This window comes from Ruminococcus flavefaciens 007c, from assembly GCF_000571935.1.
Taxonomy (GTDB): domain Bacteria; phylum Bacillota; class Clostridia; order Oscillospirales; family Ruminococcaceae; genus Ruminococcus; species Ruminococcus flavefaciens_F.
This window is the reverse complement of sequence record NZ_ATAX01000028.1, coordinates 178015-292493: the sequence shown is the minus strand read 5'-3', so window position 1 is coordinate 292493 and position 114479 is coordinate 178015. Positions and strand designations below refer to the sequence as shown.

Sequence of the window (114479 nt, the reverse complement as noted above, 5' to 3'; positions counted from 1 at the left end):
TTGCAGGCTTCTTCATAGGCGTGGCGTTCGAAGGGCTTGTACATAGCGCCTCTTGCCATAGCCTCGTCGAAGTCGATGAGATGGCCGTCGAACTCGGGGCCGTCAACACAGGCGAACTTTGTCTGGCCGCCTACTGTGAGACGACATCCGCCGCACATACCTGTGCCGTCTATCATTATAGGGTTCATGGAAGCAACAGTGGGAACACCGTACTCCTTGGTGAGCTTGCATACGAATTTCATCATGATGAGAGGTCCGATAGTGATAACTCTGTCGTACTTCTCGCCGCTGTCTATAAGCTTCTTGAGGGCGTCTGTAACAAGTCCCTTCTCGCCGGCGGTTCCGTCATCGCTCATGAGCACGAATTTTGAGCTTGATGCTCTGAACTCGTCCTCGAGGATAACGAGATCCTTGCTTCTGAAGCCTACTATTGAATGTACCTCAACGCCGAGCTCGTGGAGCTTCTTTGCAACAGGGTAAGCGATAGCGCAGCCTACGCCGCCGCCTACAACTGCTACCTTTTTGAGCCCCTCTGTCTCTGTGGCTCTGCCCAGAGGGCCTACGAAGTCCTGAAGGCAGTCGCCCTCGTTAAGGTGATTGAGTTTTTCTGTTGTAGCGCCTACTATCTGGAAAATGATAGTGACGGAACCGCTCTGACGGTCAAAATCCGCGATAGTGAGCGGGATGCGCTCGCCGTCAGCGTCTGTTCTTAAAATAATGAACTGTCCGGGTTCAGCCTTTCTTGCTACCTTGGGAGCGTTTATGCGCATAAGGGTAACAGTAGGGTTGAGGCTTCTCTTCTCAAGAATTTCAAACATAGTTCATACCTTCCTTGCCATAGATTTGCAATGCGGGAGCTTTCGGGGGGGGCGTCGCCGTTGACTTCCGCCGATACAGGCATTGCAGAATATATTCAATATTATATCACACAACGGTGTTCTGCACAAATATAACAGAGGAATATCGGTATTCCGCTATCGATATTTTTGTAACGATTTATATGCCGGCTGCTGTTGGATCACGGTTTGTTCCCGTGGTAATACAGCGGAAAATAACAAAAAAGAGCAGCGTATGCTGCCCTGATATATGTAATTACATAGTATACGGGCTGATGCAAGCATCAGCCCCTGCACAGCGCAGATAAAACAGTAAAACGCAGGGGGCGATGTTCACATCGCCCCGCAAATAACAACATATAATAATTATTCTTATTTAGAATGTGCACATATCTAAACGAATATATCACTTGTATTCTGCAAAGGCACTTTCGTTCCTTACCTCGTAGAGCCTGTTCACCAGCTTCAGTTCGTTTTCCGAGAGCTTGTGCCCCGAAGTATATATCAGCATATCCTTGAAGCTGTTGTCTGGGAAATGGCACTTTCTCTGTACCAGTCCATACTTTCCGCAGAGGCTGGCGGGCATAGGAGAGTCCAGCATGAATGCCTGTGGGACGGTGAGAAGGAAGTCCAGAGCGCTTCCGCGGTCGTACATACACACCTTGCGCACGGGTACGTCCGCAGGACGGTTGGCCGCATAGAGCTTCTCCACAGCTCCCGATACATATGGGACTGCGTCATCTCCCTGTCCCAGCTCGGTGTAATTGCAGGACAGGTCCGAATAGGTTATCATATCGGCATTTGCGGCAGGATGTTCGGCAGACATTACCGCCAGCATCTGGAACTCCCAGAGGAGCTTGCCGTCAAGGTTCTTTTCGGAGAGGAAGTCCGTGAAATACTTCTCATGGGCGGTATTATAGCGGATAACGCCGAAATCGTAGCCGTTTTCGCGGACATTTTCGATAGTTCTGAGAGAATTGGTCTCGCAGAAGAATATCTCCATATCTTCGGGAGTATTCAGAGAAGCGATGTAGTCCGAAAAAGCCTTTGAGATATAGCCCGTTCGCGGCACCGATATGCGCAGACGGCTGTTCTTGGGCTTATCGGGGGAGTGTATCGCCTCCATATTATCTATCTGTATAAGTATCTGCTTGGCATATTCAAGGAATTTCAGACCCTGATCCGTAGGGATAACGCCCTTGGAGGTTCGTCTGAATATGGTTATGCCGAGATTGCTTTCCAGTTCCTTGATGGCCTTGCTCAGATTCGGCTGAGCCATATAGAGGTTTTCGGCAGCCTGTGTTATTGAGCGTGTCTTTTCGATCTCAACTGCATATTTGAAGTGCAGGGTATTCATGGATCAGCCTTCTTTCTTTTACTTGTTTCTTCTGTCGGGAAAATCGTTTCTGTTCTGAGGTGTGTCCACTCTTGTGAGCTCTACGCGCTTTCTTACGGGAGCGTCAGGCTTTTTGAAGGTATGGTCTGCGCTGTTTCCGAGGATTGCCGCTCCTGACTGTGCAGGTGCGGCAGGTCTTTCAGCCTTCTGAGGTTCGGCGGGCTTTTCGGGAGCAGCTTCTATGGTCTTTACGGGAGCGCAGGGATTGCCTGCTGCAACGCAGTTTGAGGGTATATCCTTTGTAACTACGCTGCCTGCGCCGATAACTACGTTATCGCCGATGGTAACGCCGCTGAGAACGGTCACATTGCCGCCTATCCATACATCGCTGCCTATTTTTATGGGCTTTGCGTATTCAAGTCCCTGATTTCTTGTCATAGCATCGATGGGATGCTCGGAGGTGTAGAAACCGCAGTTCGGACCGATAAAGACATTATCTCCGAAGGTTACCTCTGCTGCATCGAGTATTACCAGATTGTGATTTGCATAGAAATTGTCGCCGAGAATAATGTTATATCCGTAATCGCAGAAGAAATTAGGTTCAATTACAGTGTCAAAGCCCTTGAGAGCGACTAATCTGTTGAGGAGCCTTTCTCTTTTCTGGAAATCGTTGAACTCCGAAGCGTTGAATTCAGAGCATAATTTCTTAGCCTTTATTCTGTCATTTAAAAGCTCTTTGTCAGCAGGACTGTAAAGTGCTCCTGACTCCATTTTTTCTTTTTCGGTCATTTTAAACCCTCCTTGTTTTTTTATTATGATATTTCACTGGACCTAAGTCCAGAAAAAACAGCCTTGCATTACACATGGTCTGCTATGAACTGGAAAAACCTGATGAGCCATATGGGCGACGAAAAAAGCAGGATAAAGAACAGCAGCAAGAAGGCGTTGTACATCTCTTTTTTATCCGCCCTGAAGCAGGGATTGTCCTTTATAATGAACCTTTCCGGTCTGTCGGGAGCTATATATATGTCGAAATAGTTGTAGTTCTCGGGATCGGTGCAGTACCGTTCGTTCAGTGTTATACGATAATACTGCTCTTCAAAGCTATAATTATAGACAAGTATATTGTCAAACTTCTCCTCAACTATTCTTCCTTGCTCTTCATAGCGCTGACGCACTTTTTCACTGAGCTCTTTGTGCGTTCTGATCTTTCGGAAAAAGTCTGCCCTTACAGGTACTGTGCACTGCTTTTTCCTTATCCCTGCGGCAACTGCTATGGCCAGCGGCTTTAAAGTCATTCTGAAAAGCGATCTGACCACCAGATAACCGAGAAGCACATATAAAGGATAAGCGCCCCGGGGATTGCCCTTGCTGCCTTCAATGCAGGCATAAAAAATAAGAAATACAGTCAGTCCCGCTATGGGGAGCGTCGTTCTTATCTTGCCGCCCTGATCCGAGGATACAGCTGCTATCCTTCCGTCGGATATGACTATCCTTATATCGGAAATAAATAAGATGAGCAGAAGCGGACCGAACATCGAGATGAATATCATTATCAGGGTATGCTGCAATGCACTGTTTTCTTCGATAAGACCGCCCAGCAGGCTCATACCCAGACCGAAGACTATCAGTACTCCGAACAATACGAGAACGACAGCAAACAGTGATTCCAGACCCAGAACACGGTCTTCCGTGTTTTTATTATTCTTTTCTGCGTCGGTTATTTTTTTTTGCAACAGGCAGTAATTTGATTATCATTGAGATCTCTAGCTTTCCAGCGCTTCTATTCCGAAAAGATGCTCGGCATAATAGACATCCGGTTTATCAGGATTAATGAATACTTCAAAATCCTTGCTCTTATTTGAAGAAACTGTATAGCAGTAGCGATAGTCCTTGGCGATAAACCGATATGTGCGACCGTTATAGTGATACTTGAACATGGGATAGCTGATATGCGAGTCGGCTTCACCCGATGTTGCAGTATATTCGCAGGGCTCGGCCTTCAAGAGCAGAGTACATCTCTTACGTCTTATGGAATTGGCTGCAAATACTCCGATAGTGTTTATCACCATTCCCAAAACTATCAATCCGAGTATTGCAAACAAGAACAGCATTATCTGTGCTATCGGAATATGGAGTTCAATTTTGAAGTACTTTATAAAAAAAAGAGAGACACCTGCCAGTACAAGGAGAATACCCGGAAGCCAAAAGAATGAAGAAACCAAGAAAAAACTCAGGCTGCTTACCTCGCTGCCCTCTTCGGTATCATACATATTGTAAACATCGCCGGTATCATGGGCAAAACCGTTTTTGCTGATAACTGCAATAATGAGCGTTACTCCGGAGAGAATCAAACCCAGAGGCGGCAAAAGGATTATTGTCGGAATCAAACACAGAAATAAGACAAAAAACACCTTGTTCGGAATATCCAAGCCTTTCATCCTTATTTTGAATACAGGTGTCGGTTCAGAGAATTCTGAGTCTGTGATGTCTTTTGCTCTCGGCAGAAAACCGATTTTCATTGTGATCACCTCCAATCATTGACAAGCATTTCAGCGCTTGCTGCCCTTTGAGCCGAAGCTGCCTCCCATGGAAAGGATATTGGTATCAAAGGTGTAGCTTATCTTCTCGCCCTGTCTGTAGCGTTTGAGAGCAAGCTGGATAAGTCTTTCGAGAAGCTCTGTGTACTTTACGCCCTTGGGCTCCCAGAGGTAGAATGCCAGTGAGCCGGGAATAGTGTTTATCTCGTTGATGTATACCTTGTCTGTTGCCATATCTATCATGAAGTCGATACGTGTAACGCCGTTGAGGCCGAGATAGCGGAATGCGTCAACAGCGGTCTTTCTGATGAATTCGTCCTGCTCGGGAGTGATATCGGCAGGTATCTTTCTCTTGAGGGTAGCCATGCCCTTGCTGCCGCCCTTGCCGCCGCCTACGTACTTCTGGTCATAGCTGAGTATGTCGTCGCCGCTTGCCTGTACGGGCTCCTCACATACGGAAGCCTCTGCGGACTCGCTGTCGCCTGCTACGGCGCAGTTTATTTCCTTGAGCTGTACAACGCAGGGCTCGATGAGGATACGGTCAGCAAACTCAAAAGCCTCTTCGATAGACTTTATAAGGCTGTCTCTGTCCTTGCCCTTGGATATGCCCACGCTGGAACCGAGATTGATGGGCTTTACGATAACGGGGTAGCCGAACTTCTTCTCAACTTCTTCAACCATTCTGTCCATTTTGTTTATCTCATAGGATGAGAAACGGCAGCAGTCAAGAACGGGGAAGCCTGCGTCTTTAAGGAGTATCTTCATTACGAATTTATCCATACCGATTGCGGAAGCCAGTACGTCACAGCCTACATAGGGCAGGTCAAGAGTCTGGAGATAGCCCTGCAAAGCACCGTCTTCAACGTTGGTTCCGTGAACTATTGGGAATGCAACGTCGATGTCGGAGATAAGGTTGGAGCCGAACTTCTTCATCTTCTGGCGGATAAGCTGAACCTTTCCCTCGCTGCGTACAAATACGCACTCGGTACACTCTTTGAGGAGAGCAGGGATATCCTTGAAGCTGTTGATATCCATGAGCTTTTCGCCTGTCCAGAATTCGCTCTTCTTTGTCATATAGACAGGGATGATGTTGTACTTTTCCTTATTGATGCTTGCCATAGCCTGAACTGCCGAGATAACGGATACCTCGTGCTCAACGCTTCTTCCGCCGAAAAGAACTGCAAGATTGATCTTCATTGTAATTACTCCTTATGATCTGGTGTTGGGGCGGCGTTCTGCCGCCCGACAGTTTTTGTATTCAGCAGGGGCGGCGGAATGCCGCCTCTACAAAGTCAATAATTAATGTGCTGTAAGCGATGTACAATTATCACTTTTAATGAAAGTGAACGAGTTTACGAGTGCCAACGTTAAGCTGTGTACCAAATCTTTGATTTGGATCTCACAGCTATATGCAGAGCTGGCAAGAATGCAGAGTCACGCTGCTTAATAATTATCGGGCAGGTCGTTTTCAAGAAGAACTATCTTCTTCTTGTCTGTCTGATATGCTCTTACGTGGTCGAGAGCCTCACCCAGACTGTCCGCAACGAAAACGTTGTCCATATCATAGCCTGCGTCCTTTATACCGTTATATATAGGCACTGTCTGAGCCTTGCCCACAAGAACTATATGGTCGCAGGCTTTAGCTGCCTCCTGACCGAACTCGAAGTTGAGCTCTTCCTGCTTTGCGCCAAGCTCTACCATACCGGGAGTTACCAGTATGCGGCAGGCGTCGAAAAGTCCCAGTACATTCAGTGCTGCACGGCATCCGCTGGGATTTGAGTTGTATGCGTCGTCGATAAAGGTCATATTGCCGCCCTTGTCGAGAAGCTGCAATCTGTGGGGAACTGCGGCGATACGCTTCACGGGGAGGGTCAGCTTTTCAAGGGATATGCCCGTACCGTGCGCGTAGGCGATAGCTCCGAGAACGTTCTGAACGTTATGCTCACCGAGGAGCTTCATTGAGAAGCGCTTTGTCTCGCCGTCGGGAGCAGTTACCGTGAACTCAGTACCTCTGTCGGATACGGATATATCAGTACCGCGGTAATGGTTGCCCTCCTGGAGTCCGTAAAGCACCGCATTGGGGTACTCGGGAGCTTTCTTTCGGATAAGCTCGTTGTCGCCGTTGAGGTAGATCTTACCGCCCTTTGCCTTGACATGGTCGGCAAGCTCGAACTTTGTATTCACCACGTTCTCGATAGAGCCGAAGGTCTCTAAATGCTGAGGACCAACGGAAGTGATGATTCCGTCGTGGGGGTCTGCAATGCCGCATAGCTCCTTTATCTCGTGAACTCGTCTTGCGCCCATTTCGCAGATGAAGTATTCGTGAGTGGGCTTTAAGTCGCGGCGTATGGTTATTGTAACTCCCATGGGAGTATTGAAGCTCTCGGGAGTTTTCAGTGTGTTGTACTGCGAGTTGAGAAGTTCATCAAGGTAGAACTTCATGCTGGTCTTGCCGTAGCTTCCCGTTATACCTACTTTATGAAGCGTGGGACACTCGGAGAGTATGCGCTTTGCGTCATTGATGTAGTGGTTCTGCACTGCCTTTTCCACGGGCTTGTTTATCAGATTTGAAAGGGGCACAAGCACGGGGGTGAGGCAGACTCCGAGATTCACAAGGAAGAATGGCATATTGGAGCGGAAGCGCAGAAGCTTTTCCGCTTCGCCGTCGGTGCCGATGGTGTGGAGTCTGGCTGACGAGAAGAAAGCTCCCGCAAAAATTATGGCGATGAGTATGCCGAAGGTTATCATCATGCGCTTCATTCTTGCTGTATAAACAAGGGGCTTCTTGAACTTCTTGCCGGGCTTGTTTGCCAGTGTGATTCCCAGATAAAAGAGTATCAGCAGTATGAGCAGTATGAGAGTTACGGTACCCGCAGACGATACATATACAGGATCGCCGATCTTCTGAGCATTTACTGGATCCAGCGTGTTTATCACGGGAAACAGGAACAGCAGCACGCCAGAGATTATAAGTATCAGCCCGTTGGGAAGATAGCGCCTTTTATTCTTTTTCATCCAGCGTGAATGCTCGGGAGTTTTGTAGCCGTTGAGCTGGAGCATATGGAACTCCCTCAGCCCCAGAAACACCGTCGCTGTCAGCGCAATGACCGCATATATTATCCATAAAACCAAATTCATATTTATCTCCTTGTAAGAGTGATTAGTGATTAGTTGTGGTGTCCGCTTGCACGGACGGATTTAAAATGAACGATCACTATGCACTAATCACTTATTTTCATAAAGCTGCACATCACGCGATTGAAAGTGAACTGCTGTTCGAGGAAGGAATAATGTCCTGCGTTTTCCAGCTTTACAAGACCTGCATCGGGTATGAGCTTCTCCATTTTCTCGCCGTCGGAAAGGGGAGTTGCGGTATCGTTCACGCCCCATACCAGCAGTGTGGGAGCCTTGATATTGGGCAGGTAGGGCTCAAGGTCCTCGTTGACAACCTTGACCATTACCTGACGCATCATGGGCGAAGCTGCGGCGTAGTCTGCGCTTCCCATTTTCTTGCGGAAGTTCTCCAGAGCGTCGGGGAAGAGCTTATTTACTATGCCCCATGAAAGGACTGTCCTGCCCAGCTTGTAATAGCGCTGACGCCATGTCTTTTTATTGGACTTTGGCGGCATGATGCCTGCGCTGTCCACGAGAATGACCTTTGTCACCCTGAAGGGCAGGTCATCGCGGCTGTGCATTTTGATTATGACACGTCCGCCGAAGCTGTGGCCGAGAAGCATTACTTCTTTTGTGTCGTAGTCTCTGAGGAAGTCGATAACGAACTGCACATAGTTGCTTACGTCCCATACCTCCTTGGGCTCATCACTCTTGCCGAAGCCCGGCATATCCATAGCCACGACCTTGTACTTCTTGGAGAGAAGCTCTATCATATTAGCGAAAAGGGTGATATTGCTGCCCCAGCCATGGAGCAGAACGATAAGGTCGCCCTCGCCTTTTTCCTCGTAGTTTATCTTTAAACCGTTAACTGTCTTTGTCAATGTTATTATCTCCACATATTTATTTTGTGTTATATATCATATACGGCATACAGCCGCAAATATACATATATAATTTATTATATCACTTGCGCTATTTTATGTCAACATTTATTTTACCCTTTAGCCATTAGCCGTTAGCCTGTAGGGGCGGATATTATCCGCCCGGGCCCTTAGTCATGTAGGATCGTCGTTTCGCCGCCCGTGCCTTACATAACAGGTAACATGAACCCATGTAGGGGCTGCCTTTGGGCGTCCGCAGGTTTTTGTGAAATTAAGACGGACTGCCAAAGGCAGCCTCTACAATGGCAGAAAAAAGGACGGACTAAAGTCCGTCCTGTGGTATTATTTTTGATTTTTGACAGTATCCTGATAGAGCTTATACAGGTCGATAGTCTCGGTCTTATCGCGGTAATGGATAGTTAGGGTTGAGCCTTCTTTTACGTCGTTTGTTCCCCATAAATACTGGTTCGGGTACTTGCCGCGGTCATCGAAAGGCAGCTTTACAACAGGATATATCCATAAATGCTCATGCAATATAAAGTCATTTACACCCTTATCATTTACAAAGGGAACATATTTTGAATCGGTGCGTTCATTTGTGCAGCTGCAATCGCCCGTAAATTCAAAATCGATCCATTTTTCAGTTTTAACTTTCACACCCTCGGGAATAGGGTAGAAATCGTCGCTGAACTCTGTGCGGTATTCCATGATATATTCACCGTTTTCGTCAAGTTCATCGCTTTTTGCCATGTATGTCTTTACTTCCTTGACTTCCACGGTATAGTGCAGCTTCTCCGAGTTTATTGGGACAACTCCCCAGAACACGAACATGAACACGCCGAACAGCACCACGGCTGTACCGAGTACAGTGGCAATTATCTTGAGTTTGGTGCGTTTTTTTACTTTTTTCAGCGGTTTAACGTCCTTTTCTGGGACTTCTATATTTTCTTCCTTTTTGTTCATGCTCTCATAGACAGCCTTGCAGTCTGCACATTCGCTGAGGTGCTTTTCTATTTCTTCGTTGCTGTCCTCCGATGTCAGATTATCGCAGTACAGCGGCAAAAGGTCTTTCACTATGTTGCATTTCATAATACCAACTCCTTTTTCGTGTAGGGGCGGCGGAACGCCGCCCGAATTCTTTGTTCATGTAAGTTTTTATAATAGGCAATGTTATTTCGTTGATCGCGGGCGCTGGTCAAGCGCCCCTACAATTATTCTAATGTTAAATATATGCAAGGCGTGGGCGAGCGAAACTCGCCCCTACGATTGGTGTATGTTGTGTTTTGTAGGGACGATCATTGGTCGTCCGTGTCGGAAATGAATACCGCGTATGCGGACGCGCAATGCGCGTCCCTACAGGCTATCGGCTGTCGGCTAATTTCTGCTTAGCGCGGTAATAGGTCACACGCGCCCAGTTCTCGGTCTTGCCGAATATCTCCCCTATCTCGCGGAAACTCAGCTCCTGTGAAGCTCTCAGGAGTATTATCTCCTTTTCCGTCTCGGGCAGGGAGTGTATCTTCTTCAGCAGCCGCATCCGCCCGTCCTCGCTCTCTGCTTCCTCGTCGGGACGGGGCGCTGTGTCCTCTGTGAGCTCGCTTATTTCTTCGCTTTTGTGTTTACTGCGCTTGCGGAGCTCCTCCAGCCATGCGTTATGAGCGATGCTGCACAGCCATGTATATACCGAGCACTCACCCTTGTATTTCTTTAAGGAGCGCAGAGCACGGTAAAATGTCTCCTGAGTGAGCTCCTCGGCGATGTCGGCGTTTCCGCAGAGAGCCATGAGATACAGAAAGACCTTCCTGCCGTTTTCCTTGTAATATCGTTCCATATCCGACGACACGACACCGCCTCCTTTCCGAACGTTCACTTATTAGTTGCACTGAGAGCACTTTCGTTACAGATTTTTTGAAAAAAATTCAAATTGACATTGCAAAACAATCGTGCTATACTGAAAAGTACCGAATATACGCTATTATATCATTTCTCACCAAATATATCAACTGTCACATTATGGTGTTCGGTATGCTGAAATATTCCCTCTTTACTTTTATGTACGAAATATGTTATAATAAGAAGATACCGATAGTATTCGGGAAGGATTTTAAGATAATAATAACTTCTTCTGAGGTGTACAATGGCAAATAAATATTCTTTGGGCATTGACGTGGGTTCTACCACGGTAAAGACAGTTATAACCGACGCTGACGGAAATATAGTTTATTCCAAGTATCAGCGGCATCTTTCCAAGGTCAAGGAGACCGTGACGGATCAGCTCAAAATAATACAGGCAGATTACCCGGACGAGACATTCACCGTGTGTATCACGGGTTCGGCAGGTCTGGGACTTGCCAATTCCGCTGGCATACCCTTTGTGCAGGAGGTCCATGCGGCATTCCTTGCAGTAAAAAAGAAGCAGCCCGACGCCGACGCTGTCATAGAGCTGGGCGGCGAGGACGCTAAGATTATATTCCTCACAGGCGGCGTTGAACAGCGTATGAACGGCACCTGCGCAGGCGGTACGGGAGCCTTTATCGACCAGATGGCAACTCTTCTCGGCATCACAGCAGACCAGCTGGACGAGCTCTCTCTCCACGCCCAGAAGATATACCCCATAGCTTCACGCTGCGGAGTATTTGCAAAATCCGATATACAACCCTTGCTCAATCAGGGAGCAAGACGCGAGGACGTTGCGGCAAGTATATTCCAGGCAGTTGTTGACCAGACTGTTTCGGGGCTTGCTCAGGGACGTACCATCGAGGGAAAGGTGCTTTTCCTCGGCGGCCCTCTCTTCTTCCTCAGCGGACTTAAAAAGGCATTCAAGAAGACTCTCGGACTTGACGACGATAACGCGATGTTTCCTCCCGAGGCTCCCGTTTTCGTTGCATACGGCTGTGCCATATATGCGGCAGCTGCCGGGGACTCCTTCCATATAGAGGACATAATAGACAAGATACGTACCGCAAAGGCTTCCGACGATATAGTTACGGGAGAGCCCCTTTTCCGTTCACAGGCAGAGTATGAGGGCTTTATCGACCGCCACAGGAAGTTTGATCTCGGATATGCGGATATACATACTTACAAGGGCGACGCCTACCTCGGTATAGATGCGGGCTCCACCACCACAAAGCTGGTGCTCATAACCGATGACGGACGCATACTCTACCATCACTATTCCTCTAATCAGGGACAGCCCCTTGACAAGGTGTCCGATCAGGTAAGACGCATATACAGCGAGATGAACCCGGGTATCACCATAAAGGGCTCTGCGGTAACAGGCTACGGCGAGGATCTTATAAAAGCAGGACTTTCCATAGATCACGGCATAGTCGAGACCGTTGCCCACTTCAAGGCGGCTGCTTACTTCTGTCCCGACGTTGATTTCATCATCGACATCGGCGGACAGGACATCAAGTGCTTCAAGATTAAGAACAAGAGCATCGACAGCATCATGCTCAATGAGGCTTGTTCCTCAGGCTGCGGCTCTTTCATACAGACCTTCGCTATGGCTCTGGGCTATGATATCGCCGAGTTTTCACAGCTGGGACTTTTTGCAGAGCACCCTGTTGACTTAGGTTCAAGATGTACCGTATTCATGAACAGCTCGGTAAAGCAGGCTCAGAAGGACGGCGCCACTGTGGATGATATTTCCGCAGGTCTGTCCTCATCCATAATCAAGAACGCGATATATAAGGTCATCCGTGCAAATTCTCCCGACGATCTCGGAAAGAACATCGTCGTACAGGGCGGAACCTTCCTCAACGATGCTGTTCTCCGTTCCTTCGAGAAGGAGCTGGGCAGAAACGTTATCCGTCCCGCTATATCGGGACTTATGGGAGCCTTCGGCTGTGCTCTCTACGCCAAGGAAAGAGCAGGGGACGAGCCCTCGAAGATCATTTCCGCAGAGGAGCTGGAGAACTTCACCTACACCTCCCGTTCTGCAAACTGCGGCGGCTGTACGGCTCACTGTCAGCTCAATATCATCAACTTCGGCAAGGGACGCCGTTTCATATCGGGCAACCGCTGCGAAAAGGGCGGCGGCATGGCCAATAAGAATACAGTCCCCAATCTTTATGAGTTCAAATATGACAGCATACTCAATACCGTAAAGACTCACCAGCCCAGGCGATACCGCGGTACAGTGGGACTTCCGCTGGCACTTGGCTTCTACGAGCAGTTGCCCTTCTGGCATATGCTCTTTACCACACTTGGATTCAGAACGGTTATTTCCGATGAGAGCTCCCGTGATATGTACTACCTCGGTCAGCATACCATCCCCTCGGATACGGTCTGCTACCCTGCTAAGCTCACCCACGGACACATCGAAAACCTTTTGGACAAGGGCGTTGACTTTATATTCTACCCCTGTATGAGCTACAATATCGATGAGGGCAACAGCGATAACCACTTTAACTGCCCTGTAGTTGCCTATTATCCCGAGCTTCTCATTGCAAACAACCCCAGGCTCAACAATGAGAACTTCATACACCCGTACATGGATCTCAATATCAGGAAGAACGTTATCAAGGTGATGGGACAGGCACTGAAGAACTACAATGTCAAGGGCAGGATTCCCGAGGCTGTGGACAAGGCTTACGAAGCCCTTCAGACCTACCGTAATTCCGTGACCAGGAAGGCAATGGAGATAATCACCCAGGCAAGAGCAGAGGGACGCAAGATAATCGTTATCGCAGGCCGTCCCTACCATATAGACAAGGAGATCAACCACGGCATACACAAGCTTGTATCCAGTCTGGGCATGGCTGTCATCACCGAGGACAGCATCGCAGGACTTGCAAGCACTCCCAAGCTGGGCGTTCTCAACCAGTGGACATATCATTCAAGGCTTTACCGCGCTGCCAAGTACGTCACCACCCAGCCCGATATGCAGCTCATACAGCTGGTATCCTTCGGCTGCGGAATAGACGCGGTCACAGGCGACGAGGTGAGACATATCCTTGAAAGCCGCGGAAAGCTGTACACTCAGCTGAAGATCGACGAGATAAACAACCTCGGTGCGGCAAGGATAAGACTGAGAAGCCTTGTTGCCGCTATGGAGCAGGCAGATCAGAAGCCTGCGAAAAAGCCCGTGGTCCAGCCCGTGTGACCTGCACAGACCAAGAAGTAATTATACGGAGGTTCTTATGCCCGAATATGCAAAGTTTACCGAGGATATGATAAAGACTCACACTATCCTCGTTCCCGATATGCTGCCCATACACTTCAAAATGCTCATATCCATATTTGAAGCAAAGGGCTATAAGCTGGAGCTGCTGCGCAACGACTCCCGTGCAGTAGTCGATGAGGGACTGAAAAACGTCCACAATGATGCCTGCTATCCTGCGCTCCTTGTAATAGGACAGTTCATGGACGCCCTGAAAAGCGGGAAATACGATCCCGACAAGACCGCTCTCCTCATCACTCAGACAGGCGGCGGCTGCCGTGCTTCAAACTACATACACCTGCTGAGAAAGGCTGTAGCAAAGAATTATCCCCAGATACCTGTGGTATCCCTTAATTTCAGCGGACTTGAAAAGGACAGCGCCTTCAGGATAACCGCGCCCATGTTCCTTAAAATGCTCTATGCCGTACTTTACGGCGATTTGCTCATGACCTGCTACAACAAGTGCAGAGCCTATGAGATAAACAAGGGCGAATCACGGAAAATGCTGGACAAATGGCACAGGAGACTGTGCAATATCTTCCTCAAGGGCAGCAGGATGTTTCTGAAGACCAAGAAGGTGTACAGGGATATCCTCGATGACTTCGCTTCCATACCGCTGAGCAAAGAAAAGAAGATAAGAGTAGGCATAGTAGGCGAGATATACGTTAAGTACTCTCCCCTTGCAAATAATCATCTTGAGGACTTCCTCATTTCCGAGGGCTGCGAGCCCGTTGTGCCATCACTTCTGGAATTCGTAATGTACTGCGCCGCAGGAACCTTCAACGACGCAAAGATATACGACCATACTACAAAGCAGTCCATATTCAACAAGATAGGCTACGACCTCATCTACGCAAAGCAGAAGGAGCTCATAAAGGTAATGAAGGAGCAGGGAAGCTTCGAGCCTCTCCACGACTTCGAGCACCTGAGAAAGCTTGCCGACAAGTATATCAACCAGGGCGTAGTAATGGGCGAGGGCTGGCTTATACCTGCGGAAATGGCTGCCCTTGCAAAGTCGGGAGTGGAAAATATCATCTGCACCCAGCCCTTCGGCTGTCTGCCCAATCATATAGTAGCAAAGGGTATGTCACGCGCTATCAAGCAGGACAACCCCAACGCCAATATCGTTGCCATAGACTACGATCCCGGCGCTACAAGAGTAAATCAGGAGAACCGTATCAAGCTCATGCTTGCCAACGCACGCCTCTGATACAGAAGGCTGTGATTCATAAGGAGCTTAACCATGATAAAGACCAGATCAGGAGAGACCATCGTCACTAACGAAAATCAGAACAAGCTGCTGAAAAAGCTCTACGGCAGCGTCCTCGGCAGGGTAATGCTGAAAACGCTGACTGCTCCCGCAGTATCAAAGCTGGCAGGAGGCTTTATGGATTCACGCGCTTCAAAGCTGCTCATAAAGCCCTTTATAAAGCGCAGCGGCATTGATACATCGGAATATATCATGTACGACTTCCGCTCTTACAACGATTTCTTCACTCGTGTGATAAAGCCCGGGAAGCGTCCTGTGGATACTGAGCCGTCACATCTTATAAGTCCCTGTGATTCAAAGCTCACGGTGCATAAGATAAGCAGGAACAGTATATTCCGTATAAAGGGCTCGCGCTACAAGGTGAAGGACCTTCTTCAGAACGAGTTCCTTGCAAACCGTTTCTGCGGCGGCTACTGTTTCATATTCAGGCTGGAGGTGGACGATTACCACCGCTACTGCTATATTGACGACGGCACAAAGACCGAAAATACCTATATCCCCGGCGAGTTCCACACCGTAAATCCCATAGCTCTTGAACGGTACAACATATACAAGCGCAACTGCCGCGAGTATACCATTCTCCATACCGAGAATTTCGGCGACGTTGTACAGATAGAAGTGGGAGCCATGATGGTGGGAAGAATAGTCAATCATCACGGAGAGGGAGGCTTCTGCCGCGGCGACGAGAAGGGCAAATTCGAGTTCGGCGGCTCTACTGTCGTGCTCCTCTTCGGCAGGGATACCGTTGTGCCTGATGAGGATATACTGCGCAATTCCGCCGTGGGTACGGAGACCGTTGTGAAATACGGCGAAAAGATAGGAGAAAAGTGCTGAAATGGCACAGAGGAGAATAATATGAAAAGAACAGCATTATTACTGCTTGCCTGCCTGCTCATGTGCTTTACAGCCGCAGGCTGTCTGAGAAAGGACAAGGTCGTGGTATCTCATATGGATATACCGCCTATCCCCGAGCCGTATACGGTCCCTGCGGGCACCTTTGATGTTGACGCCGTAAGAAGTAATATAATCATCAAGGGTCAGCATTTCGATCTGCCTCAGTACCTTACAAAGCTTGACAAGAGCTGGGAATTCAGGTTCTATGACAGGAAGGATTACGGACTCAAAGAGGGAAACGGCATGGCAAAGCTCTTTTATATGGGCACGGAAATGGGTACGGTCTCTCTGGAGAACTGCTATACAGGCCATGAGGAGGAAAGCGTCATGTACAGCATTTCCGTAAGGACATCAGACAGCAGTATCTACGGTATAACCCCTCTTGTCTCAAAGCTGTCCGAAGTTGAAGCTCTCATCGGCAAGCCTGAAAGCGAGGACAAGGTGGAAAAGCCCTTCACCCATACCTACCGCTACGGTATAATGCTTGGCAAGGACGAGCAGGGCATACTCAGAGGCCATTCCATAATGGTCTCCTTTAACGAGGAAGATGTGGTGGATATGATAAGCATAACCTACTCTGATATGTCGGCAGCGACACAGTAACTGCCATTTTTACGTGAAATTAGATAAAAGCGCTGCAATGCAGCGCTTTTTTTCGGCAATATACCGAATATGAATGAAATTTACAGCCGCCCCTTGACAAAGTATGGGATATGTAGTATAATGTGTAAAGTGATTTTGTATTACACCCGGAAGAGGTGCGCGAAAAATGGCTAAGGAACTTAAATTCGTAATGCTTCTTGACTGCTACGGAGACCTGCTCACAGATCACCAGCGCAGCATCATGGAGATGTATTACTGCGAGGATCTCTCCCTTGCGGAGATAGGTCAGCCTCTGGATATCACCAGACAGGCCGTGCGCAGCATCATAAAACGCACCGAGGAGATACTCCTCAATTATGAGGAAAAACTGGGATTTGCAGAAAGACTTGAAAAAATGCGGGTATGCTTCGGGAATATAGAAGCCGCCGCAGAGCATATAACCGATGAGGATACAAGAAGTATCATACTCTCCGAGGTCTCAAAGGGCGCGGAGCTGCTGTGAATCATTATAAAGGAGGTTCGGCATGGCATTCGAGGGACTTTCCGAAAAGCTCAATAACGTCTTCAAAAAGCTTAAATCAAGAGGAAAACTTACGGAATCCGACGTAAAAGAGGCTATGCGTGAGGTAAGACTTGCGCTTTTAGAGGCTGATGTAAGCTACAAGGTTGTAAAGGATTTCGTAAAGAGTGTTACAGAACGTGCGGTAGGAGAGGAAGTGCTTGCAAGCCTTACTCCTGCACAGCAGGTAATAAAGATAGTTAACGAGGAACTCGTTTCTCTCATGGGCAACAGCAATGCCCGTATAAATATGGCGTCTAAGCCTCCCACGGTCATCATGATGTGCGGACTTCAGGGTTCAGGTAAGACTACCCACGCCGCCAAGCTTGCAAAGCTCCTGAAGAAGGAAGGACACCGTCCCCTTTTGGCAGCCTGCGATATCTACCGTCCTGCGGCTATCAATCAGCTCCAGGTAGTAGGAGGAAAGGCTGACGTAAAGGTTTTTGAAATGGGACAGACAGATCCCGTGGTCATCGCAAAGAAGGCTCTTTCCTATGCAAAGGATTACGGTCACGATATACTCATAATAGATACGGCAGGACGTCTCCACATCGACGAGGCTCTCATGGACGAGCTGGTAAATATCAAGAAGGAGACTCAGCCAGATGAGATAATGCTGGTTGTCGACGCTATGACAGGTCAGGACGCCGTTAACGTTGCCAAGGCCTTCGATGACGCTGTCGGCATTACAGGCGTGCTCATGTCAAAGCTGGATTCGGATACCAGAGGCGGTGCGGCACTGTCCGTACTTTCAGTTACAGGTAAGCCCATCAAGTTTGTGGGTATGGGCGAAAAGCTTGACGATTTCGAGCAGTTCCACCCCGAGAGAATGGCTTCGCGTATCCTCGGAATGGGCGATGTGCTCACCCTTATAGAAAAAGCTGAGAACGTAATGACTCAGAAGGACGCTGAGAAGCTCACCAAGAAGTTCAAGGAGAACAAGTTCGATATGGACGACCTCCTGGATCAGATGAAGCAGATCAAGCGCATGGGCTCAATGAAGTCCATACTCAGTATGCTCCCCGGCGTAGGCGACAAGATAAAGGAAGCCGATATCGATGAGGGACAGCTGGGCAGAATAGAGGCTATGATAACCTCTATGACCAAGGAAGAGCGCTCAAAGCCTTCCATAATCAATCCTTCACGCAAAAAGCGTATCGCAAACGGTTCGGGAACCAAGGTAGAGGACGTAAACAGGCTCCTCAAGCAGTTCGACCAGATGCAGAAGGTCATGAAGCAGTTCACAGGCAAGAACAACAAGATGTCCCTGAGAAAGGCAAGAAAACAGCTGGCAGGCATGAACTTCGACAAGTATACAGGCAAGGGCGGAGGAAATATGCCGATATAAAAGCTTTCAATGCGGTCTCCCGCCGCTTGGATATACAGTAATCATATGGAGGTGAATTTAAAATGGCAGTAAAGATCAGACTGAGAAGAATGGGTGCTAAGAAGGCTCCCTTCTATCGTGTAGTAGTAGCTGATTCAAGATACCCCAGAGACGGTCGTTTCGTTGAGGAGATCGGTTACTATGATCCTACTAAGGAGCCCTCTGTTGTTAAGATTGACGCAGATAAGGCTAAGGACTGGATCGCAAAGGGCGCACAGCCTACTGACACAGTAAAGGCTATCCTCAAGAAAGAGGGAGTTCTTTGATCTGAAGCTTAATGGAGGAGGAGAGGCATAAGGTCCTCTGCCTCTGTCCGCAAGCTTAACGGAGGTTTTACTAATGAAAGATTTACTTTATGCTATCGCAGCAGGCCTCGTTGAAGATAAGTCCGCTATAAATATTACCGAGGATGAGCCTGACGAGGAGGGCGTTATCGTATTCCACCTTAACGTAGCTCCTGACGATATGGGCAGAGTTATCGGCAAGCAGGGCAGGATTGCAAAGGCACTCCGTACTATCATGCGCGCAGGCGCAGCTAAGAAGGACCAGAAGGTCTCTGTTACGATCGAATAAGCAGAAGCTCCCGTCAGGGAGCTTTTTTGTAGAAGACAGGGAGCTATAAATATATATATTGACAAATAATCATTTTTCTGATAAAATAGTATCATCATGATAAAGGGAGGTTTTTAACCATGAAATGCAATCAATGCGGTTACGAAAACAAAGTGGGCGACAGATACTGCGAAAACTGCGGAGCACCGATTGAGAACTCATCAGGGGTAATGAGCGATGTTTTATCAACAGTTCCGACACAGCAGCCTGACAGCAGTGGTCAGCCCAACGGTTACGGTCAGCCCAACGGTTACGGTCAGCCCAACGGCTACGGTCAGCCCAACGGCTACAGCCAGCCTAACGGTTACGGTCAGCCCAACGGCTACGGTCAGCCCAATGGCTATGGTCAGCCCTACGGCTACGGTCAGCCCAACGGCTACGGCCAGCCTAACGGTTACGGTCAGCCCAATGGCTATGGTCAGCCCTACGGCTACGGTCCTAACAGCGGCCCCGGATACCGCGGACCTATCTACGGCCTGGACAATATGGACTATAATATGGGCGATGGCAGTCCAAAGTATGTAGGCTTCGGAGAGGCTATAAAGCTTTTCTTCAAGAACTATGTTAATTTCACGGGGCGTTCCACAAGAAGCGAGTACTGGTTCGCATACCTGTTCGTATTTCTTGTAGGTCTTGGTGTAAGTGTTATCAATATGTTCCTTCAGACTGCGTTGGGCAGTGAAGCAACGCTTGTTGTAAGGATCCTGAATCTTGCTGAATCACTTGTTTTCTTACTGCCTAACCTTTCTATACAGGTAAGAAGACTTCATGATATAGGAAAATCAGGCTGGTGGGTAATTGGTTCATTAATCATCCTTATAGTGTCGATACCTTTATTTATTCTGACATCAGGTGATCTTGACGCACTTTTAGGCGTTCTTTGCTGTGTAAGTCTTGTTTTGTTGATATATGCAATTGTAATGATCATATTCTTCTGCCGTCCCAGTGTCGGACCTAACAAGTGGGGACCGCCCGCAAGACCTAATATCAGATATTAATAATAAAGACTTCCGGTATTTCCGGAAGTCTTTTCTTTTACAGGAAAGCCCTCATACCCTTTGAGAGCTGTTCCTCGACGCTTATTATGCGCTTTGCCATATCCTTTGAACGCTCGTCTGCGGCCTTGTACTTGTTGAGGTAACGGCTCAGAGACTTTACTCCCATATTGCAGCCGTCCACCATCAGGTCGGCAACTGTACTGTCGGAGCCGTTAAAGGTCAGTCTGACACTGGTTTTCAGCCATGACATACTCTTTGCCACAGCCGCAGGCTCCTTTCCCTCGTCGCCGTACTCGTCAAGAAGGCTCTGCAGCTGGGCTTTCAGCTTTTCGTGCTCGTCTGAGCTGTGGCTGAGCAGCTCTTTCAGATGTGCATCACTTACATAGTCTGTCACATCACCGATGGAGGATATTCCCATCTTTATCCCCGAGTCACATTCTCTAAGCAGTTTTATCGTGTCCTGTTCTATCATAAAAAACCTCCCTTTGCAGTAATTATGCCCGCAAAGGGAGGTTTTATACTTATTCGTCGTCATCATCTCCGTCGCCGAAGTAAAGATCGGTCATATCCTCTACACCGAATTTCTTCGTAAATCGCCTGAAGTCTTTACGTGCCATTACGGTGGTGTACCCATTTGCGGTAAAGAAGTCATCGTCCATATTGCTGAGCTGCGTGTAGAACTCCAGTCCGATCATAAGATTTTCCTTGGTATTGTTTTCCGAGAGCCTGTCCAGCTCCCTTACAGCTTCCAGGGGCTCACCGTTTCTCATCTGCTCAATGAGAGCGTAAGCCTTCTGCCTTTCCACCTCCTGCAGCATATAGAAGGAGGTTTCCACCTTTTGGCCAAATACGACTTTGGCAATAACGGCGGTAATTTCCTTTATCTGCCGCATGATATAGTCCTGTTCAAACATATTTTGTCCCCCATATCACTTGTGAAAAAAATCCTCAAAAAATTCCGCTGCCGTGTGATCTGCCGCTTATATTAAGACAGAGCGCTGATTATCAGAAATCAAGCTTTGAGCGGAGCTTCTCAAAGAAGCTCTGACGCTTTGCGTAGTTCTTCTCTGTAAGTGAAGCCTCGAATTGCTTCAGCAGATCCTTCTGCTTCTTTGACAGATTCTTCGGTACCTCAACGTATATCTTGACGTACTGATTGCCGCGGTCTGTGCGGTGGAGCCTCTGTACGCCCTTGCCCTTGAGGCGGAATATCGTACCTGTCTGAGTGCCCTCGGCAATTGTATATTTAACGTCGCCGTCAATAGTCGGAACGGTTATCTCCGCACCGAGTACGGCTTCCATATAAGTAACGGGTATATCGCAGTGTATGTCATAGCCCTCGCGTCTGAAAATGGGGTGAGACTTGACATTGATGCCTACAAGAAGGTCACCGTTGGGGCCGCCGTTGGCACCGCAGTCTCCCTGACCGCCTACGCGCAGTGTCTGTCCGTCATCAATACCTGCGGGTATGTCGATAGAAACCGTCTTCTGGACTCTGACTCTTCCGACACCGCGGCACTTTGCGCAGGGATTCTTTATGATCTTGCCCTTTCCTCCACAGTGAGGACACGGTTTGGAGGAGGATATTGCTCCGAAGGGAGTGCGCTGGGTGGTCTTGACTGAGCCTCTGCCCTGACAGTCGGGGCATATATCGGGAGTCGAGCCTGCCTCTGCGCCCGAGCCCTTACATGATTCGCATACGCACATACGATTTACTCTTATATCCTGCTTTTTGCCTGTGCAGGCTTCCATAAAGCTGATAGAAACGCTTTCCTGTATATCCGAGCCTCTTCTGGGGGCGTTGGCGTTTGAGCGCTTTGAGCCGCCTCCGAAGCCGAAGCCGCCGAAGATACTTCCGAGAATATCGTCCATATCCGCAAAGCCGCCGAAGCCGCCCATACCATCGGCACCGCCGCCGTAGCTCGGGTCAACGCCTGCATGACCGAACTGGTCATAGCGGGCACGCTTTTCGGGATCGGAAAGCACCTCGTTAGCCTCGTTTATCTCCTGAAACTTCTCAACGTAGGAAGGATCGTCGGGATGGAGGTCGGGGTGATTTTCTCTTGCCTTTTTACGGAAGGCTTTTTTTATCTCATCTTCTGTAGCACCCTTCTGGATACCAAGAATCTCATAGTAATCTCTTTTTTCAGCCATAGATAACTCCATTCTTCCGTTAAACAGCGGAAAGATCATGTAGGGGACGTTCTCGCCTGTCGGCTCGGTCGGTGCTTCTGCCTTTGGCAGAGGTGTCCCACGGACACCCACACCGTCCTCGCCGTCCCGCTTCGGATATAAATATTAATTCAAACACGGGCTGTCGGGGACGTCAGCCCCTACAAAAGCACTTTTTTACCGCGCCTGTAAATTCACATATAGGCCGGCGGAGAGCCGTCCTTCATTTTTTCGCGTTATATAGCCACAGAAACTGCGCTTTTTTCTCGCCTGTAAATACACCTTTAGGGCGGAAGGTTTTTCCGCCCTGAAGATCTTTATTAACTGTTCTCTATTGAATCCACATATTCGCCTCTGCCGCCGTCGTAGTCTCCGAGTTCATCGTTTGCCAGTCCGCCGAACCATCTGAGCCCGAACCAGAGTGCGGCGCCCAGTATGACCAATATGATGATAGTTTTGAGAAGCTTGTTGAGTTTCATTATCAAACCTCAGTGAAGTCTGCATCGACAACTCCGTCGTCATTGCCGCCCTGAGCGCCTGCATCGGCAGCACCGCCCATATTAGTGAACTGTGAAGGATCTATGCCCTGAGCGCCTGCTGCACCATTAGGAGCTGCCTGCTGGTAGATCTTTGCGGAGAGATCGTAGAATGCCTTCTGGAGGTCGTCCTTCAGTGACTTGATCTCGTCGTTGTTATCAGCTGCGATAGCAGACTTAAGAGCTGTACACTTAGCCTCAATATTAGTCTTCTCATCAGCTGATACCTTATCGCCGAAGTCTGTAAGAGCCTTCTCACACTGGAATACAAGGTTCTCAGCCTCATTCTTGTTGTCAACGGCCTCACGGCGCTTCTTATCCTCAGCAGCGTACTGCTCAGCTTCCTTTACAGCCTTGTCGATGTCGTCCTTGGACATATTTGTGGAAGAAGTGATGGTGATGTTCTGCTCCTTGCCTGTGCCGAGGTCCTTAGCGGATACGTGAACGATACCGTTCTGATCGATGTCGAATGTTACCTCAATCTGAGGGATTCCTCTGGGAGCGGGAGCGATACCGTCGAGACGGAAGGTACCCAGCTGCTTGTTATCTCTTGCGAATTCACGTTCACCCTGAAGTACGTTGATATCAACAGCAGGCTGATTGTCAGCGTATGTTGAGAATACCTGTGACTTCTTTGTGGGGATAGTTGTATTTCTTTCGATCATTCTTGTGCAAACGCCGCCTGCTGTCTCGATACCCAGTGAAAGAGGAGTTACATCGAGGAGGAGGAGACCGTTCTTAACGTCGCCGCCGAGAACGCCACCCTGGTATGCAGCACCGAGAGCTACGCATTCATCAGGGTTGATGCCCTTGAAGGGATCCTTGCCGATGAGCTTCTTTACAGCTTCCTGTACAGCAGGGATTCTTGAAGAACCGCCGACCATGAGAACCTTGTTGATCTCTGAGATATTCAGGCCGCTATCGCTGAGAGCCTGTCTTACAGGTCCCATTGTAGCCTCAACGAGGTCAGCTGTGAGCTCATTGAACTTAGCCTGTGTAAGTGTGAGGTCAAGGTGCTTTGGAGTACCGCTTGCATCAACAGTGATGAAGGGGATGTTGATATTTGAAGTTGTTGTGGATGAGAGCTCGATCTTTGACTTTTCAGCAGCGTCCTTGAGTCTCTGAGCAGCCATCTTATCCTGTGAAAGGTCGATACCCTCAGTCTTCTTGAACTCGTCAACGATCCAGTTGATGATACGCTGGTCGAAGTCGTCGCCGCCGAGGCGGTTGTTACCTGCTGTTGCAAGTACCTGCTGAACGTCCTCACCCATTTCGATGATGGATACATCGAAGGTACCGCCGCCGAGGTCGTATACCATTACGGTCTGCTCCTCTTCCTTGTCGATACCGTAGGAGAGAGCAGCTGCTGTAGGCTCGTTAATGATACGTTTAACGGTAAGACCTGCGATCTGACCTGCGTCCTTTGTAGCCTGTCTCTGTGAGTCTGTGAAGTAAGCAGGAACTGTGATAACAGCCTCTGTTACGGGCTCGCCCAGATAAGCCTCTGCATCAGCCTTTAGCTTCTGGAGTATCATAGCCGAGATCTCCTGAGGAGTGTAGTTCTTGCCGTCGATAGAAACTTTATAATCAGAACCCATATGTCTCTTGATAGAAGAAACTGTTCTGTCGTGGTTTGTGATAGCCTGTCTCTTGGCAACCTGACCTACGAGACGCTCGCCGTTGTTTGTGAAAGCAACAACGGAAGGAGTTGTTCTTGCACCCTCGCTGTTGGGGATAACAACGGCACTGCCGCCCTCCATAACAGCTACGCAAGAGTTAGTTGTACCAAGATCGATACCAATGATTTTTCCCATAATATATTCCTCCTATTATATAAGCCATTAGCTTTCAGCCAATGGTGTCCGTCATGCGGACATAATTGAATGTTCTTATTAATATTGCCTTAGCCAAAGGCTTGGAACGCCGAGGATGACTCCCTGTAGTACAGGGAGATGTCAGCAAAGCTGACGGCTAAACAGCCACTGCCACCATAGCAGGTCTTACCAGCTTATCCCCGAGCATATAGCCCTTCTGAAATACAGAGCATACATGATTGCTTGCGTAATCTGTTCCGTCAAGCTGCTGTATGGCGTTGTGTATATTCGGGTCGAATTCAGCTCCGAGGGCTTCTATCTCGGTGACATTCATCTGTGTAAGGAAGCCTGTGAGCTGATTGTATATCATGCTCATGCCGTTTTTGAAGTTCTCGTCTGTACATTCAGCCTCGAGGGATCTCTCAAAGCTGTCAAGCACGGGGAGGAGCTTCTCCACGCATTTTACGGAAGCGTTCTGATAAGTCTCTGTCTTTTCCTTTGCAGTTCGCTTACGGTAGTTGTCGTATTCTGCGAAAAGTCTCAGGTACTTATCGTTTGCCTCGGCCAGAGCGTCCTCGAGCTCCGAGAACTGAGTAGCCGTATCGTTGTACTCGCTGACCGCGTCTGCTTCTTCGAGTTCCTCTGTATTCTCATCCTCGGGAGCTTCGGTGATTTCCTCTTCGAGCTCCTCGGATACTTCACGGAGATCATCGTTCTTATCCATCGGTCATTTCTCCTTTCTATGGCGCCTGAAATTCATCAGGGGCGTTGATTATGTCATCTTCGTCGCTGTCCATGAGAGCAGAGATCTTCTGCGTCAGGTACTCGACGTAAGGTATTATCTTTTTATAATCGACTCTCATAGGACCTATTATGCCGAGAGAGCCTGCTTCCTTGCCGCCCTTGCGGTACTTGGAAACTATCAGGCTTGAATTGCCTATTGCGAAGCTGTCATTTTCGGCTCCGAATTTTACCTGTATGCCGCTGAAAGCGTTTTCAAGCAGTTCCGAGAGACCGTCCTTGTGTTCTATGAACTTGACGACTTCCATTTTGTCCAGCTCGTCGCAGGACAGTAGCTTTTCGCTTCCGCTGACTGTAAGCTCCTGCTGACGCAGGTCTTCCGAGAGCTCGCATATGCCTTTTACCAGCGGTGAGAGTGATACCATATAGGCACTTACTGCTGCCACCATCTTATCCAGCATTTCCTCCGAAAGCTCATCAACGGAGACACCGCTGAGGTTTTCTTCTATATAATGTGTAAAGAAATCGAGCTGTTCATGGCTCAGGTCGATCTCGAGTCTGCAAGCCTTGTTTTTTATGTTTCCGCTGGAGGTTATAAGGAGTATAACGTAGAGGCGCTTGCCTGTGGGTATGACCTCTACCTTGGAGATCACCGAGAATCGCGGAACGGCGTTTGTTACCACCGCAGCACACTGAGTTATCTCTGTGAGGGCGGTAGCTGCATTCTGTACCAGCAGCTCCTCGGGAGTATTCCTGTCTCCGAGCATCTCGTCCAGTCTTATCTTTTCTTCATCGGGTATATCGTGGGGAGTCATGAGCTCGTCGATATACAGCCTGTATCCCTTGAAGGTAGGAACGCGGCCTGCCGAAGTATGGGGCTGTTCGAGGTATCCCAGCTGTTCGAGTGCTGCCATATCATTCCTTATGGTAGCAGAGGAAACATTTATATTTTCGAGCTTTGAGATCGATTTCGAGCCGACGGGTTCGCCCGTCCTGACATATTCGTCAACCACGGCAGCGAGTATCTTCAGTTTTCTTTCGTCCACGATACTCCCTTCCTTTCCATCTATCGATCTGTATTTTTGTTCTCGTTAGCACTCTAACTCTTTGAGTGCTAAATATAATTTAACACTATTGTGGCCTTTTGTCAAGGGATTTATACATTTTCGGCTTTTTTTACTAAATTAATCTGCCTGTGATAACCATTTAGAGCATTTTGACAAAGAGTATTACACGGCGGTAAATAGTGCTCCTGACTATTGACAAACCAATTCCGTGATTGTATAATATAGGTGCAGTATGATGCTGCGATTATCATTGGTGAAGAGTAAAAATGCGTTCGTTATACCCTGCGGGTATTACAGTGTTGACCGAACGGGGAGTTGTCGGTCAAACGAAAAGCTTCGGCTTGCGGTTCGTATTTTGCATCCCGCTTCATAGGACAACTTAAAAGAGACTGTGCCTTCTTTTCTTGTCGTATGAGTGAGGAAAAGGAGGTATTTTTTATGACAAACAACAGAGAAACAGCAGTAAAGTCGGATATCAGACTCTTTGGCAGTACCAAGGTACTGGTGCTGGCCGCACTTCTCATTGCTATCAGTGTTGTGGGAAAATCACTGAGGATAGACCTCTTCAGTGTAATCCGCATAAGTGCGGAGACTCTGCCGATACTCATGGCAGGCATCTTCTTCGGACCGTTCATCGGTGCGGCAGTGGGTGCCGGGGCAGACCTCATAGGCTGTCTGGCAACAGGAATGACACCTATGCCAGTTATCACTCTGGGCGCAGCAGCCACAGGCTTTATGGCAGGCCTTGCATACAACCATGTCCTCAGAGGCAGGACTCTGCCGAGGATAGCCTTTGCAGTAGCTGCCGCGAGACTTGTGGGCTCTGTGATCATCACCACAACAGGACTTTATTTCCTTTTCCCTGCAATGAGACCTCAGCTTGTATGGAGACCTGTTGCAAATATCATCATGGCAGTAATTGAGACAGCTGTTATTTATATGCTCATGAGCAATAGTGCGTTTACGGCACAGCTTGAGAAGGTGAAGAGAAAATGAATTATGCCGAAGCTATCGGATATATGAAAAAGGCTGCGTTCCGCGGCAGCAGGCTCGGACTTGAGCGTATTGCCGGGCTCCTGCATCTTATGGGCGATCCCCAGGACAGGGTAAAGACAGTGCACATCTCAGGCACCAACGGAAAGGGCTCCTTCGGAGCTATGCTCACCTCTGTGCTGAAAAGTGCAGGTTATAAGGTGGGAGGCTTTTCCTCGCCTGCCATAACCGAAGTCACGGACAGCTTACGCATAAACGGTGAGGAGATCACCGGTGAGGAGTTCGCAGAGCTTATAGGCGATATTGCGCCCATATGCGAGAGCATGGATGATAAGCCCACGGAATTCGAGGTGCTCACAGCCGCTGCTTTTGAGCTTTTTGTGCGCAGAGGCTGCGATATTGCCGTTGTGGAATGCGGCATGGGAGGAGATCTCGACTCCACCAATGTAATAAAGGCGCCTCTGCTGTCGGTAATAACCAATGTGCAAAAGGATCACAGTGCATTTCTCGGAAATACCATAGCTGAGATAGCTTCTCACAAGGCAGGTATAATCAAGGCAGGCAGACCTGTGTACTTCGGCGGCGACAGCGAGGAGGCCTGCGAGATCATCGCAGCCAGAGCCGAAAGCCTCGGATCGGAGATTTTTCTTGCCGATGGCCGTAATATCTCGTGGACAGATGACAATTGCGGCATTGACGGCACATATATAAGCTTTGAAGGCGAAAGGCTGCATATACCGCTTCCGGGTACATATCAGACAGAAAACGCGGTCAATGTGCTGTGCTGTATCGGCATACTCCGCAGGGAGGGGCTGGATATACCTCATGAGTCTGTCCGAGAGGGACTTGCCTCAGTGAAATGGCACGGCAGATTTGAGATACTGCGCAGAGAGCCGCTGATAATATATGACGGAGCCCACAATCCCGACGGTATTCGCTGTGCAGCCGACAGTATACGCCGTTATTTCGGCGGACGGAAGGTGGCACTTTTCATCGGCGTCATGGCTGACAAGGAGTACGGGCTGTATGCGGATATGCTGGGAGAACTGGCAGAGAGAGCGTTTGCGGTAAAGCCCGCCAATCCCCGTGCCCTTGACAGTAAAATACTGGCAGAGGCTCTTACGGAACGGGGACTTTTCACCGAGTCCTTTGATGATTTTTCTTCAGGTGTAAAAGCAGCCTGTGATTATGCGGCAGAGCGGAAGATACCGCTTATAGCACTGGGTTCGCTGTATATGTACCGTCAGTTCACGGAAGCTCTTGGGAATATATGATGAAAAAGCCCGGAAGCGGTGGTGTATACCGCTTCCGGGCTGTATTTTTATTATTCGGTCATTATGAGAAGCTGTATGAGGAAGCCTTCCATTTGCCGTCCTCTTTGACTGCGTTTACAGTAAAGGTCTGGACTTCTCCGAAGTTGTCAACAGGTACCGTAAAGGTGAAGGAGCTGTCGTCCTCATAGGTGATGACAGGATCGCCGGTATAGTTGAAGCCGCAGCCTCTTGCGCCGAAGAGATAGTACAGCTTTCCGTCGAATTCCTTGAACATAGGCACATCTCCCACATAGAGCTCGTTGTACTTGTAGAGCAGGTCGCCTGTGATATGTCCCGTAACGAAGCTGATAACGTCGTCGATATCCCAGAAACGGGTGTCGGTAACTCTTGAATAGGAGTATATCCCCTCGGTGATAACATCATCTGAATCTGTGTCAACGGTTGCGCCGCCGTCCACGAGGTCGATGATATTAAGAGCGTCCATGAGCTTATTTGCATCGGATGTATGCTTTGAAGAGGTCTTTTTCTCCTCTTTTTCCTCTGATTTTATGGAAGGAGATTTTGAAAATTCAAGTATTTTTGTCTTTGCCTGAGCCTTGGCGGTCTCCTGTGGCTTTTCGGTGGTTTCTGTATTTTCCTTTTCAGTAGTCTTGGGAGTCTCCGCAGGCTTTTCTTCTGCCTTCCGGGTCTGGGGCTTATCTTCGGATTTTGCTGCGTATTCTGTGTCTGTACCGAAAGAGTAGTCGGAATTATTTGTGGAAAACTCTACCTCGCAGGAAGCAAGGGCGCTGCACATAAGAGCTGAGACGCATATACAGGCAAAAATGTTTTTTTTCATATTTAACTCCTTTTTCTGAAATTATACAAAGACCGTGGCTAACATTTCCATAAGATTATGATACACATTTTTATGTGCTTTTTCAAGAGGAAAATTTCACGAAATACAGGCTTCTAATGGCAGATTTTAGTGCATTTGCGAAAAAAGCCGATAAAAAAGCCCCTTCTGCGGAAGGGGCTTTCCCAATATTTATTATAAAACCTTCTGTACGGATCCGCGTTTACATCAGCGCATATCCGTGAATACACTTATTATTTTCAGCCCTCGATCTTGGGGAGGTTTGCCAGTGACTTTGCGATCTCCTCGTCTGTGGGGATGTAGTCGCTCATCTTGCCGTCGTTGTATGCGCCGTAAGCGTACATATCAAAGTAACCTGTACCTGTGAGACCGAAGAGGATAGTCTTTTCTTCGCCTATCTCCTTGCACTTGAGAGCCTCGTCGATAGCTGTACGGATAGCATGGCTGCTTTCGGGAGCAGGGAGTATTCCCTCAACTCTTGCGAACATCTCGGCAGCCTCGAATACAGCTGTCTGCTCAACTGAAGTAGCTTCCATAAGTCCCTGATCGTAGAGCTCGGAGAGTATAGCGCTCATGCCGTGGTAACGGAGACCGCCTGCGTGGTTGGGTGAAGGCATGAAGCCGCTGCCCAGAGTGTACATCTTCTGGAGGGGGCAAACCTTACCTGTATCGCAGAAGTCATAAGCGTAGGTACCTCTTGTGAAGCTTGGGCATGATGCAGGCTCAACAGCGATAATGCGGTAATCTGCTTCGCCGCGGAGCTTTTCGCCCATAAAGGGTGAGATAAGTCCGCCGAGGTTTGAACCGCCGCCTGCGCAGCCGATGATGATATCGGGCTTGATGCCGTACTTATCCATAGCAGCCTTTGATTCAAGACCGATGATGGACTGGTGGAGGAGTACCTGAGCAAGAACGCTTCCGAGAACATAGCGGTAGCCTTCCTTGGAGGTAGCAGCCTCAACAGCCTCTGAGATAGCGCAGCCGAGGCTTCCGTTAGTACCGGGGAATTCCTCAAGGATCTTTCTACCTATCTCTGTGGTAGTTGAAGGAGAAGGAGTAACATTTGCACCGTAGGTACGCATTACCTCACGGCGGAAGGGCTTCTGCTCGTAGCTTACCTTTACCATATATACGTTACAGTCAAGGCCGAAGTATGCACAAGCCATTGAAAGAGCTGTACCCCACTGGCCTGCGCCTGTTTCTGTGGTCACGCCCTTGAGTCCCTGCTTCTTTGCATAGTATGCCTGAGCGATGGCTGAATTGAGCTTGTGGCTTCCGCTGGTATTGTTTCCCTCGAACTTGTAGTAGATCTTAGCGGGAGTACCCAGCTTCTTCTCAAGGAAGTAAGCTCTTACCAGCGGAGAGGGACGGAACATTCTGTAAAAGTCCTGTATCTCCTGGGGGATGTCTATATAGGGAGTTGTCTCGTCAAGCTCCTGCTTTACCAGCTCATCGCAGAAAACGTGGCTGAGCTCTTCGGCTGTACAGGGCTTGCCTGTTCCGGGATTTACGAGGGGAGCGGGCTTTTTCTTCATATCAGCGCGTACATTGTACCACTGCTTGGGAAGCTCGTTTTCCTCAAGATAGATTTTGTAAGGGATTTTTTCATTTGACATAGTAATTTCTCCTTTTCGATAGATTTGAAATCGGTGTGTACTATGCCGAGAAGGAAATATAAAAAGCTCCTGTCCCAGCATTATTTCTGCCGGGACAGAAGCCTTGAAACTTCTGCGGTGCCACCCTGCTTGACGCTAAGCGTCCACTCGATTTGTACATACATACAATGGTTTTGTTAACGCAGTTCTCTGCGTCTCGCCTACACAATGCGCACGGGATACGGACGTATCAGCAGTCCGGCCTGTATCACATCTTCAGTTCGCCCTCGGAAGTCCATTCACTCTGCCGTACATACCTGCTTTCACCGGCCGCAGGCTCTCTGAAATGGATAAGCATGAGCTACTACTCTTCTTCAACGGTTTATTATAAGTGGATTATATCACAAAAAACTCGCAATGTCAAGAGAAAGGCTGATTTTTTCCCGATTTGCTGAATTAAGGACGTATCGGGCAGCAGAAACTGGTGTGAAATTTCCAAAAAAGCCTTTTCAACACGGCGGAAAAGTGGTATAATATGCGTAGGTTTATTTTATGTCGCTCCTGTATTTCGCACGGGTACGAGAGATACTTTCCTCGCTTCGTTTGATAAGGTTAAGGAGTGATGATGAATATTGAGCGTAATCCTTCTGGAGAGTTGCAGTGGTGACGTAAAGGGTATCGAAATTATCAACGCAGTCGTTGCCGTCAAGGGCGATTCCGCTGGAAGCGGCCTTGATATTGGCTTCACTCATGGAAACTATGGCATTTGCGCTGTCGTTTGCGATTACCTTGGGTATGCGGAAGAGCTTCTGGTCGTTATGGGGATTTGCGTTATATACGATACGGAAGAGCTTGTACACCGAAAGCATGAGGTATGAGGATACTTCCTTTATAAGGGTAATGCTGTTTGCCTTCTGGGCAAGGCTGAACAGAAGGCTTATGGAGTTGTTTACAATCCTTCTGTTGAAGTTGATGATCTCGGGCGAAGGCATCTTCATGCTGTTGTTTCCGTCATCATCGGGAATATCCTCGATAGTGATGGTCTTTCCCTCGGGTTCGGGGGTTCTTCCCAGCAGATAGTCACATGATACATTATAATAATCAGCGATCTTTACGAGGAAGTTAAGGCCGCATTCACGTATGCCCTTTTCGTAGTGAGAGAGAAGAGCCTGTGATATACCGAGGTCGGTGGCAGCCTGCTTCTGGCTGATATGTCTTTCCTTACGCTGTAAAGTGATTATTCTTGCAAAATCTGAATTCATTGAAAAAACCTCCCGGATAAAAATAAACGAAATGATTTGATACTATTATTATAATACAAAATGTATAATTTGTAAATATGCAGAAGTATGAAAGAATTTGTTGAAATTTATGCCTGTTTTCGTGAATTTTACTAAGAGTTAAAAAAACGGGCAGTAAATTTGTGCAAAATATCCTTTCTGTATGCTGGAGCTTCGGCTGTCAGACTTCGGCATAAGAAAAAACATATATCAAGGAGATAAATATGAAAGGTTACAGGATAAGTGTTCTCCGCCACGGCATGACGGAGGCCAACGAAAAGGGCATATATATCGGCAAGACCGATGTGCCCCTGTCCGATAAGGGCGCTGCGGAGCTTGCCGCAAAGATGGACGAATTTGACTATCCCACGGTGCACAGGGTATATTCGTCGCCTCTGCGCCGCTGCATCGAGACTGCCGAGATACTCTTCCCATACACGGAGGTATGCCCGGTGGACGATCTGAGAGAGCTGGATCTGGGCGAATTTGAAAATAAGAGCATCGATGAGCTGGTAAAGCGCGAGGACTACAACAAATGGATACGCGGCGGCAAGGACAATCGTCCGCCCAAGGGCGAGAGCCTTGAGGAGATGACGGCACGTATATACAAGGCTCTCCATACGGTGATAATGGATATGATGGAATCGGGTCTCACTCACTGTGCCATGATAACTCACGGCGGCATCATATCGAATATGCTCAGCTGCTTCGGACTGCCGAAGTACGATCCCAAGACACTGGGCTGTGATTTCGGCATGGGCTTCGAGATAATAGTAACAGCCCAGATGTGGCTGAATTCGCAGGCTTTTGAGATACTGGGCTATTGTCCCTACGACAAGATACCCGATCCGGAAGAGGAATACTGAGCCCTTCTGCATAAAATCCGCTGAAAAAGCCAATAATATCTGCAAAACTGGTTTTCGGAGGCGCAGATATGAAAATAAGGGAGCTTATACGCTATTCGGGAAGGCTGCTTGAGGGAAGGAAAACAAAGACTATGATAATATGTCTGCTTCCTCCTGCGGCAGAGCTGTTTTTCCGTTCTGCCGAGGCAGCAGTGTTCAGTATGCTGCTGTATTTCGGCAACCTTAAGCCTATGGAGCTCTTCGGCATAAGAAGTCCCGTCCAGCTTGGAGTAACTGCGGTATGTACGCTGCTGCGCTGGATAACGGCTGCGCCGCTGATGTATGCGGCTGCAAAGAGGCTTTACGGTATCACTGCCGAGCTTCCCGCAAAGCGTACCGAGTCTTTTTCGCGTTCCCTGCTGAGGAAGGCAACGTTCAGGCGCAGTCTTTCCGCTGCCCTCTGGACAAAGGTCATAGGACTTCTGGCGCTGGTACCCTGTATATTCTTCGGCACCATGGCATACAGGCTACTTCACGGCAGACTTCAGGCGGCGGAGGTGTTCCTTGCGGCAAATGCCCTGTTTCTCACGGCTGTATCCGCGGTGATGTGGCTGTCTCTGAAGCTCAGCTTTGCGGCAGTCCCCTTTCTGCTGGTGCGATTTCCGGGGCAGACAGCCTTCCGTATCGTGCTTTATTCCATAAGCTTCATGAAGGGGCGAAAGAGCGTGCTTATCAGGCTTGCGGCGGTGTATCTGCCGCAGATGCTCACTGTTGCGGGACTTCCCGGCGGACTTATGAAGTTTATGACGGCTTTTTCTTTGAGTACAGATATTTTCATCAGGGAGGACGAATACCTTGAAACTAATAGAGCTGACAGTGGACAGCGAAAAGCCCGTAACTCTCGGGAATTTTCTCACGGGAAGAAAGGGCGTGTCAAGGCGGCTGCTCACAAAGCTGAAGCGTCAGGAGGGCGGTATAACGCGGAGAGGCGAGACCGTCCGCAGCATAGATATGGTAGAGAAGGGGGACGTTATCGTGCTGGCTCTGGAGGATGACAGTTTCCTTGAGCCCAACGGCAGTCTCAATGTGCCAATAGCTTTCGAGAACGACAGTCTCGTGGTATTCGACAAGCCGGGAGGTATGCCCGTTCACCCTTCCATAAAGCATCAGGGAGATACCTTAGGGAATTATTTCGCTCATCTTTATCCTCAGCTGACCTTCCGTGCAGTCAACAGGCTGGACCGTGATACCTCGGGACTATGTATCATTGCCAAGGACGCCCTTGCGGCAAAGCTTCTTCAGGGCAGCTGCGAGAAGGTGTACTACGCGGCGGTGCAGGGGCTTATCCCTGACAGCGGCACCATTGACGCGCCCATAGCCCGCGAGAGGGAGTCCATTATAGTCCGCTGCGTCCGTGAGGACGGACAGAGAGCGGTTACTCATTATAAAAGGCTGCTTTGCAGCGATAAGTATTCCCTTGCTGAGGTGCATCTCGAAACAGGACGTACCCACCAGATAAGGGTGCATTTTGCTCATATCGGAGCTCCTCTAGCAGGGGATGACCTTTACGGCGGGCTCCGTGATGATATAACACGACAGGCTCTTCACTGCGGAAGTCTGAGCTTCAGCGATCCGCTGACAGGCCGTCTCATAACTGTTTCCTCGGAGCTTCCGGGAGACATAAAGGCACTTTTTTCCACAGGAGGTAAATTATGGAAAAAATAGCAAGCTTTCAGGTAGATCACACAAAATTCAGCGTGGGTATGTACATATCACGTATCGACGATGACATCGTTACATATGACGTCCGCATGGTAAAGCCCAACGGCGGAGTATATCTGGCAACCCCTTCAATGCACACCATCGAGCATCTTTTCGCCACCTATGCAAGAAATTCAGAATTCGGGAAAAATATTGTATATGTAGGACCAATGGGCTGCCGCACGGGATTTTACCTGCTCACAAGAGGAATTTCCCACGAAAATGCCATAAAGCTGGTGCGTGAGGCATATACTTTCATCAGGGACTATGATGGTGAGATCCCCGGCTGTACAGAGGTTGAATGCGGTAATTACCGCGAGCACGACCTGGCATCGGCAAAGAAGGACGTAGTGCCGCTGCTGGAAAAGCTTCAGGATTACACAGTAGAGATGCTGGATTATACATGGCATTTTGATAAAAATATATAATATTTTTGTGCAGAGTGATGAAATATCTCCTTGAATTTATATTTAAGGAGATATTTTCGTTGTATTATCACAAAAATTTGGTATAATATAATTTGTCAGTGTTAAGGCTTAAAACAGGGAAAGGAGCTGATGCGATGAGTACGGGACGCGGAAAATGGTCCGATATCTACGAGGATAAGCCCGAAAAGCCTGAAAAGCTGAATATATTCCAGCGCTTCGGCTGCTTTGCCGTAAAAGCAGGGGCTGCTCTGCTGCTCTGGCTCATATCAGCTGTAAAGTTTATAGTTTCCGAGCTTGTAAGTCTGGCAGTATCACTGCTCAAAACTCTGCTCTGGCTGCTGAAGGAGCTGACTTCTCCCCTGAGAAGCCGCTTCAATATCAACAAGGATATGCAGCGTAAGGTAATGAAGGCCAAAAAGGCAGGAAAAGAGGAGTATAACAAGGCTCTCTTCGATTTCTGGTGCTCCTATCTCTTCGGAGAGGACGGAGTGTTCTATACCGCCTTCAATTATATACTACCCATAGTTTCAATAGCCTTTCTTGTAGGAATAATCCGTTACGGCTCTGGACTGGAATACGGTCTCAGCGTTGAATACAAGGGCAGAGAGATAGGCATAATCACCGCGGAGGCCGACCTTGAGGCTGCCGAGCGCGAGGTAAGACAGAGGATATCCTACTCCGAGGACAAGGAGCCTGTGGATCTCTCAGCAAAATATTCACTGAGGATAATCAATGAGAACGACAAGGTGGTATCCTCGGTGCAGCTTGCCAACGAGATGCTTGCCGCTTCCGATGAGGATCTTACGGAGGCTTACGGCATATATATCGACGGAAAGTTCATTGGCGCGGTCAGGGACAGAGAGGCAGTACAGGATGCTCTCAACGACAGGATAATGAATTACCGTGTTGACGGCGTTATAAAGGATATTTCCTATAAGAATGACATAGAGTATTCCCACGGCATATATTTTGCAGACAGCGTGATGGAGACCAAGGACGCCATTGCTCTCCTGACCTCTTCAAAGGAGAAAAAGGCTGTATACGTTGCTCAGAAGGGCGACACTGCCGTTACCATATCCCAGAAATACAACATGGATTTTGACAAGATCGAGGAGCTCAATCCCGGTATCTCAAAGAACTGCCGCAAGGGTATGCTGGTAAACGTCATAGAGACCGAGAGCTACCTTCCCATAAAGTATGTCCGCGAATTTGATCCCATAACCTTCCTTGACTACGAGACCATAGAGGTCGAGACCAGCTCATTGAACGTGGGGGTAAGGGATATCCTCGTAAAGGGCAGACGAGGCGAAAAGGTAAGCCATATGGAGATAACCTACGTTGACGGCAAGGAGTATGCCCGCAAGACCATAAGCTCAAAAATAACCAAGGAGCCTGTGGTGCAGAAGATAGGCATAGGAATATACGCCGCAAGACCTGACAGTCCCACAACTGTGCTCACGGGCTCGGGCGAGTTCGGCTGGCCTGTTGACGGAGGCTGGGTAAGCGACGGCTTCGGAGGCGAGAGAAACCATAAGGGTATGGATATAGCGGCTTCCACGGGTACGGAGATATATGCCGCCGCAGACGGCGAGGTAGTTTCTTCGGGCTGGAACACGGGAGGCTACGGATATTTCGTACAGCTCGGACATACCGATGATTATCAGACAGTATACGGTCATATGAGCGCTGTCCTTGTTTCCGAAGGACAGTATGTATCAAGAGGACAGCTCATAGGACTGGTAGGAAATACAGGTAATTCTTATGGTTCTCACTGTCATTTTGAAGTAAGACATCTCGGAATATGTCTTGATCCCGCACATTTTCTCAATACTACCGACAGCTTCAATGCAGAGGCTGACAAGAAGAAGGAAGAAGAGAAAAAGTCGACAGACAAGAAAAAGAATTAAAATAAGCTCCGCGGTATGGCTGATACCACGGAGCTTTTCTTTATACATCACTTTTTATTCTTCCTGTAAATAATAGCCAGTCCCTTGATAAGTAGGTTATTGTCCAGGATTATCTTTCTCCTGCAAAGCGGTACTACCAGCTCGGAGAGACCGCCTGTAGCGACTGCGGTGCATTTTTCGCCCAGCTCGTCCTCTATGCGGTCGATTATTCCGTCAAGAGCGCTTGCGTTGGAGTAGAGTATTCCGCTCTTGAGGCAGTCGATAGTATTTGTGCCTATGACATGAGCAGGCACCTCAAAATTGACCTTGGGGAGCTGTGCGGTGCGTGCAGTAAGAGCGTCGGCTGCAACCTTCATACCCGTAAGGATAAGTCCGCCGCGGTAGTTTTTATTGCTGTCCACCACGGAAAGAGTGGTTGCGGTGCCCATATCAATGATAATAAGGGGGACGGGATACTGATTTATAGCTGCAACAGCGTCCACTGCCTGATCGCTTCCCAGCTGTGCGGGGTTGTCGATGAGTATATTGAGACCTGTCTTTACTCCGGGGCCGGCCATCATAACGTCAACGTTGAAGAGCTTGCGGACAGCCTCCTTGACTGTGTTTGTCACCGAGGGGACTACCGAGGACATAACGGCGTCGTCAATATCGGAGATATTGAAGCTGTTCATTTCAAGGATAGTCTTTATGAGTACGGCATATTCGGCAGCCGTAGCATTGTGGTCTGTGCTTATCCTTTCAAAGAGTACTACCTCGTCCTTTTCGTCAACACAGCCGAAAACAATATTTGTATTACCTATATCTACTGCTAAAAGCATGATTTTCCTCCTGAAAAATATTTGAGTTATGATCTGTCTGTGCGGAAGGGCGGCAGCGGCAGTCCGTTGACGCCGAAAAGTCCGACATCCGCATAGTTTGTCCATTTGAACCTTGCCGATACGGGAGTTTTTACCTCGGGGCAGCTGAGTTCTATATAAGGCAGAGATACCTTTGCCTGTGCGTTGTGGTAGACGCCGTCGCTGCCTGCGAGTTCGAAGCCTTCCAGACAGTGTTCGTCCTTGCCTCCCAGACCCTTCTCGCAGTTTCCGAGATGGATGAGCATAATGCCGTCCTTCACCTCATAGCTGTCGCAGTAAGGCGGCATGGACTCGCCGCGGCTCATCTGTAAGTAGACCTCGCTCATTGCCTGAAGGTACAGTCTGTGTCCCACAGGTTCCTTGTCCGCGGGGTGGATATTGTTGAATTCACCGCAGTCGAGGCATACTGCCAGTCCCGTATTCCTTACCGTGCGGAAGACTCTTTCCTGAGCCTCGCGGATCAGAGCCCAGCTCTGATTATCGGGAATGTCTTCGTATCTGAACATGGGGAGCTGTACAATGAGGAAACTCAGCTCATCGTCCTTCCAGTCCGAGCGCCAGTTCTCGATAAGAGCCTTCAGCAGGAACTCATAGGTGTCGGGGCGGTGGTCGTCGGACTCGCCCTGGTACCAGAGTACACCCTGTAAGGTATACGGAGCGATGCGGCTCACCATAGTTTCATAAAGGCCGCAGGGGCGCATGGGATTTTTTATACCGTGAGGGCCGGGATAGCGATTCTCGCCGCACTTTGCCAGTACCTCGTCCCATTTTATGTCGGGCTGCTCCGCAAAGCAGGCGTTAACGCGCTCCTGCCATTTTTCCTGATATTCAGAGTATTCGTCGTACTCTGCGATCATTTCATCGCGGGACCTGCCTGCCACTGCCTTGTCGTATTCGTCGATATAGGGACGCAGACGGCTGTCCTGCTCAAGATAACGGCGGCTCAGCCATGCTGAAGCGGAGGTGCCGCCCCAGTTGCAGCCGATAATGCCCACGGTGACGCCCAGTCTCTGACTGAGCTCCTTTGCGAAGTAATAGCCCACAGCCGACCATGAAGCGGAATTTTCCGCCGAGGGGAGAGCCCAGCCGCTGTTTTTCTCAGCCTCTGCCAGTTCTTTGGTCATCGAGCATTTTGGCGTATAGTAAAATCTGACGTTTTCCTCCGAGCAGTTCACCAGCTCGCGGATATTGTTCTTGTCATTGCGGAGCTCATACTCCATATTGGACTGACCTGCGGCCAGCCATACCTCACCAACAGCCACATTGCGGAACACCTTTTTTATAGCGCCGCAGGTGATCTCCAGTGTGCAGCTGTCGCACTCCGTCATGGGAGGCAGCACAGCTTCCCATCTGCCGTCCTTGATTACGGCGGCAGCGGACACAGACAGCTGTGGAACGGATACCGTGATAGTTTTTTCGTTATTGTTGCAGGTACCGAAGATACGGACGTTCCTGCCTCGCTGGAGCACCATGTTATCACTGAATACAGCAGCAGCCTTCATTTTATTTGATCTCCTTATTCATTAACGGTTATGATGTTGTTTGCGTTGCAGAAATCCACAAGGGTAAATCTTATAAAATCTGCATATTCGGGCTTGACCATGTAATAGACATAGGTCTCGATGAGATTGAAGAGCCATGCGGTCCTGCCCTCTATCTTGAACTGATTGAAGCCCATGGGCAGATACTTGTCCCATATATCGGCGGGCTTGATATTTGTGCTCAGCTCGCGGATCTCGAATATGTTTCTCGTGAAGAAGGGGCAGTTCTGGTTGGCGCCGTCGTCGAAGATAATGGGATCGTAGGGCTGATCGGGGTATTTGCGCATATGGTTTGCGTAATTGATCTGCTGAACGCCCACATTGTAGTAATGCTGAGCCCTGTTCGGACAGTTGGGGCGGCAGTTGGAATTCACCAGGAACTCGCACTTCTCTTTATGAGGGAGTTTTTCGAGTATATCGAATTTATTGTTCAGGTCGTAGTCGACCACGACTATGCTGTAATCCTTTTCCAGTTCGGCAGCCAGCCTGTCACCGTCGTTGAGGCGTTTGCAGGTGGAGCTTGTGAGCTTGAAATCGGGATAGTTCCTGCGTATGTACTCCTCCAGTATGGGAGAGACCACTATGGCCTCATTCATACCGTTATTTGCCAGACTCATTACCATATTGCAGAACTTGTCGTTCAGGTGCTTTTTTTCAAGAGCGGGGTTCGTGAAAGTGAATCTCACGGGTATACCCTTGTCATTGAAGGATTTCAGCACCATTTTCACGAAATTCTTGTCGCAGAGTCCCTCCTGAGTCCTGCCGCCGTTCCATATGGACTGTGGGAAGGCGCCGTAGAAGGAGGCGATCTCCACATCGCGGAAGTACTGAGGGTACTGTTCCATCACAGTGGCAAATACCATATTGAATCTGAAATGGGTAGCTATTCCCGGAAGATGAAATCTTGCTTTCATATTAACGACCTCTTATTTATCAACACGGATTATGCCGTTACGTTCAAGGTTGAAGAGGAGCATCATTCTTGCCTCGTCACGGCATTCGGGCTTAGCCATATAGTAAAGGTAACTTTCCGTAAGGAAGATCTTTCCGCCTGTTCTGCCCTCAAGCTTGAACTGCTCGAAGCCCATGGGGATATACTTCTCCCAGATGGCGTCGGGACTTATATGGGTAGGGAGCTTCATTATATCGTAAGCATTCCTTTTGTAGCACTGGCAGTTTATGGCATTTTCCTCATTTATCTCGTGGTATTTGTTTATATCGAAGGGTTCCAGGCTGCCGCTCTGCACATAGTCATTGTAGGCGATGTTGTATTCGCCTATGAGCCTGTAATGCTCCTTACGCATAGCGCATTTGGGATTGCAGAGGGTATTGCACAGGAATTCGCATCTTGATCTGTCTTCCTGGGGAATCTGCTCCAGCAGATCGAATTTGTTATTGAGATCGTAGTCGAGAACGACTATATGGTAATCCTTTTTCAGCTCGCTGACAGGTCCGTCTATGGTATCAAGACGCTTGCAGGTGGAGCTGGTGAGCTTGTAATCCGGGTACTTGTCGCGGATATAGTCTTCAAGGAGTGGCGAATTGACAATGACTTCGTTGAGGCCGTTGTATGCCAGCTCCAGTATCCTGTTGCAGAAGGGATCCTTAAGGAGCTCCTCTGTGATACAGGGATTTGTAAAGGTAAAGCGAAGCGGTATGCCGAGGTCGTTATAGGCCTTCAGCACCTGCTTGATGAAAGATTCGTCGCAGCGTCCGGTAACTACTCTTCCGCCGTTCCATGCAGCAGGGGGGAATGTACCGAAGAACGAGGCTATCTCAACGCCCTCACGGAAGTAGTAGGGGCAGTTCTTTATCATATGTGCGAAGATAAGATTGAATGAAAAATTCTTTGTCAGGCCGGGAAGGTGAAATCTTGCTTTCATGGTACTGCCTCCTTATTCAAACTGTATAACGCCGTGGTAATCGAGGTTGTAGAACAGCATCATTCTTGCTTCGTCACGGCATTCGGGCTTAGCCATATAGTACATATAGTTATCTATGAGATACAGATTTCCCGCTGTCCTGCCCTCAAGCTTGAACTGCTCAAAGCCCATGGGTACGTACTTGTTCCAGATAGCATCGGGAGATATATGTGTGCGCAGTTCTTTTATCTCATAGAGTGTGCGTTCACGGCATTTGCACTTTATGAGAGTGGAGAGATTCCTGTCGGTGTAGTCATTGATATTGAAGGGCTTGTCAGGATGCTCCTTCAGGTGCTGATTGTAGTATATCATCTGCTCGCCTATGAGATCGTATTCCAGCTTGCGGCGGGGACATTCGGGCTCGCAGCAGGCGTTTGAAAGGAATTCGATACGCGGTCTGTCCTCCATGGGGACACGTTCGAGCAGATCGAATTTGTTATTCAGATCATAGTCCATTACCACTATATGGTAATCCTTTTTCAGCTCGGCCAGGAAGTCGTCGATATTGTCAAGACGCTTGCAGGTTGAGCTTGTGAGCTTGAAGCTCGGGTATGTCTTGCGGATATAGTCCTCCAGGAGAGGAGAATTGACTATTGCCTCGTTGAGGCCGTTGTCTGCCATGCGCATGACCATATTGCAGAAGGGATCATAGAGATGCTCCTCCCTGAGCACGGGGTTTGTGAAGGTAAAGCGGAGCGGTATATCCAGTTCGTTGAAAGATTTTATTACGTGCTCCACGTAGCTCTGGTCGCACTGACCGCCGATGGTCCTTCCTCCGTTCCAGAGCGACGGCGGGAAGGCTCCGTAGAAGGAAGCTATCTCAACGCCTTCGCGGAAGTAATCGGGGCGACTTTTTACCATGTTCGCAAAGACGAGATTGAACATGAAGTGTCCCGAAAAATCAGGCAGATGGAATTTGACTTTCATATATGTCCCTCCTTATCTGAAAGACAGTGCACCCGAATTCTCCATGGATTTAAGCAGAGTGAACCTTGCCTCGTCCCTGCATTCGGGTCTTGCCATATAATACATATAGGTTTCGAGCACATTTATGGGACTTGCGGTCCTTCCCTCTATCTTGAACTGTTCAAAGCCCATGGGCACGTATTTCTCCCATATATCGTCGGGAGAGATATGTGTGCGGAGGCCTCTTATCTCAAAGAGTCCTCTCTGTGAGTAAGGGCAGTCCCTGAAGTGGTCGGGATCGTATTTTGCAGCGTCGAAGGGTAGATTAGGGTATTTCTTGATATGCTCGTTGTATGCGATCTGCTGAACGCCTATGGAGTGGTAGTGAGCAGAACGTCTCGGACATCCTGGTTCACAGCAGGCATTTGAGAGAAATTCTATCTTCGGCCTGAGCTCCATGGGTATCTGCTCCAGCAGTTCAAAGCGGTTATTGAGGTCGTAGTCCATGACTACTATATGGTAATCCTTTTCCAGCTCGCCGAGCAGTCCCTCAAGGGTATCGAGGCGCTTGCAGGTAGAGCTGGTGAGCTTATAGTCGGGGAAATTGCGGCGGATATAGTCTTCAAGAAGAGGAGACATCACAATAGCCTCGTTGAGGCCGTTATTCGCCAGATTCATCACCATATTGCAGAAGGTGTCGCTGAGGTGCTTCTTTTCAAGAGCGGGGTTTGTAAATGTAAAGCGGAGGGGGATTCCTCTTTCGTTGAAGGATTTGATAACGTTCTTGATGAATGCCTTGTCACATACTCCTCCCTGAGTTCTGCCGCCGTTCCATATGGAAGGTGGGAAGACTCCGTAGAAGGAGGCGATCTCCACGCCCTCGCGGAAAAACTCGGGACGGTGCTTCAGCATTTCCGCAAAAAGGAGATTAAGCTTGTAATTACCCGAAAAATCGGGAAGGTGGAAACGTACTCTCATGTTTTTATTCTCCTTGTTATGGTTTATTTTATGCAGTCTCCGCGCTCGGAGGCAATTTCATAGCCTGCTGATTCTATCCTTCTTTGCAGGCAGCCGCGGCATTCCGCAGCCTCCTCACCCGTGCATATCTTATTGTCATAAAGGTCGTATTTTTTACGTACCTTTACAGGTGAAAGATTGGGCATTACCACGTTGCAGCCTGTTTTCAGCCCCAGTTCCCTTCCGTTGGGGGCGATGGTGCCCAGAGCAGTTGTGGCAGGCAGAAGCACCTTGGGGAACATGAGCCTGAGTATACCCAGAAGTCTCAGCGTCAGCTCAAGAGTGCCGCCGTTTTCCCCGGCAAAGGGAGTATTATGATGGGGTATGAATGGACCTATGCCTATCATCTGAGGCTGCAGCTCCTGTAAAAAGCGCAGGTCTGCAATTATATGCTCAGTGTTCTGGAACGGAGCTCCCACCATGAAGCCTGCGCCCACCTGATAGCCCAGCTCCTTCAGGGAGAAGAGACATTCCTTGCGGTTTTCAAGGCTCATCTCAACGGGGTGGAGCTTCCTGTAAAGCTCCTCCGAGGCAGCCTCGTGGCGGAGCAGGTATCTGTCGGCGCCTGCCTCTCTCAGACGCCTGAAGCTCTCGTATGAACGCTCGCCAAGTGACAGGGTCACGGCGCAGTCGGGGTATTTTTCCTTTATTTCGGATATGACTCCGCATAGGAAGTCATCGGTGAAAAAGCTGTCCTCGCCTCCCTGCATCACGAAGGTACGGAATCCCAGTCCGTAGCCGTTTTCGCAGCAGCTGAGAATATCTTCGCGGGACAGGCGGTAGCGGTCGGCGTCCTTGTTGCTGCGGCGGATACCGCAGTAAAGGCAGTCGTTCTTACAGAAGCTGGAAATCTCGATAAGTCCTCTGAGAAAAACCTTTTTGCCGTAGCTTTTCTGCCTTGTTTCATCAGCGTATCTGCGCAGGAGCTCTGCCGTCTCTGTATCATCTGTTCCGATGAGGGCTTTCAGTTCTCCGTCTGAAAGGTCGCCTGTATTATAAAGCTTTTCGACGATACCGGTCATATCAGCCGCCCAGCCTTATCATTTCGTCTATGCATTTTCTTGCCTGTACTATGAGCTCGTCGTCCATGATTATTTCAAAAGCGTCGCCGTTTCCGCTGCCGATACCTGCAAGGGTGTTGTATATATCGGGGAGTGTGGTGAGCTTCATATTATGACAGACGAGGTCGCGGCTGACTGGATAGAATTTCTTGTCGGGGCAGTCGTACTGTAAATGCTCCACAATGGAGTTTTCGGTGCCGATGATGAATTCCTTCTTGTCGGACTTCTTTGCAAAGTCCATTATTCCCGTGGTAGATCCCACATAATCGGCAAGCTCAACGACCTTGGGAGTACATTCCGGGTGAACGAGGAAGAGTGCATCGGGGTATTCCTCCTTGGCAGCTGTTACTTCCCTGACGGTTATCCTTGCGTGAGTGGGGCAGCCGCCCTGTAAGAGCTTTATATCCTTATCGGGGCACTGTCTCCTGATGTAGTCGCCCAGATTGCAGTCGGGTATAAAGAGTATCTTGTCGTTGTCCAGGGCTTTTACGATGCGCAGAGCGCTTGACGAAGTAACACAGACATCGCAGACGGTCTTGAGAGCGGCAGTGGTATTCACGTAGGCCACTACCGTGCGGTCAGGCTCCTGAGCGCGGATGGCGCTTATCATATCCTTGTCCATCTGTTCTGCCATGGGGCAGCCGGCGTGTTTATTGGAGAGATATACGTGCTTCTGCGGCGAGAGCATCTTAGCTGTCTCGGCCATGAAGTGAACTCCGCAGAACAGTATATTTTCCTCTTTAATGTTTTTGGCGTCAACACTGAGCTTGTAGCTGTCGCCGACAAAATCGGCTATTTCGCATATCTCACGTGCCTGATAGCAGTGAGCGAGTATAGCGGTGTTGGTCTCTTTTTTGAGTTTTAATATTTTTTCCTGTAATTCACGAACTGTCATGATCTTATTTCCTTTCGTAAATCATAATTTAGCAGCGTGACGCTGCATCAGCGGTATATCAAAGGGAGAATATCTCCGTTGAAATGCCGATAATGCGCCCGGCAAGGCTTATGAGCAAATATAATTCACCTATTTTATCATTATACCACATATGAGATATAATTTCAAGCCAAAAAGAAACTCCCCTGTTCCTGACGGACAGGGGAGTGTTATGTTCAGCTGTACGGCGCAGGGTATGCGCCTTTTTAAAGTCAGGCTGTCAATAAGAATAATCGCAGACCTCGGCAATGACCTCGACCTCCACAAGGACTCCCTTGGGAAGAGTTTTTACCGCAACGCAGCTTCTTGCAGGGAGAGAAGTGAAATATCTGCCGTAGATCTCGTTGAAAGCGGCAAAATCATTCATATCTGCAAGGAAACAGGTGGTCTTGACGGCCATTTCAAAGCCTGAGCTTGCTTCGGCAAGGACAGCGCCGAGATTTTTCATTACCTGCTCGGTCTGTTCCTCAATGGTCGTACCCTTGACGGTATTGGTAAGGGGGTCGATTGCGATCTGACCGCTTGTGTATACCAGACCGTGTGCAACTACTGCCTGTGAGTATGGACCCACAGCTGCGGGAGCCTTGTCTGTGCTTATTATTTTCATATAGCCTCATCCTTTACTGTTTATTCTTCGATGGTCGTATCTTCGCCGTCATCATCCCAGCCCCAGTTCCAGTCGCTCTCGCTGGCTTCGCCCTGGTCCACGATGATGTAACCGAAATAGTTTTCTTCGCCTTTCTGAGTAAGGTATAAACGGTACTCTGTATAGGCGTGATCCTCGTCATTGATCGTCATATGCTGGACTGCACGCATGAAAGTACATGGGCCTTCATAGTCCTTGCTGCTGCAGGAGAAGGATGCCTTCTTGTATTTTTCAAAGTCAAAGCCGCTGCCTTCGATGCTGAATACAGCGTTCTCATCGTCCATTCCCTCGGCAGAGAGCTTGTAGTCCTTGCCGCAGAAGTGGAGAGTGCCGTCCTCTGATATAGTCATTGGATCGTTCTTGAGAGTTTCTTCAAGTTTTTTTGGATCAAGCTCACCGGGATATTCTCCCATTGTCATATGACCTGTTTTATGGTAAGGACCTGCAAGATCCTTAAAGCTTACTGACATTTCGGCAGCAGCCTTTGTGCTTTCTTTGTTATCCTTGCTTTCCTTACTGTCAACAGTGGTGGAAGCAACGGTAGTATCTGCCTTGTCGTTTGTCTTTTCCGCAGACTTTTCCTTGTCAGCGCTGCACCCCACAAGCGCTGCCGCAAAAATAAATGCAGAAAGCCCCATTAAAGTTTTTTTCATTTTTATACCTCCGATAATACCATTTAATATCATGTAATGCACCCTTGTGCATCTGAGAATATGATAATATTATTCAGGTAATTTGTCAAGAGATAAAAAATTAAATTTTTGTTACAACTAAAGAAATATATATATTTATTTATATCGCTTTTAATATTGCTTCGGTCATAGCGGTACATGAAAGTGGTGTATCCAGGCTGCTTCCCATAAGGTCGGCGGTTCTCAGTCCCTGATCGAGTACCTTGTCCACGGCCTTTTCGATAGTCCCGGCTTCTGCGGTAAGGCCGAAGGAATAGCGGAGCATCATAGCTCCCGAAAGTATGGTAGCTATAGGGTTTGCCATATTTTTGCCTGCAATGTCCGGAGCGGAACCGTGAATGGGTTCATACAGGCCGCGTTTTGAAGCTCCAAGCGAAGCGGAGGCCAGCATACCTATTGAGCCTGTGATCTGTGAGGCTTCATCTGAGAGTATATCTCCAAACATATTGGACGTTACTATGACATCGAACTGTTTCGGATCGCGTACCAGCTGCATAGCGGCATTATCCACGAACATATCCCTGTATTCCACATCGGGATATTTCTCCGCAAGCTCGTGCATGGTCTTTCTCCAGAGTCTTGATGACTCCAGAACATTTGCCTTGTCTATGCTGCAGATGCGCTTGCTGCGCTTCATGGCAGCTTCAAAGGCGACTTTGCCTATGCGTTCTATCTCGGTGACGCTGTAAGCCTCTGTATCGAAGGCCTCGGTGCCGTATCTGCCCTCGCGGTAGCCTCTTTCGCCGAAGTATATGCCTCCCGTGAGTTCGCGGACTATGAGCAGATCAAAGCCGTCTCCTACTATCTCGTCCTTCAGGGGAGAAGCACTTCTCAGAGCGGGATAGAGCTTTGCGGGACGGAGGTTTGTGAAAAGTCCCATGGCGGAGCGAATACCGAGAAGAGCCTTTTCCGGACGTATATCTCCTGCAAGGCCGTCCCATTTCGGACCGCCCACTGCGCCGAGGATAACGCTGTCCGAGGCAAGGCAGCCATCCACTGTCTCCTGAGGGAGCGGAAGACTGGTCTCGTCAATGGCGCAGCCGCCAATAAGGTATGGAGTGAATATGAATCTATGTCCGAATTTTTCTGCCGTTTTTTCAAGTACGGCAACAGCGCTGTCCACTATTTCGGGACCAATGCCGTCGCCCTTTAAAAGTGCGATCTTGAGTTCCATAAGATAATCCTTTCGTTTTTCGGTTATGTTGAGGCTGATAGTTTCCGGCGATCCATGTTGATTATCAGTAATCCGTCTGCATAGACTTCCAGCAGCGATACGCGGCATAGCATATGCCTGCTGTCAGAAACAGACGGATCGCCATTGAAACAGGCGTTATAAACAGCGCTCCTGAGAGATTGCCCAGAAAGTGGAGAAATACTGCTAATGGCAGCATTATCTTCGACTTGTTCATCTGTATGCCGTAGAATATGAGAATAGTCACGCCGATACAGAATGCCGCGCCTTCAAAGAAGCCAATTAAATTCACAGCGAAAATATCGGAAGCTGCTCTGCCTGTGCCGATGAGGTTTATGCAGGCAAGTCCCGAGCCTATCGCCTCGAATGAACCGTGCCCTATTGCGTAGGTAACTGCGTCCCTGCGATCGTCATAGGAAGTGAGGAGATACCGCAGCACAAGAAATTTCGCGCCCTCTTCAAATATGCCGTAGAGCAGAGCCTGCTGCAAATAGAACGAGAGATGATCGCTGCGGTCAAAGCCTGCCCGAATAGCTCCCGCAACGAAGAATACAGGTAAGCAAACTGCAAGCGCGACAGGTGCGGGAAGTATCCGTGCCCCTGTCTTTTTGTGCCAGAATATGAGCAGGAGCATTGGCCCCAGCAGATTTATAAGTCCTGCCAGAAGGCAGCTAAGATCAGTCATATTTATCTCCTTGATAAGCTGTCGGTGCCGATATGCCGCCGCTGAGAATGTCAAATACATTGTTCTTCTCGAAATCGCCGATTATCTCTGCGGGAAGCAAAGACCTGCACATCTGCTCGTCAGCCCATACAAAGGAGCTGTGTTCAAAGCTGAGCCTTATGTCCTCTTCATCTGTTTCGCACAGATATACTATGAGCAGATCGGGTATCTCATGGTGTAATATCGCAGCATAAGCGATATTGCCTATCCGGATATCCGTAATTCCTGTTTCTTCCCTGACTTCTCTTTTAGCTGCCTCCTTGGGAGTCTCTCCGCTCTCGATATTGCCGCCTGCATTCTCCCATGTATCCGCGCCGATGTCATCGTTTTCACAGCGCTTTATAAGAAGGAATCGGTTGAGCCTTTTATTGTAAATGATACATTTTACGATTATCTTTGCTATCATTTCCGCTCCCTCAGAAAGAGCCGTTGGCAATGGACTGCATAAGTCCGCCGTTTTCGATTATTTTCTGTACGAATTCCGGGAAGGGTGCTGTCCTGTACTCCCTGCCGGTAGTTAAATTGCGTATTATACCCTTATCCAGGTCGGCTTCCACCTTGTCGCCCTCGGAGATCTCCTCAGCAGCCGCAGGACATTCCACTATGGCAAGTCCTATATTTATAGCGTTCCTGTAGAAGATACGCGCAAAGCTCTTTGCGATGACAAGGGATACTCCGTTTGCCTTTATGGCTATGGGAGCGTGCTCACGGGAGGAGCCGCAGCCGAAATTCTGACCTGCAGCTATTATATCGCCGTTCTGTACGCGGCTGACGAAAGTCTTGTCAAGGTCCTCCATACAGTGGCTCGCCAGCTCCTTGTGGTCGCTGGTATTGAGGTAACGCGCGGGGATAATAACGTCTGTGTCAACATTGTCGCCGTATTTTATAACATTACCTGTGTATTTCATGCTTCCATTACCTCCCACGGACTTGTTATCCTGCCGGTTACAGCACTTGCTGCGGCAGTTGCGGGACTTGCCAGATATACCTCGGACTCGGTGTGTCCCATACGTCCCACGAAATTGCGGTTGGTAGTGGTGACAGCTCTTTCGCCTGCTGCCAGTATGCCCATATATCCGCCCAGACAGGGGCCGCAGGTAGGAGTTGACACAACAGCTCCGAATTCGATGAATGTGCGGAGGAGTCCCATTTCCATTGCTTCGAGGTAAACTCTCTGAGTGGCGGGGATTATGATGACTCTCACGTTTTTCGCAGCCTTTCTGCCTTTCATTATCTCAGCGGCAGCGATGAGATCCTCAAGTCTGCCGTTGGTGCATGAGCCGATGACTACCTGATCTATTTTAATATCGCCTATTTCAGCGAAAGTTCGTGCGTTTTCCGGCAGATGCGGAAAAGCAACGGTCGGCTCGATCTGCGAAAGGTCGATATTTATGACCTCGTCGTATTCCGCGTCCTCGTCGGCCTTGTATATGACGGGCTCTGCTCCGCCGTGTTCGCGGATATAGCCGAGGTTAATATCATCCACCTCGAATATGCCGTTCTTTGCGCCTGCTTCGATAGCCATATTGGCTATGCAGAGGCGGTCGGCCATGGTCAGTGAGGAAAGCCCCTCTCCCGTGAATTCCATGGAGCGGTAAAGAGCTCCGTCAACTCCTGTTTTTCCGATGATATGGAGTATGACGTCCTTGCCCGATACATACTTCCTGAGACTGCCCGTGAGGACTATCTTCATTGCCGAAGGTACCTTGAACCATGCCTTGCCCGTTGCCATTGCGCAGGCCATATCCGTGGAGCCCACGCCTGTGGAGAATGCTCCGAGAGCACCGTAGGTGCAGGTATGGGAGTCTGCGCCTATAACGGCATTTCCTGCGGTAACAAGACCTTTTTCCGGGAGCAGGGCGTGTTCTATGCCCATTTCTCCCACATCATAAAAATGGGTGACCTCCTGTTCCGTGCAGAAATCACGGCACATCTTGCACTGCTCCGCAGCTTTTATGTCCTTATTGGGAGCGAAGTGATCCATGACCATAGTGATCTTGTTTCTGTCGAACACGCTGTCCTTGCCAAGCCTGCGGAACTCCTTTATAGCTACGGGAGAGGTTATATCGTTGCCGAGAACGAGATCAAGGTCTGCCAAGATAAGCTCTCCCGGGCTGACCGAATCTCTGCCCGAGTGAGCCGCAAGTATCTTCTGCGTCATTGTCATTGCCATTTTTATCATTCCTTTCGATAAGCTGTACTTATCGGGTTTATTTTACTGTTTTGAGGCAGTTCTCACCGCGCTCTATAGCTACTATACCGGTGCGGCACATCTCCATGATGCCGTAGGGCTTGAGAAGCTCGATGAATGCGTCTATCTTTGAGGTCTCGCCTGTGAGCTCGCAGGTGAGTGCGGCAGGAGAGTAATCAACTATCTTTGAGCGGAATATCTCCACGGCAGTCATTATATCCTGTCTTATTTCCGCCTTGTTCCTGATCTTTATGAGGAGAAGCTCGCGTATTACCGTGTCCTTGCTGTCCAGCACCTCTACCTCCCTGACATCATGGAGCTTCTGGAGCTGCTGGAGTATGCGCTCCTTTATATCCTCGTCGCCGTGGAAGGCTATGGTTATGCGTGAAAAGCCGCTTGACTCGGTCTCGCCCACGGTAAGGCTGTCTATATTGAAGCCGCGGCGGGTGAACATTCCCGATACACGGGAGAGTACACCCGAAACGTTTGCTACTATAACTCCTATTACATACTGATCCATAGATCACACCTCATTTTTGTTACTGTTTATTACTGCGGAAAGCCATATATACTGAAATAAACTATCATAGATACAACGTCTATCAGAAGTATTGCCCCAAAGATTATTGCAGCTATTTTCAGACCTTTTTTTGCTCTTTTCCTGTTCTGTTCCGTCAATACCTTTTCCGCAACCTGATTAACTATATCGGACCTTGTACTGTTCCCGTCATTTTGTACGGGAGCCTTGTCCAGCACCAGCTCGTCCAGGGATATACCGAACAGATCGCTGATAGCGGCAAGCTTTTCCATGTCGGGAGTGGAATCTCCCACTTCCCATTTTGAAACTGTCTGCCTTGAAACGTTGAGACGATTTGCGAGCTCCTCCTGTGAAAAGCCCTTCTGCTTTCTGAGTTCGTAAAGCTTATTATTGAATCCCATTTTTACTCCTCCTGTCTTTCCGACCGCTGACTGAGCTGAAAAGATACTGCTCTGTCAGTATAGATATGTTACTTTTTCATCAGTGATATTTCCTGCATCCCTGATGAGACAATAGTATCATTTCCTGTGTGAGAAGTCTACCAATTACCTTTAACAATCTGTCAACGAGACCTGACAATGGTGTAAAAAGTCGTTGCAATGCCTGTTTTCAGGCAAAAACGGTGATGCTGCCGCGCAGTTATCTGACCTCGGTGATGATCTCGTCGATGGAACCGTTTGGCGGGAGCATTGGCAGTACCAGTTCGCTGCTGTCAACTGGGCAGTCTATAACGAAAGGTCCGTCACAGGCAAATGCCTCGGCGGCAAGCTTTTCAAGCTCCTCATTGCTGCAAGCGCGGCCGCCCTTTGCACCGAAGGCTTCTGCCAGCTTTACGAAGTCGGTCTTTCTGTCGAGTACGGTACCCGAATAGTGCTTTTCAAAGAAAAGCTCCTGCCACTGATGTACCATGCCGAGGACGTTGTTGTTCATAATAACTATTACTACGGGAGTATTCTGTGATACCGCCGTTGCCAGCTCGCATAGGTTCATGCCGAAGCTGCCGTCACCTGTGAAAAGAACGGCTTTCCTGCCTGTTGCAAGGGTGGCTCCTATGGCAGCGCCCAGACCGTAGCCCATAGTCCCGAGGCCGCCGCTGGTGATGAATGAGCGTGTCCTTTTCAGGGGATAGCGCTGGGCGGTCCACATCTGGTGCTGACCTACGTCTGTAGCCACGATAACGTCGTCTCCCGCATGGGAGCTGATAATATCAATTATATCATAGGGACAGAGCTTGCCCTCTATTTTTCTGTAAGCTGCTGCTGTGCGCTTTTTCTCCTCTTCCCTGAGCTGTGAGATACGCTCCGACCACTGAGGGTGTTTTTTCTCCTCCACCATGGATATGAGGCGTTCTGCGGCGTCCTTGATATCGCCGCGTATAGCCAGGTCGGCAGCTATGTTCTTATGGAGCTCCGCACCGTCGATGTCTATGTGTATTATTTTGAAATTCTTTGCATAGCGGGAGTTATTTCCCGTAGCCCTGTCGCTGAAGCGCACTCCGAGGGCGATTACCAGATCTGCTTCGTCCTCGGCGACGGATGCGGCGTAGTGTCCATGCATACCCTGCATACCGAGGAATTTCGGGTTATCGTCGGGAACAGCCGAAAGTCCCATAAGCGAGCAGCCCATGGGAGCGTCTATCTTATCGGCAAGAGCAGCCACCTGTCCGGAAGCTTTTCCGCTGATTACTCCTCCTCCGAAGTAGATATACGGTCTTTCGCAGCTGTTTATCATCTCCGCAGCCTTTAAAAGCTTATCCTCGGGGACAAAGGTCAGAGGATAGGGGATAACGGGCTGACGGTCTGCTTCGAATTCACAGACTGCAGTCTGGATATCCTTGGGAATATCCACGAGAACAGGACCCTGACGGCCTGATTTTGCTATTTTGAAGGCTGTGCGGATAGTGTCCGCCAGTTCGTATATGTTCTTTACTATGAAATTATGCTTGGTTATAGGCATGGTAACGCCCACAATATCGACCTCCTGGAAGCTGTCCCTGCCGATGAGATCACAGGAAACGTTGCCTGTAATGGCGACCATGGGAACAGAATCGAGGTAGGCTGTAGCAATGCCTGTTACGAGATTTGTGGCACCGGGGCCCGATGTAGCTATGACAACGCCTGTTTTTCCCGTTACTCTTGCATATCCGTCGGCTGCATGGGCAGCGCCCTGTTCATGGGCGGAAAGGATATGCTTTATGCGGTCGCGGGCGTTATAGAGCTCGTCGAATAGATCGATGACCTGTCCGCCCGGGTATCCGAATATAGTATCGCAGCCCTGTTCGATCAGGGTCTCGATAACGATCTTTGCACCTGATATTTTCATAGTATCAATGTCCTTTACTTTATTGAGATCATAATTATACTGGGTAAATTATGATTTTATATTAACATTTTACGGCGGTAAAATCAATAGGTGTGAAGGTTTTTAGGCATTATATACGCATAACCGAGTCTGTATTTGTGCAATCAGCCTGCATTGAGCATATTATTCACCGCGCTTACAAGGGCTTTGACCGATGACGTGATGATATCGTTATCTATACCCGTACCCCAGAAGCTCTTTCCATCGCCTGTGATTATCTCCACATAGGATACCGCCTTTGAAGCGGAACCTACCTCAAGAGCGTGCTCGGAATAGGTATTCAGGCTGTATCCCGAACCCGTATACGAGCGGATGGCATTGCTGACGGCATCAAGACGTCCGTTTCCTGTATCCGTGGCAGTGACTTTCCTGCCGTTGTAATCGAAGCTGATGGTAGCTTCGATGCCGTTGCGCTGTACGAAATGAGTCTCTGTTATTCTTATGGGAGAAACTATATCCACATAGTTGCTCTTGAAGATCTCGTATACCTCGTCGGGGAGAAGCTCCTTGTGCTTGCGGTCGGAGATGCTCTTTACCATATAGCCTACGCTCTCGCGCATCTTCTTTGGCAGATCGTAGCCGAAGCGGGTCTCCAGGATATAGCCTATGCCGCCCTTGCCGGACTGGCTGTTAATGCGGATAACATCGGATTCGTACTCTCTGCCGATGTCCTGCGGGTCAATTGGGAGATAAGGCACGTTCCAGATAGTCTCGCCGTGTTCCTCGCGCCATTTCATACCCTTTGCGATAGCGTCCTGATGAGAACCGCTGAATGCTGCGAACACCAGTTTTCCCGAATAGGGCTGGCGCTCGTAGATACCCATGCGTGTCAGGCGTGAATATGTCTCGGAGAGTGATGGTATATCGCTGAAATCCAGCTGCGGATCAACGCCCTGGGAGTACATATTCATAGCCAGGGTGATTATATCCACATTTCCCGTTCTTTCGCCGTTTCCGAAGAGAGTTCCCTCAACTCGCTCAGCTCCTGCCAGCAGGCCCATTTCGGTATCTGCCACGGCACAGCCGCGGTCATTGTGGGGGTGGAGGGAGACTATGACGTTTTCGCGGTATTTCAGGTTCTCACACATATACTCTATCTGGTTTGCGTAGATATGCGGCATTGAGAGCTGAACCGTTACGGGGAGATTGATTATTACCTTATCATCGTGAGAGGGCTGCCATACGTCCAGTACTGCATTGCATATTTCCAGTGCGAATTCAGGCTCTGTTCCCGTAAAGCTCTCGGGAGAGTACTCAAATCGGAAATTCCCTTCGTACTTCCCGCGGTATTCCTTGCAGAGCTTTGCACCGCTGACAGCTATTTCCTTTATCTCCTCCCTACTCTTGCGGAAGACCTGCTCGCGCTGAGCCAGCGAGGTGGAGTTATACAGGTGAACTATGGCGTTCTTGCAGCCTCTGAGTGCCTCAAAGGTCTTTTGTATGATATGCTCTCTTGACTGGGTGAGTACCTGTATAGTCACATCGTCGGGAATGAGATCCTGCTCGATAAGGGTGCGGCAGAAGTCGTATTCAGTCTCCGAAGCGGCAGGAAAGCCGATCTCTATCTCCTTGAAGCCGATGTCCACCAGCTTCTGGAAGAACTCAAGCTTTTCGCCTAAGCTCATGGGTATGATAAGAGCCTGATTTCCGTCGCGGAGATCAACGCTGCACCACATGGGCGCCTTGTCCACATAGGACCTGCCTGCCCATTTCATTTCGGTTTTCGGTGCTTCAAAGAATTGTCTTGTGTACTTGCTGACGTTATTCATATAAATACCTCCATTCCGATCCGTTTTGCCTTATGCAGGAGGGTAATAAAAAAGTCTCCTCCATGCGTCGGCATGGAAGAGACGAAGTTACTTTAATACTCCGTGGTACCACTCTTCTTGATGTAAGAATACACCCACTCGTCTGCGTCGGATCAACGCATATCTCTGTAACGGGAGCGCCCGTCCGAGCCTACTTGAATATGATTCTTTTGGTCGGCTGCTCGGGGAGGAGTTATTTCTCATACGCTGCTGCTGCCTTTCACCAAACGGCAGTTCTCTGTGGAACAATATATGAGCTTTGTTTCCCTTCATAGCATTTTGATTTGTTATCTGTATTATATAACATAAAAACAGATTTGTCAAGAGCTTTTCAGCTCCCGACAAATCTGCAAACAGAATTATAAGCTGACTGCTTTGACGTAACCCTGAACTGGTTCTCCAAGATGATTGACGTAATCATCGGTTTTTATGTATTCTGTTTTAAATACCTTGTCCGCCTTTGGATCCACTATATAAACGCGCCTGCCGCTTAAAACGGTTCCTTTCCCAAAAGCACCTATTACCTGAGCACCATTATCAGCGCTTTTACGTAAAGGCTGCCAGCTTGTTGTTTTGAATTCCTTACCATTGGGATTATACTCTCCCAATACTTCATAAGACTTTTTAGCTTTTGTACAGAGTTTTATTTCTTTGATTTTCATATACATTCCGCCGTATGCATCTGACACTTTATAATAATTGCCTTTTACATCCAGTATTGCAACATGAGTATCCTTTAATACATTTGCAGTGGGGAACGGTTTGAAATTTTTGTCATACATCTTTGCAACTTCTACATTTACTATACCTTCTGCCAGCATAGCAGAGTCTGCAGCTTCAGCTGTTATCGGAGTTGCCAACGATATTTTGCTGAAAGGCTGATCGACTGATGCGGGGAGCACTACACAAGCGGATAGTGTGACTGCTGTGAGTACAGCGCCGAGAGTTTTTTTGATAGGATTCTTCATTTTTATTCATTCCTTTATTATAGTTTTTTCTGAAAGATATATCTTCGCTTTACAAATACAACTGATAGATCATTTATAGTGAAGTGTATTATTCAAAATCAGATAAAACTGTCATGTTGCACATAAAGCAGATAGATCATAGTGTATTCTGCCAAAGAATAAGATCGGTCGGATTTACGGTGCCTTTGCACCGCAGTCAGGGCAGAAATTAGTGGTACAATCCCTGCCGCAGCTGCATTTCCAGGGCTTCACGGGAGCCTTTGCTCCGCATTCGGGACAGAAATTGGTGCTGTTTTCCGTACCGCAGAGGCACAGCCACTTGTCTCCGTTCCATACACGGGGAGTCCTGTTATCTGCGGCCATGCGGAAAAGCTCGTCAGCCCTTGTCATATACTGAAGTCCCATAACGGGGAAACCATAAATAAACATAAGCTTCACCTCAATACTTCAGGCATTTATCTGTTCTCAGCGCTTTACGCCCATTGAGAGGATCCTGCCTGCAAAATCGTTGAAGTTCTGAGTCTGGAGGATTATCTTTCCGGGACCTGTAAGGCGTGTGATGAAGAGTCCCTCGCCGCCGAGGAAGATATTACCCAGTCCCTTAACGGTCTCGACCTCATAGTTTACAGTGGGCTCGAAGGCAACTACATTACCTGTGTCCACCTTGAGAACTTCGCCGGGATTGAGGTAGCGTTCCACCATATCGCCGTCTACTTCAAGGAAAGCCATACCCTGTCCGAAGAGGTGCTGAAGTATGAAGCCTTCGCCGCCGAAGAGACCCGACATGAATTTCTTTGTGAATATAGCCTTGAGGTCAACTGTCTGTTCAGCGCAGAGGAAAGAGCCCTTCTGGCAGATAAGGTCGCCCTGTGAGATATTTACGGGTACGACTGAGCCGGGAACTGTTGAGCCGAAGGCGATCTTTGCGCCGGCAACTTCGGCGGTATAATTAGCCATGAAGATAGATTCGCCTGTGAACATTCTTCCGAGGCTTCTTCCGAGGCCACCTCTTGCGTTTGTTGACATTTTGATACCCTGGCTCTGCCATATCATGCCGCCTGACTGGGTAAACATTGATTCTCCTGCGTTGAGTTCACATTCAACTGCGGGAACGGTCTGACCGATTATAGTATATCTCATACAGACATACCTCCTTACGATTTTGATTTATTATATGCGCTCCGGCGCACATATGCCATATTATGCCTTTATCCTGCAAAGATTTGCTTCACCCGAGTTGAGGTTTCTTATCTCACCCGAGGGGAGCTGTACCACAAGATTGGCGTTGTCGTCGATGCCGAGAGCCTCGCCGACGATCGTATCTTCGCCTACATGGGCGGATATTATATTTCCTGTGAGCATTTCTCTTTCGCGGTACTGCAGGAGAAAACTTCTGTCCTCTATCTTGCCCAGATATATCTCCAGACGGTTGAGGAGCTCCGCACAGAGCTTGTTCCTGTTAACGGCTACGCCTGTTTCGTCCTCTATGGATGTAGCGGTCTTTTTCAGCTCCTCGTCGAAGCTGTCGGCGATACTGCGGACATTTATGCCGATGCCGATGGTAGCGCAGTCGAGGACGCGCATTTCCAGTCCCAGAGAGGCCTCGGTAAGTATGCCGCATATCTTCTTGCCGTTCATATACAGGTCGTTGACCCATTTTATCATTACCTTGCCGCCGCAGAGAGCTTCAACTGCTTCAGCGGCTGCACAGGCAGCTGCTGCGGTTATCATAGGGGCGAATTCAAGGCCGAAATTTGGTCTGACAAGTACGCTTACATAGAGACCCTTTCCCGAGGGAGATTCAAATTTTCTGCCTATCCTGCCTCTTCCCGCAGTCTGACGGTCAGCCACCGCAGTGGTGCCGCTTGGGGATTTTTCTGTTTCAAGCTCACGTACTACGTTATTTGTTGAGTCTACCTCGTCGAATACCTTCAGAGTCCTGCCTATAGTCTTAGTCCTGAGGAAGGGGGAGATAAGTTCTGCCGAAAGTCTGTTATTGTTTTTGTTGAGCTTGTATCCTTTTGAAGTCACGGAGCTGATCGAAAAGCCTTCCGCTTCAAGAGCCTTGACGGCTTTCCAGACGGCATTACGGCTTACACCGAGCTTTTCCGCAAGAGCTGCACCCGATATGAAGTCGCCGTCAGATTCGGCAAGAGTCGAGAGCAATTCGTTTTTGACGTTCATGGTAATAAGTTCCTTTCGGTAATATTGATAACATTGTACCATAAAAAAATGAATTTTTCAATAATAAAGGAATAAAAAGGCGAAAGGAATATCATAATTTTTTATAAAGTACAAAAAAGGACGGGATTCCCGTCCTTAAAAGCTTATAATATGATCATGGCACATCGTCCGTAACAGACGGTGCGGGAGCGTTTTTTTCAGCTTCCGCGGCTGCTTTTTTCAGGCGGCGCTGTTCCATTGCCTCATATGACATAAAATGCACTGCCGCGATAATTACAGTCAGCACTGCGGGGAGCGCACAGGGAAGTATCCTTCCCGTATACATACCGCTTATGGGATGAAGGGTGTATTTATCCGTCCAGCCGAAGCTGTCAGCGTGGTCGGTGAGCTTTTTCAGCATAGTCATGCAGAGTATAAAGCCTGTTCCGGAGAAAACTGCCGAGAGTATATCGCAGAGGCTCCTGCGGAAAAAGCACAGAATGGTGCCTGCTGTCATCATTGCCGCGGCAGCTATGAGGAATATCCCTGTTTTTGTTATTTCCTCGCCGTAGCTCAAGCGGTTGCGTATAAGTCCCGCACCCGAGAGCACGGGCATCGCGCACGAGTACCACAGGCACAGCAGCAAAGTTATTATTTTAAGGACCGCCCAAAACGCGGAATTGCGGCGAGGCGGTTTTTCCTGATTTTTCCTGCTCATAAATTTACTCCATATGTAGTTTTCGGCTGTACGAAATTCTCATTTATAATGCAGTCCGGCCGAAGCATAATATAATTGTTCCGTCAGGAACGCGAAAGGAAAAGAAAAATGTTGTTGAAAAGAAAGATCGCAAAAGCGGCTGCGGTATTATTATCTGCCGCTTTTCTTGGATTATTCGGGACGGCGGGGTATTATTCCTCACAGCTGCCCGATGTTATAACTGCCGATACTTCGGCAGAAATAAAAATAGCGGGATTTCCCGAGCTAAGCTGTTATCCCGATCCCGATGCGGCTGTTCCTGCCGCGCAGACCTGTTCAGGCACGGAAAGGGTAACTTTTTCGCTTTTCGGGGCGATTCCCGTTAAAAATGTGGAGATACGCAGAGCCGAAGCGCCTGTATTTGCGGTAGGCGGCAGACCTTTCGGCATAAAGCTCCTGATGGAGGGCGTGATGGTCACGGGACTCGGTGACGTTGAGGCTGAGGACGGTGTTCTGTCCTGTCCTGCCGAAAAGGCAGGTATACGGAAGGGCGACGTCATACGCCTTGCGGACGGTGTGGGACTGACCTCCAACGATCAGCTTCAGGAGCTTATTTCTTCGTCGGAAGGGCGGGCGATAGAGCTGTCTGCTGAGCGTGACGGCGAAAGCTTCACTGCTGTGCTGCGGCCTGTGTATTCGAGAAAAAGCTGCGGCTGGAAGGGCGGTATGTGGGTGCGCGACAGCATCGCAGGCATAGGTACTATGACCTTCTTTGACTGTGAGACAGGTGCTTTTGCGGGGCTCGGCCATCCCATATGCGATTCCGATACAGGAGGCATAGTTCCTGTCCACAGCGGCGAGGCAGTCCCTGTTGAGATAACCGAGGCTCGGCGGGGAGCCAGAGGCATACCCGGAGAGCTTCGCGGAAAATTCGTCCCGAATAAGAGCTTCGGCACGCTTGACTGCAACAGGACGAGCGGTATCTACGGACATCTTACAAAGGGAGCGCTCGAGGAGCTTTCAGAGTCCGCCGAGACATTTACCATGGCCTACAGGCAGGAGATAACCGTTGGTCCTGCGGAGATATATGCCACGGTATCGGGAGAAGCTCCCGAAAGGTACGCTGCCGAGATAGTCAGTGTGGACTACGGAAGCACAGGCTCTTCAAAGAATATGGTGATACGCATCACCGACGACAGGCTGCTTGACGCCATAGGCGGCATAGTTCAGGGTATGAGCGGCAGTCCCGTCATACAGAACGGCAAGCTTGCAGGTGCGGTGACTCATGTATTTGTAGCCGATCCCACCCGCGGATACGGGATATTCGCGGAAAATATGGCGGAAGGTCTTGGATAGGACTTCCTGAAATAAAAGCGGGCGTTACATTCGTAACGCCCCAAGTATTTGTTTTGATTGATTATCTGTTTTCTTCGCTGAAGCCGCTGTCTACGAGCTCAATAAGAGCATCTACAGCTGCCTTCTCGTCAGCTCCGTCAGCGATAACCTTTACATTTGTACCGCCTACGATACCGAGAGAAAGAATTCCGAGCAGGCTCTTAGCGTTTACTCTGCGTTCTTCTTTTTCGATCCAGATTGATGACTTGAACTCATTAGCCTTCTGAATAAAGAAGGTTGCAGGTCTTGCATGAAGTCCAACCTGATTCTTAACCATTACTTCTCTTACAAACATATACAACTCTCCTATTCTCTGTATTACAGCCCCTCTCAACAGGACTGTGTTGCCGTTTGCAAATTGATTCACTTGCTGATATCATTATACAATCATTTTCTCACCTCGTCAACGGATTTTTGCGATTATGATCCATGTTTTCGCTAAATTCTACATTTAGATTAAATGTGAATGAAATTTTATCAGCTTGCTTGTTTATTATCACCACAAAAAAATGTTGACAGTAATTGTTGAAAGTGCATATTATTCAACACAAGAATATAGCCATTTCTTCTAAACGGAGAAAGCATTTTTTTATATACAGCCAGTTAATATGTGGAACAGCAATAAAAGAAAAAGAGAAAATGACCAAAGCAATTTTTGGTCATTTATTTTCTGCGTTATATTTAGCTAAAAGATCAGGTCTTCTTTCAGCTGTCAGTTTCAGACTCTGCTCGTGCCGCCAGTTCTCTATGTTCTTATGGTGCCCCGAGAGAAGCACAGGCGGCACGGCCTCGCCCTCCCAGACCTCGGGACGGGTATACTGAGGGTACTCAAGGAGTCCGCTGTATATGCTCTCATCGGTAAAGCATACCTCGTCGGAGAGTACGCCCTCGCACATACGGGCAACTGTATCGGCTACAACCATTGCGGGAAGCTCGCCGCCTGTGAGTACATAATCGCCGATAGAGAGCTCCTCGTCAACGATCTTGTCGATGACGCGCTGGTCTACGCCCTCATAGTGGCCGCATATGATAAGGATATTATCCATTCCGGAAAGCTCCACGGCTCTTTTCTGGTCGAAGATCCGGCCCTTCGGGGACATATATATGGTATGGGGCTTTGTGCCCAGCTCCTGACATACAGCCTTGTAGCAGTTGTATATAGGTTCGCACTGCATCACCATTCCCATGCCTCCGCCGTAGGGAGTATCGTCAACGCGGCGGTGCTTGTCCAAGGTGTATTCCCTTATCTGGCGGCAGTGCAGGCTTATTTTTCCTGCCCTGCGTGCTCTGCCGACTATGCTCTCGCTGAGGACGGCTTCACACATTTCGGGGAAAAGTGTAGCTATTTCTATATGCATGGTATTTCTCCTTTTGAATAATTGAGGACCGCATAAGCGGTCCTGTAATATCATTCGGTAAGCTTTATACTCTCTGAAATGGCAAGTATTTCATTCCAGTCGGTAACGCTGAGCTCTATGGTATAGTGTCTGTGATTGTTTTTATCGGGGTAGATATTGATAACAGCGGTCTTTTCGCTGGGCATTTCCACAGTTTTCATGAAGCCCTTGTAGCCGACGCCGTCGCCGGAGTAGTACCTTACAGGGCAGTTGAGCCCCATGAATTCCTCATTTTTAAGGCTCATCAGCTTATAGAAGGTCTTGGCGTTTTTCATGTCGTGAATATCGAAATCCTCCATAGTCAGCGACATTATGAGACGTACAAACTCGTGATTCGTCTCGGGAGGAGTCTTTCCGACCTTTTTACAGTAACTGTTCAGAGCTTCATGGGTAATACCTGTCCTGTCCAGAAAATCGTAATTATCGCCGAGAGTCTCGGTTTTTACGTGTATGGTATGGCTCTTGTCCTCATTTTCCCAGAGCGCCTCGTTTTTATCCTCTGTACGTACAGCCTCCATATCGTTCCATGCGGTTATGCGTATGCCGAGGTTAGAGTAATCGGCATAGTCTGCAGGCAGCGGCGCAAGGTCAGCGGGGACCTCGGAGTATATACTGTCAAGGAGCTTGAATTCGTGTGTACATTTATAACGGTAGGGTATCCCTGGGAAGAAATAAGCGCAGATACCTATAGCTATGACGATGAGTAAAAACAGTATTCCTAAGATTTTTTTCATTTGGGGTGCCTCCTTTTAGCTGTGTACAGCTGTTTTTCTTTTGTTCTACATTATTATTTATATCTCTTTTCTGTGCATAAGGTGTATGCCTATATGGCCGATGCCGAGTATTATTGCTGCTGCAATAAGAAAGACATTGCAGGCGTAAACTCCCAGAAGGAGCACGGCAAAAACAGGCAGGGAAGCTCCTGCCAGGGGGAATCCGCAGTAATCCGAGTACATATCCGCAAGGGTATGACTGCTTCGGAAATATTTTATCCAGTAAAGCTCGTAAAGCACCATGAGCACCAGTGCTGTTAAAAGATAGCCTGTACGCGGCGAAGCCGAAAGCCTGTCCAACCGCCTGTCTGTCAGCACCAGTACGGATACCAGCACTTCGCCGGTGCGTTCAAGTGCAAGAAGCACTTTGTTTTCATGCTTTGAAGCTTCCTCGTAGCCGTCGGGCTGCATTTTGCTCCATATGATATTTGGTATGAACAGCATGACCAGGAAAACGATACCTGTTACGGAAATGTCCCATTTCGGCAAGCGGAAATATTCCTTCAATACATCTCCGCAGGTCATGCACGACCACAGGGCGATAGCTGCAAAGACAGCTGCCAGCGCCGAGAACGCTGCTATATTGCTTTTTCGCATATCAGTCGAAAAGGCCGTCAAGAGGGCGTATGGTCATAATGCCTTCATCAATGTCGGTAGAAATTACAACGTCGCCGATAGCGGGCACAAGGTATTCCCTTTCCTCGCCCTTTATGACATAGACGTCGTTGGCGCCTGTCTGCATGACATCGGCTATCCTGCCGTAAACCTGCTGTGTATCGGCGTCACGTACCTCAAGACCGATGAGGTCCTGAATGAAATAGGTGTCATCGTCAAGCTCCAGATCATCGCGGTGCATATAAAGCACCTTATTGCGGAGCTTTTCCGCAGCTTCGGGAGTATCGATGCCCTCGATCTTGGCGATAACTGTATTTTTGAACACTCTGGAGCGCTCGATGAACACTTCCTCATGGTTTTTTCCTATAAAAAGCCTGTCGAACTCCGCGAGGAGCTCGGGGCTGTCGGTGTAAGGCATTATCTTCACTTCACCGCGTATACCGTGGGTGGTGACGATCTTGCCTGCTTCGAGATATTCCTTTTTCATTGCTTTTCCTTTATTATTCAAGCTCTATGGAGCTGATTATCTTCCTTGCCGTTGTTTCGTCGGAGCATTTTATGGTCGCCGTGAAATGTTCGTTCTCATTTCCGTCGGGAAATATATTTACCGTCCATGTGTTCCCGTCGAAGCCGGAATACATTATCCGTCCGATATAGGCGTAGAAGCCTTTGCCTTTGGTTTTCCACATGGTCTCCATTTTTACGGATTCATCTTTTGAATCGGCAACATCAAGGAAAACCTTCCTGTCTCTGCCCCGCAGCTTCAGACAGTCCTTTGCGGTTACGTCGTCTCTCATATACCACAGCATACGGAGATTCAGCCCGTACTGCGGAGGCTCGATACCGATAGCCTTGTAGAAATGTCTGTAATCCTCTTCACTGAATTCATATTCGTTCCACACATCATATTCCGAGCCGAGAGTTTCCTCCGAATTTTTAAGCAGCTCCTCCTGTGCTTTGTAATTGAGATTAAGAACAAAAACAGTGGATTTATCCTTTGCACGGTAGGCATTCGGTTCAGCGCCTTCAATAGGGGAATAAGCCTCCCAGTCTGAGGGAGTACTGAATCTTACACCTCTGAGGGTATGGCTCACATAGTCGCCGGGGATATCCGATTTTTCAAATTCTGGGATCCTTTCGTCGATATGTTCGTATTTAAGCTTGACCTTTAAATATGTGGGAAGTCCGGGAAAGAATATGGATATTGCAAGCGCCGATATCAGCAGAAAGCCGATAATTCCGCCTATAGTGAGAGCTTTTTTCATGGTATCTCCTGTGTTCGGTAGGGGCGGATATTATCCGCCCGATAAATTCAATGAGTAAGTCTGCGCTTGCAGTAGGAACGCTTGCCGCACTTGGGGCAGGTAAGCTTCCTTCTTGTGATGGTATGGGGACCTGCAATATATGCGATACCCGAGGGAACAAAACGTGTTCCGCAGTGTTTGCACTCGTAAGTGCCGGCGGTCATATCCTCGATGGCTGCAACGGCTATTCCGCCGATCATAACTATAATGCCTATGGCTAAGAGCAGACCTCTCTGCCACGCTGCCATATCGAATACGCCTGAAACGACTATGAGCGTACAGCCTGCGAGTATGCCTGTGGCTCCTGCAATGACAGAAACGATTATCTTTCTGATGCTTTCTTCTTTTTCACGCATGATATTCATAATATTTTCCTCCGCTTTCTTCTTGTAGTCCTCATCGGGGATACGTTCGCCCGTGAGGAGCTCATTGACATTGATACCCAGCTTTTCACAGAGTGGCAGCATAAGGGATACCTCCGGCATACCCTTGCCTGTCTCCCACTTGGAGACTGTCTTATCACTGATAAGGAGTTCATCACCAAGCTGTTTCTGTGTAAGTCCTTTTTCTTTTCTCATCTGAGATATGAATTTACCGATCTTGACCTGATCCATTCATTGTTCCTCCCTTCTGAGAAAAGTGTATCATGCTGCGGAGAAAAAGTACACCCATGAGCCGTAGAATTATGTTTTAAAGCGGAGTCTACGCTTCGTAGAGTGCGTGAAATAGGCGAGTCTGAGCCTTCAGCCCTTAACTCGGCCTTTATCTTACGGGCGGAAAATATCCGCCCTGTAAATGGCTTGGGACGTCGAGAACGCCGTCTCCTACAATTCACCGTAAACGATGTACGGGTAACGTTTTCAATAATAGTGAGCGAGTTTACCAGCGCCAACGTGACAAGTCAGCGCGGGCTCCGCACTTAGTTCTTCATTTCAAAGCTTTCGCCGAGGATATCTTTGTTAGCTTCGAGGATAGGCTTGATGCACTCGGCAAGGAATTCGTCCACCTGCTGAGAGCTTCTGCCTGTGTAGTTCTCGGGCTTGAGAACGGCGTCAAGCTCCTCCTTTGTTACCATAAACATGGGATCGGCTTCGATGAGCTCGCAGAGGTTATTGTCCAGACCTTTTACCTTAACGTTAGCGCCTGCCTCCATGGAGTAATCCATGATACGGTCGTGGAGCTCCTGACGGTTTCCGCCCTTCTTTACGGCGTCCATCATGATGTTCTCACTGGCCATGAAGGGAAGCTCGGCCATTACGCGGCGGCGTATCATTTCGGGATATACCACGATGCCGTTTGTAACGTTCATCATGATATTGAGGATAGCGTCAACGCCGAGGAATGCCTCGGCAACGCTGATCCGCTTGTTAGCGGAGTCGTCGAGAGTTCTCTCGAACCACTGGGTACCTGCTGTGAATGCAGGATTGAGGCTGTCTATCATTACGTAGCGTGCGAGGGAGGTTATTCTCTCACAGCGCATGGGGTTGCGCTTGTAAGCCATTGCGGAAGAACCGATCTGCTTCTTCTCGCGGGGCTCCTCCATTTCCTTGAAGGACTGGAGTATACGCATATCATTGGAGAACTTGCTTGCAGACTGTGCAATATCGCTGAGGAGCTCCAGCACCTTTGAGTCTACCTTACGTGAGTAGGTCTGACCTGATACGGGGACAACTGCGTCGAAGCCCATTTCTTCTGCGATCATCTGCTCCAGCTTCTTGATCTTGTCAGTGTCTCCCTCAAAGAGCTCCATGAATGAAGCCTGAGTGCCTGTTGTGCCCTTTGAGCCGAGGAGCTTCAGTGTGGACATACGGTATTCGAGATCCTGGAAGTCCATGAGGAGCTCATTGAGCCAGAGAGTAGCTCTCTTGCCGACGGTGGTGAGCTGAGCGGGCTGAAGATGGGTATATGCAAGGCAGGGGAGGCTCTTATACTCGTCTGCGAACTTTGCCAGGTTGTTCATAACGTTTATGAGCTTTCTGCGGACTATTTTAAGCGCATCGCGCATGATGATAACGTCTGTGTTATCGCCTACATAGCATGATGTAGCGCCCAGGTGTATGATACCTGCGGCATCGGGACAAGCCTGACCGTAGGTGAAAACGTGAGCCATAACGTCGTGGCGTGTGATCTTTTCGCGCTCGGCAGCCATTTCATAGTCAACATCGTTGATATGCTCCTCGAGCTGCTTTACCTGAGCCTCGGTAACGGGAAGTCCGAGTTTCATTTCTGCTCTTGCCAGAGCCACCCAGAGCTTTCTCCATGTGGTGAACTTCTTGTCTGCCGAGAAAACGTACTGCATTTCCTCACTGGCATAACGTGTACAGAATGGGCTTTCGTAGCTGTTTATATTACCGCTCATTGAAATGTTCTCCTTTGAATTCATTTGCGTTCCCCGAATGTAGCTCGGGGCAATAACCGCTGTATGGCGGTTATTGCAGACACATTAATTATATCATCATACTTCTCTCATGTCAATAAAAAAGGCGGCTTGCAAGCCGCCTTTCTTTACAGAAAATTTTGTTCATTTTCTGTGAAAAATACCCATGTCCGGAATATGTGGGATATATTCAGATGCAGTCCATTCCCGCAGGGGGACCGCCGTCCTTGGATTTTGCGCTCAGGTCTGATGGAAGGCTTATATCTGCCATGGAATCCGAAGCAGTTCTCTGGCGTCTTTCCATTTCCGCCTGAAAGGGATCCTTGATCCTGGACTGTCTTATATCCATTTCCTGATCGAAGAAGCGCTCGTTGAACTGCGGGAATCCGTCAGCCTCCTCCAGTTTATGGTATGTCATGTTGGTAATGAAGTTCAATACCGCAACCGAGCCGATGATAAGCAGTATGATCAGGTGTCCGACAGAGCATTTTCCCATTATCCTGAACTTGAAGAAGCCTGCGTCCTCATAGGGAGCCAGCTTGACAAGCAGGAACTGATTTGTAAACAGCACTATGAATAAGAATATTATCATCAGGTCGTGCTTGTGGTAGAAGCTTCGCCATGCAAGGAAAGCCAGCAGGGGACATACAATAAGCGCGTCAACAAAGGGTATGAATGAACCTGTGATAAATGCAAAGCCTATGGTAACGGGAATGTATATCAGCAGCGGTACGAAGTAGAGAATACCCATGGTGTTGTAGCGTTTGGTGCATTTGTTCATCAAAGCGCGGTTATGGGCGAATTCCTGTGCTCTGATATTCCTGTTGCGAGCAAGATCGTTGGGATTTGTCATAGTATTACCTCCCCTGAGAGACGTATCTCATCAGTATACTCCCTTGTCCATTTTCCTTGCCATGAGGCAGTATGCAACGGAGAGAACCAGAGAGAATACAGCAGTTCCCTTGTTGTCCGAGAGAACGAAGGATACTATATTCAGTATCATGAGTACAAATGAGATCTTGAAGCACATATCGTATTTGCCTCTGAGACCGCAGATAGTCATGTATATAGTAACTGCTATTGGTATGAGTGCGAAGAGAATTGCCATGACGCCTACACCGCCCATGGCAGCGTCGGCACCTGTTTTGCCCTCTGTGAGCTTGGCGGCGGCGGATAAGCCCAGCACGCCTGCAATGCCTGCGATACTGTTTACTACGAGAATAAAGATCGTAAGCACCTTGAATGCGGTTTTCATGTTTGATTTTCCTCCTATATCATTTTTTAATATGATAAACTGTCTCCTGTATTCAGGAGAGCAGAAATATCCGTATACCATGGTTTACGCGGACGCGGTCTGCATATGTCAGTGTGAATTATAAAACTGACGGCAGGCATGAAGGTAGCACTGATATGCCTGATACAGACTTACGTCCTCATCGGGATCAATGCCCGGGTTTGTCATCCATTGCTTCTGTTTCCGTTTATAGTTTGTCGCATCGTCATTGAGGCTGAAGGCTCTGCCCGAATCAAGATAAAAAATGAGCCGCGAACGCATTCGGACCTTTTTATCGGCTGCGGCGTATTTGTACAGCAGTGAATCCGATCTCTGTTTGCGTTCGGTGTTGTCCCTCGTACATTCGTAATGAGTGTACTTTGTATCGGCTATCTCATCAAAACGGAGCGTTTTCTGTCTCAGCAGCATCTTTATCCTGACATGATCGTCGTTTATGATAACTTTTGTACCGAATATACGCTCGAGGAGATACAGTAATACGAATATGACCTCAGCAGCGGCACAAAGAATGAATATACCTCCGAGTATCAGTACAGGTGCGGCAGACTCGGCAGTTATTCCCATGATGAGAAAGATCAGGAGCGCAGCTGCAAAAACGCAGGCAGGGATAATGATCCCGCGGCGCAGAAAGTTGGTTATGTGGTTTATCCTGAATTCCATATCAGCTTCCTCCGCTCATAAGAGTAATAGGTGTTATTGATTTATTTCCGGCACACGGCTGCCGTGTCAGACTATCCTGTCAGAGGTATGTATTATAACTGTATTTTCCATCAGCTCGAAACCCTCTGCAGCAGCAGCCGCAGATACGCTGCTTATGCTCTCGGCGGCCGAGTTTATCTGCGGAGCGGCATTCCCCTTTGCCTTTCGCTCTTTCCGTGCGATAATGCTCCACATGATTATATTGATGATGACGAATACTGCCGCCGCAGCGGCGATGACCAGCATCTCATCTCTTGACATAGCATCACTCCCTTGCCGCTACATCTCAGCGCGGAAAACAGCGGCGGTGATATTATCGTTTTCGTTTCTGCTCTTGACGGTCTCTATAAGCTGCCTGAGCTGCTTCTGCATAGCGGCCTTGTTCTTTGTTTTTTCTGCCGAGAGCTCCTCATAGAGCTCTTTTTCCGTAAGAACATGGCGGAAGCCGTCGGAGCATATAAGAAAGTTGGTATTGTTTTCAAAGACGCCCAGTCTTACCTCGGGAGCTATTTCTCCCGTAACGCCCACACACTGGACAAGGGCGTTCCTTCTCGGATCGGTGAGAGCCTCCTCGGGAGTCATCCTGCCCATTTTCACAGCTCTGTTGACGAAGGTATGATCGTCGGTGACCTGGCTGAGCTTGTCCGAGATCTTGTAGATGCGGCTGTCCCCCACATGGAAGGTCATGAATTCGCTGTTTACGGCGATGAGACCTGTGGCGGTAGTGCCCAGCTGAAGGCTGTTTCTTGCGCCGTAGTCTATGAGCATGGCATTGAGCCTGCGAAGACGGCTGATGACGTTTCTTGCGGCTGTTTTCCAGTCCCAGTTGGGGAGCTCGAAGGGCAGCTCTGTATCGAACCATTCAGCGAAGCTGCGAATGACCTCGGCGCTGGCGAGCTCACCCTTTGAGAGTCCGCCCATGCCGTCGCAGACCATGACAAGAGCAGCTTTGCCCGTGGCAGTTCTGGCGGTCTTGACGCATACGCTGTCCTGATTTATTTTCTTTGAGATACCGATGTCGGTATCGCAGGCAGTAATGTAATCCATAAATATCCCCCCATAGGGCGGAATTATCCGTCTATAAAGTCGAATTCCTCATCTGAAAGCTTCAGCACATCGCCGCTTTTCAGCTTGATCTCCCTGTTCGGGAGAACGGGAGTGCCGTTTATGTATGTCCTGTTGGTGGAGTTGTTATCCTCAACGAAGCAGGAGCCGTTTCTGGTATAGATAGTAGCATGGAGACGGCTTACCGTTCTGTTCTCGGTAACGCAGAAATCTACCTTGTCCCGTTCCTTGCCTATGTGGAACACAGGTCTGTCGATATTGACCGTGACGCCTGTAGCTCGTCTTGTAAGAGTGGGATAGCTGACCTCGGGGCGTGCGAAATCCTTCTTTTTCAGCTCCGGCAGTCCCTGTCTGTTCTCCTCATTGAGAGAGGGGATTATCTTCGGCTCTGCTAGCCTGGGACCTTCGGTATGCCTGAACTGTTCCGAGCCTGCGTTTATGCCGTTGATTATGGTCTGGGCGGTACTCTGGGGACGGGGCTCTTTGGGAGCGAAGTCCGAAAGTCTCGTATCAGATGTCCTTGGAGCGGCAGAAGGTCTGCTGAATTCCGGTTTAACGGGTTTTGCAGCAGAACGTCGCTGTGGGAGCACCTCGGGAGCTTCCCTCCGGATATGCTCCATGGCTGATGATATGGTAAAGCCCTCGGCGCGGCAGACAAAATTCATGAATCCGTCCACGCTGTTGTAGTCCTCCTGAGAGTCATACTCTGCAAAGGTGGAGATGCGGCGGAGACAGTTTACCACACCGTCGTTGCAGCTCTCGTTGTACCAGAGGGGGAGATAGAACAGGTATAATTGGTTGTTTTCGGTATCAAAGGTGATGAAATCGGGATCCAGGACTATATTTTTCATATTGAATCCGCAGTTGGCAGCGGTATCAAGTATAGTCAGCAGCTGGGATACGATGGTATAATAGCGCTTTTTGTCCACACCCTGCTTCAGCACATTTATAAGAGGGACGCCCTGTGCGCCCGTATATTCGAGCTTGTCGGCGGATACGGCCTTGGGAGTGAGCCAGCCCTTGATAGAATTGTCCACGAAGTATCTGTATTCGGCTTCATTCAGCATTTCGCTGCCTGTTGTCCTGCAAAGGATGCATACGCCGCCGTTTTTTTCTGAGAATTTAAGCTTGGCCACAATACCGCCCCTTTCAATATTCTGGATTTTATTATACAATATTATGTGCGCAAAGTCAAGACGAGGGGAAGGCTTTACACCTTCCTGAAGGTAGAAAATATGCCGTTTTTCATTTTGCTTATGATACAAGCTCCGTCAGAGAGGAGGCCTTTGGCAGAACCCACAAAAACTGCACCGCGGATTTGTACAAAACACAGAACCACAAAATTAATTTTTGGAAATTCAATGGTTTTCCGTTGAATTTCAGTCCTTTTTGCGCTGTATACAGAAGGGGCACGGCATAAAAAAAGACCGCCCCGAAGGACGGTCTTTATTATAGATCACTTGCTGCTTTTTGCTTCCTTTGCTTTCTTTGCCTTCCTGTTCTTCAGCCATGACCATGTTACAGGTGCAACGAAGAGTGAGGAGAAGGTACCTGAGATAAGACCCATCATAAGCGGAACAGAGAAGCTGAGGAGCGAATCATAGCCTGTTACCTTTACAACGATGGTAACTATGAGCATAGTGCCGATAGTTGTAATGGATGTTCTTACAGAACGTGTAAGGGACTGTGTACAGCTCACATTGATAAGCTCATTAAGTGAAGCCTTAGGCATGAGCTTGCGGTTTTCTCTGATACGGTCGTAGATAACAATGGTGTTATTGATAGAGTATCCGAGGATTGTGAGTATAACGGCAACGATATTGGAATCGATATTGAAGCCGCATACTATTGTAGTAGTGAAAGCTACGAGTATATCGAGGCAGAGTGCAAAGATAGAGCATACACCTGCCGACCAGCCGCCGATGTTCTTGAAACGGATGGCGATATAGATGATAACGATGAATGCTGCGAAGAGCACTGCGATGAAGCACTTGAGGAGGAACTCACGTCCGGAAGAAGGGCTTACATCGTTTGAATCGTAGATAACGAGATCATTGTCGGGGAACTTCTCTCTGAGTGAGGAAGTGAGCTCTGTCTGTCTGTCAGCGGTAAGACCCTCATCCGAAGTGAAGGAGATGGTGATCTGTTTTCCGCCCGAATCGAGGCTCTCACCTGTTCTTACAACAACCGGGGTGCCAATGATGTCCTTGACGTTTGAAGCAACATCATTGGTATTGATGTCGCCCTGGTAGGTATAGGTGATAAGAGTACCGCCCTTGAATTCGATAGCAAGGTGGATACCTCTGATTATCGCGCCTGCCAGACATACAACGAGAACAGCAATAACTACGCCGAGGATCAGTCTTTTCTTGGAACAGAAGTCATATACCTTCTCGGGGGTAACAACGGTTTCCTTGTGAGTATTCTTCTTGCTCATTTCTCGTCACCTCCGTAAAGCTTTCTGTTTTTGAAGCACTTGAACTTGGAGAGTGATGTTACCATAAGTCTTGAAGCAAATACTCCGAAGATGAAGTTGCAGATAACACCTGCGAGCAGGGTAAATCCGAAGGAGTAAACAACGCCCTCAGCAGTAGCGCCGAATGCGAAGAAGATAGTCTTGTTGAGGATCTTCGAGAAGAAGCTGTCGGGAACACCGAAAGCTCCCATAAGGATAACGGCGATGATAACGTTTGTGATGTTACCGTCGAGGATAGCGGAGAAGGCTCTCTTGTAAGCGATCTTGATAGCCGCGTCAAGAGACTTGCCTGTTCTGAGCTCTTCCTTGATACGCTCGCCGGTGATGATATTAGCGTCAACGCCCATACCGACTGCAAGGATGATACCTGCGATACCGGGAATGGTGAGCGTAGAGCCGTTCATGAATCCGAACCAGCCTGTGATAGCTGCGATAGAGCCTGCAACCTGTCCGCAGAGCGCGATAACAGCCACGAAGCCGGGGAGTCTGTAAAGGAATATCATGTATATTGCAATGAATATGAATGCGATGAGAGCTGCAAGGAGAATAGCATCCAGTGAGCCTTCACCCATTGTAGGAGAAATGGTTCTGAAGCTCTTTGTCTCCATTTTGAAGGGGAGAGCACCTGAGTTGATCTGATCGGCGAGCTTCTTGGAAGAATCAGCGTCGAAGTTACCCGAGATCTCTGCCTGACCGCCTGTAATGGTGTTCTTAACGGTAGGAGCTGAGATCATGGTGTTATCCATCCAGATGGAGATAGGTGTATCGGAGCCTGAAAGCTCTGCTGTAGCTGCAGCGAACTTGTCGGAACCTTCCTTTGTGAGCTGAAGACCTACTGTATATTCATAATTCTTGCCGTCGTTGTCTTGTCTGAACTGTCTCTCAGCCTTTTCGATGTCGTCGCCCACGAGAACTATCTCGCCGGAGGGAACGGTATTTCCGTTCTCATCGGTAGTAGTATCCGTACCTTTGCGGAAAGTAAGCTCAGCCATTTCACCGAGCTCCTTAACAGCGGATTCGGGATCGAAGTCTGTCTCGCCGACCTGCCAAGGGAAGCGGACAATAATTCTGTCGCTCTTTTCATCGCTGTAAACCTCGTTATCGGTGATACCGAGGGATGAGAGTCTTGTCTTGATGATCGCAGTAGCAGCGTCGAGCTGAGCGAGATCGGCGTCGTATTCACCTGCGGGACCAAAAGTAACGTCAACGCCGCCCTTGATGTCGATACCAAGACGGATGTCGTCAACGCCCTTGACATAAGTGGTTCTCTTGTCGCCGAAGATCTTGTCGATACCGAATACCGACGAAACGGCGAACAGTGCGATAAAAGCAACGACAATGAAGAAAGTTGATTTGCCTGTCTTTTTCACAGTCATGCCTCCTATTATCGAACTCTTTGAGCCGATCCTCACCTGAGGGAGAAAAAGGCATGAGTTCTTTATTCCTGTCTCTTTGACAATTACAATTATTGTACTATATTTTTATAAAAAAGTCAAGTATATAAAACAAAAATATTCCTATTTCAAGAATATGCACAATTCCGTTTATTAAATTTCGGAATTATGAACAAAATACAGCAGTTAGCCCGTAGGAGTGGATATTATCCGCCCGCCGGCAGCAATGCAATGCCGAACCAATGCAAAAATGCACCCCGTATACGGAGTGCATTTGTCCTCACTTGAAATGCTTCTGTGATATTTTCAGACGGTTCATAGCGCGGTTGAGAGCAGCCTGAGTCTCATAGTACTCCTTGATGCTCTGCTTCTGCCTGAGCCTTTCCTCGGCACGTTCTCTTGCTTCCTGAGCGCGTTTTATGTCGATCTCCTCCGGGAGCTCGCAGGTATCTGCCAGTATAATGGAAGAATCGGGCATTACCTGAATAAATCCCTCGGATATGGCGGCATATTTCCACTCTCCGTCCACAAGGTATTTCAGCTCTCCCGTGGGGAGCGAGGTTACCAGGGGCTCATGTCCGGCAAGTATGCCGATAAGGCCGTCGATAGCAGTTATGACGAGATGCTCCACCTCGCCGCTGAAGAATATGCGGTCTGTGGCGATGATCTCAAGGTGAAAGGTCTTAGCCATATTCAGCCGCCTCCTTTAGTCCTCGTCCATCTGACGGGCCTTCATTATAACGTCGTCGATAGTTCCTGCCATAAGGAATGCAGACTCGGGATACTTGTCCATATCTCCGTCGATAATGGCTTTGAATCCCTCGATAGTGTCCTTGAGGGGCACGTACTTGCCCTTGAGGCCTGTGAAGTTTTCCGCAACGTTGAAGGGCTGCGAGAGGAACTTCTGTATTTTTCTTGCACGGTATACCGCCAGCTTATCGGACTCGTCAAGCTCTTCCATACCGAGGATGGCGATGATGTCCTGGAGCTCCTTGTACTTCTGGAGAAGCTCCTGAGTGCGTCTTGCCACGGTGTAGTGCTCCTCGCCCACGATCTCGGGTTCGAGGATACGTGAATTTGACTCAAGAGGATCAACGGCGGGGTAGATGCCCTGCTCGACTATCTTACGTGAAAGTACGGTAGTAGCGTCAAGGTGAGCGAAGGTTACCGCAGGTGCAGGGTCCGTAAGGTCGTCCGCAGGGACGTATACGGCCTGTACAGAGGTTATAGATCCGTTTTTCGTAGAGGTGATACGCTCCTGGAGCTCGCCGACCTCGTTTGCCAGAGTGGGCTGATAGCCAACGGCAGAGGGCATACGTCCCAGAAGGGCAGATACTTCGGAGCCTGCCTGTACGTAACGGAAGATATTGTCGATGAAGAGAAGAACGTCCTTGTGCTCACGGTCACGGAAGTATTCAGCCATGGTAAGACCTGTCTGAGCAACACGCATACGCGATCCGGGAGGCTCGTTCATCTGACCGAAAACGAGAGCGGTCTTTGCGATAACTCCCGATTCCTGCATTTCGTTCCAGAGGTCGTTTCCCTCACGTGAACGCTCTCCGACACCTGTGAATATAGAGTAGCCGCCGTGCTCGGTGGCGATATTTCTGATAAGCTCCTGTATAAGAACTGTCTTGCCGACGCCTGCGCCTCCGAAGAGACCTATCTTACCGCCCTTAGCGTAAGGAGCAATAAGGTCGATGACCTTTATGCCGGTTTCCAGTATCTCGACAACCGGGCTCTGATCCTGAAAGGTAGGAGCCTTGCGGTGGATCTCCCATTTTTCCTCGGTCTCCACGTCGCCCTTCTTGTCGATGGGCTCGCCGAGAACGTTGAACATACGTCCGAGAGTCTGCTCGCCTACGGGCACCTTGATGCAGGAGCCTGTGGGAGTGACCTCCATATTCTTGCTGAGTCCCTCGCTGGACGCCAGCATGATACAGCGCACAATGTGGTTGCCCATATGCTGAGCGACCTCCATGACGCGCTTTTTGCCGTCGATATCGACAGTGAGAGCGTCCCTTATCATAGGGAGCTTTCCCGTGCCGAACTCAACGTCTATAACAGGTCCGATGACCTGCGTTATTCTGCCTTTTTCCATTTTTTTCTCCTTTGTTTAAGAGAATTCGGGTATATCATTTTTCTGTAGGTGAGGGCGTCCTCGCCCTCCCGAAACATACATAATATTGTACCGTATAGCAGGAGCCCGAGGGCAGGCTTACCTACATTTCTTTATTATATTTGTGCAAATCGGATATTTTCGGTTTTTTATTATATTTATCCCATAATATCAGATCGGCGATCAATACCAATGCTGTCAGCGGCAGTATGATTATCAGCCAGCCCCTAAAAAAGACAGAGTGCGATAATGCCCTCATTATGGTATGATCCTTTAAAGTGTCTGCTGAAGCTATCACTGCAGCAATGAGCGTTCCGAGGCAGACCGCGCCGCTTGTGACCGCAAATACCCGATAAGGCTTCGGAGCCTTGCTGAGTTTGCCTGCAAGCCATGCCGTACCGAAGCATATGAAAAGATATATCGATATGCAGGCCAGTATGGGAAACAGCAGCGATGAGTGCTGATCCGCCAGGACCTCATTATAGAAATTGTCTGTATCAGAATTATGGTTCTCTCTGAGTTTTTCGTTCAGTCCGAAAGCACCTTCAAACGCAAAGAATGAAAAGACCAGTGCCGATATAAAAGAAAGGACTGTCAGTTTTCTGGCCATAAGCTTATTCCTCTACCGACTGCGCACCGCCGCAGACCTCGGTTATCTCCTGAGTGATAGCCGCCTGTCTTGCACGGTTGTACATAAGCGAAAGGTCCTTTATCATGTCCTTGGCGCTGGTGGTGGCGGCATCCATAGCGGTCATTCGTGACTGCTGCTCACTGCAGAACGCCTCTACCATTGCACCGTAGATTATGCCCTTTGCGTACTGTGGAATAAGGTAGTTCATTACCTCCTCGGGAGAAGGCATGAATGAAGCCTTCGGCAGCTTTTTCAGAGTACCGTCGGCAGCCTTTCCTAAGTGCTTTCTCTCAAAGGGGAGAAGACGCAGGGTTCTTGGCTCCATGATATTCGAGCTGACCATGTCGGTATATATTACGTGCACCTCGTCGAGCTCGCGGTTCTCGAACTTTTCGAGCACGAGCTCAGCGATCTCACGGGCTCTGTAAAGAGTGGGATTCTGTGTGGTATAGAGGAACTCTCCGTCAACGAAGCCCTTCTTGTCGTTCTGGATACGGCGCTGGAAGTACATTCTTCCCACCTGTCCCATGACAAAGAGGTAGCAGTTATCGATGTCGGCAGCCTCTTTGAGCTTCTGCTCGGTGAATTTGAGGATATTATGGTTGTAGCTTCCGCAGAGGCCCTTATCGCCTGTGATGACGATATATCCCTTTTTACGCTTATCCTCGGGGATATCGGCACGTCTGTCGAAGTAGAGCTGACGGGTGTGCGGAGTATGCTCCAGTACGCTCTCTATGGTGGACTGGAGCTTATAGAAGTAAGGCTCTGTACATTCAAGGGACTTCCTTGCCTTTTTCAGCTTGGAAGAGGACATGAGGTACATAGCGTTGGTTATTTTGAGTATCTGCTGTATGCTTCCGATCCTTTCGCGGATCTCTCTCATATTAGGCACAGAGGATCACCGCCTTATTCCTCGAAAGCTGTGAGTATTCTTTCGATACGTTCGGCAAGGTCGTCTGTGAGGACCTTGTTCTCCTCTATCTCGGTTATGATGTCCTGACCGTAGCTTCTTATGTAATTCATAAGATCTGTGCGGTATTCTCTCAGCTCCTTGAGGGGGATGCCCTTGAAGAAGTCGTGCTGAGCCGCATAGAGGAGTATCACCTGCTCATAGTGAGGAAGGGGATTGTAAAGAGGCTGCTTGAGCAGCTCGGTGAGCATACGGCCGTGGTCGAGGAGCTCCGTAGTGGACTGATCCAGCTCTGACGAGAACTGGGTGAATATCTCCATTTCCTTGAACTGGGCAAGGTCGATACGGAGATTTCCCGAAGCCTTCTTCATGGCCTTGGTCTGGGCAGCGCCGCCGACACGGGATACGGAAAGTCCGTAGTTTACCGCAGGACGGAGTCCCGAGTTGAAAAGCTCGCTCTCAAGGAAGATCTGACCGTCTGTGATGGATATGACGTTTGTGGGGATATAAGCCGATATATCTCCTGCCAGAGTCTCGATGATGGGGAGAGCTGTCAGTGAACCGCCGCCGTGCTCGTCGTCAAGACGGCTGGAGCGTTCGAGGAGTCTCGAATGCAAGTAGAAAACGTCTCCGGGGTAAGCCTCACGTCCGGGAGGACGGTGAAGCAGGAGGGACATGGCTCTGTAAGCTACGGCGTGCTTGGAAAGATCGTCGTAGACTATGAGTACGTCCCTGCCCTTTGACATGAAGTATTCGGCGATAGCCGTGCCCGAATAGGGGGCGATATACTGGAAAGGCGCAGGATCGCTGGCTGAAGCGCATACAACTACGGTATAATCCATAGCGCCGTACTTTTTCAGGGTATTTACTATCTGTGCGACAGTTGATGACTTCTGACCTATGGCAACATAGATACAGATAACGTCCTGTTCCTTCTGGTTGATTATGGTATCAACGGCGATGGAGGTCTTACCTGTCTGGCGGTCGCCTATGATGAGCTCACGCTGACCTCTGCCGATAGGGAACATGGAGTCTATGGCGAGTATACCTGTCTGGAGAGGCACATTTACGGGCTTACGCTCGATAACGCCGGGAGCCTCACGCTCAATGGGGAAGTAGTCGTCGGCTTTTATCTGTCCGAGGCCGTCGATAGGAGAACCCAGAGCGTCAACAACTCGGCCGAGAAGCTCGTCGCTAACGCCGATACCTGCTCTTTTGCCCGTTCTGATAACGGAGGAGCCCTCTGTAAGGCCGTGATCGTCTCCGAGAAGAACTACGCCTACTGACTTTTCCTCAAGGTTCTGAACGATGCCTCTGATACCTGTTTCAAATTCCACAAGCTCGCCGTACATAACGGAATTCATGCCGTAAACTCTTGCGATACCGTCTCCGAGGCGGGTAACGAAGCCAGTTTCGGTAGCTCCAGACTTTACCTCGAAATCGCGGACCTCTGTTTTCAGTACAGAGATAATATCGCTGTTGCTGCCTGTTTTTGCGGTCATGCCTCCGTCAACGTACTCAGCTGCCTTTGTCTGGAGGGTGTCCTTCATAAGGCGGAGGCCTGTACGGTAGCTCTTATCGTATTCAAGGTCGCCTGCATTGAGTATGAAGCCGCCGATGATGTCGGGATCATGCTTATACTCTATGTCAACGTCATCCTTGACGAATTTTTCCATGATGAACTGGCGGAGATCTGCCTGCTGAGCCTCGGTAAGAGGCGTAACATAGCGGACTACCGCCTTGATGCTTCCCTGCTTGTCTATGAGCAGATTCTCGTACTCGTCGAGTATCTCCTCAATACGTTCCGTTGCACCGCCGCGAACTGTGTTCAGCAGGAAATTATGCATGGACTGAGGGAAGAGCTTTTCGATTATACCGCGCTTCTCATCGTTGGTAACGAGAGGATTGGCGAGAGTATCTTTCACATCGGGGCAGGCCTCAAAGACCTTTCTTACAGCTGTGCAGTCTGTCTGGGAAATGTCCAGACGGACAAGCTCCTTCAGGAACTCCCTGTCTGTATCTCTCATTTGTCACCCTCCTCTTCGGAGAGGAACTTATCCACAAGCCGGCGGTTCTTCTCGTCGTCAACATTTTCGCCGATGATCTTGGAAGCAGCCTCGATAGCGAGGTCTGCGATCTCGGACTGAGCCTGACGGAGAACGCGCTTTCTCTCGTTTTCTATAGTCTTGTCGGCGTCGGCAACTATTTTTTCTGCCTCCTCCTGAGACTTCTTTATTATGGCAGCTCTTTCGGACTCGGCGTCCTCATGTGCCTTCATTATAATTTCGTTAGCCTTTTCCCTGGCCTCACTGATAGAGTCCTCGTACTGCTGGCGGAGCTCCTCTGCTTCCTCCTTGGCTTTCTGAGCGGAATCGAGGTCATTCTGTATAGTACGTGTGCGCTCTGCCTTCATTTTGTTTATAGGCTTGAAAAGGAAAATCCTCAGCAGAACAAACAGTATGATAATGTTTACAACTGCCTCGAAAATGCTCCAGAATTCAAAATCAAGCATTATTTGTCCTCCTTATGTATTTTTGTTTCGGCGAATTGTTTATTTGCTGCCGAGTATAAAGATTATAAGGAGCGCTATAACGAAGCCGTAGATAGCGGTAGCCTCTGCAAGAGCGCATCCGAGGATGAGCGAAGTTCTGATGTCGCCCTTTGCTTCGGGCTGACGGGCGATAGACTCAGTAGCCTTAGCTGTAGCGATTCCTATACCTATACCTGCGCCTGCACCTGTAAGAACGGCGATAGCAGCGCCTATTGCGATAAGTCCCATTTTAATATACCTCCATGTATGATTTTATTTGCTTCCGAGTATGAAGATTATAAGGAGCGCTATAACGAAGCCGTAGATAGCGGTAGCCTCTGCGAGAGCGCATCCGAGGATGAGCGAAGTTCTGATGTCGCCCTTTGCTTCGGGCTGACGGGCGATAGACTCGGTAGCCTTAGCTGTAGCGATTCCTATACCTATACCTGCGCCCGCACCTGTAAGAACGGCGATAGCAGCGCCTATTGCGATAAGTCCCATATTTATTTACCTCCGTGAAGTTTTTTGAGCTTTTTGACTTTTTTCCCTTCTGATTCTTCGTCCTCCAGAGCCTCAGCCAGATAAAGCGAGGTGAGGAATGCAAATACATATGCCTGAAGAAGTCCGTCGAAAAGGTCGAAGTATGCGCTTGCGACAACAGGTATACCTATTGCGGGAACACCGAGATTAGATGTGATAGCCACCTTTATGAGCTCCATAACTATGAATGCAGCCAGAACGTTACCGAAAAGTCGCATACAAAGTGAAAGCGGTCTTGTTACAAGATCCAGCAGGTTTATGGGGTTTAGCAGGCTTTTCAGCCATTTCAGCGGGCCTTTTTTGATTATGAAGGCTGCCTGTACAAGTATTATAGCCATTCCTGCCAGTGCAGCAGTTACGTTGACGTCCTTTGTGGGCGGTACGAATCCGAATACACCGATGATATTCGACACACCTATGTAGAGTATGAAAGTCTCAAGCAATGGGATATACTTTTTTCCGTTCTCTCCCACAGCACCCAAAAAGAAATTGTCGAGCCAGTTCATGAAGGATTCAAGTATACACTGTGAGCCCGTAGGCACTTTTTTAAGCTTTCTTGTAAATATTATTGAAAGCAGTACCAGTACTGCCATTATTATCCATGTTACCACACATGAATCGGCGATGGGTATATCCAGCCCAAATAAATGAAGTGTAAAGGCAGTTCGGTTGTCAATTTCTTTCATTAGCTCTTCTGCCATTAAAACACCCTCTTTCGGTACGGCATTGCGCCGGGAATAATAAAACGGAGACTGCAATTACACAAATCTCCGTTGATTGAGTCTTAATGAGGTACAGATATATGTCCTACGGACTTTTTCAAACTGCGGGGCATACCCTGTCCACACTATATAATAATATAACAAAAACACTCTGATGTCAAGACTTTGAGAAAAATTTCACATAAAATGCTGATTATTTCCCGTCGCCTTCAGCCAGCTTCACAGCGCGATCCAGACGTTCTATGGCACCCGAGTTGAGCTTTTCCGAAAGACGTACTCTGTCCAGCTCCTTTTTGAACTCTGCCAGCTCGTTGGCTATGCGTCTCATGACCTCTTCATTGCGGAGCTGCTTGTCCTCAAGAGCGCAGACTCTTTTGATAAGGTCGTTGATATTTGCAGCGAGAGCTTCGTTGGCGGCATTCTGTTTTTCGCCGAATTCCGTCAGCTTTTCTCCGGCCTTGAAGGTACCCACCTTCTCATGTCCGGTAAAGGTGAGCATTTTCTCCTTTGTAAGCTTTATATCGGACAATTTGTTCACTCCTTCTTTGTTCGTTTATCGGCAGGTGAGAGCGTATAACGCGCCCTGTCCGAGGTCTATTCTATGTTTCTCCAGTAGTTGAGGGTATCCTCGATGGTCTGCTCCATGGTTATCTGCGCAGACCAGCCCGTATCGGCGGCTATGCGCGAAACATCCGGCTCTATAAGCGGTATGTCCGAGGCTCTCATTCGGCCGGGATCCTGCTTTACCTCTATGGGCAGTCTTGCAAAGGAAAGAGCTGTATCGAGTATGAACTGTATAGGCACGGCTCTGCCCCTGCCCACATTGTAGACAGTGCCCTTCCTGCCCTTTTCGCCCAGGAGCCTGTATGCTCTGACAACATCGCGGACGTCGGTGAAATCACGCTTTGCCGAGAGATTTCCCACGCTGATGACGGGTTCCTTCATACCCTTTTCGATCTCCGCTATCTGACGGCAGAAGTCCGAGATAACGAAGATGCTGCTCTGTGCAGGTCCCGAGTGGTTGAAGGCGCGGACCATTACGATGTCCATTTTGTAAGCACGGGCGTATATCTCTCCGATCATGCCCTGACAGGCCTTTGTGGCAGCGTAGATATTGCCGGGATTAAGGGGCTCCGACTCGCCGAGAGGGCAGGACCCCTCGCGTATATAGCCGTATTCCTCACCCGAGCCTATGAGAAGTATCCTTGTATCCTGCTTCTTTGCTTCACGCAGGGCTTCAAGGACATTGATAGTACCTATCACGTTTATTTCCGCGGTGAGCTGCGGCTTTTTCCAGGATACTGCCACGGAGCTCTGGGCTGCAAGATGGTACACCACATCGGGAGCTGTTTCGTCCAGAAGCGGAGTTATATCATCTTTTCTGAGTATATCAAGTGTATGGACCGTGCAGTCTCCGCTTATGCTCTCACAGGGAAGGCAGGTCGCATGGACCTCCCAGCCTGCGGCGTTGAGCTCGCGTATGAGATAGCCTCCCACGAAGCCTGCGGCGCCTATTATCAATGCTTTCAAGGGTATATCCTCCCTTTGTTAGTCTTTTAGTATGCCTGACAGTCTGTCTATTATCCTATCCTCGCTGAATTCGCTCATAACACGTTCAGCAGCGGCTTTCCCGTATTTTTCCCTGAGCTCCTTATCCTCTGCCAGAAGGTTTATGGCTTCTGCCAGAGCCTTTGGCGAGCGGGGGGCTACTGTAAGTCCCGTCTGACCGTGAAGGCTCACATAGGGCACACCCGAGGGGAGAGCGGTATTTATAACGGGCTTGCCGTAGACCATTGCTTCCAGCTGCACTATGCCGAAGGCCTCGCTGGGAGCTACGGAGGGAAGCACGAAAATATCACAGTCCGCATAAGCCTGTCTCAGTTCCTCATCGGGGAGAAAGCCTAGAAAATGTATCTTGTTCTTCATGCCGTGTTCGGCGGCGTATTTTCTGAGCTGAGGCCCCATTTCGCCTGTGCCTGCTATGAAGAGCTCGCAGTTCTTCACTTTGGTGAAGGCCTTCAGTAGCACATCGACGCCCTTGTAGTAAACCAGCCTTCCCGTGAAAAATACCTTTACGCAGTTCTTGTCCGAGGCTTTTTCCGTGAGGAAAGGTCTTCTCGTTACCGAAAGGTAGTCCCCTGGGACTATGCCGTAGGGGAGAACGCGGCATTTTTCACTGTATGGCGGAAGGTAGAGCGAATGTCTGACATGGCCTTCCGTAGCGGTCAGTATGACATCTGCACGTTTAAGCAGATAATTCATGAAGGGCTTGTAGAAAAGCATGAGCTTTTTCTGCTTTACTATATCGCTGTGCCATGATACGACTACCTTGCCCCTGAAGCCCGAAAGCAGAAGAGCTGCGTCGGCAAGGGGAAAGGGTACGTGTATATGGACTATATCCGCATTTTTGGACATTCTGCGGAAATTGCGTATAAAAGAAACGGAAAGGGGACATGAAAAATAGGTGCCGAGGCTGCCCGAGCGCGTTATATCGACGCCGTGCATTTTTTCGTGTATGGTCCTGCCTCTGCCGTCGCGGCAGACAAGCACTCTGACCTCTGCGTCACCGGTCTTTCCCAGCTCCTCGGCATACTGGCGGATAATGGTCTCGATGCCGCCTATATGCGGATAATAAGCCTTGTTGACTTCAAGTATTCTCAGCTTTTTACTCATTTTTCAGCTCCCTGTATACGTCCATGAGCATTTCTGCCGAACGCTTCCAAGTGAAGTTCTTTGCTCTTTCCATGCCCTTTATGCCGAGCTCTCTGCGGAGCCCGCTGTCGCTGTAAAGCCTGTACATACCCTGTGCGATGCTCTTTGCGTCATAGGCGTCGCATATCACGGCGCAGTCGCCTGTGACCTCGGGAAGAGAAGCCTCTCCCGACGTGAGCACGGGTACTCCGCAGGCCATAGCCTCAAGAGGCGGCATACCGAAGCCCTCGTACAGCGACGGGAAAACAAATGCCAGTGCGCCGCACATAAGCGGGTTCATGTCCTCCGAGGGGACGTATTTGGTGAATATGACCTTGCCGGTGAGCTCCAGCTTTTCCACGCGGCTGTATATGCCGTTATCCAGCCAGCCCTTGCCGCCTGCCAGCACCAGCTTCGGGGAGCTGCCGCCCACCTTTCTGACAAAGGCGCCGTAGGCTGTGATAAGGCGTTCGAGGTTCTTTCTGGGCTCTATGGTACCGAGGTAGAGGAAGTAATCGCCCTCTATCTCAAGGGACTTCTTCACCTCGGGGATACGTTCGGGTTCACTGCACGGGTGGAATCTTTCGAGATCCACTCCGCAGGGGACGACCCTTATCTTTTTCTCGTGCTGCGGGAAATACTTTATTATCTCGGATTTTGAGAATTCCGAGTCTGTAACTATGAGATCGGCGCGTTTCATTGAGCGCTTCAGTCCCATTTCAAGCATGAAGCGTGTCCTTCCGCGGACGGTCTCGGGAAAGGCCTTATATACCATATCATGGACGGTAACGACCTTTCTGCCGTGTACAAAAGGCGGCACGATGTAGTTGAAAAAGTGTGTTATATCCGACTTTCTGCCAAAGAAAAAAGAGTACGGCACAGGGAGAAAGGTGCTCACGGCACGGTAAAGATAGCCCGAAAAGCCCGAGGTATTAAGCTTTATGCGCTTTCCCGCGAACTTCTCCACTCTCTTTGTTCTCTCTGCGTCGCCGCTTGTGAAGAAGCTGTATTCGTATCTGTTTCCGGGGTAAAGCTCTGCAAGTGCCTGAGTCTGTCCCACCTCGCACCAGCCTATGCCCGTTATCTTATCGCTGCATATAGGTACAGCGTCGAAGGTTATTCTCAAATCGACCTCTCCACCTTTGATGTTTTTTATATTATTCCCGATATATAGCGGTCTATATCCGCAAGGTATGCATCGGCAGCAGTCTTTTCATAGCCTTTTTTTCCGAAAAGGCCGTTTTTTTCGGTGCCGACAGGCATCTGCCTTATGTGTTCCAGCTCGTTCATTGCCGAGATCCTGTCAGCGCCGTCGCCGATCTTGCGTATAAGCTCATCGTAGGCATCAGCTTTGGCTGTAAAGTCTTCCCTGCAATAACCGCCCTTTGCCATTTGTATAGTGCTGAAAGCAACTGCCTTGTACCTCAGCAGGCTTTTTTCGCACTGTGACAGGTACTGATCCACGTCCTCTACAGATAAGCCCTGACAGCTGAGCTCGAGGGGGGCTGCTTTCATCATCATCACGGTATTTCTTATCTCGTCATCGGACATGGAACCTCTTTGCATTGCAAGTATAAGAGCATGGTATTCACGTATTCTTGCCATTGCAGCTTCTCTCTCATAGCCGTTTGCGGACGGGCGCAGTATCATAGCCATATATCTTTTCACCTTTTCGAATGTATCACGTTCAGAGCATTATTTTCTTCTTTGCTTCCTTTTCAAGGTCCGAGAAATACTTTTCCGTCTGGGGGATCGAAAAGCCCGAGCCGGGTAAGAAAAGCACCTTTGCCTTTCTTAAAGGCATACGCTTTATCTTTTCCAGTTCTGCGTTTATAACGGCGTCGGAAATCCTTCCGTCCTCGATCAGCAGGATAAGTGAATTATAAGCGTCTGCCTTTGCCAGAACGTCTTTTTTGTCATAACCGCCTCTTACGGTATCAAGTATCATCCCTGCCATAGCAATGCTCCTTTCCGGTGAGCGTTCTCAGTGGAACGCTTATTGTCAGCCAGTGATGTTTTTTATCTTTATCTCGTTCTCTACCAGTGCAAGGTCGTTCTTTACCATGCGCTCAACGAGCTGCGAGAAGTCTATCTCGCGCTTCCAGCCGAGAACGGTCTCTGCCTTTGTGGGATCTCCCAGGAGTATATCAACTTCTGCGGGGCGGAAGAACTTCTTGTTTACCTTTACTACTGTCTTTCCGTTTTCCTTGTTTATGCCGATCTCGTCAACTCCGCTGCCCTGCCACTCAATGTCAATGCCAACGTGCTTGAATGCAGTTTCAACGAATTCACGGACAGTTCTTGTCTCATTGGTAGCGATAACGTAGTCGTCGGGCTTATCCTGCTGGAGCATGAGCCACATTGCGCGCACATAGTCCTTAGAGTGTCCCCAGTCGCGCTTTGAGTCCATATTTCCAAGCTCAACGCAGTCCTGAACGCCCAGCTTTATACGTGCTACAGCGTTTGTTATCTTACGTGTAACGAATTCTATTCCGCGGCGCTCAGACTCGTGGTTGAAGAGTATGCCCGAGCAGGCGAATATGCCGTAGCTCTCGCGATAATTCTTTGTGATCCAGTGGCCGTAGAGCTTGGCTACGCCGTAGGGGCTTCTGGGATAGAAGGGAGTTGTCTCCTTCTGAGGGATCTCCTGTACAAGACCGAACATCTCTGATGTCGAAGCCTGATAGAAGCGTGCCTCGGGCTTGACTATACGGATAGCCTCCAGCATATTTGTAACGCCGAGAGCGTCTATATCGGCAGTTCCCAGCGGAGTGTCCCAGCTTGTGGCAACGAAGGACTGAGCTGCAAGGTTGTATACCTCATCGGCCTGTGAGATCTTCATTGCTGCGATAAGGGAGGCGGGATCGGTCATATCAGCGTAGATAAGGTTGACCTTGTCCTTGAGATGAGCGATGTTGCCGTAGTCAACGGTAGCCTTTCTTCTCCAGATACCGTAAACGTTATAACCCTTTTCGAGGAGGAGCTCTGCGAGGTAAGAGCCGTCCTGACCTGTAATGCCTGTGATAAGTGCGTTTTTCATTTATAATACTCCTTTGTGATGTAAAACTTTATAGGACAGCCGCAGCATAATGACTGCGGCGTGCATATCAGACGAGATCGTTCCTGCTCTCTTCCTTGAGCTGAGCGATGACCTTCTTGACGTCCTGGGTGTTGTTTTTCGAGCATACCAGCAGGACATCGTCGGTATCGACGATAATGATGTCTCTTGTACCGACTGCGGCAATGAGTCTCTTTCCGCCACATACGGTGGTGCGCTTTGAGTCTATGGCTATAACGTCGCCGTCGATGAAATTATTGTCGTCGTCGGTCTCGTTTATGCGTTCCACAGCCAGCCAGCTTCCCACATCGTCCCAGCCGAAGCTGCCGGGGATAGTATAGATGTGCTTTGCCTTCTCCATTATGCCGAAGTCCACGGACTCGCTGCGGAAGGCAGTGAACTCCTTCACGAGAGTCTCATTGAACTCAGGGGTGCCGAAGGCCTGTCCTATGCGGAGGGCGCCCTCGTAAATATCGGGCATGAAGGTCTTGAGGTTGAGCATTACGGAAGAGATCTTCCATACGAACATACCGCTGTTCCAGAGGTATCTTCCCGATGCAAGGTACTCCTTTGCAGTGGGAAGGTCGGGCTTTTCAACGAAGCGTTCAACGGCATATACATCGCCTTTTTCTTCGCCGAAGTTGATATAGCCGTAGCCTGTTTCGGGATATTCGGGAGTAATGCCTATGGTCACGAGACGCTTGCCTTTTTCGGCAGCCTTTATGGCCTTTCTCAGCGTATTGATGTATATATCCTCATAGCCTATGAGGTGGTCTGAGGGGAGCACCAGCATTATGGCGTCCTCGTATTTCCTGTTTATTACAGCTGCTGCAAAGGCGATACAGGGTGCTGTATTCCTTGCGCAGGGTTCGGCCAGTATATTCTCCTTAGGGATATCGGGGAGCTGGTCGAGCACCAGGTCGGTATAAGCGGCATTGGTGACGATATATACGTCCTCGGCATCTACCAGAGGGCGCAGCCTTTTTACGGTCTTCTGTATCATGGTCTCTCCGTCCTTGGTGAGGGAGAGGAACTGCTTGGGGCAGGCGTTGCGGCTCTTTGGCCAGAAACGTTCGCCTCTGCCTCCTGCCATGATAACTGCTGTGATCTTCATTCGCTTTTCTCCTTTTTATCATTGTCCTTCGGTACAAGTACGCTTTCGTCTATTTCTGCGTTGTTCTTGGGAGGGAAGAACATAGTCTTTATAGTCATGAGTATTATCTGAAGGTCCAGACGTATGGAGTAATTCTCTATATACATCAGATCCATTTTCAGCTTGTCATAGGGAGTGGTATCGTAGGCTCCCGTTACCTGCGCATAGCCTGTGAGGCCTGCCTTCACCTTGAGGCGGAAGCCGAATTCGGGCATTTCCTTTTCATATTCCTTGGTGAGCTCGGGACGTTCGGGGCGCGGTCCCACTACGGACATATCGCCCTTGAGTATATTCAGGAGCTGAGGAAATTCGTCGATACGGAATTTTCTCAGTATCTTTCCCACGGGAGTGATGCGGTCGTCCTCCTCCGAGGCAAGACGGGCCTTGCCGTCCTTTTCGGCGTCAACGATCATGCTCCTGAATTTGTATACATAGAATTCCCTGCCGTTGAGAGTAAGGCGCTTCTGCTTGTAGAATACGGGGCCGCGGTCGTAAAGCTTTACGGCGATGGCGGACAGTATCATGAAGGGAGCAGCAGGTATAAGGGCTATCAGTGAGAATATCACGTCAAATACGCGTTTTATTAGCTGCTGCTCGAAGTCGAGGCCGTAGTTGCGGCAGAGCATGAGAGGGGTATCGAAAAGGCGTATATCGTCTGCGCCTCTTATTATAATGTCCGAGATCTTGGGCGCTATGTATGCGCGTTTTGAATGTGCGAAGCAGAATTTGAGGTAATCGTTCCTGCGTTCGGCGGGAATATCGCAGACTATGGCACCTTCGTACTTCATTATGAGCTCGTGTATCTTTTCCTCGGGTTCATCAATGCTTATGGACTCGCATATCATGTACTTATCCACACGCTGGCTCATTTTCAGTACAAGAGCCGCCGCCTGGTGGCTTCCGTAGATGATGACCAGCTTTCTCGGGGGATAGATCATAAAGTAGAGCTTTCCCGCAAGCAGTGTCCACAGAGCAATGACGCCCATGTCCACGCAGGACATGACGATGACAGGGGATACCTCCATGAAATGGCGTCCGATAAGGCTTATGAGGAAATACGAAACCGTATTGACGCATATCATCGAGATCATCTGTGCATAGAACATATCGGTCTTTTTCAGGTAGCCCAGCTTGAAGCCGCCGTAGGCTCTGAAAAACAGCCATACCAGCAGGCAGTATATAGCGATGAGTACCCAGTTGCCTCGCCTGTAGTAGGGCAGGATTATCTGTTCACTGTAGTTCCTGTACCATATAAAGGCAAAAATGCCCGTTATCATCCCGAGAAGAAGTATGCCCGAGATGAAGGTGACAAATCTTTTATACAGATCCTTGTTTTTATTCATAATCTTTATCCGTTGTCTCAGCGGACGCAGTCTCCTTTTGTTTTCCGTTGTTTCTTTGTTTATATGGCCCGCAGAAAGCGGTACAGAGTAATTATAACAAATCGTCACCCTTATGTCAATAAGAACAGGCATATTCGGCAAGAAATGAAAAGCTTTTCTTGCGCTTTGCACAAAAAACTACAGTTGTGAAATAGTACAGTTCGGATAGTAATGGGCGATTATCTCGCGCCAGCTCTTACCCTCAGAGGCCATTGCATCGGCGCCGTACTGGCTCATGCCCACGCCGTGGCCATAGCCCTTTGTGGTAATGACTGCGCCTTCTTTTTCGTACCTTATGTCAAAGGCTGCCGACCGCAGGGAGAGGGCTTGTCTGAGGTCGCCGCCCGTGACGGTCATATCTCCTGCGGAGGCAGTGAGTACGGTGCCCGAGTCCGAAACGGTCAGTATCTTCAGCCATTCCGTCATATCTCCGTCAAGGTCTATCCCGTCAAAGGCGGCCTCCAGTGCAGCCTTCAGTTCGTCCCGCTCAAAGCGCTTGTCCTCGCGGAATTTCGGCGCGGTAAGGTCGAAGCGGCTGTCCACCTCCACAAGATAGTCCACAGGGGCGCCCCAGGCGTTTTCGGCGCTTTCCGTGAAGCCCGCCGACATGGAGTGGAAAGCGGCTATTATAGGCGTATCCTCGTAGGTTATGATATAGGGCAGTACCTCGTCGGCTGCAGCGGCTATCTTTTTGTAGTTCTTGTCAAAATTATCCCCGAAAAGCTCCTTTATCTGTTCTTTGGTGCAGTAGCCCTGATATTTCGAGGTATCATCGGAAAAATCCGCTCCCTTCAGTTCGGGGGAGGGTGCCTCTCTCTCCCGCAGGCGCTGACGCTCGGCATAGGTGTGGGCGGCGACTGCCTGGGCTTTCAGGGCTTCTTCACCGAAGGAAGCAGGCATTTCGGCACAGACTGCCCCTATGACGTAATCGCGGACGGGAACTGTGAGCACCTCTCCGCTTTCCGAGTCCAGCACCTTGTAGGGCTCAGGCGGATCACTGTTCTTTGCTCTGCTTTCTCTGCTGCCTTCTGACGGCACTTCTGCCGCGGACGATGAAGGGGACGGATCACCGTGATGCCTGTCCGTGAGTATTGCGGGCAGGGCGGGGATAACGGCTGCCGAGAGCATGAGCAGAAGAGCTGCTGCGGTTTTTTTCATATTATGACCTCCTTGAAGCTGATTTGCAACTAATTATCGTTGTTGGGCGGCCTGATAATTTAATAAGAAATAACGTTTGACATCAAAACGAATATGGTGTATAATTAATAATGAATATGTTTTAGGAGTGTGATCATGATGCCGTCATACATTTCAGGCGCCAATATTACAGATTTATGCGGGAGACTTGCAGATAATACCGCAATAGATCCAAAGCTTTATGAAAAATATCATGTCAAGAGAGGACTTCGCAACAGCGACGGCACAGGCGTTATGGCAGGTATCACCAATATCTGCAACGTACACGGATATGTTATCAACGAGGGCGAAAGGGAGCCTATCCCCGGACAGCTCATATACAGAGGATATAATGTCAACGACCTCGTTTCAAATGTTGAAGAGGATGACCGCTACGGCTATGAGGAGACTGCTTTCCTGCTGCTTTTCGGTCATCTGCCCAATGAAAAGGAGCTCAAGACCTTCAGCTCCTATATTTCTGTGAAGAGAGATCTTCCCAACGGCTTCGTTGAGGATATGATACTCAAGGCTCCGTCAAAGAATATCATGAACAAGCTGGCACGCTCCGTACTGGCTCTGTATTCCTACGACGACGAGTGCGAGAACAAGGGACTCGAGAACGAGATGCGCACAGCGGTCAGTCTTATTGCCAAGATGCCTGTCATCATGGCCAACGCTTACCAGGTAAAGCGCAGGGTATTCGATAACCAGAGCATGATAATGCATCCCATAAATTACGAGGAGAATACGGCACAGTGCATACTGTCCCTTCTCCGTCCCGACAGAAAGTACACCAAGGACGAGGCACAGATGCTCGACCGTCTCCTTATGCTCCAGGCTGAGCACGGCGGCGGAAACAACTCCACTTTTACCTGCCGTGTGCTGACTTCATCGGGCACAGATCCCTATTCGGCATACTCCTCGGCTATATGCTCACTGAAGGGCCCCCGTCACGGTGGCGCAAACCTCCAGGTAATACATATGCTCGACGATTTCAAGGAGCATATAAAGAACTGGGAGGACGAGGGCGAAGTAGCCGACTATATGCGCAAGACCATACGCAAGGAGACCAACGATCATTCGGGACTCATCTACGGTATGGGACACGCTGTATACACCATTTCCGATCCCCGTGCGGTGATCCTCAAGAAGAAGGCCTTCGAGCTGGCAAAGGGCAAGGACATTGAAGCCGAGTTCCGCCTCCTTGAGACCATAGAGAGACTTACTCCCGAGGTGTTCCTTGAAATGAAGGGCAGCACCAAGACCATGTGCGCCAATGTTGATATGTACTCGGGACTTGTTTACAGGATGCTGGGTATCCCCGATGAGCTCTTTACGCCTCTGTTCGCTGTTGCGCGTATGGCAGGCTGGGCTGCTCACCGTATGGAGGAGATACTCACGGGCGGAAGGATAATCCGTCCCGCATACAAGGCCATCGCAAAGGAAAAGGAATACATAAAGCTTTCAGAGCGTGAATGATCTAAAAGATATGAAAAAAATATCAGCGTTCATCACAGCCTTCGCAGCGGGGGCTGCATTTACGGGCTGTACCTTCGGCGCCAGCATAGATACTCTCATGGCTCCGCCGAAGCTGAGCGTCGAACAGGAACAGATATATTCTGCCCTGACTGCTGCACACGGAACAGCCATAAGCCTTAAATACCCGAAATCGGGAAAATATCTCTCGGCCTTCATCATCGAGGATATTGACGGTGACGGCGGCAACGAGGCTCTGGTGTTCTATGAGAGAGACAACCATGCAGCGGATGAAAATCCCTTGCGTATAAATATACTCGACAAGAAGGAAAACGGCGAATGGTGGTCGGTGGACGACATCGGAGCCGCCGGCAGCGAGATAGAAGAAGTTACCATCTCAAAGCTGGGATCCAACAGCAGAGTCAATCTTATCGTGGGAACCAGCCTTATGAACCGTTCCGAAAAGAACGTCAATATATATGTCTATTCCGACAATAAGCTTCAGGAGCCGCCTAAATTCTCGGATTCCGATTCCTATTCCTTCATAGACGTCAAGGATCTGGATATGGACGGTGAGCTGGAGCTCCTGCGCCTCACAAAGGCCTCCAACGGAGTGCCCGCCATGGCCGAGGCGTATAAGCTCGATGAGAACGGCGCCTATCACAGAGCTCCCCTTGAGCTCAGCGAGAACTTCAGCGAGTTCGATGTGAGCTACGGCAAGATGGGCAATTCCAAAATGGGACTTTATATCGACGCCATTTCGGGAACGGGCTCAATACAGACCGATGTCATATATATGAGCAGCGGTTCTCTCAGAAAGGTGTTCAGGAATCCCGAGGAGTCGGAGGCTACCATAAGACCTGCCGGCTGTACCTGCTTCGATGTTGACGGCGACGGAAGTCCCGAGATACCCGTGCCTTCGGTAGCTCCCGGCTACGAAGTCAAGGCTGAGGGCGAGCAGCTCAGGCTCACGGACTGGATGCAGATAAACGATAATTACAGGATGGAAAAGCAATACACATCCTATTACAGCGTGAATGACGGATATATCTTCCTTTTTCCCGAAAAATGGGTGGGAAGGGTGACGGTAAAGCGCGATATAGTCAATGATGAGATAGTGTTCTGCGCATATGACGGGAACGGCATGGGAAGAGAGCTGCTGCATATCTTCTGTGCCGAGGATCAGCCCTCCCGCGAGGACAGGATCTCGGGAGGATATATGCTCATGCATACCAAGGGCGATTCTTCGTATCTTGCCCTTATACCTTCAAATCCCGATGTGGACAACGACGGACTTACCATAACCGCAGGCGATGCCGCAGTCGGATTCAGGTTCAGAGACTGACAGCGGACAGGGGACTGCTTATTATAATACGGAACTCACACATAAAGGAGTGGATAAGGATGAAACGTATACTTATATGCGAGGACGAGGATACTATCCGCGAATTCGTCGTAATAAACCTTAAATGTGCAGGCTATGACGTAGTGGACGTAAACTGCGGCGAGGCTGCCCTCAAGACCTTCGAGACAGAGCACGGCAACTTCGACATCGTGCTGCTGGACATAATGATGCCGGGCATTGACGGCTTTACCGTATGCAAGAAGATACGCGAAAAAAGCTCTACTATAGGAATAATAATGCTCACTGCAAGGACTCAGGAGATGGATAAGGTCAGCGGTCTTATGATCGGTGCTGACGACTATATCACCAAGCCCTTCTCTCCGTCGGAGCTGACTGCCCGCGTGGACGCCATATACCGCCGTGTGTGCATGAGCTTCATCAAGAACGAGAAGCAGTCCGTTATAGAAAGCGGTCCCTTCGTTCTAAATCTGAAGAGCCGCACCGTCACCAAGGACGGCGAGCCCATAGAGCTTACACAGGTGGAATACCAGATACTTGAGTTCTTTATGAACAATAAGAACACAGCTCTTGACCGCGCAAGCATACTCAACCATATCTGGGGCGAGAGCTATTACGGCGACGATAAGATCGTCGATGTAAATATAAGACGTATAAGAATGAAGATAGAGGAAGAGCCGTCAAATCCCAAGTATATAATCACCATATGGGGCTACGGCTATAAATGGAATGATATGCAGTAATGGCTAAAAAGAGTATCACAAAGCGCTGGATATTCAACAATCTCGGCGTTGTCGTGCTGGCGCTTCTTGTAATAGATATGGCTATAGTCTATGCCATACAGAATTACTTCTACAGCTCTGCGAAGCAGTATCTCATATCCAAGATAAACGCGGTAACCAGCGTCCTGAGTATGCATTCACAGGACAGCTCCGCCAATTTCTCCTCGGAAATGAGAAATATGCTCGAGACCTTCAACGAGAAGGACAAGATAGAGCTTATGGCTATAAATTCCAAAGGAAGAGTGGTCCTTACCTCATCGGGCTTTTCTCCCGACGAGGACGATCCCATGCCAGACTATCAGGAGGCTCTGGTGAAAAACGAGGGTTCTCATGTGTATAAGCTGGGCGGAGGCGAAAAGGTGCTGGCAGTGTCCGTGCCCATAAACTCCATGAGCAAGGAGTACAGCGCAGTGAGAATGGTCACCTCCCTTACGGAGATAGACAATACCATAAAGACATATACCCTTGCGGTAACTATGGTATGTGTTGTCATAATACTTATTATAGTTATTACGGGACTGTATTTTGCGGGCTCTATCGTCCGCCCCATAAGACAGATCAGCGGCATCGCCCGTAAATATGCTCTGGGAGACTTTTCCACACGTATCGACAACGAGAGCGATGACGAGATAGGCGATCTGTGTACCGCCATAAACAATATGGCAGACGAGCTTTCCACTGCGGAAGCCATGAAAAACGAGTTCATATCCTCGGTGTCACATGAGCTGAGAACTCCTCTTACAGCTATAAAGGGCTGGGCGGAGACGCTTATGATAGACGGAGGAGGAAGTCCCGATACCATGAAGAAGGGCGTAGGCGTCATCGTAAATGAGACAGAGCGTCTTTCACAGATGGTTGAGGAGCTCCTTGACTTCTCGCGTATGCAGAACGGTCACTTCACCCTCCAGAATGCTAATATGGACATACTCGCCGAGCTCGGCGACGCTGTGCTCATATACAGCGACAAGGCAAGGCGCGAGGAAAAGGAGATAATCTACGACGAGCCCGAGATGCTGCCCTTCGTATTCGGCGACAAGAACCGTATACGTCAGGTATTCATCAATGTAATAGACAACGCGGTGAAGTATTCCTCGGCAGGGGATACCGTCACCATCAAGGCCTACGAAAAAGGCGATAATGTCATAGTATCCGTTAAGGATACAGGCTGCGGCATAAAGCAGTCGGACCTTTCAAAGGTAAAAACTAAATTCTACAAGGCAAACCACACACGCCGCGGCTCGGGAATCGGACTTGCCGTTGCGGACGAGATAATTAGTATGCACGGCGGCTCGGTGGATATCGACAGTGAGGGCGAGGGCAAGGGTACAACAGTTACCATTACTCTTCCCGCCGTCAAGCAGTAAGGCGTATACGTTACTAAATCCAACAAGGTGAAAAAATGGGAAAAAATAACACTTCACACGAAAAATTCAAATCAAAGATAGGCGGACAGGCGCTTATCGAGGGAATAATGATGCTCGGCCCCAATACCGGAGCCATGGCATGCCGTCTGCCCGACGGCACCATAGACCTCGAAACATGGGAGGAAAACAACGGAAAGAATGCTCCGTGGTATAAAAAGACTCCCCTTGTGAGAGGCTGTACCAGCTTCGTTACCTCGCTTACAAAGGGATACAAGTATATGATGAAGTCTGCCGAGAAGCAGATCACCGATGAAGATGAGGACGATAGCAAGGACAAGAAGAAAAAGAAAAAGCAGGAAAAGGCTGAGGAAGCTGTAAAGGCTGCCGAAACCAAAGCGGAAAGCGCTCCCTCGGCTGCCGATGAAGCTGTCAGCGAAGAAAAAGCAGCTCCCGCAGAGGCAGAAAGCAGCACCGCTTCTGCAAAGACTGCTGCCGCAGGTGAAAAGAAGGAGGAAGAAAAATCTTCCTTTGATATATTCATGTATATTGGAATATTCGTGGGCATTGCCCTTGCCATAGGACTTTTCGTGTTCCTGCCCAAGTGGCTGGTGGCATTCATACCCGGCATAAAGGAACACCGCATTATCCGTTCCTTCCTTGAGGGAATAGTAAAGATAGCGCTTTTTGTATCATATATGTATATCGTAAGCCTTACAAAGGACATACGCAGACAGTATATGTATCACGGCGCTGAGCACAAGACCATTGCCTGCCATGAGGCAGAGCTCCCGCTGACAGTGGAAAATGTCCGCAGCCAGACACGCTTCCATAAGCGCTGCGGCACAAGCTTCATATTTATCGTACTCATCGTCAGCATCCTTGTTATGTGTCTTGTTCCCTTTTCGGTAACATGGCAGCGTATAGTGGCTTCGCTGGTGCTTCTGCCTCTTGTTGTGGGAATATCCTACGAGTGCATAAGACTTGCGGGAAATAACGACAACCTCTTCACACGTATACTTTCCGCTCCGGGACTGGCTATGCAGCGCATAACCACAAGAGAGCCCGACGACAGCATGATAGAGATAGCCATTGCGGCTATGAAGCCCTGTATCCCCGAGGACAAGGAGGAGGACAAGTGGTAAGCCGCAGAGAGCTCTTTTCCGGGGTGCGCGGCATTATCGCAGAGCGTGACGAGGAGACTGCGGATTTTGATACCACCTGTATTTTTCAGGATCTTCTCGGTGAAAAGAACCCCATGTTCTCACCAGATCTCCCTGTTCCCGACGATAAGGCAGCAGAGATACTCTCCCTTGCAAAAAGGCGGTCCGAGGGCTATCCCCTTCAGTACCTCCTGGGACAGTGGGAGTTCTGGGGCTGCAATTTCAGAATAGGCGAGGGCGTTCTCATACCCCGCCCCGATACGGAGACTCTGGTGGAGCAGGTGCTTGACATCTGCCGCAGGGAAAAGCTGACAGCACCGAAGATAGCAGATCTTTGCAGCGGCAGCGGCTGTATCGCCGTAGCCCTGAAAAAGGAACTTCCCCAGGCCGATGTCTGGGCTGTGGAGCTGTCTGAAGCTGCGCTGGGCTACCTTAAAGAGAATACGGTGCTCAACGGCTGTGAGGATATACATATCATTCACGGTGACGTACTGAAAAAAGAAACTGCCCGTTCCGTTATGGGACTGGATATACTTGTGAGCAATCCCCCCTATCTGACAGCTGTGGATATGAGCGAGCTGCAGACAGAGGTGAGATATGAGCCGGCGTCGGCACTGTTCGGCGGCGATGACGGACTGGGATTTTACAGAGCCATCACCGGTCTGTGGAAGACCTCGGTGAAGGAGGGCGGCTTCATTGCCTATGAATTCGGCATGGGACAGCATGATGACGTAAGAAAGATACTCGAAGGCAGCGGCTTCACGGATGTGGAGCTGAGGCGGGACGGCGGAGGTATAATCCGCACCGCAGCTGCGCGTAATATATTTGAAAGCAAACCTGCATTGATTTAATGATCGGAGGAAACACCAATGGCTAAAAAAGAACTTGCTAAAAAGCCTACTGTTGTAAGAGTTACTACCAAGGAGGACAAAAAGTCCGCCCTGGACGGCGCTCTCAAGCAGATCGAGAAAAAATACGGCGCAGGCGCGGTAATGCGTCTGGGACAGACAAAGACTCTCAACGTTGACGCTATTCCCACAGGCTCCATGACACTGGATATGGCGCTGGGTATAGGCGGTGTTCCGAGAGGACGTATCGTTGAGATCTACGGGCCCGAGAGCTCCGGTAAGACCACAGTTGCACTGTCCATCGTGGCTCAGGCTCAGAAGGCAGGCGGCGAGGCAGCATTTATCGATGTCGAGCACGCCCTCGACCCCGTATATGCGCAGGCCCTGGGAGTCAACATCAACGACCTTCTGGTGTCGCAGCCGGACAGCGGTGAGCAGGCCCTTGAAATAGCAGAGGCACTTATCCGCTCAGGCGCTATCGACGTTATAGTTCTCGATTCTATCGCAGCCATGACTACACGTGCCGAGATAGACGGCGAAATGGGTGATCTTCATGTGGGACAGCTGGCAAGACTCATGTCTCAGGCAATGAGAAAGCTTACTGCCGCTATATCCAAATCCAACTGTGTGGCTATCTTCATCAACCAGATACGTGAGAAGATAGGCGTTATGTACGGAAATCCCGAGACTACCCCCGGCGGCCGCGCTCTGAAGTTCTATTCATCGGTACGTATAGAGGTAAGAAAGGGAGAGGTCATCAAATCAGGCACAGATGTTATCGGCGCCTGCACACGCTGCAAGATAGTCAAGAACAAGGTTGCTCCTCCTTTCAAGGAGTGTGAATTCGACCTTATGTACGGCAGCGGTATCTCCCGAACAGGCGAGGTTCTGGACCTTGCGGTGGATCTTGACATAATCAAGAAGGGCGGTTCATGGTTCAGCTACAAGGATCAGAAGCTTGGACAGGGACGCGACAACGTCAAGGAGCTTCTCCAGAATGACGAGAACCTTATGAAGGAGATAGAAGAGCAGATACTTGCCCGCAAGGACGAGCTGAAGGAAGCTGCTCCCAAAAAGGGCAGGAAGGAAGCGGCTCCTGCCGAAAAGCCTGCTGCCGAAGAGGGTGGCGAGGCTGCAAGCGAGGACGTTCTTGCAAGCTTTGATGATAATTTTGAGGAATTCACTCCTGCTGAGGAATAATGAAGATAACTTCTGTCACCCGCTATAAGGGCTCGACCTACGAGGCGGAGCTCGACGACGGGCGCAGGCTCTATCTCCATGCGGACATAATCACCGATTTCGGCATACGCCCGGGTATGGAGACAGACCGCGATACACTCAGGAAGATAGTCTATGCTTCAAATTTCCGCAGAGCCTATCAGAGAGCTCTGTATCTGCTGGATTACAGGGACTACACCTATTCCGAAATGTTTGGCAGACTCATAGACAATTACAAAAGCGAGCCGCTTTGCACGGCGGTAATGACAAGACTTACAGAACATGGCTTCATAGATGACGAAAGATATGCCGAGCGCATGGCGCGAAAGCTGGTAGAGGTAAAACACTACGGCTTCCGCCGCTCAAAACGTGAGCTCATGCAGAAGGGGATAAGCGAATTCATCGCTGAGGACGCACTTGCACCTTATTCCGATACCTTCGCGGAGAACCTTGCGGAGCTCCTGCGCACAAAGCATTCACGCTGTCTCACGGACCGTGAGGACAGAAAATCAATAGAGAAGGTCAAAAGCGCTCTTGTACGCTACGGATACGATTATACAGAGATAAACCGTGCCGTGAAGGAGTATTTCGAGAACGCTGATGATACTGAGGAGGAAAACTGATATGGCGATCAAGGTGGGAATGGTTTCTCTTGGCTGTTCAAAGAACCTTGTTGATTCGGAGCGTATGCTCTACAAGCTCAGGAGCCACGGCTACAAGCTGGTGACAGAGCCCGGGCTTGCAGATGTGGCGATAGTGAATACCTGCGGCTTTATAAAGTCCGCCAAGGAGGAGGCTATCGACACTATCCTTGAGTTGGGAAAGCTCAAGGAGGAAGGTACGCTCAAAAAAATAATAATCACAGGCTGCCTCGTTGAAAGGTATAAGGACGAGGCTGCCGAGCAGTTTCCCGAGGCGGACGCTGTCATAGGCATCGGCAGTACAAAGGATATAGTCGATGTTCTGGATCACGTTCTGGCCGACGAGAGATATGTGTGCTTTGCTCCTAAGCTTGAAGCAGAGCTCAGCGGCGAAAGGATAATCTCAACGCTGCCGTTCTTTACGTATCTCAAGGTGGCAGAGGGCTGCTCAAACTGCTGTACCTACTGTGCTATACCTTTGATAAGAGGCAAATTCCGCAGCGTACCGATGGAGGACGTTATTGCGGAAGCAAGAAAGCTCGCCGAAAACGGCGTTACAGAGCTGGTAGTCATCGCACAGGATACGGCGCTTTACGGAAATGATCTTTACGGCGAGCCAAAGCTTGCAGAGCTCCTTACAGAGCTTTGCAAAATAGACGGCCTCCGCTGGATACGTACTCTTTACTGCTATCCCGAGCGTATAAACGACGAGCTTCTGGACGTCATCGCCCGCGAGGATAAACTGGTGAAGTACCTTGAAATACCTATTCAGCACTGCAACGGTGAGATCCTCGGCCGCATGAACCGCTGGGGCGATACCGGCAGACTTGAGGCGCTTTTCGCTCATATACGCGAAAAGGTGCCGGGAATAGTGCTCAGGACCACTCTTATCACGGGCTTCCCCGGAGAGACCGAGGAGCAGTTCGAGGAGCTGGCAGAATTCGTCAAGAGGGTGCGTTTCGACAGGCTTGGCTGTTTTGCTTTCTCACGGGAGGAAGGCACAAAGGCCTATGATCTTCCCGGTCAGATCGACGAGGAGACAGCGGCTCACCGTGCAGATATAATCATGGAGCAGCAGATGCTCATAAGCTGTGAGAATAATGAAAAACTCATGGGTAAAGAATTTACCGCAGTAGTCGAAGGCTATGACAGGTTCGGCGAGTGCTGGTTCGGCAGGACGGCGCTGGATGCACCGGACATCGACGGAAAGGTATTCTTCACATCGGAGAGGCCGCTTCAGATCGGCGATTATGTAACTATAAGGATCACCGATACACTTGATTACGACCTGATAGGAGAGGTGATTAGCCAATGAATCTGCCAAATAAGCTGACTCTGCTACGAGTCATCCTTATTCCGTTTTTTCTGCTGTTTATGTATATAAACATACCGTTTCACTATGGCATTGCACTGATGATATTTGCGGCGGCGTCCATAACAGACGCCCTCGACGGAAAAATAGCACGAAAACGTAATCTGGTGACTAATTTCGGTAAATTCCTTGATCCGTTGGCGGACAAGGTATTGGTAATAGCGGCGCTGACCGTATTTGTTGAACTTGAGGAGGTGAGAATGGGAGCAATACCGCTTATAATAATAACAGCGAGAGAGTTTATGGTGTCGGGACTCAGGCTGCTTGCGGCTAACAGCGGAATCGTTGTGGCAGCAGGCATTTGGGGTAAGCTGAAGACCGCATTCACAATGGTAGCGATAGTAGCAATACTGTTCTGGCTGTTTATATGCTATGATTTCGGGTTTGAACTTCCCGGAGCATTCAGGAGCTTTGTGGATAATATCTTTGTACCTGTACTTGTATGGATCTCTACGATACTTACAGTTATTTCGGGCGCGGTTTACCTCAAGGGCTACTGGCATCTTATAGACTCAGATAAATAACACTATATGATATACTAAGGATTATTGAAAGGGATAATGATTATGAAAAATTGCACAGGCCAGATAAAATACTTAATAGCAATCAAGGAACTTGCCAATTCGGAGGAGTATGTACGCTGCGTGAATATATCACGTCATCTCGGCGTTTCGAGACCCAGCGTCAGCAAGATGCTGCGCTGCCTTGCCGAATGCGGATATGTATACGAGGACTTCTGCAACAGCGTGGTTCTTACGCCCGAAGGCGAAAGAGCTGCAGGCGAGATCTTTTCCTCCTTTGATGAGGTGTTTATGTTCTTCCATAAATTTTTGAAACTTCCTGAGGAAGAAGCTCATGATGAGACCATAAAGTTCATTACTGACTTTCCTCATGAGACCTGTGAGCGGCTCAAGGGTGTAGTAAAACGTACACTCAAAAAAAAAGAAGCATAAAATAAAACGGTACACGATGGGCAGCCGTGCTTTCCGCTAAGGGAAGCCGGCCAGAGTGTACCGTTTTTTTTTACTCTGCCTTGTGTGACAGTCAAAATGGCTAAAAATAGCCATTTGTTTATTACTAATCATACAAAAAGCTGTTAACCTGATGCAACAAATCAGTAATGTTCAAATATTTAATGTACAATGTTAAGCATAGAATGCGCGTTCTCGAAAATCTAAGAAAAGGAAATGAAAAAAATGAAAAAATCTATCAGAAAAATCGCAGCAGTTCTTTCGGCAGCAGTTATCGGCGTACTTCCTATGGCAGGTTCACTCACAGCTGACGCAGCTCTCCCGAATGACAGAGTAAAGAATTATTACGGTGATGTTGACCATAGCGGAGCTGTCGGCATCAATGACTATAATCAGGTTTATTACTGGGCAACACATCAGCAGTATCTGAATTCCGATCAGAGAAAGCGTGCAGATATCAACGCTGACGGTGTTATCACTGTATCTGATGCAGATAAGATCCTTGATTACTATGTAAAGAATGCAGCAGGTCAGAAGATACTTGGCGATGCCAACGGCAACGGCACAGTTGACCTTAACGACGTTTTAAAGGTTCAGACATTCTGCGCTACTCATTCAACACAGTCCAATATCAACCTTATCAGAGCAGACGTCAATGCTGACGGTGTGATGAATATGTGCGACTACAAGCTTATCTATTTCTATGTGCTCGGTAAAATAGATTCTTTGTATGTAAACTGGGGCGATGTTGACAGTGACGGATATGTTACGAATTCCGACGCTCGCAAGCTGGAAAGAGATATACTCAATAATTCCTTTACAAACCTCTCAGCTGCTGAAAGAAGAAGAGCAGATGTGAATATAGACGGCAAGATCGACAACGAGGACGTAGCAGCAATAGCATTTTATGTAAGCACCAGCTATTTCAACTGGTACAAATAAGATATATGAATAAGAAAACGGTACACAGAAGTGTACCGTTTTTTTTATTACATAAGCTCACAGATGAGGTTTGAGAACTCAACGGGATCGTCAATGCTCATGCCTTCGATGAGGAGTGCCTGATCGTAGAGAAGCTTTGCGTACTTGCCCAGCTTATCCTTGTCGCCGCTGTCATTGAGAGATCTGAGCTTGCCGAATATCTCATGATCGGGATTGATCTCCAGAACGCGCTGTGCGTGTATCTTCTGATCGGTAGGCATTGAGTTGAGAACCTTCTCCATTTCAAGAGAGATCTCGCCCTCGCTGGTAAGGCATACAGGGTGGGACTTCAGTCTCTGTGAAAGGGCAACCTTTGTTACCTTGCCGTTAAGAGACTCCTGAAGCTCCTTGAGGAGATCTGCGCTTTCCTCCTCCTTGGCTTTGAGCTCTTCCTTCTTTTCGGGAGTGTCAAGGCCGAGATCGTCAGCGGATACGGACTTGAATTCCTTATCCTTGTACTTCATAAGGGACTTTAATGCAAATTCGTCTATATTGTCTGTGAGATAGAGTATTTCAAAGCCGTTGTCCTTGACCAGCTCTGTCTGCGGGAGCTGCTCGATACGTGCAGCACTCTCGCCTGTTGCGTAGTAGATGTACTTCTGATCCTCGCGCATAGCTGTAACGTATTCGTCGAGAGTTACCAGCTTCTGCTCATTGGAGGACGTGAACAGGAGCAGATCCTGCAATTTCTCCTTGTTCATGCCGAAGTCGCTGTATACGCCGTATTTCAGCTGCAAGCCGAAAGCCTTCCAGAACTCCTCGTACTTCTCACGCTCATTCTTGAGCATTTTCTTCAGCTCGTTGCTGATGGTCTTTTCAATGCTCTTTGCGATGACCTTCAGCTGTCTGTCGTGCTGGAGCATCTCACGGGAGATATTCAGCGACAGATCCTCAGAGTCAACAAGGCCCTTTACGAAGCTGAAATAGTCAGGGAGCAGGTCTGCGCACTTGTCCATGATGAGGACGCCGTTGGAGTAGAGCTGCAAGCCCTTTTCGTACTCCTTTGAGTAGTAATCGAAAGGAGCCTTTGATGGTATATAGAGGAGAGCGTTGTATGAAGGCATCTCATTGCTGATGTGGGAATACTTCAGCGGTTCGTTGTAATCGAAGAACTTCTCGGTGTAGAAGTGCTTGTAGTCCTCTTCCTTGAGCTCGTTCTTATTCTTTTTCCACAGAGGCACCATGCTGTTGAGGGTTTCGATCTCGATGTAGTCCTCATATTCAAGGGGCTTCTTAGCTTCTTTTTCTTCCTCGGTCTGCTCTTTGGGACGGCTGTGGGAAACCTCCATCTTGATAGGGAAGCGGATATAGTCGGAGTACTTGCTTACCAGTGACTTTATCCTGTACTGGTCGAGAAACTCACCGTAGTTTTCGTCGTCGGTATCGTCCAGCATTTCAAGGATTATCTCTGTACCTGCGCTCTTTTTGTCTGCTTCTGTTATAGTATAGCCGTCAACGCCCTCTGATTCCCACTGATAAGCTTTGTCACTGCCGTAGGCCTTGGATATTACAGTTACCTTCTTGGCTACCATGAATGCGGAGTAGAAGCCAACGCCGAACTGTCCGATTATCTGGTTGTCCTCCTCCAGCTTGTTCTCATTCTTGAACTTGAAGGAGCCGCTGTTGGCGATGGTACCCAGGTTGTTTTCCAGCTCTTCCTCTGTCATGCCGATACCGTTATCGGTTATCTTGAGGGTACGGCTGTCCTTGTCAGCTGAGATCCATATTGCGAAATCGTCTTTATTAAGGCCGACCTTGTCGTCGGTAAGTGATTTGAAGTAAAGCTTATCAATAGCGTCGCTTGCATTGGAGATAAGCTCACGGAGAAAGATCTCCTTATGAGTATAGATCGAGTGGATCATCATATCGAGCAGTCGTTTGGACTCTGCTTTGAACTGTTTGGTTTCCATTAAAAACATCTCCATAGTGAAATTAGCACTCTATTGCTCAGAGTGCTAAACTTAGTATATAACTTTTGGAGCTCTAAAGTCAAGGGCAGGAGAAAATGTTTACAGTTTATTCATATTTAAGGCTTTTCATTTCTTTCTTGACAAAACCCTGCACTTTGGTATATAATTATTTTTAGAGCTAAGAGCTCGAATTATACAATTATATTCTAAGATCTTAGACCTAAGATCTTAGTTCTGATAAAGGCGTAGCAGTCAGAGTAGCTTTTCAGCGGACTTACAGAGAGTGTGCGGTCGGTGTGAGCACATGGTCGGGGATAGTGAAGTGCGGCTGTCAGCTTCGTCAGGGAAGCGCTTCGGCGTGTGTATCTGACGGCGTCTCGTCCGCGTTAAGGATAAGATGAGTTCAAGACGGAGTGGAAACGAGCATTTGCGCCTCCGAGGGTATGACCTCGGGGGCTTTTATTATTAAGGAGGGCAGATATGAATATAATTAAATATCCCTCGGATGAGGCATTTGATGAGGCAATGAAGTCCGACAGCCGTTTTCTCGGAGCTGTAAGTCTTGACGGCAGCACTGCATATGTGGGAGCCGCAGAAACAGCAGGTGACCATATAGCCCTTCTTGAAGCTTTCGGAGAGGAAAGTCCCTCGGGATTTTTCAGGCTCAGCTTTGACAGCATCACGGCGGAATGGACCTTCTCCTGTCCTAAAAGCTATAAGGGCATAGCGCAGGACAAGGAGCGTATGGAGGCCTATTACCGTGACGGACTGCGGCTGATACCGGAATTTCTGGTAATGCTGGGATATTTCTCGAAGCTGAAGATAAAGAATCCGCCCCCTGAGATATGGACGTTTTAGCCCTGTAGGGAACGCCGCCTCGGCGTTCCGCAACCCCTTAGCTTGTAGGGGCGGATATCATCCGCCCGTGCTATCGCTTAAATATGCCATGGAGTGATGCGGGTGACTCCCTACAGTGCAGGGAGATGTCAGCAGAGCTGACAGAGGGTACGGGTGCCTGTTAGGCATCACCCTTTACATACATAAATTCTGGAGGAAAGAAAAATGCAGTTATACAATTCATTGTCACACAAAAAAGAAGAGTTCGTGCCTTTCGTTGAAGGAAAGGTAAATATGTACACCTGCGGACCTACGGTGTACCACTATGCCCACATAGGCAATCTGAGAAGCTACATAATGGAGGACATACTGGAAAAGGCTCTCCGTTTTGAGGGCTATGACGTTAACCGTGTAATGAACATCACTGACGTAGGCCATCTTACCAGCGACGGCGATACAGGCGACGATAAAATGCTCAAGGGTGCAAAGCGTGAGCACAAGACTGTCATGGAGATAGCAAAGTTCTATACCGACGCATTCTTCGGGGACTGCGAGAAGCTCAATATCAAAAAGCCCGATACAGTAGTTCCCGCAACTACCTATATCGACGAGTTTATCCGCGTCATCAGCGTTCTCATGGACAAGGGCTACGCTTATGAGGCCGGCGGAAACATTTACTTCGACACCTCAAAGCTGGAAAAGTACTACGTTTTCAACGACTTCAACGAGGAGGATCTTGCCGTGGGAGTCCGCGAGGGCGTTGAGGCTGACGAAAATAAGCGCAATAAGGCTGATTTCGTGCTCTGGTTCACCAAGTCGAAGTTCGACGATCAGGAGCTCAAATGGGACAGCCCCTGGGGCATCGGCTATCCGGGCTGGCACATCGAGTGCTCCTGCATAAGCATGAAGAATAACGGCGAATACCTTGATATACACTGCGGCGGCATCGACAATGCCTTTCCGCACCATACCAACGAGATCGCACAGTCCGAGGCTTACCTTGGTCATAAATGGTGTAATTACTGGTTCCATGTGCTCCATCTCAATACAAACAGCGGCAAGATGAGCAAGAGCAAGGGCGAGTTCCTGACGGTATCCCTCCTTGAGGAAAAAGGCTACAAGCCTGTTGTATACCGCTTCTTCTGCCTTCAGTCCCATTACAGGAAGTCTCTCGTGTTTACCTGGGAGAATCTTGACAACGCAGTTGTTGCCTACAACAAGCTCATAGAGAAGATAGCTCCCCTCACCAAAGACAGCGCAGGCGACATCGACATGGCTGAATATGACCGCCTTATGGGTGCGTTCAGAGATGCTCTCGACAACGATATAAATACTGCAATGGCTATAACAGTACTTTATGATGTACTGAAGTCAAAGGCAAACGTTGCAACAAAGCTGGCTCTCATTGCCGAGTTCGACAAGGTACTGGGACTTGATCTTATTGCAAACGCCAAGGAGCTTGCTGACAATGCGGGTTCGGCTTCTGCTGATATACCTGCCGAGGTCATGGAGCTTGTTGAACAGCGTAAGGCTGCACGTAAGGACAAGAACTTTGCTCTGGCAGACGAGCTCCGCGACAAGATAGCTGCTCTCGGCTATGAGGTAAAGGAAACAAGACAGGGCACCGAGATAAACAAACTGTAAAAAGACAGAACGGAGAATATCCAATGGCAAGACTCTATCCCCTTTTCAGCTCCAGCAAAGGGAATTCCTCATTCATAGGAAATGAAAAGGGCGGGATACTTATAGACTGCGGAGTGAGCATGAAAAGGCTCTGTGCCGCTCTTGAGGCCAATCATATACCTCTTGAGGCGATACAGGGAGTATTCATAACTCATGAGCATACCGACCACGTTGCAGGGCTTGCAATGCTCACCAAAAAAACAGGAATGCCTGTATACGGTCAGAAGCGCACTCTGCAAAGACTCTGCGACAGCGGCAGGATAGCGGTGAATTCGCCTGTTATCGACATCACTGGCAAGACCATAAGCTGCGGCGAAAGTGAAGTCAGCTGCTTTGATACCCCTCACGACACCATACAGAGCTGCGGCTACCGCATACACACCTCTGATGATAAATACTGCGCGGTATGCACCGATCTGGGGCACGTTACCCCGCAGGTGGACGAGGCTCTCACAGGCTGCCGCATGGTGCTCATAGAGGCAAATTATGATGATTATATGCTGCGCAGAGGTCCTTATCCGCTGTATCTGAAGGAGAGGATCCTCTCGCAGAACGGCCACCTTTCCAACGACGACTGCGCCGTACAGGTGGGAAAGCTGATAGAGCGGGGCACCACTCACTTCCTGCTGGGACATCTCAGCCAGGATAACAACCGTCCCGATGTGGCCGACCGTACAGTACAGTGCAGCCTTCAGCGCTTTGCACGAGGCAGGGACTACCTTCTGGGCGTAGCTCCCGTGGAAACTCAGGGAGGAGCTGTGATATTCTGATGAATATAAATCTTATTGTAATGGGCAAGCTGAAGGAAGACTACCTCCGCAGCGCCTGTGCGGAGTATATCAAGCGTCTGGGCAGGTACTGCAGTTTTGAGCTCCATGAGCTGGACGAATGCCGTCTCAGCGATGATCCCTCGGACAAGGAGATAGCGGCCGCGCTGAAAAAGGAAGCGGAGCAGATAAAGAAGTACGCAAAGGGTATGATAGTGCCTATGTGTATAGAGGGGAAACAGCTCACAAGCCCCGAGCTCTCGCAGAAGATGACCGAGGCAGGCGTGAGCGGACAGAGTACGGTGACCTTTATTATCGGCAGCTCCTTCGGACTTGATGACGGTATTAAGTCAATGGGAGCACTGAAGCTCTCAATGTCGAAAATGACCTTTCCCCACCAGCTGGCAAGAGTAATGCTGCTGGAGCAGATATACCGTGCCTTCCAGATAGCCGAGGGCGGAAAATATCATAAATGACAAAAACGGACAAGACTGTCCGTTTTTTGCTTTATATGGGAGAATGAGCAGCATTGCTCTTGACAGTGCAGAGCGCTTGTGATATAATTAAAAGATACTATGGATTTTTATGCTCATTTGGCGGAAAACGCCTTTCTGAGCTTTTTCAAGGAGCGATCAATGAGTACTATAAAAGAGCTTTACGAGTACAGACAGATGATATTCAGCCTTGTTAAAAAGGACCTGCGAGGACGCTACAAGGGCTCCGTTCTGGGCTTCCTGTGGACATTTATCAATCCTCTTTTCCAGCTGATAGTTTATACGATAGTATTCTCGAAGATACTGCATAACGATATACCGAAATTCTATCTTTATCTGTTTGTGGCACTGATACCGTGGATATTCTTCTCATCATCCATAACGGTCGGTGCAGCGTCCATCGTGGCGCAGAAAGACCTTGTGAAGAAGATATACTTCCCGCGAATGGTCATCCCCATATCCTATGTTACCAGCTGTTTTGTGAATATGCTGCTGTGCTTCATAGTCATATTCGCGGTAATAATAGTAACGGGCGCGGGTATAAACTTTCTGGCGGTGCTGACCCTCCCTGTTATAATGATAGTCGAGTACATTTTCGCACTGGGCATGGCGATGATAGCTTCGGCGATAACAGTATATTTCAGAGACCTGGAACACATACTCGGCATTGTTTCAATGGCATGGATGTATCTTACTCCCATAGTGTACGATAAGTCAATCGTTCCGCCGAAATATCTGCCGCTGTACAATCTCAATCCCATGACACCTATAATCGACTGCTACCGTACTGTACTGTATGAAAAGCAGGTGCCCGATCTTTCAACGCTTCTCTGGGCAGCGGGGCTGGGTGTATTTTTCCTTTTATTCGGTGCAGTTGTATTCAATAAGCTGCAAAAGCATTTTGCGGAGGAACTGTAATGGCTGAAAATGAGAATGTTATAGAGGTCAGGGATGTGACCAAGAGCTTCAAGGTGTACCTTGACAAGGGCTCCCAGCTGAAGGAGAGACTGCTTTTCCGCAAGCGCAGCCGCTATGAGGAGCGCAGGGTGCTCCGCGGCATAAGCTTCGAAGTAAAAAAAGGCGAAGCCATAGGTCTTATCGGTCACAACGGCTGCGGCAAGAGCACCACACTGAAGCTTCTGACAAGGATAATGTATCCCGATTCGGGTACTATAAAGATGAGGGGCAGAGTTTCCAGCCTTATCGAGCTGGGAGCAGGCTTCCACCCCGATATGAGCGGCAGGGAGAACATCTACACCAATGCTGCTATATTCGGTCTGAACAAGAAGGAGATAGACTCGCGTATACAGAGCATAATCGAGTTTTCCGAGCTGGCGGACTTCATAGACAATCCTGTCCGTACCTATTCCTCGGGTATGTATATGAGACTGGCTTTCTCTGTGGCTATAAATGTTGATGCGGATATACTCCTAATAGACGAGATACTGGCGGTAGGCGATGCCAATTTCCAGTCAAAGTGCTTCAACAAGCTCAGGGAGATAAAGGCTCAGGGCACTACGATAGTCATAGTCTCTCATTCTCTGGGACAGATAGAGCAGATATGCGACCGCTCCATATGGATACATGAGGGACTTATAAAGGCTGAGGGACCGCCTAAGGAGATAGACCTTGAATATCTGGACTATATGAGCAGGAAAATGCAGGACAGCAGCCGCGGTACGGACGGAAATACAGGCGCAGAGAGCTCCGATGAGGAGCAGAGCAGACGCTGGGGCAGCGGAGAGGCACGTATAAAAAGTATACGCTCCTTTTCGGCAGACGGCACGGAACAGAATGTTTTCCGCACAGGCGAGGATATAAAGCTGACTGTGGAATACAACGTAAAGACTCCCGTTCCGGACGCGGTGATGGGCTTCGGCGTATTCGACATGAACGGGATACAGTGCTACGGCACCAACACAAGGATAGACAAGCTTCCCGAGTTCACTCTCGGAGAAAGCGGTACAGCGGAGCTGATACTCAGGAACGTACAGCTTATTGCGGGCGAGTACAATATAGACCTTGCCATAGAAAAGGGCGAAGGCATACCTGTGGATTACTTCCGCAGCGCATACAAGATACAGATATTATCGTCATACGGCGATGCGGGCATTGCACGTATCGATCACACCTGGGACTTGCAGAGGTAAGATATGAGTAATATTATTCGTTTTTTGGACAGTATCAGGGAACAGAAAGGCATTAAGGGCGCTATAAAGAGAAAGGTCTTCGGATTTATCCTCAAAGGCCTTGAGGCAGCCGACAGAGATATGGAGGAGCTTCGCAGCTCTCTCGGCGGAGAAGGCAGCATTAAGCAGGAGCTGGAATCGGTATGCGTGAATGTGCGCAACAACAACGCGCTTCTGGAGCGCATGACCAGCGAAAGCGAGTTCGTAAAGTCAAAGCTGGGCATAGTGGAGAAAAAGCTGAATTCTGCTTCTTTGTCCGACAGCACTGCGGTGCGTACAGTTACTGCTGCGGCGGCTCCGGAAAGCGGCTCGGACTATGACGATATAGATTACTTCGACTTTGAGAACCATTTCCGCGGCTCTATCGAGAGCATAAAGAAGTCGCAGGAATTCTACCTGAAGTACTTCAGCGGCAGGAAAAAGGTCCTGGATATCGGCTGCGGCAGAGGAGAGTTCCTTTCTCTCATGCAGGATAATGGCATACCTGCCGAGGGCGTGGACATATACGAGCCCTATACGGAATACTGCAATATGAAGGGGCTTAAAGCTACCTGCTGCGACGGAGTTGACTTCCTTGAAAGGACAGAGGGCGTTGACGGTATATTCCTCGGTCAGGTAGTCGAGCATCTGAAGCCTCACCAGATAAAAAGCCTCTGCAATGCGGCCTATGAGAGACTGGAGAACGGAGGCTGCATAGTAATAGAGACTCCCAATCCCACATCACTGTCCATATATACCAACGCATTCTACATCGATCCCTCACACATAAAGCCTGTTCATCCGCTGACCATGCAGTATTACCTTGAAAAGGCAGGCTTCAGGGACATCGAGATAATATATACAGAGAGCAGTAGACCGCCTTATGAGATACCTGCGCTGAAATGCGAGAGCGCTGAAAATACGGCGGAATTCAACGAAGCCATGAAACGGGTGTCGGATATGATATTCGGCAGTCAGGATTATGCTGTCGTAGCTGTAAAGAAAGGATAAGAAATGGAAAACGAGAACATCAATATAGAGGACATAATGACAGAGATCAGGCAGAGCATAAAGGATCAGGGACTTACTGCCGATATGCTCAGCTTTGAGGACGTTCCCTTCAGGAAGACCGCACAGGGCGGTTCCCTGTCCGAGGCTCTGGACTATATCACCTCTCATTACTATATACAGCCCTATAAGGAGCTCAGGGGCAATCCTCTCAAGGTATTCTTCAAGAAGGTGATACGCAAGATGGTAAAGTTCTACGTTGAGCCTGTTGTAATGGAGCAGAACGACTTCAACGCCAATGCGGTCACGGTTATGAAGTCCCTTGCCGACTCCGAGGCTGAGGATGTGAGCGGAAAGATAGAGACTCTTGAGCTGGCACAGAAGGAGCTTGTCATAAGGCTTGACAGGCTTGAAAGGGAAAATGCTGAGCTTCGCAGACAGCTTTCAAAGGAGCATGACTGATGAGAGTAGTACAGCTCCTTCCCACACTTTCCTTCGGCGACGCCATAGGCAATGACACCATAGCTCTCAGCGGAGCTATAAAAGAAATGGGCTACGATACGGATATATATGCCGAGAATATTGACAAGAGGCTCCCCGACGGCATTGCAAAGAAGGCGGACAAGCTCCGCGGCCTCGGCAGGGACGATGTCCTTATATATCACAAGTCAACAGGCACCGACCTCACCTTCAGGATAGAGAACTACAAGTGCCGCAGGGTAATGGTATACCATAATATAACCCCTCCCGAATTCTTCCGCCAGTACAGCACAGCAGCCACCCAGCTTACCGAGCACGGCTACAAGGGCGTGGAGTTTCTCAGGGACAAGGTGGACTATGTTCTGGCGGACTCGGCCTTCAACAAGGCTGAGCTGGTAAAAATGGGCTATACCTGTCCCATTGACGTCCGTCCCATACTCATAAAGTTTTCGGACTATGAGCAGGCTCCCGACGGGGAGACTGTGAAGAAATACAGCGACGGCAGGAAGAACCTTGTATTCGTGGGAAGAATAGCTCCCAACAAGAAGCAGGAGAACGTTATAAGAGTTTTTTACTGCTATAAGAAGCTCAATCCCGATTCAAGGCTGATACTTGTGGGCTCTTCAAAGGGCATGGAGAACTATCACGAGCGCCTTGTAAAGTATGCAGCCGCTCTCGGCATAGGCGACGACGTTATTTTTCCTGGGCATATAAAGTTCAGCGAGATACTTGCCTATTATCATATCGCGGACGCCTTTGTCTGTATGAGCGAGCATGAGGGCTTCTGTGTGCCCCTGGTGGAGGCTATGTTCTTCGATACACCCATAATCGCATATGACACCAGTGCAATATCCGATACCCTCGGCGGCAGCGGAGTGCTCCTTGACAGCAACGATCCCGTTTTTGCGGCAGCTGTCATAGACAGAGTGCTTACCGACAACAGCCTAAGGGAGAGTATTATAGAAGGACAGCGGAGACGTCTGGAGGATTTTTCCTACGAGCGTATCAAAAATGTATTCGAAAAGGAGCTGAAAGGCTTCATAGAGGGCAAATAACCAAGCAAAGGACAGGGAAATGAAAAAGATAGGATTTGTTATTCCGTGGTACAGTGAAAAAATACCCGGCGGTGCGGAGATGGAGCTCCGCGGACTGACCACTCACCTCCACGAAAGCGGAGTGGAGGTGGAAATGCTCAGCACCTGCGTTAAGGAGTTTTCGGCAGACTGGAACGAGAACTACTTCAGCGAGGGTAAGGAAATGGTACACGGCTTCCCCATAAGGCGATTCATGGTCAGGAAGCGCGATGTGCAGGCCTTTGACGCAGTAAATGCCAAGCTCATGAGAGATCTGCCCGTTTCCGGCGAGGAGCAGCGCATATACGTGGAGGAAATGGTCAACAGCCCCGGTCTGTGCGACTATATACGTGAACACAAGGACGATTACAGCCTTTTTGTGTTCATTCCCTATATGTTCGGCACCACCTATCACGGACTACAGGTATGCCCCGAAAAGTCCGTGCTGATACCCTGTTTCCATGACGAATCCTATGTCTATATGGATATTTTCAAGCCTGTTTT

119 protein-coding genes, 1 pseudogene, 1 riboswitch and 2 other annotated features (2 of these 123 only partly in view) are annotated in these 114479 nt (G+C 49.0%); of the genes and pseudogenes, 39 read left to right on the top strand and 81 right to left on the bottom strand.

Going from position 1 to position 114479, the window contains the following annotated elements; translation table 11 throughout:
- The 10 genes from RF007C_RS12210 to RF007C_RS12165 all read right to left on the bottom strand — a co-directional run.
- A protein-coding gene (locus RF007C_RS12210) for a sulfide/dihydroorotate dehydrogenase-like FAD/NAD-binding protein (protein ID WP_037300154.1) crosses the window boundary here: on the bottom strand, positions 1-818 show its 5' portion. 22 nt of this gene lie to the left of the window's left edge; the window shows 818 of its 840 coding nt (coding positions 1-818); it begins with the start codon at positions 816-818; the stop codon falls past the left edge of the window.
- A 424-nt stretch (positions 819-1242) separates the two neighbouring features.
- Positions 1243-2193 carry a LysR family transcriptional regulator gene (locus RF007C_RS12205; protein WP_037300151.1) on the bottom strand — a complete coding sequence of 317 codons (951 nt, stop codon included), beginning with the start codon at positions 2191-2193 and terminating at the stop codon, positions 1243-1245.
- Between the two features lie 18 nt (positions 2194-2211).
- On the bottom strand, positions 2212-2961 hold the full coding sequence (locus RF007C_RS12200; RefSeq protein ID WP_082316764.1) for a sugar O-acetyltransferase: 750 nt from the start codon (positions 2959-2961) through the stop codon (positions 2212-2214).
- A 68-nt stretch (positions 2962-3029) separates the two neighbouring features.
- Positions 3030-3908, bottom strand: a complete 879-nt coding sequence (locus tag RF007C_RS12195) for a hypothetical protein (RefSeq protein WP_037300148.1) — start codon at positions 3906-3908, stop codon at positions 3030-3032.
- A 30-nt stretch (positions 3909-3938) separates the two neighbouring features.
- A complete protein-coding gene (locus RF007C_RS12190) occupies positions 3939-4694 on the bottom strand; it encodes a tetraspanin family protein (protein ID WP_037300146.1) in 756 nt (251 codons plus the stop codon).
- A gap of 30 nt (positions 4695-4724) precedes the next feature.
- Positions 4725-5909 carry a D-alanine--D-alanine ligase family protein gene (locus RF007C_RS12185; RefSeq protein WP_037300143.1) on the bottom strand — a complete coding sequence of 395 codons (1185 nt, stop codon included), beginning with the start codon at positions 5907-5909 and terminating at the stop codon, positions 4725-4727.
- A 246-nt stretch (positions 5910-6155) separates the two neighbouring features.
- Entirely contained in the window at positions 6156-7850 is a 1695-nt protein-coding gene (locus tag RF007C_RS12180) for a Mur ligase family protein (RefSeq protein ID WP_051456655.1), read from the bottom strand.
- A gap of 83 nt (positions 7851-7933) precedes the next feature.
- The gene (locus tag RF007C_RS12175; protein ID WP_037300139.1) at positions 7934-8707 is read right to left on the bottom strand and encodes an alpha/beta fold hydrolase; all 774 of its coding nucleotides are present in this window, start codon (positions 8705-8707) and stop codon (positions 7934-7936) included.
- Positions 8708-9049: 342 nt separating this feature from the next.
- Positions 9050-9796 (bottom strand): zf-HC2 domain-containing protein, encoded by a 747-nt coding sequence (locus RF007C_RS16615; protein WP_051456654.1) that lies wholly within the window; start codon positions 9794-9796, stop codon positions 9050-9052.
- 271 nt (positions 9797-10067) lie between these two features.
- Positions 10068-10547, bottom strand: a complete 480-nt coding sequence (locus tag RF007C_RS12165; protein ID WP_019679898.1) for an RNA polymerase sigma factor — start codon at positions 10545-10547, stop codon at positions 10068-10070.
- A gap of 294 nt (positions 10548-10841) precedes the next feature.
- Here RF007C_RS12165 and RF007C_RS12160 point away from each other — a divergent pair, with 294 nt between their 5' ends.
- From RF007C_RS12160 to RF007C_RS18200, 9 genes are all read left to right on the top strand, one after another.
- Positions 10842-13811 (top strand): acyl-CoA dehydratase activase, encoded by a 2970-nt coding sequence (locus RF007C_RS12160; protein WP_037300136.1) that lies wholly within the window; start codon positions 10842-10844, stop codon positions 13809-13811.
- Between the two features lie 37 nt (positions 13812-13848).
- A complete protein-coding gene (locus tag RF007C_RS12155) occupies positions 13849-15078 on the top strand; it encodes a 2-hydroxyacyl-CoA dehydratase (RefSeq protein WP_037300134.1) in 1230 nt (409 codons plus the stop codon).
- 33 nt (positions 15079-15111) lie between these two features.
- Positions 15112-15972: a phosphatidylserine decarboxylase gene (locus tag RF007C_RS12150; protein WP_037300132.1), complete on the top strand. Its 861-nt coding sequence runs from the start codon at positions 15112-15114 to the stop codon at positions 15970-15972.
- A gap of 21 nt (positions 15973-15993) precedes the next feature.
- Complete coding sequence (locus RF007C_RS12145; protein ID WP_037300129.1) at positions 15994-16635, top strand: hypothetical protein; 642 nt, start codon at positions 15994-15996, stop codon at positions 16633-16635.
- Positions 16636-16801: 166 nt separating this feature from the next.
- Complete coding sequence (gene ylxM / locus RF007C_RS12140; RefSeq protein ID WP_037300127.1) at positions 16802-17137, top strand: YlxM family DNA-binding protein; 336 nt, start codon at positions 16802-16804, stop codon at positions 17135-17137.
- Between the two features lie 22 nt (positions 17138-17159).
- Positions 17160-18542: a signal recognition particle protein gene (ffh, locus tag RF007C_RS12135; RefSeq protein WP_019679905.1), complete on the top strand. Its 1383-nt coding sequence runs from the start codon at positions 17160-17162 to the stop codon at positions 18540-18542.
- A 62-nt stretch (positions 18543-18604) separates the two neighbouring features.
- Positions 18605-18847 (top strand): 30S ribosomal protein S16, encoded by a 243-nt coding sequence (gene rpsP / locus RF007C_RS12130; RefSeq protein WP_019679906.1) that lies wholly within the window; start codon positions 18605-18607, stop codon positions 18845-18847.
- Between the two features lie 73 nt (positions 18848-18920).
- Positions 18921-19154 carry a KH domain-containing protein gene (locus RF007C_RS12125; RefSeq protein ID WP_019679907.1) on the top strand — a complete coding sequence of 78 codons (234 nt, stop codon included), beginning with the start codon at positions 18921-18923 and terminating at the stop codon, positions 19152-19154.
- A gap of 119 nt (positions 19155-19273) precedes the next feature.
- Complete coding sequence (locus tag RF007C_RS18200) at positions 19274-20191, top strand: DUF805 domain-containing protein (RefSeq protein ID WP_082316763.1); 918 nt, start codon at positions 19274-19276, stop codon at positions 20189-20191.
- A gap of 37 nt (positions 20192-20228) precedes the next feature.
- On the opposite strand, the gene RF007C_RS12115 is transcribed toward RF007C_RS18200, so the two are convergent.
- The 7 genes from RF007C_RS12115 to hrcA all read right to left on the bottom strand — a co-directional run bounded on the left by RF007C_RS12115 (position 20229) and on the right by hrcA (position 26500).
- A complete protein-coding gene (locus RF007C_RS12115) occupies positions 20229-20663 on the bottom strand; it encodes a hypothetical protein (RefSeq protein ID WP_037300124.1) in 435 nt (144 codons plus the stop codon).
- A gap of 49 nt (positions 20664-20712) precedes the next feature.
- Entirely contained in the window at positions 20713-21105 is a 393-nt protein-coding gene (locus RF007C_RS12110) for a DUF6483 family protein (protein WP_037300121.1), read from the bottom strand.
- A gap of 91 nt (positions 21106-21196) precedes the next feature.
- Positions 21197-22345 carry a molecular chaperone DnaJ gene (gene dnaJ, locus RF007C_RS12105; protein ID WP_037300119.1) on the bottom strand — a complete coding sequence of 383 codons (1149 nt, stop codon included), beginning with the start codon at positions 22343-22345 and terminating at the stop codon, positions 21197-21199.
- Between the two features lie 338 nt (positions 22346-22683).
- Positions 22684-22842: a hypothetical protein gene (locus RF007C_RS17515; RefSeq protein ID WP_019679912.1), complete on the bottom strand. Its 159-nt coding sequence runs from the start codon at positions 22840-22842 to the stop codon at positions 22684-22686.
- 2 nt (positions 22843-22844) lie between these two features.
- On the bottom strand, positions 22845-24713 hold the full coding sequence (dnaK, locus tag RF007C_RS12100) for a molecular chaperone DnaK (RefSeq protein ID WP_037300117.1): 1869 nt from the start codon (positions 24711-24713) through the stop codon (positions 22845-22847).
- A 157-nt stretch (positions 24714-24870) separates the two neighbouring features.
- Entirely contained in the window at positions 24871-25437 is a 567-nt protein-coding gene (grpE, locus tag RF007C_RS12095) for a nucleotide exchange factor GrpE (RefSeq protein ID WP_037300115.1), read from the bottom strand.
- 16 nt (positions 25438-25453) lie between these two features.
- Positions 25454-26500 carry a heat-inducible transcriptional repressor HrcA gene (gene hrcA / locus RF007C_RS12090; protein ID WP_037300111.1) on the bottom strand — a complete coding sequence of 349 codons (1047 nt, stop codon included), beginning with the start codon at positions 26498-26500 and terminating at the stop codon, positions 25454-25456.
- Positions 26501-26775: 275 nt separating this feature from the next.
- Positions 26776-26891, top strand: a riboswitch (THF riboswitch).
- 68 nt (positions 26892-26959) lie between these two features.
- On the opposite strand from hrcA, the gene RF007C_RS12085 reads away from it, so the two are divergent.
- Together RF007C_RS12085 and RF007C_RS12080 are read left to right on the top strand one after the other, a co-directional pair.
- Entirely contained in the window at positions 26960-27517 is a 558-nt protein-coding gene (locus RF007C_RS12085) for a folate family ECF transporter S component (RefSeq protein WP_037300108.1), read from the top strand.
- The gene (locus RF007C_RS12080) at positions 27514-28788 is read left to right on the top strand and encodes a bifunctional folylpolyglutamate synthase/dihydrofolate synthase (protein ID WP_037300106.1); all 1275 of its coding nucleotides are present in this window, start codon (positions 27514-27516) and stop codon (positions 28786-28788) included. Before RF007C_RS12085 ends, RF007C_RS12080 begins: the two co-directional genes overlap by 4 nt.
- Positions 28789-28849: 61 nt before the next feature.
- On the opposite strand, the gene RF007C_RS12075 is transcribed toward RF007C_RS12080, so the two are convergent.
- The 3 genes from RF007C_RS12075 to RF007C_RS12065 form a co-directional block, all read right to left on the bottom strand.
- On the bottom strand, positions 28850-29626 hold the full coding sequence (locus RF007C_RS12075; protein ID WP_037300104.1) for a hypothetical protein: 777 nt from the start codon (positions 29624-29626) through the stop codon (positions 28850-28852).
- 257 nt (positions 29627-29883) lie between these two features.
- On the bottom strand, positions 29884-31260 hold the full coding sequence (locus RF007C_RS12070; RefSeq protein WP_037300102.1) for a TrpB-like pyridoxal phosphate-dependent enzyme: 1377 nt from the start codon (positions 31258-31260) through the stop codon (positions 29884-29886).
- Positions 31261-31347: 87 nt separating this feature from the next.
- Positions 31348-31626 (bottom strand) — a binding site (T-box leader).
- A 158-nt stretch (positions 31627-31784) separates the two neighbouring features.
- A complete protein-coding gene (locus tag RF007C_RS12065) occupies positions 31785-32501 on the bottom strand; it encodes a helix-turn-helix domain-containing protein (protein WP_037300100.1) in 717 nt (238 codons plus the stop codon).
- A 242-nt stretch (positions 32502-32743) separates the two neighbouring features.
- Between RF007C_RS12065 and RF007C_RS12060 the strand changes: the two genes are divergently transcribed.
- The 5 genes from RF007C_RS12060 (at position 32744) to RF007C_RS12040 (ending at position 37460) form a co-directional block, all read left to right on the top strand.
- Complete coding sequence (locus RF007C_RS12060; RefSeq protein ID WP_019679919.1) at positions 32744-33385, top strand: histidine phosphatase family protein; 642 nt, start codon at positions 32744-32746, stop codon at positions 33383-33385.
- A 68-nt stretch (positions 33386-33453) separates the two neighbouring features.
- The gene (locus RF007C_RS18075) at positions 33454-34419 is read left to right on the top strand and encodes a hypothetical protein (protein ID WP_242836303.1); all 966 of its coding nucleotides are present in this window, start codon (positions 33454-33456) and stop codon (positions 34417-34419) included.
- Positions 34376-35089, top strand: coding sequence for an RluA family pseudouridine synthase (locus RF007C_RS12050; RefSeq protein ID WP_242836302.1), 714 nt, complete (start codon positions 34376-34378; stop codon positions 35087-35089). The genes RF007C_RS18075 and RF007C_RS12050 overlap by 44 nt, the downstream gene beginning before the upstream one ends.
- Positions 35077-35553: an S-ribosylhomocysteine lyase gene (locus RF007C_RS12045; protein WP_037300096.1), complete on the top strand. Its 477-nt coding sequence runs from the start codon at positions 35077-35079 to the stop codon at positions 35551-35553. Before RF007C_RS12050 ends, RF007C_RS12045 begins: the two co-directional genes overlap by 13 nt.
- A 134-nt stretch (positions 35554-35687) precedes the next feature.
- Positions 35688-37460 (top strand): M23 family metallopeptidase, encoded by a 1773-nt coding sequence (locus RF007C_RS12040; RefSeq protein WP_019679922.1) that lies wholly within the window; start codon positions 35688-35690, stop codon positions 37458-37460.
- Between the two features lie 47 nt (positions 37461-37507).
- On the opposite strand, the gene RF007C_RS12035 is transcribed toward RF007C_RS12040, so the two are convergent.
- The 24 genes from RF007C_RS12035 to RF007C_RS11920 all read right to left on the bottom strand — a co-directional run bounded on the left by RF007C_RS12035 (position 37508) and on the right by RF007C_RS11920 (position 59699).
- Positions 37508-38278, bottom strand: coding sequence for a type III pantothenate kinase (locus RF007C_RS12035; RefSeq protein ID WP_037300094.1), 771 nt, complete (start codon positions 38276-38278; stop codon positions 37508-37510).
- Positions 38279-38304: 26 nt separating this feature from the next.
- Complete coding sequence (locus tag RF007C_RS12030; protein WP_037300090.1) at positions 38305-39819, bottom strand: sialate O-acetylesterase; 1515 nt, start codon at positions 39817-39819, stop codon at positions 38305-38307.
- 14 nt (positions 39820-39833) lie between these two features.
- Positions 39834-40772: a hypothetical protein gene (locus RF007C_RS12025; protein WP_037300089.1), complete on the bottom strand. Its 939-nt coding sequence runs from the start codon at positions 40770-40772 to the stop codon at positions 39834-39836.
- A gap of 12 nt (positions 40773-40784) precedes the next feature.
- Positions 40785-41741, bottom strand: coding sequence for a hypothetical protein (locus RF007C_RS12020; protein ID WP_019679926.1), 957 nt, complete (start codon positions 41739-41741; stop codon positions 40785-40787).
- A 12-nt stretch (positions 41742-41753) separates the two neighbouring features.
- Positions 41754-42707 carry a hypothetical protein gene (locus RF007C_RS12015; RefSeq protein ID WP_037300087.1) on the bottom strand — a complete coding sequence of 318 codons (954 nt, stop codon included), beginning with the start codon at positions 42705-42707 and terminating at the stop codon, positions 41754-41756.
- A gap of 12 nt (positions 42708-42719) precedes the next feature.
- A complete protein-coding gene (locus RF007C_RS12010; RefSeq protein ID WP_019679928.1) occupies positions 42720-43664 on the bottom strand; it encodes a hypothetical protein in 945 nt (314 codons plus the stop codon).
- Positions 43665-43687: 23 nt separating this feature from the next.
- A complete protein-coding gene (gene hydE, locus RF007C_RS12005; RefSeq protein ID WP_037300085.1) occupies positions 43688-44725 on the bottom strand; it encodes a [FeFe] hydrogenase H-cluster radical SAM maturase HydE in 1038 nt (345 codons plus the stop codon).
- Position 44726: 1 nt separating this feature from the next.
- Complete coding sequence (gene nadA / locus RF007C_RS12000) at positions 44727-45659, bottom strand: quinolinate synthase NadA (RefSeq protein ID WP_037300082.1); 933 nt, start codon at positions 45657-45659, stop codon at positions 44727-44729.
- Between the two features lie 259 nt (positions 45660-45918).
- Positions 45919-46305: a RidA family protein gene (locus RF007C_RS11995; RefSeq protein WP_019679929.1), complete on the bottom strand. Its 387-nt coding sequence runs from the start codon at positions 46303-46305 to the stop codon at positions 45919-45921.
- Between the two features lie 20 nt (positions 46306-46325).
- Positions 46326-46997, bottom strand: a complete 672-nt coding sequence (locus RF007C_RS11990; RefSeq protein ID WP_037300080.1) for a hypothetical protein — start codon at positions 46995-46997, stop codon at positions 46326-46328.
- Between the two features lie 139 nt (positions 46998-47136).
- A complete protein-coding gene (leuB, locus tag RF007C_RS11985) occupies positions 47137-48210 on the bottom strand; it encodes a 3-isopropylmalate dehydrogenase (protein ID WP_037300077.1) in 1074 nt (357 codons plus the stop codon).
- A 64-nt stretch (positions 48211-48274) separates the two neighbouring features.
- On the bottom strand, positions 48275-48913 hold the full coding sequence (locus RF007C_RS11980) for a YhfC family glutamic-type intramembrane protease (RefSeq protein ID WP_037300075.1): 639 nt from the start codon (positions 48911-48913) through the stop codon (positions 48275-48277).
- Positions 48906-49358 (bottom strand): NUDIX domain-containing protein, encoded by a 453-nt coding sequence (locus RF007C_RS11975; protein WP_037300074.1) that lies wholly within the window; start codon positions 49356-49358, stop codon positions 48906-48908. The genes RF007C_RS11980 and RF007C_RS11975 overlap by 8 nt, the downstream gene beginning before the upstream one ends.
- A gap of 10 nt (positions 49359-49368) precedes the next feature.
- Positions 49369-49860: a 3-isopropylmalate dehydratase small subunit gene (gene leuD / locus RF007C_RS11970; RefSeq protein ID WP_037300071.1), complete on the bottom strand. Its 492-nt coding sequence runs from the start codon at positions 49858-49860 to the stop codon at positions 49369-49371.
- Positions 49857-51125, bottom strand: a complete 1269-nt coding sequence (leuC, locus tag RF007C_RS11965) for a 3-isopropylmalate dehydratase large subunit (RefSeq protein WP_037300069.1) — start codon at positions 51123-51125, stop codon at positions 49857-49859. The genes leuD and leuC overlap by 4 nt, the downstream gene beginning before the upstream one ends.
- A gap of 37 nt (positions 51126-51162) precedes the next feature.
- Positions 51163-51663 (bottom strand): acetolactate synthase small subunit, encoded by a 501-nt coding sequence (gene ilvN, locus RF007C_RS11960; RefSeq protein ID WP_037300067.1) that lies wholly within the window; start codon positions 51661-51663, stop codon positions 51163-51165.
- 29 nt (positions 51664-51692) lie between these two features.
- The gene (locus tag RF007C_RS11955; RefSeq protein ID WP_037300065.1) at positions 51693-52082 is read right to left on the bottom strand and encodes a helix-turn-helix domain-containing protein; all 390 of its coding nucleotides are present in this window, start codon (positions 52080-52082) and stop codon (positions 51693-51695) included.
- A gap of 238 nt (positions 52083-52320) precedes the next feature.
- A complete protein-coding gene (gene ilvB, locus RF007C_RS11950; RefSeq protein ID WP_037300062.1) occupies positions 52321-54003 on the bottom strand; it encodes a biosynthetic-type acetolactate synthase large subunit in 1683 nt (560 codons plus the stop codon).
- Positions 54004-54146: 143 nt separating this feature from the next.
- The gene (locus RF007C_RS11945) at positions 54147-55811 is read right to left on the bottom strand and encodes a 2-isopropylmalate synthase (protein ID WP_037300060.1); all 1665 of its coding nucleotides are present in this window, start codon (positions 55809-55811) and stop codon (positions 54147-54149) included.
- 74 nt (positions 55812-55885) lie between these two features.
- Positions 55886-56132, bottom strand: a binding site (T-box leader).
- 77 nt (positions 56133-56209) lie between these two features.
- Positions 56210-56818: a hypothetical protein gene (locus tag RF007C_RS11940; RefSeq protein ID WP_037300057.1), complete on the bottom strand. Its 609-nt coding sequence runs from the start codon at positions 56816-56818 to the stop codon at positions 56210-56212.
- Positions 56819-56992: 174 nt separating this feature from the next.
- Positions 56993-57247, bottom strand: coding sequence for a hypothetical protein (locus RF007C_RS11935; RefSeq protein ID WP_037300055.1), 255 nt, complete (start codon positions 57245-57247; stop codon positions 56993-56995).
- Positions 57248-57283: 36 nt separating this feature from the next.
- Positions 57284-57958, bottom strand: coding sequence for a TIGR00266 family protein (locus tag RF007C_RS11930; RefSeq protein ID WP_037300053.1), 675 nt, complete (start codon positions 57956-57958; stop codon positions 57284-57286).
- A 60-nt stretch (positions 57959-58018) separates the two neighbouring features.
- A complete protein-coding gene (locus tag RF007C_RS11925; protein WP_037300050.1) occupies positions 58019-59002 on the bottom strand; it encodes a biotin--[acetyl-CoA-carboxylase] ligase in 984 nt (327 codons plus the stop codon).
- Between the two features lie 154 nt (positions 59003-59156).
- Positions 59157-59699, bottom strand: coding sequence for a hypothetical protein (locus RF007C_RS11920; protein WP_037300049.1), 543 nt, complete (start codon positions 59697-59699; stop codon positions 59157-59159).
- Between the two features lie 108 nt (positions 59700-59807).
- On the opposite strand from RF007C_RS11920, the gene spoIVB reads away from it, so the two are divergent.
- Positions 59808-61034, top strand: coding sequence for a SpoIVB peptidase (spoIVB, locus tag RF007C_RS11915; RefSeq protein ID WP_037300047.1), 1227 nt, complete (start codon positions 59808-59810; stop codon positions 61032-61034).
- Between the two features lie 61 nt (positions 61035-61095).
- Here spoIVB and RF007C_RS11910 read toward each other — a convergent pair whose 3' ends face one another.
- From RF007C_RS11910 to spoIID, 36 genes and pseudogenes are all read right to left on the bottom strand, one after another.
- Positions 61096-61368: an HPr family phosphocarrier protein gene (locus RF007C_RS11910; protein WP_019679940.1), complete on the bottom strand. Its 273-nt coding sequence runs from the start codon at positions 61366-61368 to the stop codon at positions 61096-61098.
- 364 nt (positions 61369-61732) lie between these two features.
- On the bottom strand, positions 61733-62431 hold the full coding sequence (gene trmD / locus RF007C_RS11905) for a tRNA (guanosine(37)-N1)-methyltransferase TrmD (RefSeq protein WP_037300045.1): 699 nt from the start codon (positions 62429-62431) through the stop codon (positions 61733-61735).
- 50 nt (positions 62432-62481) lie between these two features.
- Positions 62482-63204 (bottom strand): hypothetical protein, encoded by a 723-nt coding sequence (locus RF007C_RS11900; RefSeq protein ID WP_037300042.1) that lies wholly within the window; start codon positions 63202-63204, stop codon positions 62482-62484.
- Positions 63205-63261: 57 nt separating this feature from the next.
- Positions 63262-63840: a hypothetical protein gene (locus RF007C_RS11895; protein ID WP_430344449.1), complete on the bottom strand. Its 579-nt coding sequence runs from the start codon at positions 63838-63840 to the stop codon at positions 63262-63264.
- Position 63841: 1 nt separating this feature from the next.
- Positions 63842-64345: a ribosome maturation factor RimM gene (rimM, locus tag RF007C_RS11890; protein ID WP_019679944.1), complete on the bottom strand. Its 504-nt coding sequence runs from the start codon at positions 64343-64345 to the stop codon at positions 63842-63844.
- Positions 64346-64358: 13 nt separating this feature from the next.
- Entirely contained in the window at positions 64359-65123 is a 765-nt protein-coding gene (locus tag RF007C_RS11885) for a hypothetical protein (protein ID WP_037300040.1), read from the bottom strand.
- A gap of 47 nt (positions 65124-65170) precedes the next feature.
- Positions 65171-65776: a helix-turn-helix domain-containing protein gene (locus tag RF007C_RS11880; protein ID WP_037300039.1), complete on the bottom strand. Its 606-nt coding sequence runs from the start codon at positions 65774-65776 to the stop codon at positions 65171-65173.
- A 305-nt stretch (positions 65777-66081) separates the two neighbouring features.
- Positions 66082-67521: an adenylosuccinate lyase gene (gene purB, locus RF007C_RS11875; RefSeq protein WP_037300037.1), complete on the bottom strand. Its 1440-nt coding sequence runs from the start codon at positions 67519-67521 to the stop codon at positions 66082-66084.
- A gap of 208 nt (positions 67522-67729) precedes the next feature.
- Entirely contained in the window at positions 67730-68392 is a 663-nt protein-coding gene (locus RF007C_RS11870; protein ID WP_037300036.1) for a hypothetical protein, read from the bottom strand.
- A gap of 30 nt (positions 68393-68422) precedes the next feature.
- On the bottom strand, positions 68423-68794 hold the full coding sequence (locus RF007C_RS11865) for a hypothetical protein (protein ID WP_037300034.1): 372 nt from the start codon (positions 68792-68794) through the stop codon (positions 68423-68425).
- A gap of 108 nt (positions 68795-68902) precedes the next feature.
- On the bottom strand, positions 68903-69493 hold the full coding sequence (locus RF007C_RS11860) for a hypothetical protein (protein WP_037300032.1): 591 nt from the start codon (positions 69491-69493) through the stop codon (positions 68903-68905).
- A 66-nt stretch (positions 69494-69559) separates the two neighbouring features.
- Positions 69560-69793 (bottom strand): hypothetical protein, encoded by a 234-nt coding sequence (locus RF007C_RS11855; RefSeq protein WP_037300030.1) that lies wholly within the window; start codon positions 69791-69793, stop codon positions 69560-69562.
- An 18-nt stretch (positions 69794-69811) separates the two neighbouring features.
- The gene (locus RF007C_RS11850) at positions 69812-70579 is read right to left on the bottom strand and encodes a PP2C family protein-serine/threonine phosphatase (RefSeq protein WP_037300027.1); all 768 of its coding nucleotides are present in this window, start codon (positions 70577-70579) and stop codon (positions 69812-69814) included.
- Between the two features lie 23 nt (positions 70580-70602).
- Positions 70603-71733, bottom strand: coding sequence for an FHA domain-containing protein (locus RF007C_RS11845; RefSeq protein ID WP_152537168.1), 1131 nt, complete (start codon positions 71731-71733; stop codon positions 70603-70605).
- A 320-nt stretch (positions 71734-72053) separates the two neighbouring features.
- Positions 72054-73034, bottom strand: coding sequence for a protein translocase subunit SecF (secF, locus tag RF007C_RS11840; RefSeq protein WP_019679954.1), 981 nt, complete (start codon positions 73032-73034; stop codon positions 72054-72056).
- Positions 73031-74449 carry a protein translocase subunit SecD gene (gene secD, locus RF007C_RS11835; RefSeq protein ID WP_430344448.1) on the bottom strand — a complete coding sequence of 473 codons (1419 nt, stop codon included), beginning with the start codon at positions 74447-74449 and terminating at the stop codon, positions 73031-73033. The genes secF and secD overlap by 4 nt, the downstream gene beginning before the upstream one ends.
- Positions 74450-74747: 298 nt before the next feature.
- A complete protein-coding gene (locus RF007C_RS11830; protein WP_037300021.1) occupies positions 74748-75158 on the bottom strand; it encodes a F0F1 ATP synthase subunit epsilon in 411 nt (136 codons plus the stop codon).
- A gap of 15 nt (positions 75159-75173) precedes the next feature.
- On the bottom strand, positions 75174-76568 hold the full coding sequence (gene atpD, locus RF007C_RS11825) for a F0F1 ATP synthase subunit beta (protein WP_037300019.1): 1395 nt from the start codon (positions 76566-76568) through the stop codon (positions 75174-75176).
- Positions 76569-76689: 121 nt separating this feature from the next.
- A complete protein-coding gene (locus RF007C_RS11820; RefSeq protein WP_037300018.1) occupies positions 76690-77196 on the bottom strand; it encodes a hypothetical protein in 507 nt (168 codons plus the stop codon).
- Positions 77197-77200: 4 nt separating this feature from the next.
- Positions 77201-78109, bottom strand: coding sequence for an ATP synthase F1 subunit gamma (atpG, locus tag RF007C_RS11815; protein ID WP_019679959.1), 909 nt, complete (start codon positions 78107-78109; stop codon positions 77201-77203).
- Positions 78110-78123: 14 nt separating this feature from the next.
- Positions 78124-79629 (bottom strand): F0F1 ATP synthase subunit alpha, encoded by a 1506-nt coding sequence (gene atpA / locus RF007C_RS11810; protein ID WP_430344451.1) that lies wholly within the window; start codon positions 79627-79629, stop codon positions 78124-78126.
- A 45-nt stretch (positions 79630-79674) separates the two neighbouring features.
- Positions 79675-80154: pseudogene (gene atpH / locus RF007C_RS18325) on the bottom strand (ATP synthase F1 subunit delta); the annotation flags it as partial.
- The gene (gene atpF / locus RF007C_RS11805; protein ID WP_051456652.1) at positions 80151-80639 is read right to left on the bottom strand and encodes a F0F1 ATP synthase subunit B; all 489 of its coding nucleotides are present in this window, start codon (positions 80637-80639) and stop codon (positions 80151-80153) included. The pseudogene atpH and the gene atpF, both read right to left, overlap by 4 nt.
- 39 nt (positions 80640-80678) lie before the next feature.
- On the bottom strand, positions 80679-80906 hold the full coding sequence (gene atpE, locus RF007C_RS11800; RefSeq protein WP_037300013.1) for an ATP synthase F0 subunit C: 228 nt from the start codon (positions 80904-80906) through the stop codon (positions 80679-80681).
- A 24-nt stretch (positions 80907-80930) separates the two neighbouring features.
- Entirely contained in the window at positions 80931-81158 is a 228-nt protein-coding gene (gene atpE / locus RF007C_RS11795; RefSeq protein WP_037300013.1) for an ATP synthase F0 subunit C, read from the bottom strand.
- 2 nt (positions 81159-81160) lie between these two features.
- Positions 81161-81898, bottom strand: a complete 738-nt coding sequence (locus RF007C_RS11790) for a F0F1 ATP synthase subunit A (RefSeq protein WP_051456651.1) — start codon at positions 81896-81898, stop codon at positions 81161-81163.
- Between the two features lie 214 nt (positions 81899-82112).
- Positions 82113-82457, bottom strand: a complete 345-nt coding sequence (locus RF007C_RS11785; protein ID WP_430344447.1) for a hypothetical protein — start codon at positions 82455-82457, stop codon at positions 82113-82115.
- 56 nt (positions 82458-82513) lie between these two features.
- Positions 82514-83449: a GDP-mannose 4,6-dehydratase gene (locus RF007C_RS11780; RefSeq protein ID WP_037300011.1), complete on the bottom strand. Its 936-nt coding sequence runs from the start codon at positions 83447-83449 to the stop codon at positions 82514-82516.
- An 18-nt stretch (positions 83450-83467) separates the two neighbouring features.
- The gene (locus RF007C_RS11775) at positions 83468-84592 is read right to left on the bottom strand and encodes a glycosyltransferase (RefSeq protein ID WP_051456650.1); all 1125 of its coding nucleotides are present in this window, start codon (positions 84590-84592) and stop codon (positions 83468-83470) included.
- Complete coding sequence (locus RF007C_RS11770; RefSeq protein WP_037300008.1) at positions 84585-85736, bottom strand: glycosyltransferase family 4 protein; 1152 nt, start codon at positions 85734-85736, stop codon at positions 84585-84587. Before RF007C_RS11770 ends, RF007C_RS11775 begins: the two co-directional genes overlap by 8 nt.
- Positions 85737-85762: 26 nt before the next feature.
- Positions 85763-86266, bottom strand: a complete 504-nt coding sequence (locus RF007C_RS11765) for a hypothetical protein (protein WP_037300006.1) — start codon at positions 86264-86266, stop codon at positions 85763-85765.
- 31 nt (positions 86267-86297) lie between these two features.
- Positions 86298-86567, bottom strand: a complete 270-nt coding sequence (locus RF007C_RS11760) for a hypothetical protein (protein ID WP_037300003.1) — start codon at positions 86565-86567, stop codon at positions 86298-86300.
- A 45-nt stretch (positions 86568-86612) separates the two neighbouring features.
- The gene (gene gmd / locus RF007C_RS11755; protein WP_037300001.1) at positions 86613-87650 is read right to left on the bottom strand and encodes a GDP-mannose 4,6-dehydratase; all 1038 of its coding nucleotides are present in this window, start codon (positions 87648-87650) and stop codon (positions 86613-86615) included.
- 67 nt (positions 87651-87717) lie between these two features.
- On the bottom strand, positions 87718-88782 hold the full coding sequence (locus RF007C_RS11750) for a mannose-1-phosphate guanylyltransferase (protein ID WP_019679971.1): 1065 nt from the start codon (positions 88780-88782) through the stop codon (positions 87718-87720).
- Complete coding sequence (locus RF007C_RS11745) at positions 88779-90164, bottom strand: sugar transferase (RefSeq protein ID WP_037299998.1); 1386 nt, start codon at positions 90162-90164, stop codon at positions 88779-88781. The genes RF007C_RS11750 and RF007C_RS11745 overlap by 4 nt, the downstream gene beginning before the upstream one ends.
- A gap of 177 nt (positions 90165-90341) precedes the next feature.
- Positions 90342-91361 (bottom strand): stage II sporulation protein D, encoded by a 1020-nt coding sequence (spoIID, locus tag RF007C_RS11740; protein WP_051456649.1) that lies wholly within the window; start codon positions 91359-91361, stop codon positions 90342-90344.
- Positions 91362-91496: 135 nt separating this feature from the next.
- Between spoIID and RF007C_RS11735 the strand changes: the two genes are divergently transcribed.
- The 12 genes from RF007C_RS11735 (at position 91497) to RF007C_RS11680 (ending at position 103516) form a co-directional block, all read left to right on the top strand.
- A complete protein-coding gene (locus tag RF007C_RS11735; protein WP_019679974.1) occupies positions 91497-92858 on the top strand; it encodes a citrate synthase in 1362 nt (453 codons plus the stop codon).
- Between the two features lie 10 nt (positions 92859-92868).
- Complete coding sequence (locus RF007C_RS11730) at positions 92869-94200, top strand: hypothetical protein (protein WP_152537167.1); 1332 nt, start codon at positions 92869-92871, stop codon at positions 94198-94200.
- Positions 94201-94259: 59 nt separating this feature from the next.
- Positions 94260-94961, top strand: a complete 702-nt coding sequence (locus RF007C_RS11725; RefSeq protein ID WP_037299995.1) for a response regulator transcription factor — start codon at positions 94260-94262, stop codon at positions 94959-94961.
- A complete protein-coding gene (locus RF007C_RS11720) occupies positions 94961-96364 on the top strand; it encodes a sensor histidine kinase (RefSeq protein ID WP_037299993.1) in 1404 nt (467 codons plus the stop codon). The genes RF007C_RS11725 and RF007C_RS11720 overlap by 1 nt, the downstream gene beginning before the upstream one ends.
- A gap of 35 nt (positions 96365-96399) precedes the next feature.
- Positions 96400-97506, top strand: a complete 1107-nt coding sequence (locus RF007C_RS11715; protein WP_037299992.1) for a DUF1385 domain-containing protein — start codon at positions 96400-96402, stop codon at positions 97504-97506.
- Complete coding sequence (prmC, locus tag RF007C_RS11710) at positions 97500-98375, top strand: peptide chain release factor N(5)-glutamine methyltransferase (protein WP_037299991.1); 876 nt, start codon at positions 97500-97502, stop codon at positions 98373-98375. Before RF007C_RS11715 ends, prmC begins: the two co-directional genes overlap by 7 nt.
- 18 nt (positions 98376-98393) lie before the next feature.
- Positions 98394-99572 (top strand): recombinase RecA, encoded by a 1179-nt coding sequence (recA, locus tag RF007C_RS11705; protein ID WP_019679979.1) that lies wholly within the window; start codon positions 98394-98396, stop codon positions 99570-99572.
- The gene (locus tag RF007C_RS11700) at positions 99572-100213 is read left to right on the top strand and encodes a regulatory protein RecX (protein WP_037299990.1); all 642 of its coding nucleotides are present in this window, start codon (positions 99572-99574) and stop codon (positions 100211-100213) included. Before recA ends, RF007C_RS11700 begins: the two co-directional genes overlap by 1 nt.
- 1 nt (position 100214) lies before the next feature.
- On the top strand, positions 100215-101546 hold the full coding sequence (rimO, locus tag RF007C_RS11695; protein ID WP_037299989.1) for a 30S ribosomal protein S12 methylthiotransferase RimO: 1332 nt from the start codon (positions 100215-100217) through the stop codon (positions 101544-101546).
- Positions 101543-102127, top strand: a complete 585-nt coding sequence (gene pgsA / locus RF007C_RS11690; protein WP_037299988.1) for a CDP-diacylglycerol--glycerol-3-phosphate 3-phosphatidyltransferase — start codon at positions 101543-101545, stop codon at positions 102125-102127. Before rimO ends, pgsA begins: the two co-directional genes overlap by 4 nt.
- A gap of 42 nt (positions 102128-102169) precedes the next feature.
- Complete coding sequence (locus tag RF007C_RS11685; RefSeq protein WP_019679983.1) at positions 102170-102556, top strand: metal-dependent transcriptional regulator; 387 nt, start codon at positions 102170-102172, stop codon at positions 102554-102556.
- A 243-nt stretch (positions 102557-102799) separates the two neighbouring features.
- On the top strand, positions 102800-103516 hold the full coding sequence (locus tag RF007C_RS11680; protein WP_019679984.1) for a dockerin type I domain-containing protein: 717 nt from the start codon (positions 102800-102802) through the stop codon (positions 103514-103516).
- Between the two features lie 47 nt (positions 103517-103563).
- Here RF007C_RS11680 and htpG read toward each other — a convergent pair whose 3' ends face one another.
- On the bottom strand, positions 103564-105465 hold the full coding sequence (htpG, locus tag RF007C_RS11675; protein WP_152537166.1) for a molecular chaperone HtpG: 1902 nt from the start codon (positions 105463-105465) through the stop codon (positions 103564-103566).
- A gap of 480 nt (positions 105466-105945) precedes the next feature.
- Here htpG and RF007C_RS11670 point away from each other — a divergent pair, with 480 nt between their 5' ends.
- From RF007C_RS11670 to RF007C_RS11625, 10 genes are all read left to right on the top strand, one after another.
- Positions 105946-106323: a hypothetical protein gene (locus tag RF007C_RS11670; protein WP_019679986.1), complete on the top strand. Its 378-nt coding sequence runs from the start codon at positions 105946-105948 to the stop codon at positions 106321-106323.
- Between the two features lie 204 nt (positions 106324-106527).
- Entirely contained in the window at positions 106528-107946 is a 1419-nt protein-coding gene (gene cysS / locus RF007C_RS11665; RefSeq protein WP_037299987.1) for a cysteine--tRNA ligase, read from the top strand.
- Positions 107947-107969: 23 nt separating this feature from the next.
- Positions 107970-108755: an MBL fold metallo-hydrolase gene (locus tag RF007C_RS11660; protein WP_037299986.1), complete on the top strand. Its 786-nt coding sequence runs from the start codon at positions 107970-107972 to the stop codon at positions 108753-108755.
- Positions 108752-109228: a 23S rRNA (pseudouridine(1915)-N(3))-methyltransferase RlmH gene (rlmH, locus tag RF007C_RS11655; protein ID WP_037300582.1), complete on the top strand. Its 477-nt coding sequence runs from the start codon at positions 108752-108754 to the stop codon at positions 109226-109228. The genes RF007C_RS11660 and rlmH overlap by 4 nt, the downstream gene beginning before the upstream one ends.
- A 159-nt stretch (positions 109229-109387) precedes the next feature.
- Positions 109388-110164, top strand: coding sequence for an ABC transporter permease (locus tag RF007C_RS11650; protein WP_019679990.1), 777 nt, complete (start codon positions 109388-109390; stop codon positions 110162-110164).
- Positions 110164-111396 carry an ABC transporter ATP-binding protein gene (locus RF007C_RS11645; protein WP_019679991.1) on the top strand — a complete coding sequence of 411 codons (1233 nt, stop codon included), beginning with the start codon at positions 110164-110166 and terminating at the stop codon, positions 111394-111396. Before RF007C_RS11650 ends, RF007C_RS11645 begins: the two co-directional genes overlap by 1 nt.
- A gap of 3 nt (positions 111397-111399) precedes the next feature.
- Positions 111400-112425, top strand: a complete 1026-nt coding sequence (locus tag RF007C_RS11640; RefSeq protein WP_037299984.1) for a class I SAM-dependent methyltransferase — start codon at positions 111400-111402, stop codon at positions 112423-112425.
- A 3-nt stretch (positions 112426-112428) separates the two neighbouring features.
- Positions 112429-112884 carry a hypothetical protein gene (locus tag RF007C_RS11635; RefSeq protein WP_037299983.1) on the top strand — a complete coding sequence of 152 codons (456 nt, stop codon included), beginning with the start codon at positions 112429-112431 and terminating at the stop codon, positions 112882-112884.
- On the top strand, positions 112884-113957 hold the full coding sequence (locus RF007C_RS11630; RefSeq protein ID WP_037299981.1) for a glycosyltransferase: 1074 nt from the start codon (positions 112884-112886) through the stop codon (positions 113955-113957). Before RF007C_RS11635 ends, RF007C_RS11630 begins: the two co-directional genes overlap by 1 nt.
- 19 nt (positions 113958-113976) lie before the next feature.
- Positions 113977-114479 carry the beginning of a glycosyltransferase family 4 protein gene (locus RF007C_RS11625; protein ID WP_037299979.1) on the top strand. It continues 700 nt past the right edge of the window, so the window shows 503 of its 1203 coding nt (coding positions 1-503); the start codon lies at positions 113977-113979; its stop codon lies beyond the right edge, outside the window.

Excerpts from the sequence above, each read along its gene's own strand:
- RF007C_RS11830 (WP_037300021.1), bottom strand. The coding sequence starts at position 75,158 with ATGGCTAAGACCTTTCACCTTGAGATCATCGCCACAGACCGCATATTC.
- RF007C_RS11850 (WP_037300027.1), bottom strand. The coding sequence starts at position 70,579 with ATGGATTACATTACTGCCTGCGATACCGACATCGGTATCTCAAAGAAA.
- RF007C_RS12145 (WP_037300129.1), top strand. The coding sequence starts at position 15,994 with ATGAAAAGAACAGCATTATTACTGCTTGCCTGCCTGCTCATGTGCTTT.
- RF007C_RS11935 (WP_037300055.1), bottom strand. The coding sequence starts at position 57,247 with ATGTTTATTTATGGTTTCCCCGTTATGGGACTTCAGTATATGACAAGG.
- RF007C_RS11660 (WP_037299986.1), top strand. The coding sequence starts at position 107,970 with ATGGCAAGACTCTATCCCCTTTTCAGCTCCAGCAAAGGGAATTCCTCA.
- atpE (WP_037300013.1), bottom strand. The coding sequence starts at position 80,906 with ATGGGACTTATCGCAATAGGCGCTGCTATCGCCGTTCTTACAGGTGCA.
- RF007C_RS12115 (WP_037300124.1), bottom strand. The coding sequence starts at position 20,663 with ATGATAGAACAGGACACGATAAAACTGCTTAGAGAATGTGACTCGGGG.
- RF007C_RS12080 (WP_037300106.1), top strand. The coding sequence starts at position 27,514 with ATGAATTATGCCGAAGCTATCGGATATATGAAAAAGGCTGCGTTCCGC.
- ylxM (WP_037300127.1), top strand. The coding sequence starts at position 16,802 with ATGGCTAAGGAACTTAAATTCGTAATGCTTCTTGACTGCTACGGAGAC.
- RF007C_RS11990 (WP_037300080.1), bottom strand. The coding sequence starts at position 46,997 with ATGAAAAAAACTTTAATGGGGCTTTCTGCATTTATTTTTGCGGCAGCG.
- RF007C_RS18075 (WP_242836303.1), top strand. The coding sequence starts at position 33,454 with ATGAAAATAAGGGAGCTTATACGCTATTCGGGAAGGCTGCTTGAGGGA.
- nadA (WP_037300082.1), bottom strand. The coding sequence starts at position 45,659 with ATGACAGTTCGTGAATTACAGGAAAAAATATTAAAACTCAAAAAAGAG.
- rimO (WP_037299989.1), top strand. The coding sequence starts at position 100,215 with ATGGCGATCAAGGTGGGAATGGTTTCTCTTGGCTGTTCAAAGAACCTT.
- ilvB (WP_037300062.1), bottom strand. The coding sequence starts at position 54,003 with ATGAAAATATCAGGTGCAAAGATCGTTATCGAGACCCTGATCGAACAG.
- spoIID (WP_051456649.1), bottom strand. The coding sequence starts at position 91,361 with ATGAAAAAAACCGCAGCAGCTCTTCTGCTCATGCTCTCGGCAGCCGTT.
- RF007C_RS12050 (WP_242836302.1), top strand. The coding sequence starts at position 34,376 with ATGGTAGAGAAGGGGGACGTTATCGTGCTGGCTCTGGAGGATGACAGT.
- RF007C_RS11790 (WP_051456651.1), bottom strand. The coding sequence starts at position 81,898 with ATGGCAGAAGAGCTAATGAAAGAAATTGACAACCGAACTGCCTTTACA.
- rpsP (WP_019679906.1), top strand. The coding sequence starts at position 18,605 with ATGGCAGTAAAGATCAGACTGAGAAGAATGGGTGCTAAGAAGGCTCCC.
- RF007C_RS12085 (WP_037300108.1), top strand. The coding sequence starts at position 26,960 with ATGACAAACAACAGAGAAACAGCAGTAAAGTCGGATATCAGACTCTTT.
- RF007C_RS12030 (WP_037300090.1), bottom strand. The coding sequence starts at position 39,819 with ATGAAGGCTGCTGCTGTATTCAGTGATAACATGGTGCTCCAGCGAGGC.
- gmd (WP_037300001.1), bottom strand. The coding sequence starts at position 87,650 with ATGAAAAACGCACTTATCACAGGCATTACAGGTCAGGACGGCTCTTAC.
- RF007C_RS12190 (WP_037300146.1), bottom strand. The coding sequence starts at position 4,694 with ATGAAAATCGGTTTTCTGCCGAGAGCAAAAGACATCACAGACTCAGAA.
- RF007C_RS11725 (WP_037299995.1), top strand. The coding sequence starts at position 94,260 with ATGAAACGTATACTTATATGCGAGGACGAGGATACTATCCGCGAATTC.
- hydE (WP_037300085.1), bottom strand. The coding sequence starts at position 44,725 with ATGACCGGTATCGTCGAAAAGCTTTATAATACAGGCGACCTTTCAGAC.
- rimM (WP_019679944.1), bottom strand. The coding sequence starts at position 64,345 with ATGAAAAAGGAATATCTCGAAGCAGGCAAGATCGTCACCACCCACGGT.
- RF007C_RS12020 (WP_019679926.1), bottom strand. The coding sequence starts at position 41,741 with ATGAAAGCAAGATTTCACCTTCCCGGCCTGACAAAGAATTTTTCATTC.
- RF007C_RS11855 (WP_037300030.1), bottom strand. The coding sequence starts at position 69,793 with ATGTCAAGAGATGAGATGCTGGTCATCGCCGCTGCGGCGGCAGTATTC.
- RF007C_RS11885 (WP_037300040.1), bottom strand. The coding sequence starts at position 65,123 with ATGAAAAAAGCTCTCACTATAGGCGGAATTATCGGCTTTCTGCTGATA.
- RF007C_RS11685 (WP_019679983.1), top strand. The coding sequence starts at position 102,170 with ATGAAAAATTGCACAGGCCAGATAAAATACTTAATAGCAATCAAGGAA.
- RF007C_RS11940 (WP_037300057.1), bottom strand. The coding sequence starts at position 56,818 with ATGAAGAATCCTATCAAAAAAACTCTCGGCGCTGTACTCACAGCAGTC.
- leuD (WP_037300071.1), bottom strand. The coding sequence starts at position 49,860 with ATGAAATACACAGGTAATGTTATAAAATACGGCGACAATGTTGACACA.
- RF007C_RS12125 (WP_019679907.1), top strand. The coding sequence starts at position 18,921 with ATGAAAGATTTACTTTATGCTATCGCAGCAGGCCTCGTTGAAGATAAG.
- RF007C_RS12035 (WP_037300094.1), bottom strand. The coding sequence starts at position 38,278 with ATGCTTTTAGCAGTAGATATAGGTAATACAAATATTGTTTTCGGCTGT.
- trmD (WP_037300045.1), bottom strand. The coding sequence starts at position 62,431 with ATGCATATAGAAATAGCTACACTTTTCCCCGAAATGTGTGAAGCCGTC.
- RF007C_RS12045 (WP_037300096.1), top strand. The coding sequence starts at position 35,077 with ATGGAAAAAATAGCAAGCTTTCAGGTAGATCACACAAAATTCAGCGTG.
- RF007C_RS11920 (WP_037300049.1), bottom strand. The coding sequence starts at position 59,699 with ATGAGCAGGAAAAATCAGGAAAAACCGCCTCGCCGCAATTCCGCGTTT.
- RF007C_RS11865 (WP_037300034.1), bottom strand. The coding sequence starts at position 68,794 with ATGAAAACCGCATTCAAGGTGCTTACGATCTTTATTCTCGTAGTAAAC.
- RF007C_RS11760 (WP_037300003.1), bottom strand. The coding sequence starts at position 86,567 with ATGGCAGGGATGATACTTGATACCGTAAGAGGCGGTTATGACAAAAAA.
- RF007C_RS11930 (WP_037300053.1), bottom strand. The coding sequence starts at position 57,958 with ATGAGATATACTATAATCGGTCAGACCGTTCCCGCAGTTGAATGTGAA.
- RF007C_RS11700 (WP_037299990.1), top strand. The coding sequence starts at position 99,572 with ATGAAGATAACTTCTGTCACCCGCTATAAGGGCTCGACCTACGAGGCG.
- htpG (WP_152537166.1), bottom strand. The coding sequence starts at position 105,465 with ATGGAAACCAAACAGTTCAAAGCAGAGTCCAAACGACTGCTCGATATG.
- RF007C_RS11955 (WP_037300065.1), bottom strand. The coding sequence starts at position 52,082 with ATGGGATTCAATAATAAGCTTTACGAACTCAGAAAGCAGAAGGGCTTT.
- RF007C_RS12070 (WP_037300102.1), bottom strand. The coding sequence starts at position 31,260 with ATGTCAAATGAAAAAATCCCTTACAAAATCTATCTTGAGGAAAACGAG.
- ilvN (WP_037300067.1), bottom strand. The coding sequence starts at position 51,663 with ATGGATCAGTATGTAATAGGAGTTATAGTAGCAAACGTTTCGGGTGTA.
- grpE (WP_037300115.1), bottom strand. The coding sequence starts at position 25,437 with ATGGATAAGAACGATGATCTCCGTGAAGTATCCGAGGAGCTCGAAGAG.
- dnaJ (WP_037300119.1), bottom strand. The coding sequence starts at position 22,345 with ATGGCTGAAAAAAGAGATTACTATGAGATTCTTGGTATCCAGAAGGGT.
- RF007C_RS11880 (WP_037300039.1), bottom strand. The coding sequence starts at position 65,776 with ATGGATCAGGTCAAGATCGGTAAATTCATATCTCAGATGAGAAAAGAA.
- RF007C_RS11820 (WP_037300018.1), bottom strand. The coding sequence starts at position 77,196 with ATGGCCAGAAAACTGACAGTCCTTTCTTTTATATCGGCACTGGTCTTT.
- dnaK (WP_037300117.1), bottom strand. The coding sequence starts at position 24,713 with ATGGGAAAAATCATTGGTATCGATCTTGGTACAACTAACTCTTGCGTA.
- recA (WP_019679979.1), top strand. The coding sequence starts at position 98,394 with ATGGCTAAAAAAGAACTTGCTAAAAAGCCTACTGTTGTAAGAGTTACT.
- cysS (WP_037299987.1), top strand. The coding sequence starts at position 106,528 with ATGCAGTTATACAATTCATTGTCACACAAAAAAGAAGAGTTCGTGCCT.
- RF007C_RS11925 (WP_037300050.1), bottom strand. The coding sequence starts at position 59,002 with ATGAACGTCAAAAACGAATTGCTCTCGACTCTTGCCGAATCTGACGGC.
- RF007C_RS11945 (WP_037300060.1), bottom strand. The coding sequence starts at position 55,811 with ATGAATAACGTCAGCAAGTACACAAGACAATTCTTTGAAGCACCGAAA.
- RF007C_RS12185 (WP_037300143.1), bottom strand. The coding sequence starts at position 5,909 with ATGAAGATCAATCTTGCAGTTCTTTTCGGCGGAAGAAGCGTTGAGCAC.
- RF007C_RS11730 (WP_152537167.1), top strand. The coding sequence starts at position 92,869 with ATGAAAAAAATATCAGCGTTCATCACAGCCTTCGCAGCGGGGGCTGCA.
- RF007C_RS12160 (WP_037300136.1), top strand. The coding sequence starts at position 10,842 with ATGGCAAATAAATATTCTTTGGGCATTGACGTGGGTTCTACCACGGTA.
- RF007C_RS11635 (WP_037299983.1), top strand. The coding sequence starts at position 112,429 with ATGGAAAACGAGAACATCAATATAGAGGACATAATGACAGAGATCAGG.
- pgsA (WP_037299988.1), top strand. The coding sequence starts at position 101,543 with ATGAATCTGCCAAATAAGCTGACTCTGCTACGAGTCATCCTTATTCCG.
- RF007C_RS11735 (WP_019679974.1), top strand. The coding sequence starts at position 91,497 with ATGATGCCGTCATACATTTCAGGCGCCAATATTACAGATTTATGCGGG.
- RF007C_RS12150 (WP_037300132.1), top strand. The coding sequence starts at position 15,112 with ATGATAAAGACCAGATCAGGAGAGACCATCGTCACTAACGAAAATCAG.
- RF007C_RS11680 (WP_019679984.1), top strand. The coding sequence starts at position 102,800 with ATGAAAAAATCTATCAGAAAAATCGCAGCAGTTCTTTCGGCAGCAGTT.
- RF007C_RS11745 (WP_037299998.1), bottom strand. The coding sequence starts at position 90,164 with ATGAATAAAAACAAGGATCTGTATAAAAGATTTGTCACCTTCATCTCG.
- atpF (WP_051456652.1), bottom strand. The coding sequence starts at position 80,639 with ATGCTTGATTTTGAATTCTGGAGCATTTTCGAGGCAGTTGTAAACATT.
- RF007C_RS18200 (WP_082316763.1), top strand. The coding sequence starts at position 19,274 with ATGAAATGCAATCAATGCGGTTACGAAAACAAAGTGGGCGACAGATAC.
- RF007C_RS12110 (WP_037300121.1), bottom strand. The coding sequence starts at position 21,105 with ATGTTTGAACAGGACTATATCATGCGGCAGATAAAGGAAATTACCGCC.
- RF007C_RS17515 (WP_019679912.1), bottom strand. The coding sequence starts at position 22,842 with ATGAAACTCAACAAGCTTCTCAAAACTATCATCATATTGGTCATACTG.
- RF007C_RS12065 (WP_037300100.1), bottom strand. The coding sequence starts at position 32,501 with ATGAATTCAGATTTTGCAAGAATAATCACTTTACAGCGTAAGGAAAGA.
- ffh (WP_019679905.1), top strand. The coding sequence starts at position 17,160 with ATGGCATTCGAGGGACTTTCCGAAAAGCTCAATAACGTCTTCAAAAAG.
- atpD (WP_037300019.1), bottom strand. The coding sequence starts at position 76,568 with ATGGAAAAAGGCAGAATAACGCAGGTCATCGGACCTGTTATAGACGTT.
- RF007C_RS11995 (WP_019679929.1), bottom strand. The coding sequence starts at position 46,305 with ATGAAAATAATAAGCACAGACAAGGCTCCCGCAGCTGTGGGTCCATAC.
- leuB (WP_037300077.1), bottom strand. The coding sequence starts at position 48,210 with ATGGAACTCAAGATCGCACTTTTAAAGGGCGACGGCATTGGTCCCGAA.
- RF007C_RS11910 (WP_019679940.1), bottom strand. The coding sequence starts at position 61,368 with ATGTTTGTAAGAGAAGTAATGGTTAAGAATCAGGTTGGACTTCATGCA.
- RF007C_RS11715 (WP_037299992.1), top strand. The coding sequence starts at position 96,400 with ATGGGAAAAAATAACACTTCACACGAAAAATTCAAATCAAAGATAGGC.
- atpA (WP_430344451.1), bottom strand. The coding sequence starts at position 79,629 with ATGACCGCAAAAACAGGCAGCAACAGCGATATTATCTCTGTACTGAAA.
- atpE (WP_037300013.1), bottom strand. The coding sequence starts at position 81,158 with ATGGGACTTATCGCAATAGGCGCTGCTATCGCCGTTCTTACAGGTGCG.
- RF007C_RS12205 (WP_037300151.1), bottom strand. The coding sequence starts at position 2,193 with ATGAATACCCTGCACTTCAAATATGCAGTTGAGATCGAAAAGACACGC.
- RF007C_RS16615 (WP_051456654.1), bottom strand. The coding sequence starts at position 9,796 with ATGAAATGCAACATAGTGAAAGACCTTTTGCCGCTGTACTGCGATAAT.
- RF007C_RS11720 (WP_037299993.1), top strand. The coding sequence starts at position 94,961 with ATGGCTAAAAAGAGTATCACAAAGCGCTGGATATTCAACAATCTCGGC.
- RF007C_RS11775 (WP_051456650.1), bottom strand. The coding sequence starts at position 84,592 with ATGAGTAAAAAGCTGAGAATACTTGAAGTCAACAAGGCTTATTATCCG.
- RF007C_RS11650 (WP_019679990.1), top strand. The coding sequence starts at position 109,388 with ATGAGTACTATAAAAGAGCTTTACGAGTACAGACAGATGATATTCAGC.
- RF007C_RS11980 (WP_037300075.1), bottom strand. The coding sequence starts at position 48,913 with ATGACTGATCTTAGCTGCCTTCTGGCAGGACTTATAAATCTGCTGGGG.
- RF007C_RS11645 (WP_019679991.1), top strand. The coding sequence starts at position 110,164 with ATGGCTGAAAATGAGAATGTTATAGAGGTCAGGGATGTGACCAAGAGC.
- RF007C_RS12060 (WP_019679919.1), top strand. The coding sequence starts at position 32,744 with ATGAAAGGTTACAGGATAAGTGTTCTCCGCCACGGCATGACGGAGGCC.
- RF007C_RS11630 (WP_037299981.1), top strand. The coding sequence starts at position 112,884 with ATGAGAGTAGTACAGCTCCTTCCCACACTTTCCTTCGGCGACGCCATA.
- RF007C_RS11900 (WP_037300042.1), bottom strand. The coding sequence starts at position 63,204 with ATGAAAAAAATCTTAGGAATACTGTTTTTACTCATCGTCATAGCTATA.
- RF007C_RS12025 (WP_037300089.1), bottom strand. The coding sequence starts at position 40,772 with ATGAAAGCAAGATTTCATCTTCCGGGAATAGCTACCCATTTCAGATTC.
- RF007C_RS11895 (WP_430344449.1), bottom strand. The coding sequence starts at position 63,840 with ATGCGAAAAAGCAATATAGCAGCGTTCTCGGCGCTGGCAGCTGTCTTT.
- RF007C_RS12075 (WP_037300104.1), bottom strand. The coding sequence starts at position 29,626 with ATGAAAAAAAACATTTTTGCCTGTATATGCGTCTCAGCTCTTATGTGC.
- spoIVB (WP_037300047.1), top strand. The coding sequence starts at position 59,808 with ATGTTGTTGAAAAGAAAGATCGCAAAAGCGGCTGCGGTATTATTATCT.
- RF007C_RS11975 (WP_037300074.1), bottom strand. The coding sequence starts at position 49,358 with ATGATAGCAAAGATAATCGTAAAATGTATCATTTACAATAAAAGGCTC.
- RF007C_RS11640 (WP_037299984.1), top strand. The coding sequence starts at position 111,400 with ATGAGTAATATTATTCGTTTTTTGGACAGTATCAGGGAACAGAAAGGC.
- RF007C_RS12180 (WP_051456655.1), bottom strand. The coding sequence starts at position 7,850 with ATGAATTTGGTTTTATGGATAATATATGCGGTCATTGCGCTGACAGCG.
- RF007C_RS12040 (WP_019679922.1), top strand. The coding sequence starts at position 35,688 with ATGAGTACGGGACGCGGAAAATGGTCCGATATCTACGAGGATAAGCCC.
- leuC (WP_037300069.1), bottom strand. The coding sequence starts at position 51,125 with ATGGCAATGACAATGACGCAGAAGATACTTGCGGCTCACTCGGGCAGA.
- secD (WP_430344448.1), bottom strand. The coding sequence starts at position 74,449 with ATGACTGTGAAAAAGACAGGCAAATCAACTTTCTTCATTGTCGTTGCT.
- secF (WP_019679954.1), bottom strand. The coding sequence starts at position 73,034 with ATGAGCAAGAAGAATACTCACAAGGAAACCGTTGTTACCCCCGAGAAG.
- RF007C_RS12015 (WP_037300087.1), bottom strand. The coding sequence starts at position 42,707 with ATGAAAGTCAAATTCCATCTGCCTGATTTTTCGGGACACTTCATGTTC.
- RF007C_RS12155 (WP_037300134.1), top strand. The coding sequence starts at position 13,849 with ATGCCCGAATATGCAAAGTTTACCGAGGATATGATAAAGACTCACACT.
- RF007C_RS11765 (WP_037300006.1), bottom strand. The coding sequence starts at position 86,266 with ATGGCTATGATACTGCGCCCGTCCGCAAACGGCTATGAGAGAGAAGCT.
- purB (WP_037300037.1), bottom strand. The coding sequence starts at position 67,521 with ATGAGCGGTAATATAAACAGCTACGAAAGCCCATTCTGTACACGTTAT.
- RF007C_RS12010 (WP_019679928.1), bottom strand. The coding sequence starts at position 43,664 with ATGAGAGTACGTTTCCACCTTCCCGATTTTTCGGGTAATTACAAGCTT.
- RF007C_RS11750 (WP_019679971.1), bottom strand. The coding sequence starts at position 88,782 with ATGAAGATCACAGCAGTTATCATGGCAGGAGGCAGAGGCGAACGTTTC.
- RF007C_RS11670 (WP_019679986.1), top strand. The coding sequence starts at position 105,946 with ATGAATATAATTAAATATCCCTCGGATGAGGCATTTGATGAGGCAATG.
- RF007C_RS11870 (WP_037300036.1), bottom strand. The coding sequence starts at position 68,392 with ATGACAAATCCCAACGATCTTGCTCGCAACAGGAATATCAGAGCACAG.
- RF007C_RS12200 (WP_082316764.1), bottom strand. The coding sequence starts at position 2,961 with ATGACCGAAAAAGAAAAAATGGAGTCAGGAGCACTTTACAGTCCTGCT.
- RF007C_RS11860 (WP_037300032.1), bottom strand. The coding sequence starts at position 69,493 with ATGGAATTCAGGATAAACCACATAACCAACTTTCTGCGCCGCGGGATC.